Source organism: Falsiroseomonas sp. (genome assembly GCF_051859025.1).
GTDB lineage: Bacteria > Pseudomonadota > Alphaproteobacteria > Acetobacterales > Acetobacteraceae > Falsiroseomonas.
Window position 1 is genome coordinate 1 of record NZ_JBHYGL010000015.1, and the last position, 92062, is coordinate 92062.

90 protein-coding genes and 1 pseudogene are annotated in these 92062 nt (G+C 70.7%); 50 read left to right on the plus strand and 41 right to left on the minus strand.

What is annotated here, in order from left to right:
- Window positions 1-170: 170 nt before the first annotated feature.
- Window positions 171-473, plus strand: coding sequence for a hypothetical protein (locus tag ACTIE5_RS15525; protein WP_439550605.1), 303 nt, complete (start codon window positions 171-173; stop codon window positions 471-473).
- A gap of 100 nt (window positions 474-573) precedes the next feature.
- Complete coding sequence (locus tag ACTIE5_RS15530; RefSeq protein ID WP_439550606.1) at window positions 574-1374, plus strand: DUF4239 domain-containing protein; 801 nt, start codon at window positions 574-576, stop codon at window positions 1372-1374.
- A gap of 8 nt (window positions 1375-1382) precedes the next feature.
- Here the strand turns inward: ACTIE5_RS15530 and ACTIE5_RS15535 are convergent, their stop codons facing one another.
- Complete coding sequence (locus tag ACTIE5_RS15535) at window positions 1383-1985, minus strand: hypothetical protein (protein ID WP_439550607.1); 603 nt, start codon at window positions 1983-1985, stop codon at window positions 1383-1385.
- A gap of 27 nt (window positions 1986-2012) precedes the next feature.
- Between ACTIE5_RS15535 and ACTIE5_RS15540 the strand changes: the two genes are divergently transcribed.
- From ACTIE5_RS15540 to ACTIE5_RS15555, 4 genes are read left to right on the plus strand one after another with little or no spacing between them, the layout of a single operon-like run.
- Window positions 2013-3056 (plus strand): hypothetical protein, encoded by a 1044-nt coding sequence (locus tag ACTIE5_RS15540; RefSeq protein WP_439550608.1) that lies wholly within the window; start codon window positions 2013-2015, stop codon window positions 3054-3056.
- A complete protein-coding gene (locus ACTIE5_RS15545) occupies window positions 3053-3784 on the plus strand; it encodes a hypothetical protein (protein WP_439550609.1) in 732 nt (243 codons plus the stop codon). Before ACTIE5_RS15540 ends, ACTIE5_RS15545 begins: the two co-directional genes overlap by 4 nt.
- On the plus strand, window positions 3781-4197 hold the full coding sequence (locus tag ACTIE5_RS15550) for a DUF6524 family protein (protein ID WP_439550610.1): 417 nt from the start codon (window positions 3781-3783) through the stop codon (window positions 4195-4197). The genes ACTIE5_RS15545 and ACTIE5_RS15550 overlap by 4 nt, the downstream gene beginning before the upstream one ends.
- The gene (locus ACTIE5_RS15555; protein WP_439550611.1) at window positions 4194-5129 is read left to right on the plus strand and encodes a hypothetical protein; all 936 of its coding nucleotides are present in this window, start codon (window positions 4194-4196) and stop codon (window positions 5127-5129) included. The genes ACTIE5_RS15550 and ACTIE5_RS15555 overlap by 4 nt, the downstream gene beginning before the upstream one ends.
- Before the next feature lie 2 nt (window positions 5130-5131).
- On the opposite strand, the gene ACTIE5_RS15560 is transcribed toward ACTIE5_RS15555, so the two are convergent.
- The gene (locus ACTIE5_RS15560) at window positions 5132-5527 is read right to left on the minus strand and encodes a hypothetical protein (protein ID WP_439550612.1); all 396 of its coding nucleotides are present in this window, start codon (window positions 5525-5527) and stop codon (window positions 5132-5134) included.
- Window positions 5528-5606: 79 nt separating this feature from the next.
- Here ACTIE5_RS15560 and ACTIE5_RS15565 point away from each other — a divergent pair, with 79 nt between their 5' ends.
- The gene (locus tag ACTIE5_RS15565) at window positions 5607-6419 is read left to right on the plus strand and encodes a hypothetical protein (protein WP_439550613.1); all 813 of its coding nucleotides are present in this window, start codon (window positions 5607-5609) and stop codon (window positions 6417-6419) included.
- 2 nt (window positions 6420-6421) lie between these two features.
- Here ACTIE5_RS15565 and ACTIE5_RS15570 read toward each other — a convergent pair whose 3' ends face one another.
- Window positions 6422-8038 (minus strand): CocE/NonD family hydrolase, encoded by a 1617-nt coding sequence (locus ACTIE5_RS15570; RefSeq protein ID WP_439550614.1) that lies wholly within the window; start codon window positions 8036-8038, stop codon window positions 6422-6424.
- 161 nt (window positions 8039-8199) lie between these two features.
- On the opposite strand from ACTIE5_RS15570, the gene ACTIE5_RS15575 reads away from it, so the two are divergent.
- Genes ACTIE5_RS15575 through ACTIE5_RS15590 form a run of 4 tightly spaced genes read left to right on the plus strand, consistent with a single transcriptional unit; the run spans window position 8200 to window position 11086 of the window.
- Complete coding sequence (locus tag ACTIE5_RS15575; RefSeq protein ID WP_439550615.1) at window positions 8200-8862, plus strand: RraA family protein; 663 nt, start codon at window positions 8200-8202, stop codon at window positions 8860-8862.
- Window positions 8863-8871: 9 nt separating this feature from the next.
- On the plus strand, window positions 8872-9420 hold the full coding sequence (locus ACTIE5_RS15580; protein ID WP_439550616.1) for a carboxymuconolactone decarboxylase family protein: 549 nt from the start codon (window positions 8872-8874) through the stop codon (window positions 9418-9420).
- Entirely contained in the window at window positions 9417-10301 is an 885-nt protein-coding gene (locus ACTIE5_RS15585) for an MBL fold metallo-hydrolase (protein WP_439550617.1), read from the plus strand. The genes ACTIE5_RS15580 and ACTIE5_RS15585 overlap by 4 nt, the downstream gene beginning before the upstream one ends.
- Window positions 10298-11086 (plus strand): alpha/beta fold hydrolase, encoded by a 789-nt coding sequence (locus ACTIE5_RS15590; RefSeq protein WP_439550618.1) that lies wholly within the window; start codon window positions 10298-10300, stop codon window positions 11084-11086. The genes ACTIE5_RS15585 and ACTIE5_RS15590 overlap by 4 nt, the downstream gene beginning before the upstream one ends.
- Here the strand turns inward: ACTIE5_RS15590 and ACTIE5_RS15595 are convergent.
- On the minus strand, window positions 11083-12795 hold the full coding sequence (locus ACTIE5_RS15595; RefSeq protein ID WP_439550619.1) for an N-acyl-D-amino-acid deacylase family protein: 1713 nt from the start codon (window positions 12793-12795) through the stop codon (window positions 11083-11085). The genes ACTIE5_RS15590 and ACTIE5_RS15595 overlap by 4 nt on opposite strands.
- A gap of 125 nt (window positions 12796-12920) precedes the next feature.
- On the opposite strand from ACTIE5_RS15595, the gene ACTIE5_RS15600 reads away from it, so the two are divergent.
- Genes ACTIE5_RS15600 through ACTIE5_RS15625 form a run of 6 tightly spaced genes read left to right on the plus strand, consistent with a single transcriptional unit; the run spans window position 12921 to window position 19084 of the window.
- Window positions 12921-14513, plus strand: coding sequence for an ABC transporter substrate-binding protein (locus ACTIE5_RS15600; RefSeq protein ID WP_439550620.1), 1593 nt, complete (start codon window positions 12921-12923; stop codon window positions 14511-14513).
- 7 nt (window positions 14514-14520) lie between these two features.
- Complete coding sequence (locus ACTIE5_RS15605; protein ID WP_439550621.1) at window positions 14521-15528, plus strand: ABC transporter permease; 1008 nt, start codon at window positions 14521-14523, stop codon at window positions 15526-15528.
- A complete protein-coding gene (locus tag ACTIE5_RS15610) occupies window positions 15525-16397 on the plus strand; it encodes an ABC transporter permease (protein ID WP_439550622.1) in 873 nt (290 codons plus the stop codon). Before ACTIE5_RS15605 ends, ACTIE5_RS15610 begins: the two co-directional genes overlap by 4 nt.
- A complete protein-coding gene (locus ACTIE5_RS15615) occupies window positions 16394-17365 on the plus strand; it encodes an ABC transporter ATP-binding protein (RefSeq protein ID WP_439550623.1) in 972 nt (323 codons plus the stop codon). The genes ACTIE5_RS15610 and ACTIE5_RS15615 overlap by 4 nt, the downstream gene beginning before the upstream one ends.
- Window positions 17362-18360, plus strand: coding sequence for an ABC transporter ATP-binding protein (locus ACTIE5_RS15620; RefSeq protein WP_439550624.1), 999 nt, complete (start codon window positions 17362-17364; stop codon window positions 18358-18360). Before ACTIE5_RS15615 ends, ACTIE5_RS15620 begins: the two co-directional genes overlap by 4 nt.
- On the plus strand, window positions 18353-19084 hold the full coding sequence (locus tag ACTIE5_RS15625; protein ID WP_439550625.1) for a class II aldolase/adducin family protein: 732 nt from the start codon (window positions 18353-18355) through the stop codon (window positions 19082-19084). The genes ACTIE5_RS15620 and ACTIE5_RS15625 overlap by 8 nt, the downstream gene beginning before the upstream one ends.
- Here ACTIE5_RS15625 and ACTIE5_RS15630 read toward each other — a convergent pair whose 3' ends face one another.
- From ACTIE5_RS15630 to ACTIE5_RS15640, 3 genes are read right to left on the minus strand one after another with little or no spacing between them, the layout of a single operon-like run.
- Window positions 19085-19630: an ureidoglycolate lyase gene (locus ACTIE5_RS15630; RefSeq protein WP_439550626.1), complete on the minus strand. Its 546-nt coding sequence runs from the start codon at window positions 19628-19630 to the stop codon at window positions 19085-19087.
- Between the two features lie 7 nt (window positions 19631-19637).
- Complete coding sequence (locus ACTIE5_RS15635) at window positions 19638-19949, minus strand: putative quinol monooxygenase (RefSeq protein ID WP_092962669.1); 312 nt, start codon at window positions 19947-19949, stop codon at window positions 19638-19640.
- A 32-nt stretch (window positions 19950-19981) separates the two neighbouring features.
- A complete protein-coding gene (locus ACTIE5_RS15640; protein WP_439550627.1) occupies window positions 19982-20971 on the minus strand; it encodes a DUF808 domain-containing protein in 990 nt (329 codons plus the stop codon).
- 102 nt (window positions 20972-21073) lie between these two features.
- On the opposite strand from ACTIE5_RS15640, the gene ACTIE5_RS15645 reads away from it, so the two are divergent.
- Both ACTIE5_RS15645 and ACTIE5_RS15650 read left to right on the plus strand, forming a co-directional pair.
- Entirely contained in the window at window positions 21074-21796 is a 723-nt protein-coding gene (locus tag ACTIE5_RS15645) for a maleate cis-trans isomerase family protein (protein WP_439550628.1), read from the plus strand.
- Window positions 21793-22446, plus strand: coding sequence for an aspartate/glutamate racemase family protein (locus tag ACTIE5_RS15650; RefSeq protein WP_439550629.1), 654 nt, complete (start codon window positions 21793-21795; stop codon window positions 22444-22446). The genes ACTIE5_RS15645 and ACTIE5_RS15650 overlap by 4 nt, the downstream gene beginning before the upstream one ends.
- A gap of 48 nt (window positions 22447-22494) precedes the next feature.
- Here the strand turns inward: ACTIE5_RS15650 and ACTIE5_RS15655 are convergent, their stop codons facing one another.
- A complete protein-coding gene (locus ACTIE5_RS15655) occupies window positions 22495-23466 on the minus strand; it encodes a Bug family tripartite tricarboxylate transporter substrate binding protein (RefSeq protein WP_439550630.1) in 972 nt (323 codons plus the stop codon).
- A 99-nt stretch (window positions 23467-23565) separates the two neighbouring features.
- The gene (locus ACTIE5_RS15660; RefSeq protein WP_439550631.1) at window positions 23566-24282 is read right to left on the minus strand and encodes a ribonuclease activity regulator RraA; all 717 of its coding nucleotides are present in this window, start codon (window positions 24280-24282) and stop codon (window positions 23566-23568) included.
- 150 nt (window positions 24283-24432) lie between these two features.
- Here ACTIE5_RS15660 and ACTIE5_RS15665 point away from each other — a divergent pair, with 150 nt between their 5' ends.
- Together ACTIE5_RS15665 and ACTIE5_RS15670 are read left to right on the plus strand one after the other, a co-directional pair.
- On the plus strand, window positions 24433-25212 hold the full coding sequence (locus tag ACTIE5_RS15665; RefSeq protein WP_439550632.1) for a class II aldolase/adducin family protein: 780 nt from the start codon (window positions 24433-24435) through the stop codon (window positions 25210-25212).
- Complete coding sequence (locus ACTIE5_RS15670; protein ID WP_439550633.1) at window positions 25209-26564, plus strand: LLM class flavin-dependent oxidoreductase; 1356 nt, start codon at window positions 25209-25211, stop codon at window positions 26562-26564. Before ACTIE5_RS15665 ends, ACTIE5_RS15670 begins: the two co-directional genes overlap by 4 nt.
- A gap of 4 nt (window positions 26565-26568) precedes the next feature.
- Here ACTIE5_RS15670 and ACTIE5_RS15675 read toward each other — a convergent pair whose 3' ends face one another.
- Together ACTIE5_RS15675 and ACTIE5_RS15680 are read right to left on the minus strand one after the other, a co-directional pair.
- The gene (locus ACTIE5_RS15675; protein ID WP_439550634.1) at window positions 26569-27318 is read right to left on the minus strand and encodes an SH3 domain-containing protein; all 750 of its coding nucleotides are present in this window, start codon (window positions 27316-27318) and stop codon (window positions 26569-26571) included.
- 78 nt (window positions 27319-27396) lie between these two features.
- Entirely contained in the window at window positions 27397-28170 is a 774-nt protein-coding gene (locus tag ACTIE5_RS15680) for a maleate cis-trans isomerase family protein (RefSeq protein WP_439550635.1), read from the minus strand.
- Between the two features lie 63 nt (window positions 28171-28233).
- On the opposite strand from ACTIE5_RS15680, the gene ACTIE5_RS15685 reads away from it, so the two are divergent.
- The 5 genes from ACTIE5_RS15685 to ACTIE5_RS15705 are packed head-to-tail and all read left to right on the plus strand — an operon-like array spanning window position 28234 to window position 32242.
- Window positions 28234-29136, plus strand: a complete 903-nt coding sequence (locus tag ACTIE5_RS15685; RefSeq protein WP_439550636.1) for a hypothetical protein — start codon at window positions 28234-28236, stop codon at window positions 29134-29136.
- Window positions 29137-29147: 11 nt separating this feature from the next.
- A complete protein-coding gene (locus ACTIE5_RS15690; protein WP_439550637.1) occupies window positions 29148-30110 on the plus strand; it encodes a Bug family tripartite tricarboxylate transporter substrate binding protein in 963 nt (320 codons plus the stop codon).
- A gap of 5 nt (window positions 30111-30115) precedes the next feature.
- A complete protein-coding gene (locus ACTIE5_RS15695; RefSeq protein ID WP_439550638.1) occupies window positions 30116-30523 on the plus strand; it encodes a VOC family protein in 408 nt (135 codons plus the stop codon).
- A complete protein-coding gene (locus ACTIE5_RS15700; protein ID WP_439550639.1) occupies window positions 30513-31457 on the plus strand; it encodes a phosphoglycerate dehydrogenase in 945 nt (314 codons plus the stop codon). The genes ACTIE5_RS15695 and ACTIE5_RS15700 overlap by 11 nt, the downstream gene beginning before the upstream one ends.
- Window positions 31458-31468: 11 nt before the next feature.
- On the plus strand, window positions 31469-32242 hold the full coding sequence (locus ACTIE5_RS15705; RefSeq protein WP_439550640.1) for a maleate cis-trans isomerase family protein: 774 nt from the start codon (window positions 31469-31471) through the stop codon (window positions 32240-32242).
- Here ACTIE5_RS15705 and ACTIE5_RS15710 read toward each other — a convergent pair.
- The 9 genes and pseudogenes from ACTIE5_RS15710 to abc-f form a co-directional block, all read right to left on the minus strand.
- On the minus strand, window positions 32194-32985 hold the full coding sequence (locus ACTIE5_RS15710; RefSeq protein ID WP_439550641.1) for an SDR family NAD(P)-dependent oxidoreductase: 792 nt from the start codon (window positions 32983-32985) through the stop codon (window positions 32194-32196). The two genes, ACTIE5_RS15705 and ACTIE5_RS15710, sit on opposite strands and share 49 nt — an antisense overlap.
- Entirely contained in the window at window positions 32954-33817 is an 864-nt protein-coding gene (locus ACTIE5_RS15715; RefSeq protein WP_439550642.1) for an MBL fold metallo-hydrolase, read from the minus strand. Before ACTIE5_RS15715 ends, ACTIE5_RS15710 begins: the two co-directional genes overlap by 32 nt.
- Window positions 33814-34548, minus strand: coding sequence for an SDR family NAD(P)-dependent oxidoreductase (locus tag ACTIE5_RS15720; RefSeq protein WP_439550643.1), 735 nt, complete (start codon window positions 34546-34548; stop codon window positions 33814-33816). The genes ACTIE5_RS15715 and ACTIE5_RS15720 overlap by 4 nt, the downstream gene beginning before the upstream one ends.
- Window positions 34545-35729 (minus strand): ABC transporter substrate-binding protein, encoded by a 1185-nt coding sequence (locus tag ACTIE5_RS15725; RefSeq protein WP_439550644.1) that lies wholly within the window; start codon window positions 35727-35729, stop codon window positions 34545-34547. The genes ACTIE5_RS15720 and ACTIE5_RS15725 overlap by 4 nt, the downstream gene beginning before the upstream one ends.
- 246 nt (window positions 35730-35975) lie before the next feature.
- A pseudogene (locus ACTIE5_RS15730) lies at window positions 35976-36512 on the minus strand (ABC transporter ATP-binding protein); the annotation flags it as partial.
- Complete coding sequence (locus tag ACTIE5_RS15735) at window positions 36439-37203, minus strand: ABC transporter ATP-binding protein (protein WP_439550645.1); 765 nt, start codon at window positions 37201-37203, stop codon at window positions 36439-36441. The gene ACTIE5_RS15735 and the pseudogene ACTIE5_RS15730, both read right to left, overlap by 74 nt.
- Entirely contained in the window at window positions 37193-38038 is an 846-nt protein-coding gene (locus ACTIE5_RS15740) for a branched-chain amino acid ABC transporter permease (protein WP_439550646.1), read from the minus strand. The genes ACTIE5_RS15735 and ACTIE5_RS15740 overlap by 11 nt, the downstream gene beginning before the upstream one ends.
- 1 nt (window position 38039) lies before the next feature.
- The gene (locus tag ACTIE5_RS15745; RefSeq protein WP_439550647.1) at window positions 38040-39056 is read right to left on the minus strand and encodes a branched-chain amino acid ABC transporter permease; all 1017 of its coding nucleotides are present in this window, start codon (window positions 39054-39056) and stop codon (window positions 38040-38042) included.
- A gap of 112 nt (window positions 39057-39168) precedes the next feature.
- Entirely contained in the window at window positions 39169-40791 is a 1623-nt protein-coding gene (gene abc-f / locus ACTIE5_RS15750; RefSeq protein ID WP_439550648.1) for a ribosomal protection-like ABC-F family protein, read from the minus strand.
- A 138-nt stretch (window positions 40792-40929) separates the two neighbouring features.
- Here abc-f and ACTIE5_RS15755 point away from each other — a divergent pair, with 138 nt between their 5' ends.
- Window positions 40930-42144, plus strand: a complete 1215-nt coding sequence (locus tag ACTIE5_RS15755; RefSeq protein WP_439550649.1) for a CaiB/BaiF CoA transferase family protein — start codon at window positions 40930-40932, stop codon at window positions 42142-42144.
- A 1-nt stretch (window position 42145) separates the two neighbouring features.
- Here the strand turns inward: ACTIE5_RS15755 and ACTIE5_RS15760 are convergent, their stop codons facing one another.
- The 3 genes from ACTIE5_RS15760 to ACTIE5_RS15770 form a co-directional block, all read right to left on the minus strand.
- The gene (locus ACTIE5_RS15760; protein WP_439550650.1) at window positions 42146-43390 is read right to left on the minus strand and encodes an NAD(P)/FAD-dependent oxidoreductase; all 1245 of its coding nucleotides are present in this window, start codon (window positions 43388-43390) and stop codon (window positions 42146-42148) included.
- Window positions 43391-43408: 18 nt separating this feature from the next.
- Window positions 43409-45001, minus strand: coding sequence for an ABC transporter substrate-binding protein (locus ACTIE5_RS15765; RefSeq protein WP_439550651.1), 1593 nt, complete (start codon window positions 44999-45001; stop codon window positions 43409-43411).
- 62 nt (window positions 45002-45063) lie between these two features.
- On the minus strand, window positions 45064-45525 hold the full coding sequence (locus tag ACTIE5_RS15770; protein WP_439550652.1) for a GNAT family N-acetyltransferase: 462 nt from the start codon (window positions 45523-45525) through the stop codon (window positions 45064-45066).
- A gap of 116 nt (window positions 45526-45641) precedes the next feature.
- On the opposite strand from ACTIE5_RS15770, the gene ACTIE5_RS15775 reads away from it, so the two are divergent.
- Window positions 45642-46067, plus strand: coding sequence for a DUF2141 domain-containing protein (locus ACTIE5_RS15775; RefSeq protein WP_439550653.1), 426 nt, complete (start codon window positions 45642-45644; stop codon window positions 46065-46067).
- An 8-nt stretch (window positions 46068-46075) separates the two neighbouring features.
- On the opposite strand, the gene gyrB is transcribed toward ACTIE5_RS15775, so the two are convergent.
- The 8 genes from gyrB to ACTIE5_RS15815 form a co-directional block, all read right to left on the minus strand.
- Window positions 46076-48565 carry a DNA topoisomerase (ATP-hydrolyzing) subunit B gene (gyrB, locus tag ACTIE5_RS15780; RefSeq protein ID WP_439550654.1) on the minus strand — a complete coding sequence of 830 codons (2490 nt, stop codon included), beginning with the start codon at window positions 48563-48565 and terminating at the stop codon, window positions 46076-46078.
- 89 nt (window positions 48566-48654) lie between these two features.
- The gene (gene recF / locus ACTIE5_RS15785) at window positions 48655-49812 is read right to left on the minus strand and encodes a DNA replication/repair protein RecF (RefSeq protein WP_439550655.1); all 1158 of its coding nucleotides are present in this window, start codon (window positions 49810-49812) and stop codon (window positions 48655-48657) included.
- A gap of 130 nt (window positions 49813-49942) precedes the next feature.
- Complete coding sequence (locus ACTIE5_RS15790; protein ID WP_439550656.1) at window positions 49943-52066, minus strand: sensor histidine kinase; 2124 nt, start codon at window positions 52064-52066, stop codon at window positions 49943-49945.
- Between the two features lie 153 nt (window positions 52067-52219).
- Window positions 52220-52465 carry a hypothetical protein gene (locus ACTIE5_RS15795; RefSeq protein WP_439550657.1) on the minus strand — a complete coding sequence of 82 codons (246 nt, stop codon included), beginning with the start codon at window positions 52463-52465 and terminating at the stop codon, window positions 52220-52222.
- Between the two features lie 82 nt (window positions 52466-52547).
- On the minus strand, window positions 52548-53174 hold the full coding sequence (locus tag ACTIE5_RS15800) for a TetR/AcrR family transcriptional regulator (RefSeq protein ID WP_439550658.1): 627 nt from the start codon (window positions 53172-53174) through the stop codon (window positions 52548-52550).
- 1 nt (window position 53175) lies between these two features.
- Window positions 53176-54471: a phenylacetate--CoA ligase PaaK gene (gene paaK, locus ACTIE5_RS15805; RefSeq protein WP_439550659.1), complete on the minus strand. Its 1296-nt coding sequence runs from the start codon at window positions 54469-54471 to the stop codon at window positions 53176-53178.
- Entirely contained in the window at window positions 54458-54901 is a 444-nt protein-coding gene (gene paaI, locus ACTIE5_RS15810) for a hydroxyphenylacetyl-CoA thioesterase PaaI (RefSeq protein WP_439550660.1), read from the minus strand. The genes paaK and paaI overlap by 14 nt, the downstream gene beginning before the upstream one ends.
- Window positions 54898-55695 (minus strand): enoyl-CoA hydratase-related protein, encoded by a 798-nt coding sequence (locus ACTIE5_RS15815; protein ID WP_439550661.1) that lies wholly within the window; start codon window positions 55693-55695, stop codon window positions 54898-54900. Before ACTIE5_RS15815 ends, paaI begins: the two co-directional genes overlap by 4 nt.
- Window positions 55696-55827: 132 nt before the next feature.
- Between ACTIE5_RS15815 and paaN the strand changes: the two genes are divergently transcribed.
- From paaN to ACTIE5_RS15850, 7 genes are all read left to right on the plus strand, one after another.
- Entirely contained in the window at window positions 55828-57465 is a 1638-nt protein-coding gene (gene paaN / locus ACTIE5_RS15820; RefSeq protein ID WP_439550662.1) for a phenylacetic acid degradation protein PaaN, read from the plus strand.
- A gap of 30 nt (window positions 57466-57495) precedes the next feature.
- Window positions 57496-58662, plus strand: a complete 1167-nt coding sequence (locus tag ACTIE5_RS15825) for an ABC transporter substrate-binding protein (protein WP_439550663.1) — start codon at window positions 57496-57498, stop codon at window positions 58660-58662.
- A gap of 96 nt (window positions 58663-58758) precedes the next feature.
- Complete coding sequence (locus ACTIE5_RS15830) at window positions 58759-59661, plus strand: branched-chain amino acid ABC transporter permease (RefSeq protein ID WP_439550664.1); 903 nt, start codon at window positions 58759-58761, stop codon at window positions 59659-59661.
- On the plus strand, window positions 59661-60593 hold the full coding sequence (locus ACTIE5_RS15835) for a branched-chain amino acid ABC transporter permease (protein WP_439550665.1): 933 nt from the start codon (window positions 59661-59663) through the stop codon (window positions 60591-60593). Before ACTIE5_RS15830 ends, ACTIE5_RS15835 begins: the two co-directional genes overlap by 1 nt.
- Before the next feature lie 14 nt (window positions 60594-60607).
- On the plus strand, window positions 60608-61384 hold the full coding sequence (locus ACTIE5_RS15840) for an ABC transporter ATP-binding protein (protein WP_439550666.1): 777 nt from the start codon (window positions 60608-60610) through the stop codon (window positions 61382-61384).
- The gene (locus ACTIE5_RS15845; protein ID WP_439550667.1) at window positions 61377-62078 is read left to right on the plus strand and encodes an ABC transporter ATP-binding protein; all 702 of its coding nucleotides are present in this window, start codon (window positions 61377-61379) and stop codon (window positions 62076-62078) included. The genes ACTIE5_RS15840 and ACTIE5_RS15845 overlap by 8 nt, the downstream gene beginning before the upstream one ends.
- 29 nt (window positions 62079-62107) lie before the next feature.
- A complete protein-coding gene (locus ACTIE5_RS15850; protein ID WP_439550668.1) occupies window positions 62108-62650 on the plus strand; it encodes a putative glycolipid-binding domain-containing protein in 543 nt (180 codons plus the stop codon).
- A gap of 57 nt (window positions 62651-62707) precedes the next feature.
- Here the strand turns inward: ACTIE5_RS15850 and ACTIE5_RS15855 are convergent, their stop codons facing one another.
- The 3 genes from ACTIE5_RS15855 to ACTIE5_RS15865 are packed head-to-tail and all read right to left on the minus strand — an operon-like array spanning window position 62708 to window position 67056.
- Entirely contained in the window at window positions 62708-64327 is a 1620-nt protein-coding gene (locus ACTIE5_RS15855) for a peptide chain release factor 3 (RefSeq protein ID WP_439550669.1), read from the minus strand.
- A gap of 18 nt (window positions 64328-64345) precedes the next feature.
- A complete protein-coding gene (locus ACTIE5_RS15860; protein ID WP_439550670.1) occupies window positions 64346-65869 on the minus strand; it encodes a mandelate racemase/muconate lactonizing enzyme family protein in 1524 nt (507 codons plus the stop codon).
- A complete protein-coding gene (locus tag ACTIE5_RS15865; protein WP_439550671.1) occupies window positions 65866-67056 on the minus strand; it encodes a hypothetical protein in 1191 nt (396 codons plus the stop codon). The genes ACTIE5_RS15860 and ACTIE5_RS15865 overlap by 4 nt, the downstream gene beginning before the upstream one ends.
- A 95-nt stretch (window positions 67057-67151) precedes the next feature.
- Between ACTIE5_RS15865 and ACTIE5_RS15870 the strand changes: the two genes are divergently transcribed.
- Window positions 67152-68120, plus strand: a complete 969-nt coding sequence (locus ACTIE5_RS15870; RefSeq protein ID WP_439550672.1) for a Bug family tripartite tricarboxylate transporter substrate binding protein — start codon at window positions 67152-67154, stop codon at window positions 68118-68120.
- Between the two features lie 312 nt (window positions 68121-68432).
- On the opposite strand, the gene ACTIE5_RS15875 is transcribed toward ACTIE5_RS15870, so the two are convergent.
- On the minus strand, window positions 68433-70952 hold the full coding sequence (locus tag ACTIE5_RS15875; protein WP_439550673.1) for an Ig-like domain-containing protein: 2520 nt from the start codon (window positions 70950-70952) through the stop codon (window positions 68433-68435).
- Between the two features lie 243 nt (window positions 70953-71195).
- Between ACTIE5_RS15875 and arfB the strand changes: the two genes are divergently transcribed.
- Both arfB and ACTIE5_RS15885 read left to right on the plus strand, forming a co-directional pair.
- Entirely contained in the window at window positions 71196-71606 is a 411-nt protein-coding gene (arfB, locus tag ACTIE5_RS15880; protein ID WP_439550674.1) for an alternative ribosome rescue aminoacyl-tRNA hydrolase ArfB, read from the plus strand.
- 84 nt (window positions 71607-71690) lie between these two features.
- A complete protein-coding gene (locus tag ACTIE5_RS15885) occupies window positions 71691-72716 on the plus strand; it encodes a phosphotriesterase family protein (RefSeq protein WP_439550675.1) in 1026 nt (341 codons plus the stop codon).
- On the opposite strand, the gene ACTIE5_RS15890 is transcribed toward ACTIE5_RS15885, so the two are convergent.
- Both ACTIE5_RS15890 and ACTIE5_RS15895 read right to left on the minus strand, forming a co-directional pair.
- On the minus strand, window positions 72706-73755 hold the full coding sequence (locus ACTIE5_RS15890; protein ID WP_439550676.1) for an extracellular catalytic domain type 1 short-chain-length polyhydroxyalkanoate depolymerase: 1050 nt from the start codon (window positions 73753-73755) through the stop codon (window positions 72706-72708). The genes ACTIE5_RS15885 and ACTIE5_RS15890 overlap by 11 nt on opposite strands.
- A 39-nt stretch (window positions 73756-73794) precedes the next feature.
- Window positions 73795-74202, minus strand: coding sequence for a CopG family transcriptional regulator (locus tag ACTIE5_RS15895; protein WP_439550677.1), 408 nt, complete (start codon window positions 74200-74202; stop codon window positions 73795-73797).
- Window positions 74203-74339: 137 nt separating this feature from the next.
- On the opposite strand from ACTIE5_RS15895, the gene ACTIE5_RS15900 reads away from it, so the two are divergent.
- From ACTIE5_RS15900 to ACTIE5_RS15910, 3 genes are read left to right on the plus strand one after another with little or no spacing between them, the layout of a single operon-like run.
- Entirely contained in the window at window positions 74340-74780 is a 441-nt protein-coding gene (locus ACTIE5_RS15900) for a MarR family winged helix-turn-helix transcriptional regulator (RefSeq protein ID WP_439550678.1), read from the plus strand.
- Entirely contained in the window at window positions 74777-76375 is a 1599-nt protein-coding gene (mdlC, locus tag ACTIE5_RS15905) for a benzoylformate decarboxylase (protein WP_439550679.1), read from the plus strand. Before ACTIE5_RS15900 ends, mdlC begins: the two co-directional genes overlap by 4 nt.
- A gap of 36 nt (window positions 76376-76411) precedes the next feature.
- A complete protein-coding gene (locus ACTIE5_RS15910; protein ID WP_439550680.1) occupies window positions 76412-77377 on the plus strand; it encodes a Bug family tripartite tricarboxylate transporter substrate binding protein in 966 nt (321 codons plus the stop codon).
- A 53-nt stretch (window positions 77378-77430) separates the two neighbouring features.
- Here ACTIE5_RS15910 and ACTIE5_RS15915 read toward each other — a convergent pair whose 3' ends face one another.
- Window positions 77431-78540, minus strand: coding sequence for a 5-methyltetrahydropteroyltriglutamate--homocysteine S-methyltransferase (locus ACTIE5_RS15915; protein WP_439550681.1), 1110 nt, complete (start codon window positions 78538-78540; stop codon window positions 77431-77433).
- 94 nt (window positions 78541-78634) lie between these two features.
- Window positions 78635-79366, minus strand: a complete 732-nt coding sequence (locus ACTIE5_RS15920; protein ID WP_439550682.1) for a GntR family transcriptional regulator — start codon at window positions 79364-79366, stop codon at window positions 78635-78637.
- Window positions 79367-79494: 128 nt separating this feature from the next.
- On the opposite strand from ACTIE5_RS15920, the gene ACTIE5_RS15925 reads away from it, so the two are divergent.
- Complete coding sequence (locus tag ACTIE5_RS15925; protein ID WP_439550683.1) at window positions 79495-80328, plus strand: alpha/beta fold hydrolase; 834 nt, start codon at window positions 79495-79497, stop codon at window positions 80326-80328.
- A 9-nt stretch (window positions 80329-80337) separates the two neighbouring features.
- Here the strand turns inward: ACTIE5_RS15925 and ACTIE5_RS15930 are convergent, their stop codons facing one another.
- Both ACTIE5_RS15930 and ACTIE5_RS15935 read right to left on the minus strand, forming a co-directional pair.
- Window positions 80338-81582, minus strand: a complete 1245-nt coding sequence (locus tag ACTIE5_RS15930; protein ID WP_439550684.1) for an Hsp70 family protein — start codon at window positions 81580-81582, stop codon at window positions 80338-80340.
- A gap of 68 nt (window positions 81583-81650) precedes the next feature.
- Complete coding sequence (locus ACTIE5_RS15935; RefSeq protein WP_439550685.1) at window positions 81651-82316, minus strand: GntR family transcriptional regulator; 666 nt, start codon at window positions 82314-82316, stop codon at window positions 81651-81653.
- A gap of 148 nt (window positions 82317-82464) precedes the next feature.
- Here ACTIE5_RS15935 and ACTIE5_RS15940 point away from each other — a divergent pair, with 148 nt between their 5' ends.
- From ACTIE5_RS15940 to ACTIE5_RS15975, 8 genes are all read left to right on the plus strand, one after another.
- On the plus strand, window positions 82465-83355 hold the full coding sequence (locus tag ACTIE5_RS15940) for a VOC family protein (protein ID WP_439550686.1): 891 nt from the start codon (window positions 82465-82467) through the stop codon (window positions 83353-83355).
- A gap of 8 nt (window positions 83356-83363) precedes the next feature.
- Window positions 83364-84875: a bifunctional 3-(3-hydroxy-phenyl)propionate/3-hydroxycinnamic acid hydroxylase gene (locus tag ACTIE5_RS15945; RefSeq protein ID WP_439550687.1), complete on the plus strand. Its 1512-nt coding sequence runs from the start codon at window positions 83364-83366 to the stop codon at window positions 84873-84875.
- Complete coding sequence (locus ACTIE5_RS15950; protein ID WP_439550688.1) at window positions 84872-85717, plus strand: fumarylacetoacetate hydrolase family protein; 846 nt, start codon at window positions 84872-84874, stop codon at window positions 85715-85717. The genes ACTIE5_RS15945 and ACTIE5_RS15950 overlap by 4 nt, the downstream gene beginning before the upstream one ends.
- Window positions 85718-85748: 31 nt before the next feature.
- Window positions 85749-86735, plus strand: coding sequence for a Bug family tripartite tricarboxylate transporter substrate binding protein (locus tag ACTIE5_RS15955; RefSeq protein WP_439550689.1), 987 nt, complete (start codon window positions 85749-85751; stop codon window positions 86733-86735).
- Between the two features lie 107 nt (window positions 86736-86842).
- Window positions 86843-87169: a hypothetical protein gene (locus tag ACTIE5_RS15960; RefSeq protein WP_439550690.1), complete on the plus strand. Its 327-nt coding sequence runs from the start codon at window positions 86843-86845 to the stop codon at window positions 87167-87169.
- A gap of 204 nt (window positions 87170-87373) precedes the next feature.
- The gene (locus ACTIE5_RS15965) at window positions 87374-89992 is read left to right on the plus strand and encodes a DNA translocase FtsK (RefSeq protein ID WP_439550691.1); all 2619 of its coding nucleotides are present in this window, start codon (window positions 87374-87376) and stop codon (window positions 89990-89992) included.
- A gap of 57 nt (window positions 89993-90049) precedes the next feature.
- On the plus strand, window positions 90050-90607 hold the full coding sequence (locus ACTIE5_RS15970) for a histidine phosphatase family protein (RefSeq protein WP_439550692.1): 558 nt from the start codon (window positions 90050-90052) through the stop codon (window positions 90605-90607).
- A gap of 93 nt (window positions 90608-90700) precedes the next feature.
- Window positions 90701-92062: hypothetical protein (locus ACTIE5_RS15975; RefSeq protein ID WP_439550693.1), on the plus strand; the 1362-nt coding region annotated here is incomplete at its 3' end.

Consider the following 92062-nt stretch of genomic DNA (forward strand, 5'->3'; position numbering starts at 1 on the left):
CCGCGCCCGCGCGGGCGGGGAGCTGACGGATACGGAAGCGCGCCGCCGCGTGAAGCGCCTGATGGAGGAGATGGACCTCCAGCCGCGGCCCAGCGGCCGCATCCTGCGCACCCGCCGCTGGTACCGCGCGATCGACGCCTGATCACCCTGTTACACGACGGAGAATGACCATGCCGCGCCTGCTGCTGCTGCTCGCCTTCCTCGCCTTCGCGCTTCCAGCCCACGCCCAGACCGGTGGCCAGGCCGCTTCCCCCGCGCCGCGCACGGGCACGATCGCGCTGCCGCAGGTGCAACTGCCGACGGTGCCGGACCTCACCGCCGGCCATGCCGCGGCGCTGGGCGCCGGGCTCTTCGCCGGGGCGCTGGCGGGCTCCGCGCTGATCCAGGGCGGCTTCATCGGCGCCGCCATCGGCGCCATCGCCGGCGTCACCGTCGGCAACTGGGCGTGGAAGGAGCACGCGGCAGAAGACTGAGCCGCCGGATTGAAGCGACGGCGCCCCGCGAGGGGCGCTTCGACATGGCCCGGCAGGATGCCGGGCCTTCCCGCCCGAGACGCCGAGGAGGAGCCCGGCCTTGGACATCCTGCTGCCGCACAGCCTGGCGGCGCTACCGGCCTGGGCCGGCATCATCGTCACCATCGGCGTGCCGGTGGTGCTCGCGCTCGTCTTCGGGCGCGCCATGTATGCGCTGTTCACGCCGCATGAATTCGCCACCAACGCCACCGTCGGTGCGGTGAAGTACGGCTTCGTGGTGGAGATCTACGCGGTGGTCGCGGCGCTCGCCCTCGTCGGCGCCTGGGACACCTACCAGACATCGCGCGACACGCTGCAGAAGGAAGCGAGCGGGCTCTACATGCTCGCCTTGTCGGTGGACACCTTCAGCGGGCCGGATTTCGCGGAGGCGCGGAAGGAGATGCGCGCCGCGATCCGCGGCTATGCCGCCGCCGTCGTCTCCGACGACTGGCCCGCCATGCAGGCCGGCACGCCCAACCCCGCCTCCGACGCCGCCTTCCAGCGCCTGACGCGCGCCTTCCTCGATGTCGATGGCGCGTCGTCCGGCCAGCAGGCCCTGCAGCAGAAGATCGGCGACTGGGTCGGCAGCGTGGCGGAAGCGCGCATCGGCCGGCTTTCCGTCACCAGCCGGTCGCTGGCCGGGCTGATCTGGCTGCTCGTCATCACCGTCTCCGTCGCCGTCATCGCCTTCCAGTGGTTCTTCAACGGCGGCAGCGCGACGATGCACTACGCCATGGGCAGCGTCATCGCGCTGATCGTCGGCGCCGTCCTGCTCGTCGCCCTCAAGCTCGCCTTCCCCTATGTCGGCGATCCCGCGCTGCTGACGCCGCGGCCCTTCCTGGCACTGATGGAGGTGTCGTGATGTCGGGCCTAATGCGCGGCCCTTGGCGCGTATCTCCATCGCTGGAAACCCAGCAGCAGCAGCGCGAAGACCCAGAAGTTCAGCCGGGCGGCGAGCCAGGCGGCCAGATGCGCGGCGTAGTGCAGCAGCAGCGCGACGCAGGCCGCCAGCAGCAGGAAGGCCACCAGCGCGCGCAGCCTTGCCAGGCCGCGCCACAGCCGCAGCGCCACGCCCACGCCCGCCAGCAGACCGGCCAGCGTCAGCAGCCCCGCGAAGCCGGCCGGGCCATCGAGGCTCCGCGCGGCCAGCAGGGCAGCGCGCAGCGTCTCCCTCGCCGGAACCAGGCTGCCCGCCAGGAAGCCGCCCAGGCCCTGGCCCCAGCGGCCCTTGTCGTCGAAGACCTGCGCCAGGCGGAAGGCCTCCCCATGCGGCAGGGCCAGCAGCAGCGACAGGCCGAGGGCGAGGCCGGTGCCGAGTGCGGCGACATGCAGCAGCGGCACCGCTTCGGCATCCTGGGGGGCGGCCAGGCTGAAGGCGCCGCTGGCACCGCGCAGCAGCAGCAGCGCGACCAGCAGCGCCACCAGCGCCTCCATCACGCCCCAGGCCAGGGCCGCCATGCCGCTGTAGTCCATGGTGCACCTCCGCTGCCGCGCCCCATCATGCGGCCGCACCGCTTTCCCAGCCGTTACGGCGGGCTGCTGATCCTGCTGCTGGCCTGCGCCGCCCTGCCCGCCCTGGCCGCGCGGGCGGAGACGCTGGCCCTGGCCACGCCCGATGGCACCTGCACCCTTCACGCGGCGCCGGATGGCACGGCCCGGCAGGTGGCGGCGGATCTGGCGGAGGAGGCGACGGCGATCCGCGACATGGCCGCCCGCCTGCTGGCCGATGCCGCCGCCATGCGCCTGGCGCCGGCGCGCGAACGCGTGCCCCATTTCGGCGACTGGGCCTATGGCTGGGTGCAGAGCTACGTCACCTCCTACCGCGTGCTGGTGCGCGGCGCGGTGGGGCTGGCGGACGCCATGGCCGGCCGCGGCGAAGTGCCCGACCCCGCCCGCATCGCGGAGGAGATGGCCGCCCCGATCCGCGAGGAATTCCGCATCCGCGTCCTGGCCCCGGCGCTGGAGGATGGCGGCTTCGGCGCCGACCTCGCCCATATCGGCACCGCGGTGGATGCCGAATGGGCGCGGGCGCTGGGCGCGGCGACACGGAAGCTGCGGGCCCTGCCGCCCGGCAGCGGGCAGCCCGTGGCGGTGCTGGACCTGGCCGCCGCCGCGCTTCCCCTGGCGCCTGCCCTTCTGGCATCGGTGCCCGCCGACCCGATGGCGGTGATCGCGGAGGACGGCGCCGATTCCGGCGTGGTCTTCATGCGATCGCTCCGCCCCATGGCCGCGCGGCTGGGCGCCGTGGCGGTGCGGGTGAGCGAGGCGGGATCGCTGGTCGCGACCGGCGGCGCCTTCGGCTACGTGCTGGCGGGCCTGCCCGGCACGGTGCTGGGGCTGGCGAGCGGCATCGGCGCCTCCTGGGGCATCGACTGGCTGTTCAACAAGCTGGATGCCACGCTGAACCGATCGGCCTTCGAGGCGCAGGCCCTGGAAGCCATCGGCAATGCCGAACGCCGCCTGGCCACGGAAGCAGCCAACGCCACCGCCACGGCGCTGCAGGCACGGCTGGACGCGCTGCCACGCGGGACGCCCTGCCGATGATGCCGCTGCCCACGCCCGCGTACGGCGAGGAACCTGCCACGCCGCCGGAGGCCCCGCGCCTGGCCCGGTCGCCTCGCCAGGGCCGGCTGGCGCTGGCGCTGTCCGCCGGCGCCTTCCTGATGGCCGCGGCGGCGCTGGCGACCGCGCTGGACCGGTCCCTGCCCCCCGTCGTCTCCCCCGCCGCCGCCGTGATGCCCACGCCGCTGCCGGCCGATGCGCCCCTGCCGCTGATCGGGATCGAGCTGCTGCTGCCGCATCTGCCGCGCACCGCACCCTTCCCACGTGCCTTCGCCCTCGCCTTGGCCTTCGCTGCCGGCGATGCGGAAGCGGCCGCGCTGCTGGCGCCGCTCCATGCCGTGGCGCCGCATGGCGCACCCTCCGCCCGTCAATTGGCCGACAGCTTCGGGGAAGCCGCGGAAGCGGCGCTGCTGGCGGAGATGGGCCTGGCGCCCGATGCCGGCTGGCTGGCCCGCCGCGCCGCCGCCACCATGCGGCTCGGCGCCAGCCTGGGCAGCAACGGCACGCCAGCGCTGGCCGCCGTGCAGGCGACCGCCGCCGCGCTCGCGACCGGTGACCTGGCGGCGGCGGAGGCCGCGCTGGAAGGCCTTCCCCCCGCGCCCACCACCGCGCTGCGCCCGTGGCGAGAGGGGCTGCAGCGCCGCCTGGCTGCCGATGCCGCGGCACGCCAGCTTGCCGCCCTCGCGCTGCATCGGGTGGCGGCCCGATGAGCCTGCGGCCCTTCAACTGGCGCGGCGTGGTGGCGCGGGCGCTGTTCAGCCTGTTCATCGTCTTCGCGATCTACAACCCGTCCGGCACCTCCTACCTCCATTGGGTGCTGGGCGGCTTCGAGTGGTTCTGGGCCAAGCTCGCCACCGGCGCGGTGCTGGTGACCATCCTGCTGCTGCTGTGGCGGACGACGATGGGTGTGCTCGGCCGCGCCGGCATCGCGCTGGTCCTCATCTTTTCCATCGGCACCAGCGTGACGCTGGCGCAACTGACCGGCCAGCCGCTGCTGGATGGCGCGACCCTGCTGATCTGGGCGCTGGTCAGCATCGCGGCCGTCTTCACCGCCGGCCTGTCCTACTCCCACCTCGATCATCGCCTGACCGGCATCACCCATACGGAGGAGGTCAAAAAATGACCACTGCAACCCCTGCCCCATCCAAGGCGGATGCCTTCGTCCTCAGCTGCATCGACCCGCGGCTGGTGGATGACGTCACCCAGCTGCTGGCCACGATGGGCCGCACCAACCGCTACAGCGAGATGCGGATCGCCGGCGCCGCGCTGGCGGCGGTGGACGAAGCCAGGCCGGGCTGGAACACCGCGGTGTGGGACAACCTCGCGGCGTCGCGGCAGTTGCATGGCGTGCGCCGCGTCATCATCGTCAACCACCGCGACTGCGGGGCGATGAACCTCTGGGCCGGGCGGAACCTGGCGCAGGACCCGGCGGATGAGGAACGCCAGCACCAGGCGGTGATGGAACGCGCGGCGGCGGAGGTGCTGCGCCGCCATCCCGACATGGCGGTGGAACTGCACCTCATGGCGCTGGATGGCAGCACCCAGCGCCTGCCCTGCGCCGCCTGCGCGGCCGCGCCGCAACGGCTGGATGCCCTGCGGCCGGGCCTGCGCGCGGAAGCCGTCGCTCCGCCCCCCTCGCCCCCCGCCGGCGCACCCGCCTTCGCGGAACTGGTGCGGTTGCGCCTCTCCGGCGGCCTCGCGGATGCGGAGGCGGAGCGCACGCTGCTGACCGAAGGCGTCACCCGCTACGGGCTGACGGCGGCGGAGGCCCGCGCCACGCTGGCGGGGGAAGCCACGCGCCATGGCGCCACGCCCAGCACCGCCGCGCGGCAGGTCCTGGTCTTCCTGCGGGCACAGGCGGATCTTCGGGGGCGTGTTTCCCGCCGCGATGCCGGGCACGCCGCCGCGCTGTATCACGGCCTGGCCGGCAACCAGGGCCGCCGCGCCGATGCGGACCGCGCCGTGGCGAAGCTGATGGAGGCCGAGGGCCTGGCCCCGCGCCCCGATGGCCTGCTGCGCACCACCACCTGGTACCGCCGCCTGGCGGAGGCGTAGCGCTACCCCGCCCCTGCCGCGCGCGCCGCCTGGGAGATGCGCGCGGCCATCGCCTGCAGGGGGCGGTTGTCGGCCAGGCTGAACATGAAGGCGTTCTCGGCGAAGGCGTCGCGCAGGTAGTGGCCGGTCGGCGACGGCGCGCCCGCATAGGTCAGCCGCAGGAACTGCACGAGCAGCAGCGACCGCACCAGGTGCACGCCGACCAGGCTGCGCAGCAGGATGGTTGTCTCCATCTCCCGCTCCAGATGCGACAGCAGGTTCACGGCGGTGAACCAGGGGCCGTGGCGCAGGATGCGCAGGCGGTCCGCATGCAGCACCAGGTGGCCGCCCATGCCGTGCAGCGATGCCAGCACGGGATCCGGCTTCCAGCCTATTCCGCGCGCACGCGCCTGTGCCATTGCCCTGCCTCCCTTGCCCGCACAGGTAGCACCGCGGCGCATCAACGCCGGGTTAAACGCAGCCGGCGCATCCTGCGGCATGGACCTGACGATCCTGCTGCACGGGCTGCCGAGCCCCGCCATCTACGCCGTCTTCATGGCTGCCGCCGCCGCGATGGCGGCGCTAGGCTGCGCCGCGCTGGCGCCCCTGGCGCGCATCCCGCAGACCAAGGAACACATCGACATCGCCATGCGCACCACCGGCGCGGTGATGGCGGCGCTGACCCTCATCCTCGCCTTCTGCGCCGTGCAGGCGCGCAGCCAGGCCAGCGATGCGCAGCGCCTCGTCTCCACGGAGGTCGCGGCGATCACGACCTTGGCCCGCATCGCGGATCGGGGCGGGCCGGCCGGCCATGCGCTGCGCCAGGATCTGGCGGCCTACGCGCGCAGCATCGCCGATGACGAATTCCCGGGGATGGCGACGCAGGGCCGCCACCCCGCCACCCAGGCCCTGCTGGAACGGCTGGAAGCCGGCTTCTACCAGCTGGCCGCCACGGCGCCGGAGGTGATGGCCACCGACATGCTGCAGGAATTCGACGACATGGACGGCGCGCGGGAGAAGCGGCTGGATGGCGCGCGCATCGGCCTGCCGCAGGAATTCTGGATGCTGATCCTGGTGCTGTCCGGTCTGCTGGCGCTGACCGGCGCGCTGTATCCGCCGCGCCTGCACACGGTGGCGATGCTGGCGGTGCAGGCCGCCGGCGTCGGCGCGCTGATCGCCTTCGTCTTCGTGATGGACCAGCCCTTCCGCAGCAGCATCGGCATCTCCGCCAGCCCCTACCAGGCGCTGTCGCACAATCTGGCGCATCGCAGCGCTGCCATCCCCGGCAGCGCGCGCTACGCCAGGCCTTAGCATCACGGCGCCAGCGGCATCTCCAGCCGGCATCCCCCCTCGCCGGTGCGCAGCGCGATCGCGATGGGCTGCGCTTCCGCCCCGGTCGCGCGGCGCGGATCGGTGCCGGTGCCCGGGTTGATCGGATAGGCCGGGAAGCAGGCGCCGGCGATCGACAGGCGCAGGCTCTCCCCGGGCTGGAGGGTGATGCAGAGCGGCCGCATCGCCAGCCGCAGGCCGGGCGTCGCGCCCACCTCGATCCGCGCATGGGCCTGGGACAGCGCCATCACGCGGCCCTCCCGCGTCACGAGGGAAAGGGTCGCGTTCAGGTCGAAGGATGCCGCATCAGTCTCCGCCACCAGCACCACGACGGGATCGCCGGCATAGGTCACGGGTGCCGCGACGGGCGCGCTGGTGAAGCAGGCGATGTCGAAGCGGGCATCGATCTCCGCACGGTCCCGCCAACCCTGCCCCGAACCATGCGCCAGGCCGAAGGCGGGCACCGGCCGCCAGGGGTCATGGACGAAACGCTCCCACCCCCGCATGGCGGGCGGATCGGCGTGCAGCGCGCCATCATCGCTGCGCGCCGCGGCCAGGCCGGAGCCCGCGCAATGCAGCGTCTGGCGCGGGCCATCGGGCCAGGCGTCGAACAGCCGCCAGCCCCGCGTGCCGAGGTCGAACAGCCGCACCGGCGCTTCCCGCATCCAAGGCGGGGCGTCATGGCCCTTCAGCACATGGTCGAAGAAATCCGCCTGCATGGCGTCGATGGCGCTCAGCGCCGCAGGACCGAAATCGGCACCGCCCCCCTGCGGCGCCCAGGCCAGATGCGTCCAGGGCCCGATGACCAGATGCCCGCCGAGGTGCCGGAACCCCGCCACCGTGCCCGCCAGATGATAGTCGAACCAGCCGCCGGTGAAGAAGGCCGGCACCGCGGGCCTGGCCGCCCCGATCAGCGCGGCCGATGACGCCTGGCGCATGTAGGGATGGTCCGGCGCCGCTTCCCGCCACAGCGCGTAGTGGCTGTAGCCGGCGTGCCGGCGCAGCACGCTGGGGTCCGCGGGCACCGGGCCATCGAAGCGCATGCCGCCATTCGCCGCCGCCGCGAGTTCAGCGAAGGCCTCGGCATCCCCTGCCCGCTTCGCCATCAGCGCCGCCATCTGCGCGGCCCAATAGGCGCTGCCGCCCAGCGTGAAGGCACCATTCGGCGCGATGCGCTCCGCGTGGAAATCCCACAGCGCCATGGCGGGCGCGATGGCCTTCAGCGCCGGCGGCGACTGCGACAGCGCCAGCGTCTGCGCCGCCCCCTGGTAGGAGAAGCCGTACATCCCGACCTCGCCCGTCGAGCCCGGCAGCCCCGCCGCCCAGGCGATGCTGTCGGCCCCGTCCTCGGCCTCCGCCGAATAGGGCAGGAAGCGCCCCTCCGACGTGCCGGCGCCGCGCACATCCTGGATCACGACCATGTAGCCCCGCGCCGCATACCAGGCGGGATGCGCGTAGACGACGGTGGAGGCGATGGCGCGCCCATAGGGCTGCCGCATCAGCAGCACGGGATGCGGCCCGGGCGCCGAGGGCCGCCACACCGCCGCGTCCAGCCGCGCGCCATCCCGCATGCGGGTGGAGAGCGTCTCGTCAGGCCTCATGCGGCGGTTGCTCCGCGCCCTGCAAGGCGGTGCTGTCGGCCATGGCGCGGTTCCTCGCGAATACCCGTGCCGTGCAAGCATGAAGCATGCCAGGGCCCCGGCTTGGCGCCGCCGCGCCGGGTGCCCATGATGCGGGCGACACGCGGAGGAAACGGGGCATCGTGGCCGAGAACGACATCATCGCGCGCCTCGGGCGCCTCGATTCCTGCGCGCTGTCCGACGCCATGGACAAGCTCGGCCTGCCGCCCGCCCTCTCCTTCATGCCGCCGCGCACGATCCGGGGCCGCATCGCCGGCCGCGTGATGACGGTGCGCCTGGCCGAAGGCCCGCCGCCGCCCGGCACCACGCCCCGCCACCTCTGCTCCGCCGCGATCGAGGCCGCGCAGCCCGGCGACATCCTGCTGATCCAGCACATCCCCGGCCTGGATGCCGGGGGCTGGGGCGGCATCCTCTCACGCGCCGCGAAGGCGCGCGGCCTTGCGGGCGTGATCACCGATGGCGCCGCGCGCGACATCGACGAGGCGAAGGAGATCGCCTTCCCCGTCTTCGCCGCCGCCACCACGGCCCGCACCGCCCGCGGCCGGCTGCATGAGGCCGAGACCGGCGGCCCCGTCACCCTCGGCGGCGTCGCCGCGCAACCCGGCGACTATGCGCTGGCCGATGGCAGCGGCGTGGTGCTGGTCGCCGCCCGCGACATCATGCGCGTACTGGACGCGGCCGAGATGATCGCGGCGCGGGAGGCCGCCATGGCCCGTGACGTGGAGGCGGGAAAACCCGTCAGCCAGGTCATGGGTGCGGATTACGAACACATGCTGCAACGCTGAGGCACCACCATGGCCCGCCTGCCCTACCGCACCCGCGCCGACCTGCCGGAGCAGGACCAGGACCTGCTGAAGCGCGACATCGCGCTGAACCGCCTGCTGGCGCACAGCCCCGGCCTGGCCCGCGCCTTCACCGGCCTCGCCATGCATATCCGCCACGCCAGCCGCCTCGATGCCCGGCTGCGCGAATTGGCGATCCTGCAGATCGGATGGCTGGCCCGCAGCCCCTATGAATGGTCGCACCACGTTCGCATCAGCCAGGATTTCGGCTGCACCGAGGCCGATATCCGCGCCATCGCGACGGAAACCGATGGCGGCGAATCGGCGCTGGAGCCCGTCGCGAAGCTGGTGCTGCAAGGCGCGCGGGAGATGTGGCACGGCCCCGCCATGTCCACCGCCACCTTCGACGCGCTGCGCCCGCATTTCGATGCGGAGGCGCTGGTGGAACTGACCCTCATCATCGCGACCTATTGCGGGCTGGTGCGGTTCCTCGGGACCATGGAGATCGATGTGGAGCCGGACTACATGCCCTATCTCCTCGCCCATCCGCTGCCAGCATGAATCAGGCGCAGGCGCCGGGTTTCTTCCACCGCCGCGTCGGCGACATCCTCGTCACCGCGCTGCATGACGGCCACCAGGATTCGCCCGTCTCCTCCATGGACGGCATCGCGGCGGAGGAGGCGACGGCCCTGCTGGCCGCCACCTTCCGACCCGCGCGCCGCACGGCGGTGAACGCCTTCCTGATCCGCCACGGAGACCGCATCGCGCTGGTCGATGCGGGGCTGGGTCAGGGCGTGAAGCCGACCGTGGGCTTCGTCGCGAAGCATCTGACCGCTGCGGGCGTGGATGCCAGCGCGGTGGATACGCTGCTGATGACGCATCTCCATCGCGACCATTGGGGCGGCATCGCCGACAGCGCCGGCAACCCCGCCTTCCCGAACGCCATGCTGCATGTCCATGCCGATGAGATCGCGCATTGGGACAGCGACGAGGCGATGATGCGCCTGCCCGACGCCGCGCAGCGCCAGGCAATGTTCATCGAGACCCGCAACCGCCTGCGCCCCTACCGCGACCGCATGCAGGTGTTCCGCGGTGGCGAAATCTTCCCCGGCGTCACCGCCATCCCGCTGCCTGGTCATACGCCAGGGCACACCGGCTTCATGCTGTCGTCCCGGGGCAAGTCACTGCTGATCTGGGGCGACATCGTGCATGTGCCGGAAGTACAGATCGCCCGGCCGGAGGTAACGATGAAGGTCGATACCGACCCCGCCCTCGCCATCGCCACGCGCCGCCGCATCCTGGACCAGGTGGTGACGGATCGCCTCGCCATCGCGGGCATGCACCTGCACTTCCCGGCCTTCGCGCATGTCGCGCGAGACGGTTCCGGCTATCGCCTGGTGCCGGATGCCTGGACGCTCGACCTCGACGGAGACACGCCATGATGCGCTGGATCGACCTGGACGGCGCCGCCCTGCGCTATCACGACACGGGCGGCGACGGCCCCGTGCTGCTGCTGCTGCATGAAATGGGCGGCAGCCTGGAAAGCTGGGACTTCATGCTGCCGCTGCTGGCGAAACGCTGCCGCGTGCTGCGCTACGACCAGCGCGGGGCCGGCCTGTCGGAAAAGCCGCGCACGCCGCTGACGATGCCCGCCCAGGGCAATGACGCCGTGGCGCTGATGGATGCGCTTGGCATCACGCAGCCCGTTGTCGTGGTGGGCATGGCCGTCGGTGGCGCGCTGGCCCTCCACCTGGCGGCCGCGCATCCCGGCCGCGTGCGTGGTGCCGTCGTCTCCTCACCGGCGACGGGTGTGAACGAGGCCGGGCGCGTCGCGCTGCTGGCTCGCGCGCAGGAGATGGAGACGAAGGGCGCCCGCGCCGTCGTCGATACCGGGTTGATGACAAGCTATCCGCCCGCCATGCGGAGCGATGCCGACCGCTTTGCACATTGCCGCGCTTCGCGCCTCGGCGTCGATCCCGCCGGCCAGGCGGCGACGGCGCGGATGCTGGCGGATCTCGACATGCGCGCCGACCTCGCCAGCATCGCCTGCCCCGTGCTGGTGCTGGCCGCGAAGCACGATCTGACGCGCCCGCCGGAGCGGGTGAAGCCCGTGGCCGACGCCATCGCCAGCGCCGAGTTCCGGGAGGTGGAGAGCGGCCACTTCATGGCCATCCAGACCCCGGAACTCATGTCCGACGCCGTGCTCGGCTTCCTCGACAGCCTTTAGGAGCGGACGAGCCGCCCCGGCCGCGCCCCCGTCTCCGCGCCGCGCTCCATGATGGGCACGCCGGAGACGAGGGTCATGTCGTAGCCATCCACGCGCTGCACCAGGCGGCGGCCGCCGGCGGGCAGGTCGTAGATCATCTCGGGGTGGTGCAGTCGCAGCGCGTCCAGGTCGATGATGTTGATGTCGGCCTTGAGGCCGGGCTTCAGCCGGCCCCGGTCATGGAAGCCGAAGAAATCAGCCGTACCGCTGGTCTGCCGCTGCACCACGAATTCCAGGGACAGGCGTTCGCCGCGGCTGCGGTCGCGCGTCCAATGCGTCAGGCCGAAGGTGGGCATGGATGCATCGCAGATCACGCCGCAATGCGCGCCGCCATCCGAAAGACCCACCACCGTATGCGGGTCCTGCAGCAGGTCGTGCAGCCGGTTGAAGTCGCCGCCGACATAGTTGACGACGGGGAAATACAGCATCCGCCCGCCATCGCCGCCCGTCAGGTAGTCGTAGCAGAAGGCCGCCGGCTCCTGCCCCGCCGCGGCCGCCATCGCCGCCATGCTGCGCTCCGGCGGCGGCTCGTAATCCGGCGGGTCGCCGAGGGCGAACATCTGGTCCCAGCGTGTCGCGATCTGGCGGGACAGCGGCGGCACCACATGCAGCAGGCGGGGGGATGCTTCCTCCGCCAGGATCTTCGCCCGCACCGCGGGGTCCCGCAGCCTTGCCAATTGCTCCGCCGGCGACAGGTTGGCGAGCTCGGCGAAGCTTTCACGCAGCGCAAAGGGGTTCAGCGACGTCGTCAGCCCGAGGATCAGCCCGACCGGCCGCGACGCCACCTGCGCCGCGAGCGGCAGCCCGTCGGCCCGCGCCGCGCGGACATGGCCAAGCAGGCGCTGCAAACGCCCGGGGTCCGCGTTGCGATCCGTCAGCAGGAACCACACCGGCCGCTGCGTACTGGCCGCGACCTGGCGCAGCCAGGCGAATTCCGCGGCCTCATCCTCGAAGTCGCTCAGCATGCCGAAGGTGCCGCGGCCCGAACGGCCGATCGCCTGGCCGATGGCGAGGAGTTCGCGGTGTTCCGCATAGCGCGCGGGCACCAGGTCACCGGTCGGCGTCTTGTGCTGGTCGGTGCGGCTGGTGGTGAAGCCGAAGGCGCCGGCGCGCAGCGCCTCCTCCGTCAGCTTCGCCATCTGCGCGATGTCGTCATCCGTCGCGGCCTGGCGGTTCAGCCCGCGCTCGCCCATGACATAGACGCGCAGCGGGTGGTGCGCGACCTGCGCGGCCACGTCGATGGTGCGCGGCATGGCATCCAGCGCGTCGAGGTATTCGGGAAAGCTCTCCCAGTTCCACTGCAGACCCTCGGCGAGGGTGATGCCGGGAATGTCCTCCACGCCTTCCATCAAATCGATCAGCGCCTGGTGATCGCGCTTGCGGACGGGAGCGAAGCCGACGCCGCAATTCCCGAACAGGATCGTCGTAGCGCCATGCCAGACGGAAGGTGCCAGCACCGGGTCCCAGGTCGCCTGCCCGTCGTAATGCGTATGCACATCCACCCAGCCCGGGGCGACGATGCGGCCTTCCGCCTGCACGTCGCGCTTTGCGGGCCCGGCCTTGCCGCCGACCTGCGTGATGCGGTCGCCATCGATCGCCACGTCGCCGGTGAAGCGGGGCGCCCCCGTGCCGTCCACGATGGTGCCGCCGCGGATGACCAGGTCGTGCATGAAGGCTCCTTGCCAAGGATCGAGGTTGTCCGGACAATGGCGCCGGCCACGCGGAATGGCAACGGCGGATCGGGACCGGTCCGGCCGAGTTGACCAGGCGTCGGGGCGGGACGGGGGAAAGACCAATGGCGATCGAACGGCGCGACATCCTGCTCGGCACCATGGCCATGACGGCCGGTGCACCCCTGGCCGCGCCCGCGCTGGCCCAACGCGGCCAAGGGGGCGCAGGCAGAACCCTGCTGCTGGCCGCGCCCGGCGCGCCGGAGGGCTTCGATGGCGATGCGCTGCGCCCCGGCACGCAGGAAACCGTGGTGCAGGTCTATGAGGGCCTGACCCGCTACGGCCGCGTGGAACGCGACGGCCGCCCCTACCTCAACCCCGATGTCATCGAGGGTCATCTGGCGGAAAGCTGGACGACCTCCCCGGATGGCAAGACCTGGGTCTTCAAGCTGCGCCAGGGCGTGCGCAGCTTCTTCGGGAATGAGATGACGGCCGCCGACGTCGAATGGGGCTGGGCGAAATCCTTCGCGCAGCGCCGCACCGGCGCCTTCATTGCCAATGTCTCCAACGTCACCGCCGTGAAGGCGATCTCGAAATACGAGGTGGAGTTCACCCTCTCCGCCCCCAGCATGATCCTGCTGAGCGCGCTGACCCTCTACCTCCCTGCCGTCTACGACAGCACGGAAGTGAAGAAGCACGCGACGCCGGAAGACCCCTGGGCGCTGAAGTGGATGGAGACCAACACCGCGGGCTTCGGGGCCTACCACCTGGAATCCGTGCGCTCCGGCGAACAGGCGGTCTTCGTCGCCAACCCCAACTATTTCCGCGAACAGCCCTTCTTCACGCGCGTGGTCTATCGCGCCGTTCCCTCCGCCGCATCGCGCATCACGCTGCTGCGCAGCGGCCAGGTGCAGTGGATCCATCGCCCGCTGCTGCAGCAGGTGGCGGAGCTGCGCAGCGACCGGCGCGTGAGGACGCAGGACAGTTTCGGCCGCACAATCTCCTCCGTGCGCATGAATCTCCGCTTCCCGCCCTTCGACAACAAGCTGGTTCGCCAGGCCTTCAACTTTGCCGTGGACAAGCCCGCGCTGATCCAGGGCGTGTTCTTCGGCTTCGCGGAGCAGGCACGCTCCATCGTGCCGCCCATCGTCGCGGGCTACGACCCCAGCTTCTTCAACTACGACTACAATCCCGCCAGGGCCCGCGCGCTGCTGGCGCAGGCGAACTTCAACTTCGACCAGAATGTCGAAATCCTCTACTCCCAGATCTTCAACTGGGAGGAGCCGATGTCCATCCAGGTGGCCGCGCAGTTGCAGGCCGTGGGCGTCAAGGCGCGCGCAGTACGGATCAGCGACAGCGACATGCGGGCACGCGGCGCGCCCAATCGCCAGGACATGCCGATGTTCTCCTTCGAGGACGGGCCCATCGTCCTCGATCCCGTCTATGCGACCTTCCTGCTGGCGCATTCCCAGGGCGTATCCAACCGCGCCCGCTTCGCCGACCCGCGCATGGACGCGCTGATCGACGAGGCGCGGCAGACGCTCGACGTGCCGCGCCGCAACGAGTTGATGCGCGACGCGCAGAAGCTCTGGATGGATGAGGCCCCCTGGATCGTCACGGTCTATCCGACAGTGTGGGAAGCGATGGCCGGCAACATCACGGGCTGGTGCCCGTATCCGGATGAGCATGAGCGCTGGTACGATCTGAGGGTGGCGTAGCAGGCCCATGCCGATCGGGCGGATGCTGGCGCGGCGCCTGGTGCTGGTGGTGCCGCTGCTCTTCGTGATCCTGCTGGGCACCTTCATGCTGGTGCGCCTCAGCGGGCAGGACCCGGTGGGCCTGCTGGCCGGCCCTACCGCGACCGCGGCGGAGATCGAGCTGGTGCGCGCCTCGCTCGCGCTTGACCAGCCGATCTGGGTGCAGTTCGGCGTCTATCTCGGCAAGGTGGTGCAGGGGGACCTCGGCGCCTCCTGGCTCAGCAACCGCCCCGTGCTGGCGGAGATCCTGGACCGTGCGCCGGCGACGCTGGAACTGATGCTCTGGGGCGTGTTCATCGGCGCGGGCATCGGCATCCCCGTTGGGCTGCGAGCGGCCTTCCGCCCGGATCGCACCTTCGACCAGGCAAGCCGCTTCTTCTCCCTGCTCGGCTTTTCCGTGCCGACCTATTGGCTCGGCCTCATCATGCTGTTCGTGTTCTTCTACCTGCTGGAATGGGCGCCGCCGGGCATGGGGCGCATCAGCCTGTTCCTCGACCCGCCACCGCGAATCACCGGCAGCTACCTGATCGACGGGCTGATCGCCGCGGATTGGGAACTGGCGGCCTCCGCGGCCTCGCAACTCATCCTGCCTGTCATCTGCGTCGCCATCATCGCGGCCGCGCCGATCATCAAGCAGACCCGCGCCATCGCGCTGGAAGTGCTGGCCAGCGACTACATCCGCTATGCCCGCGCGCAGGGCCTGCCGAAGCGGGAGATCCGCGCCATGGCGCTGCGCAACAGCGCGACGCCCATCGTCACCTTCATCGGCACGGAGATCACGGGCCTGGTGGGCACCACCTCCCTCATCGAATACGTCTTCGCATGGGGCGGCCTTGGGCAATACGGCCTTACCGCCATCATCGCGGGCGATTTCGCGGCGGTGCAGGGATACGTGCTGATGCTCGCGCTCTTCTCCGTGCTGGTCTTCCTCATCGTGGACATCTACGTGACACTCACAGAACCCCGCGCGGCATGAGCGCCACGATCGCCTCGCCCCGCTGGGTCCGCCGGATCGGCGGCATATCGCGCCGCAGCCCGACCCTGGCGGCAGGGGTCTTCATCATCCTGGGCTTCGCGGCGATGGCGCTGCTGGCGCCCTGGATCGCGCCCTTCGATCCCGAACTCGCCCAGTCCCGCAACGTGCTGGCCGCACCCGGCGGCGCGCACCTCATGGGCACGGATGGCAACGGGATGGACGTTTTCTCCCGCGTCATCGCCGGGGCACGCTGGGCCTTCGGCATCGCCATCCCCGCGGTGCTGGTGGGGCTGCTCGCCGGCGTACCGCTCGGCCTCTACACGGGCTATCGGGGCGGCTGGTTCGATGAGATCGCCATGCGCTTCTTCGATGCGCTGCGGGTCTTTCCCTCCATCATCCTGGCGCTGGCCGTCGTCGCCGCGGCGGGGCCCTCGCTGCTGAATGTCGTGCTGGTGATCGGCTTCCTCGACAGCCCCGTCTTCGCCCGGGTGGTGCGGGCGGAGGTTCTGGCCCTGCGGCATTCCACCTTCGTCGAAAGCGCGGTTTCCGCCGGCAATCCAACCTGGCGCATCCTGTTCGTCCATATCCTGCCGAATGCGTTGCAGGGCGCCATGGCGCAGACGGCGGTACGCGCAGCCTGGGCGGTTCGCATCAGCGCGACGCTTGCCTTCCTCGGCGTCGGCATCCAGCCGCCAACGCCGGAATGGGGCGCCATGATCCGCCAGGGCGCGGAGTATCTTGTCACCGGCCAGTGGTGGGTCGGCGTCTTCCCCGGCATCGCGCTGATCCTGATGGTGCTCGGCCTCAACATGCTCGGCGATGGGTTGCAGGACCTGCTGGACCCTCGCCGGAAGGCGGCGACGCGATGACGTTGTTGCGCGTCGAGGACCTCCACACCCACTTCATCTCCCGCAACCTCGACAATGAGATACAGGTCGCGAAGGCGCTGAACGGCGTCTCCTTCTCCCTCGATGCCGGCCGCATCCTGGGCCTCGTGGGGGAAACCGGCGCCGGCAAGTCGCTGACCGCCACTTCCATCATGGGCCTGCTCCGCCCGCCCGCGCGCATCATGGGCGGCCGCGCGCTGTTCCAGGGGCAGGATTTGCTGGCGATGCCCGATGATGACCTCAACGCGCTGCGCGGCCGCGACATCGCGCTGGTGGTGCAGAGCCCGAAATCCTCGCTCGACCCCCTCAGCCGCATCGGCGACCAACTCATCCGCATCCGCCGCGCCCATCGCGGCGGCAGCGTGGCGGAGGCGCGGGAGAAGGCGATCGCCATGCTCGGCAGCCTCGGCATTCCCGATCCCGCGCGGCGGATGCGCGCCTGGCCGCATGAGCTTTCCGGCGGCATGGCACAGCGTGTGCTCATAGCCCTCGCGCTGATGAACGAACCGCGGCTGCTGATTGCGGATGAACCGACGACCGGCCTCGATGTCACGGTGCAGGCGCAGATCCTGGACCTGCTGCGGGACCTGGTGCGGCGCACCGGCATCGGCGCCATGATCATCACCCATGACCTCGGCGTGGTGGCGCATTACTGCGACGAGATGGCGGTGATGTATGCCGGCGCCATCGTCGAAAGCGGGCCCGTGCGCCAGGTGTTCCGACGCCCGACGCATCCCTACACCGTGAACCTCATCGGCGCGACGCCGGAACGCCTGCGGCTTGGCGCCACGCGCACCGTCGGCGGCCCGCCGCCCAACCTCCGCGCCCTGCCGCCCGGCTGCCCCTACCAGGATCGCTGCCCGCAGGCGGGCGCGGATTGCACGACGGTGCCGCCCGATGTCGCCCTCGGCGATGGCCATGTCGCGCGCTGCCACCGGGTGGCGGCATGACAGCGCCCGTCCTGGAAGTCCAAGGGCTGGTCAAGCACTTCGACGTGTCACGCCAAGTGAAGGTGCATGCCGTCAACGGCGTCAGCTTCTCGATCCGGGAAGGGGAGACGCTGGGCGTCGTCGGCGAAAGCGGGTCCGGCAAGTCCACCATCGGCCGCAGCGTCATCCGGCTGCTGGCCCCGACCGGCGGCAGCATCCGCTTCCGCGGGCGGGACATCACGAACCTTCCCGAATCGGCCTGCCGCCCGCTGCGGGCGGAGATGCAGATGGTGTTCCAGGACCCCTGGTCCGCGCTCAACCCGCGCATCCGCATCGGCGACCTCATCGCCGAACCCTTGAAACTGCACACGAAGCTCTCCGCGGCAGAGCGGCGCGACAAGGCGGAGGCGTTGGCCATCCGTGTGCGCCTCACGCCCGAACTCCTCACGCGCTATCCCGCTGAACTCAGCGGCGGCCAGTTGCAGCGCGTCTGCATCGCGCGTGCCATCGCGACCAGCCCCAAGCTGATCGTGCTGGATGAGCCCACCTCCTCGCTCGACCTCTCCGTCCGCGCCGGCATCCTGGACCTTCTGGCGGAGCTGAAGGCGGAGACGGGGGCGGCGATGATGTTCATCAGCCATGACCTCGGCACGGTGAAGCTCATCAGCGATCGTATCCTGGTCCTCTACCTCGGCAGCGTCGTGGAATATGCGCCGACGGCGCAGGTCTTCGCCGACGCCGCGCATCCCTATTCCCAGGCGCTGATGTCGGCCCACCTGCCCGCGGACCCGGATGCGGTGCTGCGGCGCCATGTGCTGCAGGGGGAGATCCCTTCCCCCATCAACCTGCCGCCCGGCTGCCATTTCGCCAGTCGCTGCCCCGTGGCGGTGCCGCGCTGCCGCGTCGAAACGCCGCGGCTCGACCCCGTCGCTGGCGACGCCACGCACCAGGCCGCCTGCCTCCGCATTGCGGAGGGCGCCAACCGGATTCCCGCGCTGGAGGATGCCCATGGATGAGGCGACGCTGCGGCGCGAATTGCTGGCCGCCTATCACATCCTCGACGTGCACGGGCAGAATGCCGGCATCGCGGGGCACCTGACCGCACGGCTGCCCGGCGACGACAACTTCTGGTGCCATGGCTATGGCCAGGGGTTCGAGGAAGTGCGCGCCGAGGATCTCCGCCACGCCGACATGGAATTGCGCGTGCTGAACGGGGGGAAGATCAATCCATCCCTCGTCATCCATACCGGCCTCTATCACGCCCGCCCCGATATTGGCTGCGTCATCCACACGCATAGCCTGAACGCGGTGATGCTGACGGCCACAGGCACGCCGCTGCTGCCGCTGTTCCAGTCCGCGCTGATGTTTCACGACGACTGCACCCTGCACGCGGAGTACGGCGGCATCGTCGATACGGTGGAGACCGGCGTCGAACTCGCCGCCGCCCTTGGCCCGCGCCGCGCCTTGCTGCTGGCCAATCACGGCACGCTGGTGGTCGGCCGCAGCATCCGGGAAGCGGTGCACTGCACCATCATGCTGGACGATGCCTGCCGCATCCAGTTGGGCGCCATGGCCGCCGCCGCGGGCAGGCCACTATCCCCCGTCGATGACGCCACGGCGCAGGAGGCGAAGCGCTTCCTGCTGTCGGACAAGGTGCTCGGCCTGCGCTGGGAACACTACCTCCGTCGCGCCATCGCCGCCCGGCCCTGGCTGGCGGCGGAACTCGCCAGCATCGCCTGACTACAACTCGACGCCGATCGTCGCGCCCAGCCGCGCGGCGATGTCCTTCTTGTCGAGGTCCGGCCCGCGCGCCTCATTCCCCTCGATATGCTGAAGGTCCCGCGCCGTATCCCGGCGGATCGCGATGATGAGGCTGGTGGCGTCCACCAGCGCCAGCGGGAATTCGTGCCAGGTGCCGAGGTGCAGCATCAGCCCCGCGCTGCCATCGAAGATCAGCGCGCGCGCTTCCTCCAGCATCGGCAATTCGCCATCGCCGGGCGGCGCCAGCACCATCAGGAACGGCCGGCCGCCGAGGGGGAAGAAGCTCTGCGTATGGAGGAAATGGCGTTCCATCCACACCACGCGCAGTGGCCGTCGCTCCAGCGTCGCGACGGTGAATTCCAGCGTATCGTCGGCCACGAAGCGGCCCGGCTTCCGCAGCGCGACGCGGTCGCCATAGAAGGGGCTGCGGATCACCGGCGCGGGCGCGGTCGGGCCCATCAGCGTGCCGAAGGGCGCGACATTCTCCGCCGTCGCCGCTTCCGCCCGCAGCGTGATGGATCGCACCGCCGGCCTAGCCCGCGGGGGACAGCACGTGGATGACGCGGCCTTCGATCATCGGCCGCACCTTCGCGCCATAGGCCGCCATGTGGGGTGCGGCGGCGTGGGCGGCCAAATGCGCCGGGCTTTCCCACTTCTCCACCACCACGAAGCTGTCGGGGCCGAGCTTCGTCTGGATGGCGCCCACGCCCTCCGCATCGATGGCAGGGCCGTATTCGATGCAGCCATCTTCGGCATGCACGGCGGGCATGTTGGCGCGGAAGGCTTCCAGCACGGCATCCCGCATCCCGGGCTTGGTCGTGATGATGGCGAGGACGTGGATCATGCGGCGCTTTCCTTCCCGGATATCCGCGAAGGCTACGCTGGCCGCAGGCGCTTCGCCAGCGGGGCCAGCACCCGCTCCACCACCGGGATCAACAGGAACCCCGCGGCCAGCCCGACCACGCCGGCGAAGGCAGCCCCCGCCAGCCAGCCCAGCGCGCCGCCGATGCCAGGCATCGTCCCCGCGGCGGCGGCCAGGTCGTGCGACCAATGCGCCGGCCCGGCCAGGCCGAATTCCTCCAGCCCATGGATCAGGATGCCGCCGCCGACCCAGACCATCGCCGCCGTGCCGACGATGCTCAGCAGCGTGAGGAAGGGCGGCATGCCCTTCACCAGGCTGCGCCCGAGCGCCCGCGCCAGGGGTCGCAGCGCCGCCGGCAGCCGCAGCGCCACCCCTTCTTCCCTCGCCAGGGCCACGCCGGCATCATCCGCCTTCACGATCAGCGCGACGGTGCCATAGACCACGATGGTGATGCCGATGCCGACCACCGCGAGGATCGCCGCCTGCGCGACGAAGCCGCTCTCGGGGATGGTGGACAGCGCGATGGCCATGATCTCCGCCGACAGGATGAAATCCGTCTTGATGGCGCCGGCCACCCGCGCCTCTTCCAACGCCAGCGGGTCCGCCGGCGCGGCGCCCACCGCCGCCTCATGCGCATGGGCGGCGTGCGGGCGGATGGCCTCCAGCACCTTCTCCGCCCCCTCATAGCAGAGGAAGGCGCCGCCCAGCATCAGCAGGGGCGTGATGGCCCAGGGCGCCAGCAGGCTGAGCGCGAGGGCCACCGGCAGCAGGATCAGCAGCTTGTTCTTCAGCGACCCCAGCGCGATGCGCTTGACGATCGGGATCTCGCGGCTCGCGGCGAAGCCCACGACGTAGCGGGGCGTCACCGCTGCATCGTCGATGACCACGCCGGCGGCCTTGGCCCCCGCCTTGCCGGCCTGGAAGGCGACATCGTCCAGGCTGGCCGCCGCCACCTTGGCCAGGGCCACCACATCATCCAGCAGCGCGATCAGGCCCGTGCTCACGGCGTCTCCGCGGGGTTGTTCGGCCCCGCGTGCCGTGCCGGGCGGCCTGCGTCAATGCAAAGCCGCGTTTGCGCGGCGGTGCGGCTTCGCTAGGCTGGCGGCATGACGCAACGAATCCGCCTCGGCATGCTCACCCCTTCCTCCAACACGGTGCTGGAGCCCGTGACCCAGGCGATGATCGCCGGGCTGCCGGAGGTCTCGGCCCATTTCGGCCGCTTCAAGGTGACGGAGATCGCGCTAAGCCAATCCGCCCTCGCCCAGTTCGACGACAGCGCCATCCTGGTGGCGGCGGAGTTGCTGGCCCATGCCAAGGTCGATGTCATCACCTGGAACGGCACCTCCGCCACCTGGCTGGGGTTCGAGACGGATGAGCGGCTGTGCGAGCGCATCACCGCCGCCACCGGCATCCCCGCCACCACCTCCATCCTCGCGATGAATGAGGCGCTGGCGAAGCTGGGCGCGCAAAGCCTCGGCTACGTCACGCCCTATACGGACGATGTCCAGGCGAAGATCGTCGCGCAGTATGAACGCCATGGCCTGGCCTGCCGCGGCGATGCCCATGCCGGCATCCGCGACAATTTCGCCTTCGCCGAGGTCACGGAGGACGCGCTGCGGGCGATGACCCGCGCCGTGGCGGCGGAAGGCCCGGACGCCATCGCCGTGGTCTGCACCAACCTCCGCGCCGGCCCCCTGGTGGCGGCGCTGGAGGCGGAGCTCGGCATCCCCATCATCGACAGCATCGCGACCGCGGTGTGGAAAAGCCTGTCCATCGCCGGCGTGGACCCAGCCCGGGTGCGGGGCTGGGGAAGGCTGTTCAGCCTGTGACGCGCCTGCTGCTGGTCAACCCCAACACCAACACCCGGACGACAGCGCTGATGGCGGCCATCGCCCAGCGCGCGGCGCCGGCCGGCGTCTCGGTGGAGGGTGCCACCGTCGCCACCGGCGCGCCGCTGCTGGATGACCCGGCCAAGCTGGCGGTGGGTGCGGAGGCCGTGCAGGCACTGCTCGCCGCCACGGACCTCTCCCCCTTCGCCGGCGTCATCGTTGCCGCCTTCGGCGACCCCGGCCTGGCCGAGAGCCGCGCCGCCGCCCCCGTGACGCTGACCGGCATCGCAGAGGCCGCGATGGCGGAAGCCGCCGCCATAGGCCGCTTCGTCATCGTCACCACCACCGCGCTGCTCGCGCCCTCGATCGATGCGCGCGTCGTGGAATACGGCCACGCCACGCGCCATGCCGGCACCTTCCTGACGGAGGGCGCCGCCGCCGCGCTGATGGCGGATCCCGCGCAGCTGGAAGCGGCGCTGGAGGCCACCGCCCGGCATGCGCTGGCCGAGACGGGCGCGGAGGCCATCATCATCGGCGGCGGCCCGCTGGCAGCGGTGGCAGAAGCGCTGCGGCCGCGCTTCGCCGTGCCGATCATCGAACCCGTGCCGGCCGCGGTGCGGCTGGCGCTGTCCCGGGCTGTCTTGTCCTGAGACGCGCGATTCAGGCTTTTCGGCTACGCCGCCTCAAGCCATCGCGCGTCACTCCGGCCTGATGTTCCCGGCCTCCACCACCCGCTTCCAGCGCGCGATTTCCGCGGCCTGGAAGGTGGCGAATTCCTCCGGCGTGTCGCCGCCGATGTCGAAGCCGGCATCCACCAGGCGCTGCGCCGTGGCGGGCACGCGTAACGCGCCCATGAAGGCGTCCCGCACCCGTTCCACCAGCGCGGGCGCCATGCCGGGCGGGCCGCCCAGCGCCTGCCAGGAATAGACGACGAAGTCGCGCAGCCCCGCCTCCTGCCCCGTCGGCACTCCCGGCAGCACGGGCGTGCGCTGGGACGCCGTGACCATCAGCGCCTTCAGCCGCCCGGACTGGATGTGCGGGATGACGGCGCCGAGGTTCTGGAAGGAGATCTGGGTGGTCCCCGCCATCAGGCTCGTCATGGCCGGGCCGCCGCCGGAATAGGGGATATGCGCCATCTCCGTCCCCGTCGCCTGCTTGAACATCTCCGCCGTCAGATGGTCCGACGACCCGACGCCGGAGGAGGGGTAGGAGGCCGTGGCCGCGTTGCGCTTCATCCAATCGATCAGCCCGGCGAAATCCTGCACCGGCACCGATTGCGGGTTCACCACCAGCACATTCGGCGTCCGCACCGTGACGGTGATGCGCGTCAGCTGCGTCGTCGGGTCATAGGCCAGGTTGGGGCGCAGCGCGACATTGATCGCCCAGGTGCTGATCGGCGCATGCATCAGCGTGTAGCCATCGGGCGCCGTGCGGATCACCTGCCTTGCACCGACCTCCCCGGTCGCACCGGGACGGTTCTCCACCACGAAGGGGCGGCCCAGCGTCTGCTGCATGTGCTGGGCGGCGATGCGGGCGATCAGGTCCGAGGGTCCGCCGGTTGCGAAGGGAACGACGAGCGTGACGGCGCGGGATGGCCAATCCTGCTGCGCCAGCGAAGGACGGATGAGCGCGGGCGCGGCGAGGGCGCCCAGCAGGGTGCGGCGGTTCATGGTTCTTGTTCCTCCCGTTGTTGCTTTGTCTCGCGGGGGAACGCCGTTCCCCCGCACCCCCATGCCAGGGCCGAACCGGCCCTGGACCGTCGGCGATTGTCACCGCCCCTTCGCGGCCCGCCAAACCTTGAACTCATCGAGGTTCGCCGCATTGGTCGCGGGATAGAGCCCGACGATCGTCCGCCCCTCCGCCACCTTCTCCGTCACGAAATCCTCATAGGCCGTCATCTCCGTGGCCTCCGCCGCGATGTCATCCGCCAGATGCGCGGGAATGACGATCACGCCGTCGCAATCGCCGACCAGCACATCCCCCGGGAACACCGGCGCATCGCCGCAGGCGATCGGGACATTGATGTCGATGGCATGGTTCAGCGTCAGGTTCGTCGGCGCGGAGGGCCGCGTGTGGAAGGCAGGGATGCCGAGCGCCGCGATCTCCGCGCTGTCCCGGAACCCGCCATCCGTCACCACCCCCGCCACGCCCCGCGCCTTCAGCCGCCCGACGAGGATCGCGCCCGCGGAAGCCGCGCGGGCATCCTTGCGGCTGTCGAAGACCAGCACATGCCCGGGCGGGCAGGTCTCGATCGCCTTGCGCTGGGGATGGTTCGGGTCGCGGAAGGCCTCCAGCGTGTTGAGGTCCTCCCGCGCCGGGATGTAGCGGACGGTGAAGGCCTCCCCCACCATGCTCTCGGCGGGCGTATGCAGCGGCAGCGGCCCCTGGATCATCTGGCTGCGGAAGCCGCGCTTGAACAGCGCCGTCGCCAGGGTGGCGGTGCTCACGCGGCGCAGCTTGTCACGGGTCTCGGGGCTCAGGGCCATGATGCGTTCCTCAACGGGGTCTTGTTGCGGCATTCATGCGCATGGTCGGCCCGGATCGTGAACCCCGTCCAGCCCCGGCGGGCCTCTCCGCCCTTCCCGCCGCGCCTGCGATGCGGGAGACTGCGCCCACGCAGCGCAGAGACCCGCCCCATGAACATGGCCGCCCCCTCAACCATCCCCGCCGGCATCAGCGAGGAGGAATGGAAGATCCGCTGCGACCTGGCCGCGCTCTACCGCCTGGTCGCGCATCACCGCATGACGGATCTGATCTACACCCATATCAGCGCCCGCATCCCGGGGCCGGAACACCATTTCCTCATCAACAGCTACGGCGTGATGTTCCATGAGATGCGTGCCAGCGACCTGGTGAAGATCGACGTGGACGGCAACATCCTGGAACCCGAGGGCCGCAGCGGCCTGCACGTCAATGCCGCCGGCTTCACCATCCACTCCGCCATCCACATGGCGCGGGAGGATCTGGTGGCCGTCATCCACACCCACACCTCGGCCGGCATCGCCGTCTCCGCCCAGGAACACGGCCTGCTGCCGATCAGCCAGCACGCGCTGAAATTCTACGGTTGCCTCGGCTACCATGGTTATGAGGGCATCGCGCTGGACCTGGATGAGCGGGACCGGCTGGTCGCCGACCTTGGCCCCCACAAGGCGATGATCCTGCGCAACCACGGCCTGCTGGTCGGCGGCACGACGATCCCGGATGCCTGGAGCCAGATCTACTACCTGGAACGCGCCTGCCAGGCGCAGGTCGCGGCGCTGGCCGGTGGCGCGAAGCTGGTCCTGCCGCCGGAGGAAGTGCGCCTGAAGACCGCGGAGCAATTCGCGCCCAAGAACCCGCCCAGCCCGCACATCAACCTGGCCTGGGAAGCGTCCCTCCGCCTGATCGAGAACGACCCCATCAGCTACCGCTCATGACGGTCGCGTCGCGGCGCGCGATGCGCCTCAACGCCTTCGACATGGCGACTCCGGGCCACATCCAGCAGGGGATGTGGACGCACCCGAGGGACCAGAGCCCCGGCTACAACAGCCTGGCGCATTGGATGGACCTGGCGCGCCTGCTGGAACGCGGCCTGTTCGATGGCCTGTTCCTGGCCGATGTGCTCGGCATCTACGATGTGCTGGGCGGCAGCGCGGATGCCGCGCTGCGCGGCGGCGTGCAGGTGCCGCTCATCGACCCCGTCACCACCATCCCCGTCATGGCGGCGGTGACGACGCATCTCGGCTTCGGCGTCACCTGCAACCTGGCCTATGAGGCGCCGTATCTCTTCGCGCGTCGCATGTCGTCCCTGGACCACCTCACGGGCGGCCGCATCGGCTGGAACATCGTCACCGGCTACCTCGACAGCGCCGCCCGCGCGCTGGGCCATGACGCCCAGATGCAGCATGACGACCGCTACGACCTGGCCGAGGAATACATGGACGCGGTCTATGCCCTGTGGGAGGGCAGTTGGGCCGATGACGCGGTGAAGCGGGACCGCGAGGGCGGAATCTATACCGACCCATCGCGGGTCCGCCGCATCCACCACCAGGGCAAGCAGTACCGGCTGGACGCGATCCACCTCTGCGAGCCATCGCCCCAGCGAACCCCGGTGCTGTATCAGGCCGGTGCCAGCGACCGCGGCCGCGCCTTCGCCGGCCGCCATGCCGAATGCGTCTTCGTCAACGGCACCAGCCCGGCCATCGTGGCGCGGCAGGTCGCGGACCTTCGCGCCCGCGCGGCACCCCGCCCCATCCAGGTCTTCGTCGGCGCCACCATCGTCACCGGCCGCACGGAAGCCGAGGCCCGCGCTTTGCTGGCGGACTACGCCAGCCACGCCAGCGCGGAAGCCACGCTGGCCCATGCCGCCGCCTCCCTCGGCATCGATTTTTCCCGCTACGGCATGGATGAGCCCATCCAGGCCGGGCCCACCCAGGCCATCCAGTCCAATGTCCAGGCGATGAAGCAGGTCGCAGGCCCCGCCTGGACCAAGCGCAAGCTGCTGGGGCAATCCGTCCTCGGCAGCCGCCAGCCCCCGATCGTCGGCGACCCCCACCAGGTGGCGGATGCGCTGGAGGGCTGGATGCGCGACGCCGATGTGGACGGCTTCAACCTCTCCCGCACCGTCATGCCGGAATGCCTGGAGCATTTCATCGACCTGGTGGTACCGGTGCTGCAGGAACGCGGGCTGTTCAAGACGGGCTACGAGCCCGGCACCTACCGGGAGAAGCTGTTCGGCGCCGGCCCGCGCCTGCCGGCGGAGCACACGGCGGCGACGCATCGCTGGTGAGGGATCAGGGGGTCTCGACCAGGCTCCCATGCACCCAGCCACCGCCAGCGCCGTCATCCACCTGCAGCCAGCCCCCCGGCGCCCGTTCCAGCACGCGGAGGCTGGCGCCCCGTGGCGCCACGCGCAGCACCGCGGCACCGCCGCCCGGGCCGCCACGGATATTGCCCGGCCCCCGCAGCACCACCTGCTCGCCGGCGCCTGCCTCCGCCCGCAGCGAGGCAGGGATGAAGACAGGCGCGGCCCCCGCCGCTGGCGGCACGGGCGCCCCCGCTGGCGACGCTGGCGCCTCCGCCGGTGGCGCGGTGCAGAAGCGCCGCCAGGCATCACCCATGGGGCGGTTGCGGTTGAGCCCGGGCCCATCCTCCAGCACCACGAAGGGGGGCAGGGGGCGGGATGCGCTGGACGCCATGGCGGCATTGCTCCGCGGCGTCGCCATCACCCGCGCCACCACATCGGCCAGGCCGCCGCCCTGGCGGGATGGTGCGGCGATGCGGGCGCAGACCACCACCTCCTCCCGCGCCCCCGCCCCGCGATGCGTCTCGAACCCCAGCAGCGTGTCGGAAAGCCCGGCCCGCCGCAGATGCTGGCGCAGCGACTCCACCGCGCTCTGCCCTTCCACCAAATCATCCGGTACGGGGGTGGTGGCTAGCGGCGCGGCTTCGCGGGACGGCGCCTGCACGGCGATGGTCGCGGCCAGCGCCCCGGCGCCGATTGCCAGCAACGCGGCGAGAATCGTGATCGGGCGGCCCGGCATGGGGCGGGGTGGTCCTTGTGGCAATGAAAGGCGACGCCCTTCAAAGCCCGGCCACCCCCTGCGGTTCCGTGCGGACCCCTACGCCGCGGCGAAAAGGCTCCCGCCCGCGCGCTCCGGCTGCTGTCCCAGATGCCGGGCGATGGCCCAGATCATCGCCTGGTTGCTGCTGACGACGGGCTTGCCGACCCGCGCCTCCAGCCCCGGCAGGGCCGCCACCGTCGGCATATCCGTGCAGCAGATCAGCACGCCATCCGCGCCCGCGGTATCCAGCGCATCCAGATGCGCCTCCAGCGCCGCCGGCGTGGTGCGGGACACGCCGCGGAACATCTCGAGGCTCGCATTCAGCCCGAGGCCGAGCGAGGCCAGCGTCTCGATCCCCGCCGCCGCGAGGTAGGCGATGACGGAGGCATTGGTCGCGGGCAGGTAGGGCGTGAACAGCGCGATCCGCGCCACGCCCACCGCGCGCAGCGCCGCGATGATGGCGGTGCCGACTTCCAGAGTCCCCTTCGCCTGCGCCCCCTGCATCATCGCCAGCGACCGATCCGCCCCCAGCGCCATCGCGGCACTGGTGCAGCCCAGCATCACGGCATCGAGTTGGCAGGCCGAAAGATGCTGCAGCGGCGGGGCCGCATTCTCCCGCAACTGCGCCGCCAGTTCCTCGCCCGCCAGCCCCATCGGCAGCGTCATGCGCGCGGCGTGGAAGCTGAGACCCGGCAGGCCGGCGCGGTTCATCTCCGCCTCCACCGTCGTGTTGCTGCCGGGCACGAGGAGGCCGACGCGCTGCGGGAAGCCGGAGGGGGCGATGTTCTGCATCCCGCGATGATGCACGGCATCGCGCGCCGCGTCATCCATTCACCCTTTCGCGCCGCCATTCCCCATGGTGAAGTACGGACAAATCCAGAGGACATGGCCCCGATGCGCTACGACTTCGTCCCGATGCCCCACCGGAAGCCGCTCCGCTGGCCCAACGGGGCGCGCATCGCCATGCTGCTGACCACCAACTTCGAGTACTGGGACCCGACGAAGGACACCGACAAGCCCTTCTATCCCGGCGGCCCCTCCATCATCACCGACATGCTGCCCGGCAATGTCTATGACAATCCCAACTGGACCTGGCGCGAATACGGCCAGCGCGTTGGCGTCTGGCGGATGTTCGAGACCTTCGAGCGTGCGGGCGTGCCCACCAGCTGCACCATGAACGCCAAGATGGGCCTGGAACGCCGCCCGGTGGTGCAGCACGCCATCGACAAGGGCTGGGAGATCGTCGCCCACAACTACGTGCAGACCGACCTGCTGACGAACTACCAGTTCGACATCGAGGGCGAGCGCAACGTCATCCGCGAAACCCTTCGCGTCTACAAGGATGTCGTCGGCAAGCCCGCGCGCGGCTGGCTCTCCTGCTCGCTGCGCTCCACGCCCAACACCGCCGATATCCTGGCGGAGGAAGGGCTGATCTTCTTCACGGACCTGCTGAACGACGACCAACCCTACCTGATCCATACGGAATCCGGAAAGCCGATGGTCTCCATCCCCTACACCTCGGAGGTCAACGACTTCACCGTCTTCCTCCGCCAGGGCAAGGATGTGAATGGCGGCTTCGGCGTCTTCAAGGAACAGTTCGACGAGCTGTACCGCGAAGGGGCGACCAGCGGCCGGCTAATGAATATCGGCCTGCACCCCCACGTCATCGGCCAGCCCTTCCGCATCCGTGCGCTGCGCGACTTCGTCGACTACGCCAAGACCTTCCCCGACGTCTGGTGGACGACGCGGGAAGAGATCGCGGAGTGGTACCTGGCCAACCACGCCAGTCACATCTGACCAGGAGACGAATGATGCGGAAACTCCTTGCCCTGCTTCTCCTGCTGCTGCCGGCGCTGCCGGCGGCGGCGCAGGATTGGCAACCGACCCGGCCCATCCGCATCGTCGTGCCCTTCCCGCCCGGCGGCATCTCCGACAGCCTGGCGCGGCTCTTCGCGGATCGCACCGGCGCGCGGCTGGGGCAGCCCCTGGTGGTGGAAAACCGCAGCGGCGCGAATGGCGCGGTGGCCGGCGAATTCATCAGCCGCGCGCAGGGCGATGGCTATTCCTACATCATGCTCTCGCCGTCGCACCTGATGGTGCTGCCGGTGCTGATGCGCCTGAGCTACGACCCGATGGCGGATCTGGTGCCGGCCGTGAACCTGGCCGCAAACCCCTTCTTCCTCGGCGTGCCCGGCAATTCGCCCTTCCGCAACCTGGCCGACTTCATCGCAGCCGCGAAGGCGCGGCCCGGCGCGCTGGACTATGCCAGCGGCGGCGCCGGATCGGGCACGCATCTCGTCATGATCTTCCTGTCGCTGCGCGCGGGGCTCGATATGCAGCACATCCCCTATCGCGGCGGCGCGCCCGCGGTGCAGGATTTGCTGGCCGGCCGCATCGCCGGCTATTTCGGCAATCCCTCCGACATGGCGCCCTTTCTCCAGAGCGGTGAAGTGAGGGTCATCGCCTCCTCCGGCGGCGCGCGATCCGCCCTGGCCCCCGATGTCCTGACCGTCGCCGAGCAGGGTTTCCCGGGTTTCCGGTTCGAGACCTGGAACGGCCTCCTCGCCCCCCGCGGCACGCCGCCCGCCGCCATCGCGCGCCTGGCCGCCGCGGTGCGGGAGGCCTGTGCGGAGGAGCCCGTCCGCGCCGGGCTGCGGCGCCTCGGCAGCGATCCCGTCTGCAACACCACGGCCGAATTCGCCGCCCAGATGCAGGCGGAAGCGCCGGTGTGGCGGGATGTGGTGCAGCGTTCCGGCGTGCGCCTGGATTGATGGCGATGCGCGTCACGCGCCTGCATCACGTCGCCATCGCGGTGACGGATTCCGCGCCGCTGGAGGCCCTGCTTGGCGATGCCTTCGCCCTCGGCACGCCGCATCGCGAAAGCCGTGCGGCGCTGGACATTTCAGTCTTTCACGCGGGCGACAGCGCGATCGAGCTGCTGCGCCCGACCGGTCCCGGCTCCTCCGTCCCCGCCTTCATCGAGGAGAAGGGCGAGGGGCTGTTTCATATCTGCCTGGAGGTTGAGGACCTCGACTCCGCCATCGTCGAACTGTCAGCCAAGGGGCTGCGGCTTCGCGCGGGCTCTCCCATGCCCGGCCATGCCGGTACGCGCGTCGCCTTCCTGGACACGGCCACCACCGGCGGCGTGCTGTTCGAATTGCTGGAACAGCCGCGTGGCGAATGACGCGCCACGCATCGCCGTCGCCTCCCCCAGCTTCTGCCAGCACCCGGTGCTGCGTACGGAACTGCTGGCGCTGCACCCCAACGCGAAGCTGAACCCCAGCCCGCACCGGCTGGAAGGCGATGCGCTGGTGGATTTCCTGCGGGGGCATGAGGTCGCGGTGCTCGGCCTGGAACACCTGACGGCGCCAATGATGGATGCGCTGCCGGAACTCCGCGTGGTCAGCAAGCTCGGCACAGGCACGGACATGCTGGACCTGGCCGCGATGCGCGCCCGCGGCATCCGCCTGGGCTGGGCGCCGGGCGCCAATGCGCTGTCCATCGCCGAACTTGTCATCGCCTTCGCCCTGCTGGCCTTGCGCCACATGGGCGCGCTGAACGCCGCACTCCGCGCCGGCGAACGCCCGCCCCAGCGCATGGGCCGCCTGCTCAGCGGCCGCGTGGTGGGCCTGCATGGCTGCGGCCATATCGGCCAGCATGTCGTGCGCCTGCTCACCCCCTTCGGCTGCACCGTGCTGGCGCATGACATCGCCGATCGCCAGGCCTTCTACGCCGCTCATGGCGTCACCGCCGTCAGCCTCGACGAGTTGCTGGCGCGGTCGGAGGTGCTGTCCCTGCACATCCCCCTCACGCCCGAGACGCGCGGTCTCTACGGCGATGCGATGCTCGCGCGGCTGCGCCCGGACTGTGTCCTCATCAACACCGCGCGGGGCGAGATCGTGGAGGAAGCCGCGCTGATCGCGCGCCTTCGCGATGGCCGCCTGGCCGCCGCCTGCGCTGATGTCTTCGCCGGCGAGCCCGCCATCAACCAGGCGCTCATCGACCTGCCCAATTTCTTCGGCACGCCCCATATCGGCGGCAGCGCGGAGGAAGCGCGCCTGGCCATGGGCCGCATCGCGATCGAGGGCATCACCCGCAACGCCCTGCCCGAACCCTGACCGGACGCCGCATGCACCACAATCTTAGCGCCCGCGCGAAACTCGGCCTCATCGTGCCGCCGAACAACACGGTGAACGAGGCCGAGTGGCAGTCGGCCCTCCCGCCCGGCGTCTCGCTCCATACCACGCGCATGCGTCTCAACCCGCTGGCCCGCGCGCCGGAGGAGATGGCGAAGCTCCGCGCCGATCTGCGCGATGCCGCCGCGCTGGTGGCGGAGGCCGGCGTCGATGTCGTCGCCTTCGGCTGCACCGCGCCTTCCGCCGTGAACCCGCGGCGAGAGATGGAGGCGATGATGGAGGAAGCCGCGGGCCGCCCCGGCGCCACCGCCGGCGCCGCCATGGCCGATGCGCTGATCGCCGTCGGCGGCCGCCGCATCGTCCTGCTTTCCCCCTTCTCGGAGAATGTCACGAAGCATGAGGCCGCCTTCCTGGCAGGCGAGGGTATCACCGTGATCGCCATCGCCTCGCTCGGCCACCAGACCTATGCGCCGGGCCGCAAGCTCGGCATCCACCTGATCGGGCCGGAGGAAATCCGCGCGGCGCTGGCGCCCCTGCCGGTGGCGGAAGCCGATGCGGTGATGCTGAGCGGCACCAACCTCGTCACCTTCCCGATCATCGAGGCGCTGGAAGAGGAAATCGGCCGCCCTGTCATCAGCAGCAACCAGGCGCTGCTCTGGTCCGCGCTGCGCCGCGCCGGCATCACGGATCGCCTGCCGCTCGGCCGGCTGTTCGACTCTCAGGCCGGCGGCCCGCCGGAGACGGAGAGCACCTCCCCCGTCACATAGTCCGGCGCGTCGAGGGCGAAATACAGCAGCGTATTCGCGACTTCCTCCGGTGCAGCGAGCCGTCCCATCGGAATGCGCTCCGCCCGCTTCGCCGCACCGGGCGACCCCGGTGGGAAGGCGCGCGTCGCGACGCCGCCGGGCGCCACCGTGTTCACGCTGATGCCGCGCGGCGCCAATTCCTTCGCCAGCGACTTGCCGAAGGCGATCACCGCGCCCTTGGACGCCGCATAGACGCCCAGCCCCGGCGCGCCCACCAGCCCCGCTACGGAGGCCACCAGCACCAGCCTTCCCCCACCCGCTTCCAGCAGCATCGGCACCGCCGCATGGGCGGTGTTCAGCACGCCGAACAGGTTGAGGTCGATGATCCGCCGCCATTCCTCCGGCCGGCTGTCGGTGAAGGGGCTGAAGGCGCCAGGCAGCATTCCCGCCACCACCAGGCTGCTGACGCCGCCCGCATTCGCGATCACCGCGCGGAAGCCACCGAGCGTTTCGGAAGCCCCGCGCATCGCCGCCGCCAGCGCCTCCGCCTGCGTCACATCCACCACGGCGGTGACAATGGGCAGCGCCGGATGTGCAGCGTTCAGTTCGGCGCGTAGCGCCTGAAGCGCGCTGGCATCCAGGTCCAGCAGCGCGAGGGGCACGCCCCGGGCCGCCGCCATCACCGCCGCGGCGCGCCCGATCCCATGCGCGCAGCCCGTGATCAGCAGCGCATCATTCATCGCGCAGCCCGAAGACATCGCCATCCCGCTTCACATTCCACAGCACGCGGCCGCGCGCGTGGTGCGGCACCAATGCCAGCCCCTCATCCGCGGCTTCCGCCAGCAGCGCCATCCGCGTCGCCACCGCCTGGTCCGCGTCGCTACAGAATCGCGACACCACCTGCGGCAGCAGCAACTGCGCGGGGTGATGCACCGCATCCGCCGCGATCAGCACTGTCCGCTTCGTGCCAGTCAGCGTGATGCCGACCTGCCCCGGCGTATGCCCCGGCAGGGGCCGGAACTGCATGCCAGGAAACGGCACGTGGTCATGCGGCACCTGGTCCAGCAGCCCCGCCTCCGCCACCGGCAGCACGCTGTCCCGAAAGCTGCCATGACCCACTGGCGCCACCGCATCCAGCGCCGCCCAATGCGCGAATTCCCGCTCCGCCACCACGTAGCGCGCCTTCGGGAAGGTCGGCACCCAGCGATCATCGCGCCACCGCGTCGCCCATCCCACATGGTCGGCGTGGAGATGCGTGAACAGCATCGCATCCACATCCTCCGGCGCCACGCCGAGGCGCTCCAGAAAATCCGTGCGCCGCCGGTGCCAGGAAGATCGGGCGGGTCGTTCCTTCCCATCACCCACGCCACCATCCACCACGATGGTGCGGCCCCCGCTCTCGATCACGAAGACCTGCACGCGCAACAGGATGGAATCCGTCTCCACCTCCACGCTCAGCGCATCCAGCGCCGCGGCGCGAGTCAGCAGGGATAGATCGGTGCGCGGGAACAGCATCTCCCGCGGCAGGCGAAACGGATCCTCATCCGCCACCCCGCGCAGCACCATGCCGCCGAGGTCGAGCGACCAGTCACTCATGGCATATAGGCCCCGCCATTCACCCAGAGCACCTGGCCCGTCATGTAGGCACTGTCGGGGCCGAGCAGGAACATCACCGGCCCCACCACGTCGGACGGCACCGCGATGCGCTTCAGCGGCATCATCGCGCTGTAGGCGGGGATATCGACATTGGTCTGCCCCGCCTCGTCGGACCGCCCCGTGCCACCGCGGAGGAAAGCCGTATCCACCGCGCCCGGGCCCACCGCATTCACGCGGATCAGCGGCGCCGCCTCCAGCGCCAACGTCTTGGTCATCGACACCATCGCGGCCTTGCAGGCGGCATAGGGCCCGTAGCCCGGCCGCGTATGCGCCGCCAGGCCCGACACCATCTGCACCATCGCGGGGTTGTCGCCCTTGGCGAGCAGCGGTAGCGCGGCCCGCGCGGTCAGGAAGGCCGCGCGCAGGTTGCCGGTGACGACCTCGTCCCAGAATTCCGGCTCCACGGATTCCAGCTTCCGCATCCCCAGCAGGAACCCCGCCAGGTTCACGAAACCCTCCAGCCCATCATCCAGCTGCGCAAAGGCCGTGCTGACGGAAGCCGCATCAGTCGCATCCACCGGGATCGCCCGCACGCCATCCGGCACCGGATGCCGCGCCAACGAGGCCGGGAGGTCCAGCACGGAGACCCGCCACCCCTCCGCCGCCGCGCGCGCCACCAGCGCGCGCCCGATGCCACCCGCCCCGCCCAGGACCGCGAGGCGCCTGGTCATGCGCAGGTATCAGCCGGGAAGCTGTCGAACAACGACCAGCCCTGGTTCTTGATCTCGATGATGAAGCCCGGCAGTTCCGCGTCCCGTGCCGCGTCGAAGCAGGTGTTCTCGCCGGTCACGCCGGTGAAGCTGATGCCGCGCAGCGCGTCTCGGAAGGCGGTGCGTTCGGCGGCGATGCGCGAAGCCTCGCCCGTGACGCGCGCGCGCTCGCCCGCCTGCTTCATCAGGTAGACGATGTCATAGGCCTGCGCGTCGCTGTGGTGCGGGATGCGCTTGCTGGTCAGGCCGCGCCGCGCATTCTCCTCGGCGTATTTGCGCGTGAAGGCGCGCGTCGCGTCGTTGCGGTCCCACCAGAAGCCGGCGACGATCAGCATGCCCTCGCCTTCCGGTCCGAACAGTTCGACGGAGTTCGGATCGGCGAAGATCTGGCTGCCGATCACGCGGCCTCGGAAGCCCTGCCGGCGCAATTCGCGCAGCACCTTGCCCGCGCCATCCGGTGTCGCCGCCAGCGCCACCACTTCCGGGTTCCGCTGCATCACCTGCGTGACCTGCGGCGCCACGTCGAAGGTGCGGTACTGGAAGCTCACCGGCTCCCCGAAGCTGATGTTCCGCGCGCGCAGAAGGCCCGGATAGAACTGCGTCGCCGTGATGTTGGAAATGCGCTCATCGGAGATGAACATGATCTCCGCCCGGCTCGCCGGCACGCCCTTGCGGGTCAGGGAGGTCAGCAGCCGCCCGAACTGCTTGCCCTCATCCTCCGTCAGCCGCCAGGCATAGCTGAAATTACCCGTCAGCCCCGGCTGCGACGCGGAATTGGAGATCTGCACGATCCCGAGCCTTTCGCCGACCGGAAACGCCACCGCCGATTCGCCGGAGGAGAAGGGCCCGAGGATCGCCAGAGCATTGTCGTCGCGCGCGAATTTCTGGGCCGCTGTCGCAGCCTGGCGCGGGTCCGATCCCGTGTCGAACTTCTCGATCCGGATCGGGCGGCCATTGATCCCGCCGGCCGCGTTGATCTCGGCCACCGCGATATCCACGCAGGTCTCCGTCGCCTCCCCCGGCGTCTTCAGCGGCCCGGACTTCACCATGGTGAGCCCGATCACGATCTCCCTCGTCTGGCCGATCGCCGGCAGTGCGAGAAGGCCGCCCGAGGCAGCCAGCAGGGTCCTGCGCTTCATCATCTGTCCCATCCCTCAATGCGATCCGAGATACGCCGCCGCCAGCGCCTCATTATCGGCCAGCCGATCTGCCGGACCATCCAGCACGATGCGGCCCAATTCCATCACATAGCCCCGCGACGCCGTGCGCAGCGCCATGCGCGTATTCTGCTCCACCAGCAGGATCGCGAGCCCGTCACGGTTCAGCTCCCGGATCAGCTCGAACAGCCGTCCCACCAGCAGCGGCGACAGGCCGAGCGAGGGCTCATCCAGCATCATCAGCCGCGGTCGCGCCAGCAGCGCGCGGCTGATCGCCAGCATCTGCTGTTCACCGCCCGAGAGCACGGAGGCCAGCATGTCCCGCCGCGCCGCCAAATTGGAGAAGCGCGCATAGATGTCCTCGATGTCGCGGGCGACATCGCCATCCCGCCTGCCATAGGCGCCCATCTGCAGATTCTCATGCACCGTCAGGCTGACCAGGATCTGCCGCCCCTCCGGCACCAGCACGAGGCCGCGCCGCACGCGTTCCGGCGCGCTGAGTGCCGTGATGTCGGTACCGTCGAAGATCACGCACCCGCCCGCCGGCTTCACCGCGCCGGCGATCGCCTTCAGCAGGCTCGACTTGCCCGCGCCATTGGCGCCGAGCACGGTCACGACCTCCGCCGGCCCAACCCCCAGCGACACCCCGCGCACCGCCTGGGTGCGGCCGTAGCGCACCTCCAGCCCCTCGGTCTCAAGCAGCATCGGCACCGAGATACGCCTCCCGCACCAGCGCATCGGCGCGTGCGCCGGCCATGCTGCCCTCATAGATGCGCTTGCCGAAATTCAGCACGACGACGCGGTCGCAGACCTCATCCACGAAGCCCATGTCGTGCTCCACCACCAACAGCGCCGTGCCGCCATCGGCAATCTTGCGCAGGAACCGCGCGAGTTCCGCCGTCTCCGCGGGGTTCAACCCCGCCGCCGGCTCATCCAGCAGCAGCAGCTTCGGCCGGCTGGCGAGTGCCCGCACCACCTCGATCTTCTTGCGGATGCCGTAGGGCAGCGACGACACGACATCGCCGGGATCGATATCCAGCCCCGCCTCCGCCAGCAGCGCCTCGGCCTCCCGCCGCCACCGCCCGCGCGGCATCCAGCCGATCGGCGTCAGCAGCGCGCCGAGGCCCGAGGCCCGCGCATGCTGCCCCAGCATCACATTCTCAACAGCGGAAAGATGCGGCATCAGCCGGATGTTCTGGAAGGACCGCGCCAGCCCCGCCAGCACGCGGTCCCGCGGCGGCATTGCGCCGATCGCCACGCCATCCAGCGTGATCGTCCCCGCATCCAGCGGATAGACGCCGGAGATGAGGTTGAAGACCGTCGTTTTCCCCGCCCCATTCGGTCCGATCAGCCCGAGCCTGCCGCCGCGTGGCACGGCGAACGACACGTCGTCCACCACAAGCAGCCCGCCGAAGGCCTTGCCGATGCCAGCGACCGTCAGCAGCGCCTCATCCGGCATCGGCATGCCTCCGGCGGCCCATCAGCCGCGCCAGCAAGGTGCGCGTCACCATCCCCTCCGGCCGGAACATCATCATGGCCACGATCATCACGCCGAACACGACATAGCGCCAGGACCCGCCGATGCGCAGCAGTTCCGGCACGATGGTGAAGAAGGTCGCCCCGACCAGCGGCCCCCAGGCCGTCTGCGTGCCGCCGATCAGGACAAACAGCAGCACGTAGATCGACAGCAGCGGCGAGAAATACTGCGCCTCCACGAAGGAGAAGTGATGCGCGTAGAGCGCGCCGGCCAGCCCCGCCAGCCCGCCGCCGATGGCGAAGCCCGCCACCTGCACCGCCCGCGCCGGCACGCCCATCAGCACCGCCACCAGTTCATCGTCGTGAAGCGCCCGCATCGCCAGGCCGAGCCTCGTCGCCGTCAGCCAGAAGACGCCCAGCGTCACCGCCGCCGCGCAGGCCAGCAGCACCGGCAGGTCCACATACTCCGTCACCACGAGCCCCATCGCGCCGCCCAGTGCCGGCTGCGTCAGGATGATGCCCGTGACCACCTGGGCGAAGGCGAAAGTGGCCAGCACCATGTAGACGCCGCGCGTGCGCAGCACGGGAAAGGCGATCCCCATCCCGATCAGCGCCGTCAGCAGTGTCGCCGCCGGCACCGACCAGGCGGGCGCCCAGCCCAGCTGCTCCGCGATCATCGCCGCCCCATAGGCGCCGATCGCCATGAAGCCCGCGCCGCCCAAATTGAGCTGCCCCGCCGTGGCGGTCACGAAGATGCCGTAGGCGAAGATGATGTTGATGGCGAGGATCGCCAGGATGCCGGACCAGTAGCCGGACATGTCAGAGCTTCCCCTTGCCGATGCGCGTGCCCCCGAACAGCCCCTGCGGCCGCAGCACGATCGCCGCCAGCAGCGCCGTCCACACCACCACCTGCGCCGCATCACCGCCGAAGAAGTGGATGCCCAGCGTCTCCATCAGCCCCACCAGCAACCCGCCCGCGATGGCGCCCCAGATCGAACCGAGCCCACCCAGCACCATCGCCGCGATGGCCTTGGTGCCGACATGGTCGCCCATGAAGGGGGAGACATCGCTGTAGTTCACGACGAACAACGCCCCCGCCACGCCGCACAGCAACCCGCTGAGCAGGAACACGACGGGCACGATGCGCGTGACCTCCACCCCCAGCAGCGTCGCCGTATCCGGGCTTTCCGCGATGCTGCGCAGCGCGCGCCCCGTCCGCGTCTTCGCCAGCAGCCAGGACAGCCAGAAGACGATGCCGAGCGACAGCAGCAGCGACGCCATCTGCGGCAGCCCCACCACCAGCGGCCCCACCTGCCAGTCCAGCCGGAAGCGCACCGGGAAGCTCTGCGCCTCGCTCCCCAGCACGATCAGCACCAAATGTTCGAAGATCAGCAGGAAGCCGAGCGACGAGACCAGCGGGATCGCATGTTCCGTCGCATCCCCGTGCCGCGTCTTGAGGTAGCGGAAGGTGAAGCGCTCCACGATCAGCGACGCCACGATCGCCACCGCGATGCCCGCCGGCAGCGCCAGCGCCCAGTGCCAGGCATCGGTAAAGGGCAGCCCGTGCCGCGCCAGGCCCCAGGCCACCATCCCTGTCAGCATGAACATGGTGGGGATGGTGAAGTTGAGAAAATTCAGCACGCCGATGGTCAGGGTGAAGGCCACCGCGACGGCGACATAGATGCCGCCCAGCATCAGCCCCGACACCACCTGCTGCGCCAGCGTGGCACCCCCCGGCAGCGCCGCCAGCCCCGCGACAGCCGCCACGCAGGCCAGCGCGACCCCCGCCGAGACCACCAGCGGATGCACCCCGCGCATCCCCGCCGCGCCGCTCATGCGCGAAGTTCCACCAGGCGAGAATCAGGCCGGCGCGGCAACGGCATCTCCTGCGATTTGTCCGGACCAATGGGGCCCAGATTCGTCGCCGCGCGCAAGCCCGATTAACGCCTCAGGCGTGCAGCCCCGGCGCTTCCTGCCCCGTCCGCGCCACGTATTCGGTGTAGCCGCCGCCATAGAGGTGCACCCCCTCCGGCGTCAGCTCCAGCACCCGGTTGGACAGCGCCGACAGGAAGTGGCGGTCGTGGCTGACGAACAGCATCGTGCCTTCGTAGTTGGAGAGCGCGGTGATCAGCATCTCCTTCGTCGCCATGTCCAGGTGGTTGGTCGGTTCGTCCAGCACCAGGAAATTGGGCGGGTCGAACAGCATCCGCGCCATCACCAGCCTGGCCTTCTCGCCGCCCGACAGCACGCGCACCCGCTTCTCCACCTCATCGCCGGAGAAGCCGAAGCAGCCCGCAAGCGACCGCAACTGCCCCTGGTTGGCGCGCGGGAATTCATCCTCCAGCGATTCGAAGACGGTGCGGTCGCCATCCAGCAATTCCATCGCATGCTGCGCGAAATAGGCCATCTTCACGCTGCCGCCGACCGTCACGCTGCCCGCATCAGGCTCCGTCGTCTGCGTCACCAGCTTCAGCAGGGTGGATTTCCCAGCGCCATTCACCCCCAGCACGCAGCAGCGTTCCCGCCGCCGCAGCAGCAGGTCCAGGCCTTCATAGATCACGCGGCTGCCGTAGCGCTTGTGCACGCCGCGGATCTGCACGACGTCGTCGCCGGACCGCGGCGCCGGCATGAATTCGAAGGTCACGGTCTGCCGCCGCTTCGGCGGCTCCACCCGCTCGATCTTGTCGAGCTTCTTGACGCGGCTCTGCACCTGGGCCGCGTGGGAAGCGCGCGCCTTGAAGCGCTCGATGAACTTGATTTCCTTCGCCAGCATCGCCTGCTGGCGTTCGAACTGCGCCTGCTGCTGCTTCTCCGCCATCGCGCGCTGCTGTTCGTAGAATTCGTAGTCGCCGGAATAGCTGGTCAGCGACCCGCCATCGATCTCGATGATCTTGTTGATGATCCGGTTCATGAATTCCCGGTCGTGCGATGTCATCAGCAGCGCACCGTCATAACCGCGCAGGAAATTCTCAAGCCAGATCAGGCTTTCGAGGTCGAGGTGGTTCGAAGGCTCGTCCAGCAGCATCACATCGGGCCGCATCAGCAGGATGCGGGCCAGCGCCACGCGCATCTTCCAGCCGCCGGACAGCGCGCCGACATCGCCATCCATCATCTCCTGGCTGAAGGACAGGCCCGCCAGCACCTCCCGCGCCTTACCCTCCAGCGCATAGCCGCCGAGGTCATCGAAGCGCGCCTGCACCTCCCCGAACCGCTCGATCAGCGCATCCAGCTCATCCGCCTTGTCGGGGTCGGCGAGGTCCGCCTCCAGCGCCCGCATCTCGGCCGCGACAGTCGAGACATCGCCGGCGCCGTCCATCACCTCCGCCACCGCGGAACGGCCGGCCATCTCCCCCACATCCTGGCTGAAGAAGCCGATGGAGACGCCGCGATCGACCAGCACCAGCCCCTCATCCGGCGGCTCCTGCCCCGTGATCATGCGGAACAGCGTGGTCTTGCCCGCCCCATTCGGGCCGACCAGGCCGATCTTCTCCCCCCGCTGCAAGGCGGCGGAGGCCTCGATGAACAGAAGCTGGACGCCGTTCTGCTTGCTGATGTTGTCGAGGCGGATCATGGGAGGCCCAATGCAATTTCGGCGGGCTTATGCCACGCCCCACGCCCCTCGCGACAGGCCCGCCAGGGGGGGGGGTCGGCTTGGCGGCACCCCCCATCCGCCATAAGCCTTGCGGCCCGAGACGCAAGGAACCGCCCGATGACGCCCCCGGCCGCCGCCCAGCCCCTTCCCCTCGCAGGCATCCGCGTCCTGGACCTGACGAACGTCCTCGCCGGTCCCTTCGCCACCTACCAGCTGGCCCTGATGGGCGCCGAGGTCATCAAGATCGAGCAGCCCATCCGCGGCGACCTGGCCCGCCGCCTGGGCGCGGATCCGGAAGCCGCGAAGCGCAACATGGGCGCCTCCTTCGTCGCGGTGAATGCCGGCAAGCAATCCGTCACCCTCGACCTCAAGCACCCCCGGGGGAAGGAGGTCTTCCTGCGCCTGGTGGCGGAGGCCGATGTGGTGGTGGAGAATTTCCGCCCCGGCGTGATGGACCGCCTCGGCCTTGGCTGGGAAGCGCTCCGCGCCATCCGGCCATCGCTCGTCTTCTGCGCCATCTCCGGCTTCGGCGCGGATGGCCCGCTGGCCAGACGCCCAGCCTATGACCAGATCGTGCAGGGCATGGCGGGGGTGATGAGCATCACGGGCAGCGCGGAGTCCGCGCCGCTGCGCGTCGGTTTCCCGGTCTCCGACACCGTCGGCGGCATGACGGCTGCCTTCGCCGTCGCCTCCGCCCTGGTGGGCGCGCGGGCCACGGGCCAGGGCCGCTACCTCGATGTCTCGATGCTGGAATCGACGTTGGCGACCATGGGCTGGATCGTCTCCAACTTCCTCAATGCCGGCGTCGTGCCGACGCCGATGGGCAACGACAATTTCAGCGCCGCCCCCTCCGGCGCCTTCCGCACCGGCGATGGCCTGATCAACATCGCGGCCAATGAGGACAAGCAATATGCCGCCCTCTGCGAGCAGATCGGCCGTCCGGACCTGCTGACCGACCCCCGCTTCAGCGACCGCCACGCCCGCAAGGCCAACCGCGCCGCGCTGACCGTGGAGATCGAGGCGGCCCTCGCCGCGAAGGACGCCGCCAGCTGGGAAACCCTGCTGGTGGGCGCCGGCGTCCCCGCCGGCCAGGTCCTCAGCGTGCCCGCCATCATCAACCACGCCCATGTCCGGGACCGCGGCTTCGTCACGGAGATCGAGGCGCCGGGCGGCACCCAGCGCCTGACGCGCTGCGGCTTCCGCTTCGGTGATGCCAACCCCGCGCCTGCCGGCCCCGCGCCGGCCCTCTCAGCGCAGACCGACGCATGGCTACGGCGCCTTGGCTATGACGAGGCCGCCATCGCCGCGATGCACGACGAAGGCGCGGTCTGAACTAGAGAAAACGCTCGGCCCGATAGGGCTCCGGCGGGATGAAGGGGGCCTCGCCCGTCATCATCTCCGCCAGCATCCGCCCCGTGGTCGGCCCCAGCGTCAGCCCCTGATGCGCATGGCCGAAAGCGCACCAGGCGCCGTCCTGGCCGGGCAGGGGGCCGATCACCGGCAGCATGTCCGGCATGCAGGGCCGCGTGCCCATCCAGGGCGTCGCTTCCACGCGATCGCCCAGCGGCAGCAGCCCCCGCGCCACGGGCTCCGCCTGGTCCAGCTGCACCGGCGTCGGCGGCGCGTCGGGGGCGGCGAATTCCGCGCCGGTGGTCAGGCGGACCCCCGCGCGCATCGGCGCCAGCAGGAAGCCGCTTGGCGTGTCCAGGATCGGGCGGTGCAGCACCGCATTGCCGCGCAGCCCGAAATGCCGGTGGTAGCCGCGCTTGCCGAACAGCGGCGGCGCGTAGCCGAGCTTGCGCGTCACCATGGTGGCCGAGGCACCAAGCGCGATCACGACCTCCGCCGCCTCCATTGCCCCTTCCGCCGTCATCACCCGCCAGCCCGCACCGGCGCGTTCCAGCGTGGCGGCATCGCCGATCACGAAGCGCCCGCCTTCCTCCGCGAAGCGCGCGGCATATTCCAGCACCAGCGCCTGCGGATCGCTGACCGACAGGGGGTCGGTCCAGTGGATCGCCCCCGCGCGCCCCACCATCAGATGCGGCTCCGCCGTCGCCAGGCCCTGGCGGTCCAGCGCGACGAAGTTCACGCCATGCTCCGCCCGCGCGCGCTCCGCCTGGCGCAGCGCCGCCTCCATCCCCGCGGCATCGCCATACAGCCGCATCCAGCCGATCGGCCGGAGCAGCGCCATCGCCGGCGTATTGCGGGCGAGAGCCAGGTGTTCGTCGAGGCAGGTCTCGATCAGCGCGGCATGCGCCGCCGCCGCCCTCTCGTAACGCGCGGGCTCCGAATGCCACCAGTATTGCAGCAGCGGCGATGCGAAGCCCGGCAGCGCGCGCAGGTGGTAGCGCGCATCGATGGCGCGGTTGCCGGCGATGCGCAGGATCTCCCGCGCCTGACGGGGAAAGGCGTGCGGAAAGACCGCTTCCCGCTGAATCAGCCCGCCATTGCCGAAGGATGCCCCCTCCCCGGGCTGCTGGCGGTCCACCAGCACCACATCCCGCCCACGCCGCGCCAAGTGCAGCGCGACGGAGACGCCGACCATACCGGCGCCCAGCACCAGGACCGACATGCTCATCGCCGAAGCCCCATCGCCTCAGCGGGCGGGGCGTGCGTGCACCGCCACAACCTGCTCATCCATCCGCGGCGTGTAGGTGATGGTCCTGCGCGTGCCGATCACCGTCATCTGCACATAGAGCGGGATCTGCACATGCATCGCCTGCACGTCGTGCATCATCTCCCGCAGCGCGGCCTCCCGCCCGCCATCCATGCGTACCATCACCTCCCTGATGCGCGCATCCAGCGCCGGGTCGCTGAAGCCCGCGCGGTTGGCACCACCCAGAAGCCCCGTCGGCTCCCGCGTGTGGAAGGAAGTGGACAGCACGTAGGACGCATCGCCGGAGGAGAAGGAACGGCCCACGAAATGCACCGGCAACGTCACGCGCGCCGGGCGGATGCGCGGGAAGAACACCGTGCTGGGCGTCACGTCCACAGTCATCCTGAGGCCCGCACGGGACAGCATCTGCCCCACCGCCTGGCAGATGCGCGCGTCGTTGACGTAGCGGTCGTTGCTGCAGGCGATGGTCAGGCCGAAGCCCTCGGGATAGCCCGCCTCCGCCAGCAGCCGCCGCGCCGCCGCGGCATCGCCGGCCGGCAGCCGCGCCGCGGGATCGTAGCCGCCGAAGCCTTCCGGCGTCAGCTGGCCGGACGCCACGGCCTGGCCTTCCATCACGCGGTCCACCAGCGCCGCGCGATCGATGGCGAGCGACAACGCCTGGCGCACCCGCACATCCGACAGCGGGTTCACCGGCAGCGGCTGCCCTGCCGCATCCACCACCAGCGGCAAGGGGTCCCGCGCCACATTCAGCGAGAGGTACATGATCCGGTCGGTCGGGCGCGCCGCGATGTTCACGCGCCCCTCCCGCCGCAGCCGGGCGACATCGCCCAGCGGCACATCCTCGATCAGGTCGAAATCGCCGGCCAGCAGGCCCGCGAGCCGCGCCGCGTCATTCGCCACGACCCGGACGTTCACCTGGCTCCAGGCCGGCTGGGTGCCGTGATAGCCGGAAAAGCGTTCCAGCTGCATGCCGGAAGGCGTGACGCCGCCGCCCACCACGCGATAGGGCCCGGTGCCGATCGCCGCGCGCCCCGCGTTGAAATCCTGCGTGCTGGCCTGCGCGGCCGCGCGGGCGGAGACGATGAAGACATTCGTCATCTGCCCCGGGATCACCGGGTTGGGTTCGCTGGTGTGCAGCCGCACCGTCAGCGGGTCCACCACCTCCACCCGGCTGATCGTGCGCAGATTGATCGTATAGGGCCCGATATTGCCCGGCACAGCAGGGATGCGCGCGATGGAGAAGGCGATGTCATCCGCCGTGAAGGGCGTGCCGTCGTGGAACGTGACGCCCGCGCGCAGCTTCAATTCCCAGATCTGCGGCTCCACCGCCCGCCAGCTTTCGACCGCGCCCGGCACCTGGCGGCTGTTCTCGTCGCGGCTGATCACCGTGTCGTAGATGTGGCGCGCGGCGGCCATGTTGGGGCCGTTGAAGAAGAAATGCGGATCGATCCCGAAGGTCGATTGCACCGCCATCGTCAGCGTCTGCGCCGCGGCGGGCAACGGTGTCGCCAGCGCCCCAATCAACGCCCCAGTCAACGCCATTTGGCGCAGGGTGGTCGGCAGCTTCAGCATGTCACGCCTCCGGTGATCGCACCGTGGCGAAGCTTCGGGGCTGCCGCCGGCAGCGTCAACAGCTAGCCTGGGCGCTCCCCTTGGCGCCTCAGGCTCCGCGTGAAACGGGCACCGCCCTCCACGAAGCCGGTCGCGGCGCAGAAGCCGCGCATCGCCTCCCCATCCTCGGCCAGCGCCATCTCCAGCGCCCCGCAGCCGGCGCTGCGCGCGGCCTGCGCGGCGGCTTTCACCAGCAGCCGCCCGATGCCCCGCCGCCGGCTGTCCTGCCCCACCAGCAGCAGCGTCACCTGCGCCACCGGCCGATCCTCCAGCAGCGACGGATACCAATGCAGCGCGATGACGCCGCTCGGCGGCCCCCATTCCTGCGCGATCAGCACCGTGCCGGCGCCCTGGCGCAGCGCCTCCACCCTGGTGGCGATGACGCGGCCCGCAGCCTGCTCCCCGGCCTCCGCCAGCAATTCGGCCAGCCCCGGCGCATCGGCCGCCGTCGCGGCCCGGATTTCGAGGCCATACCGGGATGTCACGCGGCCTTGTCCCCTGCCGTCACGCCGAACGCCGCGCGGGGCGCCCCTTTCACATTGACGCTGGCCGCGCCCCCATGCGACGGGCGCATCACGATCACCGCAAAGGCCCTCCCCCGATGCACCGCCCGCTACTGCTGGCCTGCCTGTTCCTCGCCAATGCCCCGGCCCTGGCGGCTGACCTCGTGGTGAACGTCACCAACATCCGCTCCGCGGGCGGCACCATCGGCTGCGCGCTGCACAGCGCCGACCGCGGCGGCTTCCCTGGCGATGCCGCCGGCGCCGTCCTGCGCAGCCGGCCCGCCAATCCCGCCGGCGTCACCTGCCGCTTCGATGGCATCGCGCCCGGCACCTATGCCGTCGCCGTCACCCATGACGAGAACGGCAATGGCCGCCTCGACAGCAATTTCTTCGGCATCCCGACGGAGGATTGGGGCGTCTCCAACAACATCCGCCCCGGCCGTCGGGCGCCCCGCTTCGAGGAGGCCGCCCTGCAGGTCGCCGACGGCCCCGCCCGGATCATCGAGGTGCGGCTGGGCCGCTGAGGCGGCCCTCACACGTCGAGGTTTGCCACCTTCAGCGCGTTCCCCACGATGAACTCGCGTCGCGGCTCCACCACATCGCCCATCAGGGTGGAGAAGACCTGCTCCGCATCCTCCACATCCTCCACCCGCACCCGCAGCAGCGTGCGCACGGTGGGGTCGAGCGTGGTCTTCCAGAGCTGGTCGGGGTTCATCTCCCCCAGCCCCTTGAAGCGCTGGATGGTCAGGCCGCGGCGGCCTTGAGCAAAGATGCGCTCGAAGGCCAGCAGCGGGCCGTGTTGCGTGGTCTCCGGCCCCTCGAAGGACACCATCGCGGGCCCGGCGGCGTAGTCGCGGGCGAAGGCCTCCCGCCGCTCATCCAGCCAGCGCGCCTCCGCGCTCCGCAGCGCCGCGGGGTCCAGCAGGTGGCGTTCGGTCACGCCGCGCACCACGCGGAACAGCGCGAGCCCCGCGCCATCCGCCGTCGCCTTCCAGCCCCGCTCGCTTTCCGGCGACAGCGCATCCAGCCGCTGCGCCAGCAGCGCCGCGCCGGCCAGCGCGCGATCGGTGTCGAGCGTCAGCGCCCCCGCCACCGCCGCCTGTTCGATGATGCCGGCCGGCACCTGCGTGGCCAGGCGCCGGATGCGCGCGGCCACCTGGCGCAGCCGCTCCACCTCCTCCGCCAGTTCCGCGCCGCGCAGTTCCCGCCCATCGGCAAAGCGGACCCTGGCGCCGTTCAGCGCCTTCTCGATGAGAAAATCCTCGAGAGCCCGGTCATCCTTCAGGTAGCGCTCGTCATTGCCACGCTTGGCGCGATAGAGCGGCGGCTGCGCGATATACAGATGCCCGCGCTCGATCAGCGACGGCATCTGCCGGAAGAAGAAGGTCAGCAGCAGCGTGCGGATATGGCTGCCGTCCACGTCGGCATCCGTCATGATGACGATGCGGTGGTAGCGCAGCTTGTCGGCGCTGAAGCCGCCCTTGTCCTCCGGCCCCGGCCCGATCCCGGTGCCGAGCGCCGTGATCAGCGTGCCGATTTCCGCGCTGGACAGCATCTTGTCCATCCGCGCGCGCTCGACATTCAGGATCTTGCCCTTCAGCGGCAGGATCGCCTGGAAGCGTCGGTCGCGCCCCTGCTTGGCGGAGCCACCCGCGCTGTCACCCTCGACGATGAAGATTTCCGACTTCGCCGGGTCCTTCTCCTGGCAATCCGCCAGCTTGCCCGGCAGGGTCGAGATATCGAGCGCGTTCTTCCGCCCCACCTTGTCCCGCGCCAGCTGCGCCGCCTTCCGCGCGGCGGCGGAGAGCACCACCTGCTCGATGACGAGCTTGGCTTCCTTCGGATGCGTCTCGAACCAGTGGGACAGCGCGTCGGCGACGGCCATGTGCACCACCGGCTGCACCTCGGACGACACCAGCTTGTCCTTGGTCTGGGAGCTGAACTTGGGGTCCGGCACCTTCACGGAGATGACCGCGGTCAGGCCCTCCCGCATGTCGTCGCCGATCAGCTCCACCTTCTCCTTCTTCGCCAAATCCTCGGCGTATTTCATCACCACGCGCGTCAGCGCCTGGCGGAAGCCCGCCTGGTGTGCGCCGCCATCCCGCTGCGGGATGTTGTTCGTATAGCAAAGCGCCATTTCGTGCGGCGACGTGTTCCACCACATCGCGAGCTCGACGCGGATGCCCTCCGTCGCCTTGCTGACCAGGCTGACCGGCGGCTTGAAGATCGGCTCCTTGCTGCGATCCAGCCATTCGACGAAGGCGACGAGGCCGCCCTTGAACTCGAAGGCCACTTCCTGCGCCGGCACGTGCCGGTCGTCCTTCAGGCTGATCTTGAGGCCCGAATTCAGGAAGGCCAGTTCCCGCAGGCGCCGTTCCAGGATGGCGAATTCGAATTCGACCTTGGTGAAGGTGCCCGAGGACGGCTTGAACGTCACCTCCGTGCCATGCTGGTGGTCGGACGGGCCGATGATCTTCAGCGGCACCACCGTGTCGCCATGCTCGAAGCGGATGAAGTGTTCCCGCCCGTCGCGCCAGATGCGGACTTCCATCCACTCCGACAGGGCGTTCACCACCGCCGCGCCCACGCCGTGCAGGCCGCCGGAGACCTTGTAGCTGTTCTGGTTGAACTTGCCGCCGGCATGCAGCCTGGTCAGCACCACCTCGGCGGCGGAGACGCCTTCCTCATGGTGGATGTCCACCGGAATGCCGCGGCCGTCATCCGTGACGGTAACGCTGCCATCGCCGTTCAGCACGACATGGCAGGTGGTCGCGAAGCCCGCCTGGGCCTCGTCCACCGCATTGTCGATGATCTCGAAGGCCATGTGGTGCAGGCCGGAGCCGTCATCGGTATCGCCGATATACATGCCCGGCCGCTTGCGGACGGCTTCCAGCCCCCGCAGCACGGTGATGGAGGCGCTGTCATAGGCATCCGCCCCCGGATTGACCCCTTGGTCGCCCGGGTTCGGGTCCCCCGGCTTCGGGCTGTTCGGGTCGTTGGCGCGCGCATCGGCGTCGGACATGCCGGCGGAGGCTCCTGGAAATCGGCTTGGAATCCCGGCCAGTATAGGCTTTCCGGCAGGATTCGGCACGGGGTGATTCGAATTCGCAATCAGACGGCGGCCAGGCCCTCGGGCGTCGCCCGGAACGTCTCGGCGATGCCCTGGAGCGGAGCGAAAATATCCGGCTCCGTGCCGGTCAGGAAGACCTGGGCCGGCAGGCCGGCCAGGGCCGCATAAAGCGCTTCCCGCCGCCCCTGGTCCAGATGGGCCGCGACCTCGTCCAGCAGCAGCAGGGGCGCGAAGCCCCGCGCGGCGCCGATCAGCGCGGCATGGGCCAGCACGGTCGAGACCAGCAGCGCCTTCTGTTCCCCGGTCGAGCACAGCTCCGCCGGCTGGCCCTTGGGCAGGTGCACAAGGGTCATGTCCGTCCGGTGCGCGCCCATCTGCGCGCCCCCCGCCGCGGCATCCCGCCCCCGCCCGGCGGCCAGGTCGGCCCGCAGCCTCTCCTCCACCGCCAGGGCCGGCGCTTCCGCCAGCGCCGCGGCGATCGGGCAGGCCAGGTCGATCCGCGCGGCCGGGAAGGCGCCCGTGGCGGTGCCGGCCGCCAACAGCGCGTTCAGCCGGATGGCCAGCGCCCGGCGCGCCGCCACCGCCGCCACCGCGTGGCGGGCCATCGCATCCTCCAGCGCCGCCAGCCAGGCGGCATCCCGCCGCCCTTCCGCCAGCAGCCGGTTCCGCCCGCTCATCGCCGTGTCATGGGCGGCCACTTCCCGCGCATGGCCGGGCTCCAGCGCCCAGACGAGGCGGTCCAGGAAGCGCCGCCGCCCGCTGGCCCCGTCCTGGAACAGCCGGTCCATCTGCGGCGTCAGCCAGACGGCCCCGGCCCGCCGGGCGAGTTCCGCCTGGCTCTTCGCGGGCTCCCCATCCAGCGTGTATTTGCGCCGCGCCGCATCGCCGGCCTCGGCCGTGGTGCCGGTGCCGATCTCGGCCGGGCCGTCCGGCCCGTCGAAGGCGCCCCAGGCCACCCAGGGCCGCGCCGCCCCGCCGCCCGGCGGCCGCCGGCCGATCTCCCCGGCCCGCGCGCCCCGCAGCCCGCGCCCAGGACCGAGCAGGCTGATCGCCTCCAGCAGGTTGGTCTTGCCCACGCCATTCGGCCCGGCGATGGCGACGATCCGGCCGGCGAAGCGGGCCTCGAAGGCCGGATAGGACCGGAAATCGGTCAGCCGCAGCCGCAGCAGGCGAAGCGGCGGCGCCTCGGGCACGGGCATCTCATGCAGGGGAAGACCCGCCGGGGCGCCTTCTGGCAGGGGGCCGGCTGACGGGTCAGGAAGGGCGGCCAGGGACCTGTTCCGGTGAAGGGGCGCGACCGCCGGGATTAGGGCGAACGAAGCCGGAACGTCAAGATACGTCCCCCGACGGCGGCGCGCCCCCCACCCCGCCCTCCACCCCGTTGGCCGTCGCCGCCAGCGGGATCGCGATGTCGCATTCCAGCCCGGATGGCGCCCAGCGCTTCTCCATCCTGCCCCCCAGCTGGAAGCGGATGGTCTGTTCGATCACGCGGGACCCGAAGCCCTTGCGCGCGGGCTCCACCGGCACCGCCGGCCCGCCGCTCTCCCGCCAGGCCAGGTACAGCCAGGCCGAGTCCAGGCACCAGGTGATCTGCAATCGCCCCGCCGGGCTGGAAAGCGCGCCATACTTCACCGCATTGGTCGCCAACTCATGCACCGCCATGGCCAGCGCCTGCACGGCGCGGACCGGCAGGGATACCGGCGGGCCGGACAGGGCAACCACCGGCTCCCCCGTGCCCTCGGTTGCCGCGGCCTGGAAGGCGCGCAACTCCGCCTCCAGCAGCGCACGCAGGTCGCCTTCCCGCCACTGGCTTTCCGCCAGCATGCTCTGCGCCCGCGCCAGCGCGGCGACGCGCCCTTCCACGGCGCGGACATAGCTGGCGTAGTCCGGCGCCTTGGTCAGCCGCAGCGCCGCCTGCACCACGGCCAGCGTGTTCTTGGCGCGGTGCGTCACCTCGAAGGCCAGCAGCGCCGTGCGTTCCTCCGCCTGGCGCCGCTGCGTGACATCCATCGCCACGCCGGACAGCCGGCCCGGCAAGGCGAGGCCGAAGGGGGATGCGGGGCCATAGCCGGCGGACGCCTCCCCCCGCAGCATCACCCAGCGCTGCCCGCCATCCGGCAGCAGCACCCGGTATTCCGCCGCCAGCCGCCCGCCATCCCGCGCCAGGCGCCGCAATTCGGCCTGCGCGGCCGCCCGGTCATCCGGGTGCAGGCTGGCCACCAGCGCGGCCTCATCCAGCACCGCATCGGGCGCCAGGCCGAACAGCCCCCGCAGCCCGCCGGCATCGGCTACCGTGCCATCCGCCGCCATGTCGAAGGCGCGGATGCCCGCCGCATCCTGCGCCCGCTTCAGATTGCCCTCGCTGGCCCGCAGCGCGCCGGCCAGTGCGGCATTCGCCTCCTCCAGCGCCCGGTTCGCCGCCCCCAGCGCCTGGTTCGTGGCCTCCAGCCGGGTCTGCTGCTGCCGTTCCCGCAGGCTCAGCAGCAGCAGGGCGAGGGTGGCGGGCACGCCGAACAGCATGTGGTTGGCCATGGTGGTGCGCCATTCCGCCGCCACCGCGGCCAGCGGCCGGCTGGCCACCGCCAGCACCGGGAAGCCGTCCAGCTTCTGCGCCGCCAGGATCATCCCGCCCTCATGACGCATCGCCCGGCCGGTGGGCGCGGCCTCCGCGACCAGGGCGGAGGGTGCCGGGATGCCTTGCGGGCTGGCGATGGCGGTGCTGGCCAGCGCCTGGCCGTCATCCCGGATCAGGGCGAGGGCATCGTCGTCCTGCCGCAGCAGCCGCCGCATCGCCGGCTGCAGCCGGTGCGGATAGACGGAGAGGTTGACCGCCCCGTCGAAGGCATCCGGCGCCAGGCCATTCGCCGTGAAGCCGCGGCGGCGACTGACCGCGAAGAAGGGCACGCCATCGAAGCGGGAGACATAGACCTGGCTGATATGGAATCGCGGCGGGGTATCCGCGCGCAGCGCCAGGAAGAAGTCGCGGTCCGCCGCCGTCGGCCGGTCCCGCGGCACCGGGAACAGGTTCGCCGCCAGCAGTGCCGTCCCCGTGCGGTCGATCACATAGGCCGCTTCCGCTTCCGCTTCCGGCACGTCCGGGATCAGCGCCGCCAATTGCCGGTGCAGCGCTTCCTCCCGCGCCGTGATCTCGGCATCCGACAGGCCGCGGGTCAGGTCATTCACCCGCCCGGCGCTGACGACATAGCCCGCCAGCACGCGGGTGCCGAATTCGGCGCCGGTATCGGCGGTCTGCCGCAGCGCCGCCTCGGCCTCCGCCAGCGTGTTCCACCAGGCGATCGTCCCGCCGCCCAGCAGCAGCGCCAGCGGCAGCAGCACCGCCGCGGCGGGCAGCGCCCATGATGATGCCGCGCCGCCGCGCCGCCGGCCGGCCGGCCGAAGCGCCTGCCGATCCGGCCCGGCCGCCACCGCCATCCCGGCCCCGGCGCCTTCCAACCGCCACCCTTTCCTGCCACCTGAAATGGGCCGCGAAGCCTCACCTGTCCGCGCGGGGCGCGCAATCACGGCCATGGCGGCGCCCCGTCACGTGACGGTGACAGGGAACGGCATCAGGTTAAAGTCCATATCGCAGCGGGGATGACGGGGCCGTCACCCCCCAGGCGTGTCCCGGCGGCGCTTCACGATCATCAGCGCCTCCCTCAGCACTTCCTGCGTGAAGCCGTGCTGGCCATAGACCGCCTGCGCCTGCTCGATCGACATCGCGACCGCCCCGCGCAGCATGAGACCGTCCTTGACGGGCTCGACCTCGACATGAGAACATGGTCCTAACATCGCCCGCAGATCCCGCCGCAGCGTGATCTGGTTCTGCGGCGATATCTTCAGAAGGACCCTCATGACCCGAGCCTCCGATCCAGCAAACCCGCCGCGGAATGCGGCTAAAGGTGCTAAACCGGCATAAAGGATAGTATTCCTAAAATCAAGCTAAACCCGATGGAGGGCCCAGGGCCCGCGCCGCCGGCCCGCCGCCTTCCGCGATCAGCGCCGCCACCATCCGCGCATAATCCTCCCGGCTCAGCGGCCCCTGTTCCCGGTGCCAGAGGTGGTGCCAGTTCAGCATGGCGAAGAAGCTCATGGTCAGCGGCTTCAGCAGCCGCCGGTCCTCCGCCAGGCCCGGATGCAGGTCCGCCACCATCGCCGCGGCCTCCGCCACCAGGGCGCGTTCCAGGGACCGCAGCGCCTCCTGCTGCGGGGGGGCCAGCAGGGTCAGGCAGGTGATCTGCACGCGATGCACCGCATCCGCGTCGCGATAGGCATCGAGCAGCAGGAAGGCCAGCGTCTCCAGCCGCGCGCGCGGCGTGCCCGTGGTGGCGGCCGCGCCGCGCGCGATCTCCACGAGTTGCTGCAGGTGCTGCGCCAGCACGTCGAACAGCAGCGCCGCCTTGTCCGGCCAGTAGTGGTAGACCAGGGTCTTGGAGACGTTGCCCGCCTTGGCCAGCATCGCCAGCGAGGCACGGTCATAGCCATGCGCGGCGAAAAGCTCCGCCGCCTGCTTCAGGATCGCCTGGCGCTTCTCCTCATGATCCGCGGCCCTCGGTCGTGCCATCTCAGCGCGGCCTCCGGTCGAGCACGCGCTTCGCCTTGCCCAGGCTGCGCTCGATCGCGCCGGCATCACGGACATCGATGGCGGCGGTGACGCCGATGATGGCCTTGACGTAGTGCGCCAGCGTCTTCGCCGCGCGGTCGCGTTCATCGGGCGTCGTGCCGGGTTCGGCCTCCACCGCGATGGTCATGGCATCCAGCGGCCCCTCGCGCGTCAGGATAAGCTGGTAATGCGGCGCCAGGTCGGGCACGCGGAGGATCTGTTCCTCCACCTGGGACGGGAACAGGTTCACCCCGCGCAGGATGATCATGTCGTCGCTGCGGCCGGTGATCTTCTGCATCCGCCGGAAGGCGGGCCGCGCCGTGCCGGGCATCAGGCGGGTCAGGTCGCGCGTGCGGTAGCGGATGATGGGCATGGCCTGCTTGGTCAGGCTGGTGAAGACGAGCTCCCCCGGCTCCCCATCCGGCACCGGGTCGCCGGTGTTCGGGTCCACGACCTCCGGGAAAAAGTGATCCTCCCAGATATGCGGGCCGTCCTTCGTCTCCACGCATTCATTGGCAACGCCGGGGCCGATCACTTCCGACAGCCCGTAGATGTCCACGGCCTGGATGCCGAAGGCATCCTCGATCTGCGCGCGCATCGCCTCCGTCCAGGGCTCCGCGCCGAAGATGCCGATCTTGAGCGACGTGCCGCGGGGGTCCTTCCCCTGCCGCCGGAACTCATCCAGCAGCGCCAGCATGTAGGAGGGCGTGACCATGATGATGTCGGGCGCAAAATCCTCGATGAGTTGCACCTGGCGTTCCGTCATGCCGCCGGACATGGGCACGACGGCGCAGCCCAGCGCCTCCGCCCCGTAATGCGCGCCGAGCCCGCCGGTGAACAAGCCGTAGCCATAGGCGATATGCACCATCATGCCCGGCCGCCCGCCGCTGGCGCGGATGGACCGCGCCATCACCTGCGCCCACATGGCGATATCGTCGGCGGTGTAGCCGACGACGGTCGGCTTGCCCGTGGTGCCGGAGGAGGCGTGGATGCGTGCGAGTTTGTCGCGCGGCACGGCGAACAGGCCGAAGGGGTAGTTCTCCCGGAGATCCGCCTTCGTCGTGAAGGGGAAGCGCCGCAGATCCTCCAGGGCATGGAGGTCGTCCGGCGTCACGCCCGCCGCGTCGAAGGCCCGGCGGTAATGCGGCACCTTGTCGTAGACGAGCCGGAGCGTCGCGCGCAGCCGATCCAGCTGCAGCGCGCGCAACTCGCCGATCGACAGACGCTCGCCCTCATCCAGCAGGTCATCCGTTGCCATCGGTCGTTTCCTCCACAAGCTGGCCGTCGATGATCCGGGAGAGGCCGCGGAAGACGGCGATGGCGCGCCCCTGCTGGTCCGTCACCGTGACGTCGGAAATCCCGCTGCGCCCCGCGGTCTGGGTCTGCACGGCATGCGCCGTCAGCACATCATCCAGCTTCGCGGGGCGGAGATAGGTGATGGTGTTGGACTGCGCGACGGCGCGGCGGTTGAAGCTGTTGCAGGCGAAGGCGAAGGCGCTGTCGGCCAGCGTGAAGATGAAGCCGCCATGCGCGATGCCATGCCCGTTCACCATGCGAGGCTCGATCCGCATGGTCAGCACGGCCTCCCCCGGCGCCACGCGCGCGATCGCCATGCCGAGCCCGGCCGAGGCCTGGTCCTCCGCCCACATCGCGCGGGCGCAGGCTTCCGCGATGGCCTGCGGCGTCATTCCGGCGCGCCCGTGAAGCGCGCGGGGCGCTTCTGTTGGAAGGCCGCGACACCTTCCGCGTAATCCGTACTGCGGCCGAGGTCCCGCTGCACCTCGGCCTCCAGCGCCAGCTGCTGTGCCAGGCTGTTGCCCTCCGCCGCATCCAGCACGCGCTTCGTCGCCGCCAGCGCCTCCGCCGGCAGGCGCGCCAGCCTGGCACAAAGGGCTTCCGCTTCCGCCATCAGCGATGCCGCCGGCACCGCGCGATAGACCAGGCCCATGGAAGCGGCTTCCGCGCCGCTGATCGTGTCGCCCAGCATCGCCAAGGCCCGCGCCCGCGCGGGGCCGATGAGGCGCGGCAGCATCCAGGTCGCACCGCTATCCGGAATCAGGCCGATACGAATGAAGGCCTGGGAGAATTTCGCATCCTCCGCCGCCAGCGTGATGTCGCAGGCCAGCGCGACGGAAGCCCCCGCCCCCGCGGCGACGCCCTGCACCGCGCAGACCACCGGCTTCGGCAGCCCGCGCAGCGCCGCCACCAGCGCGTTCCACCCGCGATCCAGCACCGCGCCCAGATCGACATCCCGCTCCGTCAGCCCCGGCTCCGCCAGATCCTGCCCCGCGCAGAAGCCCCGCCCCGCGCCGGCCAGCAGCACCGCGCGGCAGGCGGGGTCCTCGCCCGCCTCCGCCAGCGCCTGGCGCAGCGCCGCATGCAGCCCCGCATCGAAGGCGTTCAGCCGCTGCGGGCGATTAAGCGTGAGCACGCGATACCCGTCCCGCTGCTCCACCAGCAGCACCGGCGCCGTTTCCGTCATGCGAAGCCCTCCCTCGATTCTGCTTGACGCAGAGGCAGCAATAGGTTTATTTACCTACCGCACCCTTTCTATTGACTGAACGCGCGGTCAGCTTATTCTCGCCCGAAATACCAAGTCAAACAGGGAGGCTCCATGGCCGAGTTCCGGCACCAGGACCTGCTGGACCAGGCGGTCGCCGCGGCACGCTCGCGCGCACATTTCTCGGCCTATCCGGAAGCGCCCTCGGGCAAGATCTATGGCGAGACCGCCAAATCCGACGCCGAAGCCGCCTTCGCCGCCCTGCTCGGCAAGCCCTTCGAGCGCGGGGATGCGCTGGTCGGCGATGAACGATCCCCCTTCGGCCTCACGCTCGGCATCACCTATCCCGCGCTCCCCCCCACCACCCTGGTCGCCCGTGCCGAGGCCGCTGCGCCCGCCTGGGCAAACGCCGATCCCGCCACCCGCGCCGGCGTGCTGCTGGAAATCCTGCACCGGCTGAATCGCGACAGCTTCCTGATGGCCAATGCGGTGATGCACACCACCGGCCAGGCCTTCGTCATGGCCTTCCAGGCTGGCGGCCCCCACGCCCAGGACCGCGGCCTGGAAGCCGTGGCCTATGCCATGGAGGAGCTTTCCCGCGTTCCCACCGCCGCGTCCTGGCACAAGCCGGCGGGGCGCGACGTGCTGCGGATGGACAAGCGTTTTCGCGCCGTGCCGCGCGGCATCGGCCTGGTCATCGGCTGCGCCACCTTCCCGACCTGGAACGGCTATCCCGGCCTCTTTGCCAGCCTCGCCACCGGCAATGCCGCCATCGTCAAGCCGCACCCCGCCGCCATCCTGCCCCTCGCCCTGACGGTCCGCACCGCCCGCGCCGTGCTGGCCGAGGCCGGCTTCGCGCCGGATGTGGTGCAACTCGCCCCCGATACGCACGAGGCGCCGATCGCGGAGCAGCTGGCGACCCACCCCGCCATCGGCATCGTCGATTTCACCGGCGGCCCCGCCTTCGGCGCGCGGCTCCGCAGCCTCATCGCCGGGCGCAAGGCGCTGCACACGGAGGAAGCGGGCATCAACCCCGTGGTGCTGCACTCCACCGCGGATTTCGCCGGCCTCTGCCGCAACCTCGCCTTCTCCCTCGCCCTCTACAGCGGCCAGATGTGCACCGCCCCCCAGAACATTTTTGTCAGTGCCACCGGCATGGACACCGACCAGGGCCGCAAGAGCTTCGACGAGGTCGCCACCGCCATCGTCGCCGCGCTGGACGATCTGCTTGCAGACCCCGCCCGCGCCGCCGGCGTGCTCGGCGCCATCCAGAATCCCGCGACGCTGACGCGCATCGCCGCCGCGCGCCGCCTCGGCCGCGTGCTGCGGGACAGCGCGCCCCTGCCAGGCGAGGCCCGCACCGCCACGCCGCTGGTGGTGGAGGTCCTGGCCGATGCCGAGGAAGCCTGGGGCGAGGAACGCTTCGGCCCCATCGCCTTCCTGATCCGCTGCCCCGATCCTGAATCCGCCCTCCGCCTGGCCGCCGATTCCACCAGGGCGCGCGGCGCCATCACCGCCCTTGTCCACAGCACGGACGACGCCTTCCTCGCCCGCGCAGAGGCCGCCTTCGCGCGTGCCGGCGTGGCGCTGTCGGAAAACCTGACCGGCGGCGTCTTCGTCAACCAATCCGCCGCCTTCAGCGACTACCACGTCTCCGGCGCCAACCCTGCCGGCACCTCCTGCCTCACCGACGCCGCCTTCGTCGCCAACCGCTTCCACATCGCGATGGTGCGACGCCCTTCTGCCGCCTGAACGAACAACAACGTCCAAGGGAGTGCACGCATGTCACTGGGAATGTTCCTGCGCCGGGGGGTGATCGCCGCCGGCGCCCTCATGCTCGCCACGCCGGTCCTGGCGCAACGCGCGCCGGAGCCGATCCGCATCGGCGCGGTGTTGTCCGTCACCGGCCCCGCCAGCTTCCTGGGCGATCCGGAGGACAAGACGCTCCGCCTCTACGTCAACCGCATCAACCAGGCCGGCGGCGTCAATGGCCGACCCTTGCAGTTGATCATCTATGACGATGCCGGCGACGCCAACCGCGCCCGCACCTTCGCGACCCGCCTGGTGGAGGATGACCGCGTCATCGCCATGGTCGGCGGCACCACCACCGGCACGACGCTCGCCATGCGCCCGGTCTTCGAGGATGCGCGCATCCCCTTCATCTCCCTCGCCGGCGGCATCGAGATCATCGATCCCGTCCAGCCCTTCACCTTCAAGACCCCCCACACCGACCGCATGGCCTGCGAGAAGATCTTTGCCGATATCCGCGCGCGCGGCCTGACGCGCGTCGGCATGATTTCCGGCACGGACGGCTTCGGGCAGTCCATGCGCGGGCAATGCGTGCGCGTCGCCGGTGCCGCTGGGATCACCATCGTGGCGGAGGAAAGCTACGGCCCCCGCGACAGCGACATGACGCCGCAGCTGACGCGGCTCCGCAACGCGGCGGGGATCGAGGCCGTGGTGAACCCCGGCTTCGGCCAGGGCCCCGCCATCGTGACGCGCGGCTACCACCAGCTCGGCATCCGCCTGCCCCTCTATCAGTCCCACGGCGTCGCCAGCCGGGAATTCATCAACCTGGCCACCCCCGCCGCGGCCGAGGGCGTTCGCCTGCCCGCCGCCGCGCTGCTCATCGCCGAACAGCTTCCCGCCAATGATCCGCAGCGCCAGGTGGTGCTGGACTACAAGGCGGCCTTCGAGCGGGAGTTCAACCAGCCCGTCTCCACCTTCGGCGGCCATGCCTATGACGGCCTGATGATCCTGGTGGAGGCGATGCGTCGCGCCAATTCCACGGACGGCACCAGGCTGCGCGACGCCATCCGCGCCACGCGCGGCTTCGTCGGCACCGGCGGCATCGTGAACATGAGCGCGACGGACCATATGGGCCTCGACCTCTCCGCCTTCCGCATGGTGGAGATCAGGAACGGCGACTGGGCGCTTCTCGGGAACTGATCATGCCCTCAGACGCCGGGCGGCCCCTCCGGGGCCTTGGCTTCGCCGCATAGGCGGCGGGCCGCATTCGCGGCCTCGGCATGCGGATAGTGCCGCATGCCGCCTTCAACGACCGAGGGAGACGAGATGCCAGAACTGCTGCAATTCCTCGTCTCCGGCCTCACCATCGGCGCGGTCTATGCGCTGGTGGCGCTGGGCTTCACGCTGATCCACAACGCCTCCGATGTCGTGAACTTCGCGCAGGGCGAATTCGTGATGCTGGGCGGCATGGTGACGGTCTTCGCCACCGCCGCCGGCATCCCCCTGCCGCTCGCAGCCCTGCTCGCCATCGCGGTCGCGGTGCTGGTCGGCCTCGCGCTGCACCGCCTGGCGATCGAGCCCGCGCGCGGTGCCTCCGCCGTCACCCTCATCATCATCACGATAGGCGCCAGCATCTTCCTTCGCGGCGTCGCGCAGATCGTCTTCGACAAGCGTTTCCATCAGTTGCCCGGCTTCTCCGGCAATGACCCCATCATGGTGCTGGGCGCCGCCATCCTGCCGCAGAGCTTCTGGGTCCTGGGCGGTGCGCTGCTCGTCTTCTGCGGGCTGTTCCTGTTCCTGGAACGCACGCTGTTGGGCAAGGCGGTGCTGGCGACGGCGGCGAACCGGCTGGCGGCGCGGCTGGTCGGTGTCGATACCAGCTTCGTCCTGGCGCTCTCCTTCGGGCTGTCGGCGGCGATCGGCGCCCTGGCGGGCATCCTCATCACCCCCATCACGCTCACCTCCTTCGATGTCGGCACGCTGCTGGCGCTGAAGGGTTTTGCCGCCGCCATGCTGGGCGGCATGGGCAGCCCGCTCGGCGCCGTCGTCGGCGGCCTGGTGCTGGGGCTGCTGGAGGCCTTCGGCGCGGGCTACGTCTCCTCCGCCTACAAGGACGCCATCGCCTTCCTGGTGATCCTCGCGGTGCTGTTCGCCATGCCGCAGGGCCTGTTCGGGCATCGCAGCGTGGAGCGCGTGTGATGAACAGCCGGTGGGCGACGCTGCTGATCCTGGCCGCGGTCATCGCGGTGATCCCCTGGTTCTTCCCCTCCGGCTACTACTTCCGCGTGGCCGCCCTGGTCTGGGTCACGGCGCTGGGCGCGGTGGGGTTGCAGGTGCTGATGGGCCAGGCGGGGCAGGTCAGCCTCGGCCATGCCGGCTTCGTCGGCATCGGGGCCTATGCCATGGCGCTGGGGCCGAAATACCTGGGCCTGCCCGTGCTGGCCTGCCTGCCGCTGGGCGCCGTGCTGGCGGGGGTGATCGCCTTCGTCGTCGGCAGGCCGATCCTGCGGCTGAAGGGCCATTACCTCGCGGTCGCGACGCTCGGCTTCGGCATCCTCGTCGCCCTGGTCCTGGTCAGCGAGATCGCCATCACCGGCGGCCCCGATGGCATCCGCATCCCCCGCCCGGAGATTTTCGGCTGGCGCCCCCGCGGTGGCGAGGCCTGGTACTGGATCAACGGGGCCGCGCTGCTCATCGGCGTCTGGCTGGCGCTGAACATCCAGGACAGCCCCGCCGGCCGCGCGCTGGCCGCGCTGCATGACAGCGAAGTGGCCGCGCGGACCATCGGCATCGACGTCGCCCGCCACAAGCTGCGCGCCTTCGTCATCGCGGCCGTCTATGGCGCGGTGGCGGGCGGGCTGATGGCGATGATGAACGGCTTCGTCACCCCCGATGCCGCGGGTTTTCTGCAATCCGTCGAATACGTGACGATGGTGGTGATCGGCGGCCTCGCCTCCGTCCCCGGCGCCGTCGTGGGCGCGGCGCTGCTCGTGCTGCTGCCGCAGGCGCTGACCATGTTCCATGAGTATGAACACGCCGTGCTCGGCCTGCTCATCATGCTGTTCATGATTTTTCTCAGGGTCGGCATCGTGCCTGGCATTTCCTCGATCCTGCGGCGGCGCGCGACATGATGCGCGGCGAGGTCATGCTCACCGCCGAAAACATCGGCATCGGCTTCGGGGGCCTGCGCGCTTTGGACGGCGTCGGCTTCGAAGCCCGTGCCGGCGAAATCCTGGCCATCATCGGCCCCAACGGCGCGGGCAAGACCACGCTGTTCAATATCGTCTCCGGCCTCTATCGCGCCGATGCCGGGCGCGTCGTGCTGGCGGGGCAGGATGTGACGCAGGCGCCGCCGCACCGCCTGGCCGCCCTCGGCCTGTCCCGCACCTTCCAGAACCTCCAGGTGTTCTTCCGCATGACGGCGCTGGAGAACGTCATGGCAGGCCGCCATCTGCGGGAGCGTTCGTCCCTGCTGGCCGACCTGCTCCGCCTGCCCGCCGCCCGCCGTGCCAACCGGCAGTCGCGCGACGCCGCCCTGGCGCTGCTGGCGGAAGTGGGCCTCGCGGACCGTGCCGACCAGCCCGCGGGGTCGCTGCCCTATGGCGCGCTCAAGCGGCTGGAGATCGCGCGCGCACTCGCCACCGATCCGCGCGTGCTGCTGCTGGATGAACCCGCCGCCGGCTGCAACCCGGTGGAGACGGAGGAGATCGACCACCTCATTGCCGCCGTCGCCGCCCGCGGCGTCGCCGTGGTGCTGATCGAGCACGACATGAAGCTGGTCATGCGCATCAGCCGCCAGGTGGTGGTGCTGAACCAGGGAAGGCCGCTGGCCGCCGGGACGCCGGAGGAGGTTCGCACCAACCCCGATGTCATCGCCGCCTATCTCGGCCTGCATGGCGCGAGGGAGGCCGCCCTTGCTTGATGTCGCAGAGCTCCATTCCGCCTATGGCCGCATCCTGGCGCTGAAGGGCATCACGCTCCGCGTCGAGACGGGCGAGATCACCGCCATCGTCGGCGGCAATGGCGCGGGCAAGACCACGCTGCTGCGCTGCCTGTCCGGCGTGCAGCCCGTGCGATCGGGACTGATAAAGTTCCATGGCGATGACATCACCGCCTGGTCCGCCCATGCGCGCGTGGCCGCCGGCATCGCGCAATCGCCGGAAGGGCGGCAGGTCTTCGGGCCGCTGAGCGTGGAGGACAACCTCCGCCTCGGCGCCTTCCGCCGCGGGCGGGCAGACACCGCGGTGGGGCTCGACCGCGTCTATGGCATGTTCGACATCCTGAAGCAGAAGCGGCACCTGCAAGCGGCGGGGCTGTCCGGCGGGCAGCAGCAGATGCTGGCGATCGGCCGAGCGCTGATGTCGCAGCCCCGCCTGCTGCTGCTGGATGAGCCCTCCATGGGCCTGGCGCCGCTGCTGGTGGACCAGATCCTGGCCGCCGTGGTGGCGCTGAAGGCGCAGGGTGTGACCGTGCTGCTGGTGGAACAGAATGCCTCCGCGGCGCTGTCCATCGCCGATCGGGGCTATGTCATCGAGACCGGGCGCATCGCCCATGCCGGAACAGGGGTGGCGCTGCTGCATGATCCCGCCGTAAGGGAAGCCTATCTCGGCGTTTGACCGAACTCCCCCGGCACAGGATGACAATCATGGCGAAGCACTACCGCTGGCGGGAGGCCGCTGGCGAGGGCGTGCAGCACCTCGTGCTGGATCGCAGCCCCGGGCAGATCAGCGCCGAAGGGATGATCGTGGCGGGTGGCGAAGCCCCCTTCGCCGCGCGCTTCCGCCTGCTGCTGGACAGCCGCTGGCGCACCCGGCGTCTGTCCGTGGCGCTTCTGGGCAAGCCGGAAGTCCTGGTGCTGCTGGCCGATGGCAAGGGTGGCTGGACGGATGCCGAGGGCCATGACCTGCCCGCGCTGGAAGGCGTGCAGGATGTGGACATCAGCGCGACGCCCTTCACCAACACCCTGCCGCTTCGCCGGCTGCGCACCGCGGTGGGCAAGTCCGTCGATATCGACACGGCCCATGTGGACCTGCCCAGCATGACCGTGAAGCGCGACGCGCAGCGCTACACGCGGCTGGAGGAGCGCAGCTGGCGCTACGAATCCCGCGACAGCGACTTCACCCGTGACATCACGGTCGATGAGGATGGCGTGGTGATCAGCTATCCGGGCCTGTTCGAGCGGGTCTGAAGACCCCCCCTCACCCAACCCTCTTCCCCCGTTGGGGGAGAGGGCAATCGGGGTGCCTCAGCGCACCATCGCCACCAGCCCCGACTGTTCCCGCACCGCGTCGAAGCGAAGCTCGGGGTATTCTTCCTCCGCCCGCTTCCGCCGCCAGTCGGAGCCGAAGAGGGCGACGTATTCGCCATCATGGTCTTCCGCCGTGTCGCTTCGGTTGCGCGTGGCCCAGCGCTCGATCGCCGCGCGGTCCCCGGTGGGGGAGGAGATCCACCGCATGGTGGACCAGCGCGTCGCGTCGAAGCCCGCGGGCACGCTGTATTCCACCTTCAGCCGGCTTTGCAGCACGTCCAGCTGCAGCTCCCCCACCACGCCGACCACGGGGGCGGAGCCATCGAGCGGCCGGAAGATCTGCACCACCCCTTCCTCCGCCAGCTGGTCCAGCGCGGTGCGCAGCTTCTTGGCCAGCATCGGGTCTTCCAGCCGCACATGGCGCAGGATTTCGGGCGCGAAGCTGGGGACACCACGGAAGTTGATGTCCTCCCCTTCCGTCAGCGTGTCGCCGATGCGCAGCGTGCCGTGGTTGGCGATGCCGACCACGTCGCCGGGCCAGGCTTCCTCGGCCACCTGCCGTTCCTTCGCGAAGAAGAACAGCGGCGCGTTGACCGGCACCTGCTTGCCAGTGCGCACCTGGCGCAGCCGCATCCCCTTCGTCAGGCGCCCGCTGCACAAACGCACGAAGGCCACGCGGTCCCGGTGGTTGGGGTCCATGTTGGCCTGCACCTTGAAGACGAAGCCGGTCAGCTTGCCTTCCTCGGGCTCCACGGGGCGGAGGTCAGCGGCGCGGGCGCCGGGCGGCGGCGCGTAGCGGGACATGCCGTCCAGCAGGTGGCCGACGCCGAAATCCCGCAGCGCGGAGCCGAAATAGACGGGGGTCAGCGTACCTTCCCGGAAGGCCGCCAGATCGAAGGATTTGAGGCCCGCCTCGGCCAGCAGGATGTCCTCGGAAAGCTGGGTGGCGCGTTCCTCGCCCACCAGTTCGGCGATGCGCGGGTCATCGGCGCCGGAGACGGCGATGCCTTCCTCCTCCGTCGCATCCACCGGCATCAGGCGCTTGGCCAGGATGTCGTAGGTGCCCCAGAAGGTGCTGGCGCGGCCGATCGGCCAGGCGACGGGGGCGGCGTCGAGCGCCAGGGTCTGCTCGATCTCGTCGATCAGCTCGAAGGGATCGCGCGCCTCCCGGTCCATCTTGTTGACGAAGGTGACGATGGGGATGTCGCGCAGGCGGCAGACCTCGAACAGCTTCCGCGTCTGGCTCTCGATGCCCTTGGCGGCGTCCAGCACCATCACGGCGGCGTCCACCGCGGTCAGGGTCCGGTAGGTGTCCTCGGAGAAGTCCTCGTGGCCCGGCGTGTCGAGCAGGTTGAAGATCACGCCGCCGCGTTCGAAGGTCATGACGGAGGTCGCGACGGAGATGCCGCGGTCCTGCTCGATCTTCATCCAGTCCGACCGCGTGCGGCGGGCATTGCCCTTGGCGCGCACGGCGCCGGCCAGCTGGATGGCGCCGCCCTTCAGCAGCAGCTTCTCCGTCAGCGTGGTCTTGCCGGCGTCGGGGTGGGCGATGATCGCGAAGGTGCGGCGGCGCGCGGCTTCGCGCGCGACCGCTTCGAGGGCCAGGGTGTCGCTCATGGGGCTGCCTATAGCCCCTTACGGGGCCGGGATCACCACGGGATCGGCGATGGCCAGGGCCGCGATCCGCGCGGGGTCCGGCGAAAGGCCGATGCCGGGGCCGGGGGGGGCCGTCAGGCAGCCATCCCGCACGCTCAGCACCCCCGGGGCGACGATGTCCTCGGCGAGCGAGGTGACGCCGCAATCCATGGGGTGATGGGCATCGAGGCCGAGTGCCTGCGCCAGATGGACATTGGCCGCGGTGGCGATGGCGGTCTCGTAGAAGGAGTGCAGCGAGGGCGTGAGGCCGAGGCGGGACGCCACCGCCGAGGCATCGCGCAGCCCCGCGACGCCGCCCCAGTAGAAGATATCCCCCAGCACGACGAGGTCCGTCATCCCCAGCCGATAGGCCGCGACCAGGTCCGCGGGCGTGATCAGGCACATGTTGGACGCAAGCCGCCCCGCCCCCGCCTCCCGCAGCTGACGAAAACCTTCAAGGGCGTCGGTGGGGTCCTCGTGGAACTCCAGGTCGAGCGCGGCGGTGCCGGCAACCAGGCGCCGGGCTTCCTCCGGGCTGTAGGCGCCGTTGGGGTCGCAGCGGAGCCGGGTGCCGGAGGGCAGCTTGGCCCGCAGCGCGGTGAGGGCGGCGATGTCCCAGTCGATGCCGGTGGCGGCGGATTTGTACTTGAAGGCGCGGATGCCGTGCTCCGCCGCGATCCCGGCGGCCAGGTCCGCCACGCGCGGCGCCAGCGACAGATCGGCCATATGGGCGGTGATCTCCGCCCGCTCCATCGCCCGGCCGGGCACCGCGGCGGGCAGCGGGCAGGCGACCTCCACCGGGCGCAGCGGCGCGGATTGGCCGAGCAGCGCGGCCAGGGGCACGCCGAGATGTTTCGCGGAAGCATCCCAGGCCGCGAGGTCGAGCCCCGCATAGGCCGCCAGCCCGTTGCGGCCATGGCGGTTGTCGAAGGCGATGCGGGCAAAGCTCCGCCGCAGCGCGGCACGGTCCCGCAGCGCATCCCGGCCGATCCAGCCCTTGGCGATGGCGTTCACGCGGGCCGCGCAATCCGGCGTGCCATTGGTCTCCCCCCAGCCCTCCGTCCCATCGGCCAGGCGGATGCAGACCAGCGTCCGGTCCTGCTTCGGCGTGCAGTACATGGAACTGACGTAGAGGTGCTTCAGCGGCAGGGCGATCCGCCGGGTGGTGACGGAGACGATGCGCGTCGGGCTGTCCTGGGGCACAGGCGGCAGCGCCGGCAGCGGGCCATCGGCGGCGACGGCCGCATCCAATGCCCCGGCCAGGGAGACGGCGCGGGGCAGCCCGCCCTCACCGGGTTTCACCGCCAAGGTCACGCCCATGGCGCGCGCCAGGGCCGCCAGGTCCCGCAGCCCGGCCAGGCCACCGGCGCTGGCGGCATCGGCCACCACCAGCGTGGTGCCCCGCGCCAGGCAGGCGGCGAAGGGATCGGGCGTCAGCGCCGCCGCGCCGATCGCGCGCGGCGGGGCGGCGATGCCGCCGAGCCAGATGGCCTCATCCAATCCCGGCAGGGGCGCGGCATTCATCCCAGGTATCTCTCCGGATCGGGCAGGGCGATGTTGGTGCCCTCCACCACCAGGCGGAGGTCGGGGCGCCCGGCGGCACCCTCCGGCACCCGCAGGCGGAAGGCACAATGGCCGTCGGCGAGGCCCGCCGCGGCGAGGTCGGCGCGCAGCATCTGCGCCCGCGTCGCGGCCAGCGGCGTGGTGCCGGCCATCAGCGCAACGGTGACGGGCTGCGCGGCCAGCAGGTCCAGCGCCCAGCCATGCACCACCCCGTCATCCACCCGGTCCACCCGGCCCATGATGTTGCGGGGCGCCCGCGCCGGCATGGAAGGCGAGGCCAGGAAATCCGCCACCGCCGCATGGTCCGCGCTGCCGCGGATGGCCGCGGCATAGGGGGGCAGGACGTCGTCGCGCTGGAATTCGTAGCGGTCGAAGACCGTCTCCCCCGCGCCCTCCGCCAGCGCCGCCTGGCAGCGGGCGAAGGCGGCGAAGGCGGCCTCGAAGGCCGGGCCCTCGGCCACCACATCGGCCTCGAACCGCGCCCGGGCGGCCTGGTGCAGGGCGATGTCGGTGACGAAGCGATCGCGATGCGATGCCGCCTCCGCCCGCGCCCGGTCGCGCAGCGCCGCCTGGTCCGGCGCCAGGCGCGTGACGTTGCGCGCGACATACAAGGGCGGCGCCCAGCCGAGGCGGCGCGCCATCAGCAGCAGGGACCGGTCGAAATCCTCCGCGATCCCGGCCACCAGCACGGTGCTGTCCAGGTTCGCCAGCGCCGCTTCCAGCACCGGCCGCGTGGTGCGCCCGGCGATCTGGCGGGCCTGCGCATCGCCCCGCCCCTCCGCCATCAGGTAGTCGAGGGGCGAGAGCGCGCCGCTCACGATCGCATCGCGCTGCGCATGGTGGGGGTAGGTAAAGGCGTAGAAGTATTCGGACAGCGCCCGTTCGACCGGGTCCCGCAGCAGGGTGAAGTAGTGGCAGGGCTCCCGCAGCGCCTGGTGCAGGCCGAGGAACTGGTGCCCCGTCACCAGGCGGATATCGCGCCCGGCCATCCGTTCCCGCACCGCCGCCGCGATGTCCGGCATCGGCCTCGGGTCGCCGATGCCGAGGTCGAAATAGAGCACATGGCGCGCGCCATATTGCCGCGACAGCACTGTGCGCAGGGATGAACCGGCGGTCTTCGGCACGTGCAGGAAGACATGGTGCGGCATCGGCTGCTTCTGGCTGCCCCTGGCGTCGATTCCCTCTGCCGCAATCGGCCGGGCGCGGCAACACTACGGGCCGAAGCTTGAGAGGCCCTGACCGAATGACCCGCCGCCGCGCCCTGTTCGCCCTGCCCTTCTGCCTGGCCGCCGGGGGCGCGCTGGCCCAGGGCGCCTGGCCCCAGCGGCCGGTGCGCCTGATCGTCCCCTTCCCGCCCGGCGGCACCACGGATGTGCTGGCCCGCGCCATCGCGGCGAAGTGGCAGGAGGGCTGGGGCCAGCAGGTGGTGGTGGACAATCGCGGCGGCGGGGGCGGGGTGATCGGCACCGAAGCCGTGTTCCGCGCGCCGCCCGATGGCCTGACCCTCGTGCTCGGCAACAACCAGACCCACGGCACCAATGGCGCGCTGATCACCGGCCTGCCCTACGACCCCGCCGGCTTCGCCGCCATCACGCTGGTGGCCAAGGCGCCGCATGCGCTGGTGGTGCCGGCCTCCTCCGCCGCCCGCAGCGTGGCCGACCTGGTCGCGATGGGGCGGCAATCGCCGCGGGGCTTGTCCTATGCCTCCTCCTCCGCCGGGTCGGCGTCCCATCTGATGAGCGAGACCTTCGCGCGGCGCAGCGGGATGAACGCGACGCATGTCCCCTACCGGGGCGCTGCCCCGGCGGCGATGGATCTGGTGGCCGGGGTCGTGGACTTCATGATGGCGACCTGGGCGAGCGTCTCGGCCCTCGCGGCCGATGGGCGCATCCGGGTGCTGGGGGTGGGCGGCGATCAGCGCTTCCCCGACCTGCCAGGGGTGCCGACCCTGCGGGAGCAGGGGTACGACTATCTCAGCGGCGACAGCTGGTTCGGCCTTTTCGCGCCGCTGAACACACCGGCCCCGGTGCTGGAGGCGATCAACGCCGCGACCGTGAGCGCGCTGGCGGACCCGGTGGTGCGGGGGCGGCTGGAGGCGGCGGGTTTCCGGGTGGAGACGATGCCAGTTGCCGCCTTCGCCCGTTTCCACCAGGCGGAGGTCCTCCGCTGGGCGGCGCTGGTGCGGGAGGCCGGGGTGACGCTGACGCCGTGAAGGGCGCCACTGTGGCATTTGAGCCACTAAATGCGTTTAGGAATCTTCTTAGATTTTAGTTCTTGAGAAAATCGCCGCAAACACCTGATCGGCAACCATTTTCCCCGGAGCATTTAGTCCATTTAGCCGTTTTAGCACCTTTAGCAGGCCCTCACGCCCCCCAGCCAGGGCCGACCCCGAATCCCGCGGTCCAGGGTCCCGCTGGACCCTGGCGTGGGGGGTGCGGGGGGAGCAGCGCTCCCCCCGCCGACGCAACTGTGGCGATGGCAGACAAGAACATAACCGGAACAACCATCCGGAGGCCAGCGTTTTTCAGCCGATCAGCGTGTTTCCATCGAGGTAGCTGAAGGCCACCACCACCGGCTTCGCGTCGTTCCCCGCCGCGTCCTCCGCCGTCAGCACCAGGCTGTGCGCGCCCTGCGCGATCGGGCCGAACAGGGCTTCGAGGTCCAGGGTGAAGCGGCCCTTGGCGTCGATCGCGACCTGGCGTTCGGCGCCGCCATCCAGCCGGGCCATGACGAATTCCAGACCGTCGCGGTTGTCGAAGGCCATGCCCTGCAGCACCGGCGGGCCGGCGGCGGCCATGCCGGGTTGCGCGCCCAGCAGCACCACGGGGGCGAAGGTGTCGGCTTCCGCCGACAGCCGCGCCACGCCGAATTCCGCCACCTGGCGCCCCGTCTCGATGCCATCGACATTGGCGAATTCGAAGTGGATGCCGGCGTAGATGCGGCTTTTGCCCGCTTCCACCGCCGCATCGATGAAGTTGTCGAAGCTGCGGGACACGCCCGGCAGGCCGACGCTTTCATTGGTGAAGGCGATCTCCCCCAGCATCATCGTCAGCGCGTAGGCGGAGGCCGCGGAGCAGGTGGCGTGGCCGGAGAGGTAGTCCGGGTGGTTCGGCGTGGTCAGCAGCGGCCGCCAATTGGGGTCCGCTTCGGTCAGCGGGTTGCCATCCAGATCCGCCTGCTGGATCGCGGTGATCGGGCGCCAGGCATTGAAGTGGTATTTCGCGTCCCAGGCGGCGATGGCGCCATCGGCCTGCACGAAGTTCAGCACCGCCAGCGTCCAGGCATTGGTGGAGGTGGAATAGCCGCCATCGGCCAGCACTTCCCCCGCGATCTGCGCCCAGCGCCCGGCCGGGGTGTAGCTGCCGGACTGGTCGCGCCAGTAGCGCGCGATTTCCGTCTGGTCGTCCGTGCGGGTGGTGGAGTTGATGGCGCCGAGTTCCTTCACCTCGTTGAAGGCGGCGGCGTATTCGGCGCTGGTCAGGTCGGGCGGGCCATCCGGGCGGAACTGGTCGCCGCTTTCCAGCGCCCAGGGCGTGATGTCGCCCCATTGCGGGTTAAGGCCGCCGACATTGGGCGGCAGGACGCGCCATTCGCCGATCCCGGTGCTGCCGGGCTCGATGAATTCCTTGTCCGCGCCATCGATGGCGCGGATCGCCATCACGGCATCGGCGACGCTGCGCCCGTAGTCGATCGCCTGGTCCTTGGCCGGCCCGTCCGGCACCGTGGCGAGGTCCGCCGCCAGCTTGGCATCGAAGATCGCGGCCTGGTCGGGGTAGAGGGTGCTGAGGACGCGATGCGCGGCGGAGACGACGGCGGCGTAGCTGGAAATGTCTTCCGGCGCGTCCAGGTTCACCATCAGGGTGCGCGTGCCCTCGATGCCGGCCAGCGTGTCCAGCACCGCAGCGCTTTCCATGCCCAGCACGCGCGTGGCGACGCCGGTGATGGAACCCGCTTCCTTGATGGCTTCCAGCGTCGCGAAGTTCCAGGACAGCACCGGGTCCACGATGGGCGTGGCGTCCCGCACCACGTCGATGGTCTGGGTCGTGCTGTTGCCGGCGGCATCGGTGATGGTGAAGGCGAAGCTGTTGAGCCCGGCATCGAGCGCGATGTCCGCCAGGGTGAAGCGCCCATCGGCGCCGACATCCACCACCTTGTCGCCGAACAGGATGACGGCGCCGGCTTCCGCCGTGCCCGTCAGCGTGACGAAGCTGAAGCCCGTGGCGCCATCGCCCAGCGCGCCGGTATCGGATGAATTGGCCAGGCCGATGCTGGCCTCCCCGGGCGCGGTGGTATCGACCGTCACCGCGTAGGCGGCGGAGGGCGCGCTTTCCTGGCCGGACTTGCCGATGGCGGTGGCGGAGTAGCTGTACGCCCCATCGCCGGGGCCGCCGGCGCGCCGGTCCTCCAGGCTCCAGTTGCCATCCTCATCGGCGCGGGTCCTGCCGATGCTGACACCGTCGCGGAACACCTCCACCCGCACCCCCGCCGCGGCGGTGCCGGTGATGAGCGGCGTGTGGTCGGCGGTGATGCCATCCCCCGCCAGGCCGGTATCCAGGCCGAGGCCGGTGATGACGGGCGCGGCGGGGGTGCCGGCGATGACGGTGCCGTCGGCGAAGGCCAGCTTTTCCACGTCCAGCAGCAGGTCCGTGCCGTCCGACAGGCCGGCGCCGCCGATGCCCTTGACGATGAAATTGCCGCCGCCGAGGTCGATGACCTGGTAGTCCGCGGCATTGCCGAGGTAGCGGGCCGTGTCGGTCCCGCCGCCGCCCACCAGCAGGTCCGCCCCGCTGCCGCCCACCATCAGGTCGTCGCCGCCGCCGCCGAACAGGCTGTCCTGCCCGCTGCCGCCGACCAGGCTGTCCCGGCCCTGGACGCCGATGATCCAGTCATCGCCGCCGCCGCCATTCAGCGTGTCGTTCTCTCGTCCGCCGATGATGGTATCGTCGCCCCCGAGGCCCAGGACCTCCGTCGGCGAACGGCCGCGGCGTTGATCCACGACGATGCGGTCGCCCCTGGCGGTTCCGACGATCAGCGCAGACGTCATGGCCTTTTCCCTCCCCGGGGTCGTGCCGCCATCCTATGATTCGACAGCAGCGCGAAATGTTACCAGATCGCGACGCGGCGGGTGAGACCCGTCACGGCTTGCTGTCGCCCGCCCGGAAGAGCACGCCACGGTTGTATTTGAGCGTATCTTGCGCGGTCGTTTCAACCCCTGTTAGCAACATTAAGGGTTGCGCGGGTGGCATCTTCCCCATCCCGCCCCGCGCGGGGCTATAAGCCCCCCATCATGGCCCGGATCCCCCCCATTCCCGATGACGCGCTGGAGGAGCGGTTCCTGCGCGCCTCCGGCCCGGGTGGGCAGAATGTCAACAAGGTGGAGACGGCGGTGGAGTTGCGGTTCGACCTCAACCGCATCGACCTGCCGGAGGGGATGGCGCGGCGGCTGCGGACGCTGGCGGGGCGGCGCATCACGGGGGATGGCGTGCTGGTGATCCAGGCGCAGCGTCACCGCACCCAGGACCGCAACCGGACGGATGCGCGGGAGAGGCTGGATGAGTTGCTGGCCAAGGCGGCCGAGCCTCCGCCGCCCCCGCGCCGTGCCACGCGCCCCACGCTGGCTTCCAAGAAGCGGCGCCTGGAGGGCAAGAGCCACCGCGGCGAGATCAAGAAGGATCGCGGCCGTCCCCGCGACGAGTAACTGACGACGGTCCAGGGGCGTCACGCCCCTGGCGGTAGGGGTCCGGGGAAGGCAGCGCCTTCCCCGGAATCAAGAGGAGCGCGAATGCCCGCCACGATCACCACCGTCCTCGGCCCGATCGCGCCGGAGGCGCTCGGCACCACGCTGATGCATGAGCATATCCTCTGCGACATCACGCCCCCCGCCTTGCGGGGCCGGCCGGAGTTGGCGGTGCCGATCACGCCGCGGAACCGCTACGACATCGATTACGGGCGCCGCCCCAATACCGAGAAGACGAAGCTGCTGGATCGCGAGCTGGCGGTGGCGGAGGTCGCGGCCTTCAGGGCCGATGGCGGTGATGCGATGGTGGAGCTGACCATCGGCGGCATCGCGCCTGATCCGCTGGGCCTGGTGGAGGTATCGCGCCGCACCGGCGTGCATGTGGTGATGGGCTGCGGGCATTATGTGCAGGCCTATCATGCGCCGGAGAATGCGACGCGGAGCGTGGACGACTTCGCGCTTGAGATGATCCAGGCCGTGCGCGTTGGCGCCTGGGGCACCGATGTGCGCGCCGGCATCATCGGGGAGATCGGCTGCACGGAGGAATGGAGCGCGCAGGAGCAGCGCGTGATGGCCGGCGCCGTCATCGCGCAGCGGGAGACGGGGGCGGCGCTGACCATCCATCCCGGCGCGGTGCCCGACCAGCCGCAGGAGATCATCGATTTCCTGCGCGCGCGCGGCGGCGACATCCCACGCACCATCATCGACCATATCGACCGCACCATCTTCGACCATGAGAGGCTGTTCCGCCTGGCCGATACGGGCTGCGTGCTGGAATTCGACCTGTTCGGCTATGAGCACGCCTATTGGTCCTTCGCGCCGATCACCATGCCGAATGACGGCGTGCGGATCGACATGATCCGCGCGCTGGTGGATCGCGGGCATCTGCACCAGATCGCCATCTCCCAGGACATCTGCCGGCTGACGCGGCTGCTGGCCTATGGCGGGCATGGCTATGGCCACATCCTGCGCAACGTCGTGCCCTTCATGCGGGAGAAGGGTTTTTCGCAGGGCGAGATCGACACGATCCTGGTGGAGACGCCGCGCAGGCTGCTGACGATTACCGCGTGAGGCGCTGGTGCTCGAAGAAGGCGAGCATGGCGCGGGAGGCATCGGGGCCGCGCGGGTCCGTGTAGCTGCCGGCGGTGGCGCCGCCGGACCAGGCATGGCCGCCACCATGCACCACCCATTGCTCCAGCACCGGGCGGCCTGACGCATCCTGGCGCTGGCGGCGCGTCCAGGCGTGGCCGCCGGGCTGGCGGCCGCGTTCCTCCACCAGGCGGAGGCCGCTGGCGGCGGCTTCCTGCTGCGCGATCACCGCATCGCCGTTGCGCGGGCTGACGGTGGCGTCCTGGTCCGCGTGGAAGACGATGGTCGGCACCAGGCGCCGCGCGGGCGGCACCGCCGCGCCCTGGCGCATCGCGGCGAAGGCGGAGGGCATGTCCCGCGCCGCGCCGACGGGCAGGCCGGAATGCACGCCCACCGCGGCGAAGAGGTCGGGATAGGCCTGGCCGAGGATCGCCGCCGCCGCGCCGCCGGCGGATAGCCCCGCGATGCAGACGCGCAGCGGATCGATGGCGTGGTCGCGCATCACCTGGCGGGTGATGGCGGCGATGAGGGAGGCTTCGGTGCCATCCCGGCGCTGCTCCGCCGCGTTGAACCAGTTCCAGCATTTCTGCGCATTGGCGCCCTGCGCCTGGGCGGGATAGGCGACGAGGAAGCCCTGTTCCTCCGCCAATGCGTTCATGCGCGTGCCGGCGGCGAAATCCTCCGGCGATTGCGTGCAGCCATGCAGCAGGACGACCAGCGGCGCGGGGGCGGGCAGCGAGCGGGCGGGGATGAACAGGCGATAGTCGCGGCTGCCGGCGGCGGTGCGGCAGTTCAGCGACAGGAAGCGCGCGCCCTCGGCGGTGGCGTCGCCCGTCTCCGGCGAGACATCGAAGATGCGGGGCCTGCGGGGGGCGAAGGGCGAAGGCATCGGGGCAGGCATCGGGGCGGGCGCGGGTTCGGGCGCGCCGGACAGGGCGCGGCGCAGCAGGGCGGTGGCCTCCGCCAGGCGGCCCTCGCGGGTCAGGCGGGTGGCTTCCTCGATATCGGACATCATGGTCATCGTGCTTTCAATGTAAGGCTGAAATCTTGCCGGAAGCGATCAGCGGATGCGGTCGGCCAGCGCATCCTTGACGGCGGCGCTGGCCTGGAGGGCGCCTAGCACCGTGACCGCCGCGATGGCGGCGCGCGCCAGGTCCGGCGTGACATCGGCGGCGATGCTGGCCAGGCCGAGGACGCGGATCTCGATCATGCGGCCCGCGGCCACCGCCGCCTCAAGCTCTGCCCGCGTCACGTGGCGCAGGCCGAGGTCGAGGCCGCGGCGGGCGATGGAATGGCGCGCGGCCTCCGCATGGCGGTCGGCCAGGTTGCGGATGGCGGTGCGGATGAAATCGGTGCGGTTGGCGTAGAAGCCGTCCTTCACCAGCAGGTCGATATGGCCGAGGTCCACATGGCCGAGATTGATGGTGATCTTCTCGGAATCCGGGATGCCCCTCTGTCGCTGTTCCATCCGCCTGCCATCCATCCGCCATCCCTGTGGATGGTGAACGGGGTTCCGGGCAGGGGGTTCCGGAGCCGGGGGCGGAACGGGATTGCGGCCGCGGTGGATCGTTGGATATCCTACGATCAAACGGGGGAGGCGCAGCCTTGGCGGCGACGGGCGGGATCGAGGACCGGATCGGCTTCCTGCTGCGCCTGGCGCAGGAGGCGAGCTTCAGCGCCTTCGCGCGCCGCACGGGGGAGGCCGCGCTGCGGCCCGGGCGCTACGCCATCCTCAGCCTGGTGGGCGCCAATCCCGGCATCTCCCAGACCGCGCTCGGGCTTGCGGCGGGACGGGACAAATCGACGCTGACGCCGGCGCTGGCGGATCTGGAACGGCGCGGGCTGCTGAAGCGGGAGAGGCTGGCACAGGACGGCCGCCGCTACGCGCTGCGTCTGACGCCGGCGGGCCGCGCCATGCTGAAGCGCCTGGCGGCGCATGCGGCGGCGCATGATGCGGAACTGGATGCGCTGGTGGGGGCGGAGGCACATGACGCCGTCGTCGCCGCGCTCCGCCGCATCGCAAGTGGATGGAGGGACGAGGCATGAGCGGCAGGACCACGGTGCGACAGGCGGTGTTCGACCTGCTGCGGGATCGCGGCATCGACACGGTCTTCGGCAATCCGGGATCGACGGAACTGCCCTTCCTGGATCGCTGGCCCGGCGATTTCCGCTACGTGCTGGGGCTGCAGGAAGCCAGCGTGATCGGGATGGCGGATGGCTATGCGCGGGCCAGCGGGCGCTGCGCCTTCGTGAACCTGCACTCGGCCGCCGGGGTGGGGCATGCGCTGGGGAATGTGTTCACGGCGTACAGGAACCAGGCGCCGATGGTCATCACGGCGGGGCAGCAGGCGCGGTCGCTGCTGCCCAATCTGCCGTTCCTCGGCGCGACGGAGGCCGCTTCCTTCCCGCGCCCCTATGTGAAGTTCAGCATCGAGCCCGCGCGGGCGGAGGACGTGCCGGCGGCGGTCGCGCAGGCGCACCGGATCGCGATGCGCAAACCCTGGGGGCCGACCTTTGTCTCCATCCCGTCCGATGACTGGTCGCAGCCTTGCTGGCCGGTGCCGATGCGGGAGATGGCGGGGGATTCGGCACCCGATCCGGCGCTGCTGGAACGCGCGGCGTCGCAGATCAGCGCAGCGCGGAACCCGGTCATGGTGGTGGGGCCGGAGGTGGACCAGGAAGGCGCCGGGCCGGCGCTGGTGGCGCTGGCCGAACATATCGGTGCGAAGGCGCTGACCAGCCCCTTCGCCAGCCGCATCGCCTTCCCGGAGGATCATCCCCTGTTCGGCGGCTTCCTGGCCGCGGCACCGCAGGCGGTGTCGGAGGCGCTGATGCCGCATGATCTGGTGCTGGTGGTGGGCGCGCCGGTCTTCACCTTCCATGTCGTGGGCGATGCGCTGATCTTCCGTGACGGCCCGCCCATCATCCATCTGACGACGGATGCGGAAGCGGCGGCCTCCGCGCCCGCCGGGCTTTCCGTCATTGGCAGCCTGCGGCTCGCCATCCCCGCGCTGCAGGCGCTGCTGCCGAAGGGGGACCGCGCGCCGCCTGCCCCGCGGGTGCGCCCCGCGCCGCCGCCGGCCGCGGACCCCATTCCCGCCGCCTGGCTGCTGGCGCGGCTGCACGCCGCCATGCCGCCGGGCGCGGTGCTGGTGGAGGAAGCGCCATCCCACCGCCCCGCCATGCACGCCCAGATGCCGATGCGCGACTGGGGCGGGTTCTTCACCATGGCGAGCGGGGGCCTCGGCTACGGGTTGCCGGGCGCGGTGGGGGTGGGCCTCGCGCGGCCAGGCACGCGCGTGGTCTGCCTGATCGGCGACGGGTCCATGATGTATTCGCCCCAGGCGCTCTGGACGGCGGTGCAGGAGAAGCTGCCGCTGGCCGTCATCGTCATCGACAATGCGGGCTATGGCGCCATGCGGTCCTTCAGCCAGGTGCTGCAGGTCCGCGACGTGCCGGGGATCGACCTGCCGGGGCTGGACTTCGTGTCGCTCGCGCGCGGCATGGGGTGCCCGGGCGTGCTGGTGACGAAGCCGGGGGAACTGGACGACGCGCTGGCGCAGGCCATGGCGCATCCGGGGCCGATGCTCGTGCAGGTCGTTGTCGATGCGGCGGTGCCGACGCTCTATCATCGCCACTGAAACCAAGGGCCATCAGAGCCCGCAGGGAGGAATGCCATGGTGAAGACGACACGTCGTGCCTTGATGGCCATGCCCGCGCTGCTGGCGCTGCCCGCCCATGCGCAGACCTGGCCGACGCGCCCCATCCGCATCATCGTGCCCTTCCCGCCAGGCGGGCTGGTGGATGTGCTCGCACGGTCGATCGCGCAGCCGCTGTCGGCGCAGCTCGGGCAGCCGGTGGTGGTGGAGAATCGCGTCGGCGCGGGCGGGAACATCGGCGCGGATGTGGCGGCGAAATCGGCGCCGGATGGGCATGTGCTGCTCGCGACCTCGATGGGCCCGGTCGCGGTGAACCAGTTCATCTACCGCACCATGCCCTACGACACGCAGACGGCCTTCGCCCCCATCACCCTGCTGGCGAGCACGCCCAAGGTGATGTGCGTGACCAACGCGCGGCCCTGGCGCAGCGTCACGGATGTGGTGGCCGCCGCGAAGGCACAGCCCGGCGTGCTGACGGCGGGATCGGCGGGGGCGGGGTCCAGCCTCCATCTGGCGCTGGAACTGTTCAAGCGCGCGACGGGGACGGAGATCCAGCACGTGCCCTATCGCGGCGCGGGGCCGGCGCTGACCGACCTCGTCGCGGGGCAGATCGACATGGTGATCGACAATCTGCCGAACATCCTCGGCCAGATCACCGGCAACCAGGTGCGGCCGCTGGCGGTCGCGACTCCGCAGCGGCTGCCTCAGTTGCCGGGCGTTCCGACCATGGCGGAGGCGGGCATCGACTTCGTCTTCGGCACGGCCTTCGGGCTGGTGGCGCCAGCCGGCACGCCGGAGGCGATCATCGCGCGCGTGGCGGGGCTGGTGCGGGACGCGCTGCGGGAACCGATGATCGGGGGCAGGCTGGCGGAGCAGGGGGCGATCGTCGGCGGGGGTGGGCCGAGCGAATTCGCGGCGCTGATCGCGCGGGAGAAAACCGTGCTGGAACCGGTGATCAGGGCGGCGAATATCCGGGCGGAGTAGCGCCTACCCCCACCCCGACCCTCCCCCGCAAGCGCGGGGGAGGGAGTGATATCTCACAGGCTCTGCCAGACTTCCTGGGCGACCTCGACACACCGGGACAGCTTCGCCCACTGCTCCTCCACCGTCAGCGTGTTGCCCTCCTCCGTGGAAGCGAAACCGCATTGCGGGCTGATGGCGAGCTGATCCAGCGGCGCATACTTCGCGGCCTCATCCAGCCGGCGCTTCAGCAACTCCTTCGTCTCCAGATCGCCGCGCTTCGAGGTGACCAGGCCCAGCACCACCGTCTTGCCCTTCGGCAGGAAGCGCAGCGGCGCGAAGCTGCCGGACCGCTCGTCGTCATATTCCATGAAATAGGCATCGACATTGATGCCGTTGAACAGCACCTCCGCCACCGGGTCATAGCCGCCGGCCGCGATGTGCATCGACCGGAAATTGCCGCGGCAGAGATGCATGGACACCACCATGTCCTTCGGCCTGGCATCGATGGCACGGTTGATCAGCGTGGCATATTTGCCGAGCAGACCCTCCGTCTCCTCGCCCCGCGCCTTGAGGCCCGCGATCTGCTCGGGATCGCAGAGATAGGCGATGTTCACTTCATCGAGCTGGAGATAGCGGCAGCCCACGCCGGCGAAATCCGCGACCGCCGCGGCATAGGCATCGCCGAGATCGGCGAAGAAGCCGTCCATCTCCGGATAGGTGTGGCTGTCCACCGCGCGGCGACCGCCGCGGAAATGCAGCACGGAGGGCGACGGGATGGTGATCTTCGGCACCGCACCTTGGGCGTTCTGAGCGAGGAAGGCGAAATCCTGCACGAAGGGATGCGGCTTGTAGCTGATGCGGTCCGTGACCTTGAGGCCATAGGCCTTGGTCTGCCCGCCCTTGAACTGGATGCCCTGGTCGCTTTCGTACATGTCCACGCCACCGAGCTGGGCGAGGAAGTCGAAATGCCAGAAGGCGCGGCGGAACTCGCCATCGGTCACCGCCTTCAGGCCGATCGCCTTCTGCTGGGCGACGACATCGATGATGCAGCGATCCTCGATCGCGCGCAGCGCTTCCGCATTCATCGTCCCGGCGGCACGCGCCGCGCGGGCCTCGCGCAGTTCCATCGGGCGCAACAGGCTGCCGACATGGTCGGCACGGAAGGGGGGAACCTGGCCAGGCATGGCGTTTCCTTCGTTCAGGGGTGGAAAGGGTTCGGGGCGCGGCGGACGGACAGGCCGGCTGCACCCGATTGCATGCAATGCGTCGGGCCGGTGTTCACGCGACTTCATCCTTGAAGGCGATCAGGGCGGCCAGGCCCTCGGCCTCACCGGAATCGAGGATCAGGCGCAGATTGCGCCGGGCATTGTCGGCGTGTTCCCGCGCCAGTGCCTCCGCGCGCATCCCCTGCCCGGCTTCCAGCGCCTCCACCAGCAGATGGTGCTGCTGGTGGGCGAAGGTCAGCAGGCGGTGGCGCTGCGGCGCGCTGCGCGGGCTGGGCACCAGGGCGGAGGCGCTGGCGAAGGGCAGCGCCTCCACCGCCGCGATGGCGCGCGAGAGCGGCTCGTTGCCGGCGGCCTCCGCGATGGCGGCGTGCAGCGCGGTGTTCATGCTGCTGTAGGCGTCGAGCGCTTCCTCATCCAGCACGCCGCGCGCCAGCGCCGAATCGCCCTGGTCCAGCGCCTCATGCAGCCGCCGCGCCAGGCCGCGGGAGACGCCGTGTTCCGCGACCAGCCGCGCGGCCATGCCCTCCAGCTGCCCGCGCAGCGCCACCGCGTCATCGACCTCCCGCACCGTGAAGGCGCGCACCGCGAAGCCGCCGCCGGGGGCGGGCACGGCCAGCCCCTCGGATTGCAGGGCGGAGAGGGCGAGCCGGATGGGGGTGCGGGACATGCCGAGCGCCTCCGCCAGCGGAATCTCCGCCAGGCGGTCCCCGGCGCGGAGGCGGCCGGTGAAGATGCGGGCGCGCAGCTCGATCAACGCGCGCGCGGCCTGGCCGGTGAGGGACATGCGGTTCGATCCTGGACGCCGCCGGATTACACCGACGCCATGCTGCATGCAATGGAGCCCCCGACGCATGCAATTCCGGCACGGCGCGGCACGGGCTAGGCTTGGCGCAGGACGCCCAGGAGCCCGCCATGACCTTCACCGCACCCCCCCGCCGCCGCGGCGTGCTTGCCCGCCCGGATTGCCGCATCGCCTATGAGGTGACGGGAACCGGCCCCGCTTTGGTCTTCGCCCATGGGCTGGGCGGCGGGCTGATGTCCTGGTGGCAGCAGATGGCGCATTTCGCGCCGCGCTACACCTGCGTGGCCTTCAGCCATCGCGGCTTCTTCCCCTCCTCCGCGCCCGAAGGCGGGCCGGACCCCAAGGATTACGCGGGGGACCTGGCGGCGTTGGTGGATGAACTCGGCCTGGGCGACATCCGGCTGGTCTGCCAGTCCATGGGCGGCTGGACCGGTGTTGAGTACGCGATCGCGCGGCCTGGCCGGGTGAAGGCGCTGGTGCTGGCGGCCACCACCGGGTCGCTCGATGCCCGGCGGGTGGATGAGGCGACGCGCGCCAGGCTGGAGGCCTGGAACGCGCAGCACGCGGAAACGCGGACGGCGCTGACCGCGCGGAACATCCTGGCCGCCGGCGGCGCGGCCATGGCGGAACAGAAGCCGGCGCTGCACCATTTGTATGCCCAGATCGATGCGCTGAGCACGGGGCTGGACAAGGAAGCCGTGCGCAAGCGGCTCTATGACCAGCGCAGCCGCCACCCCGCGGACCTGGCCGCCGCGGGCTGCCCGGTGCTGTTCCTGCCGGGCGGGGATGATGTGGTGCTGCCGCCCTTCGCCGGCGCGGCGATGGCGCCGTTGATCCCGGGCGCGCGGGTGGCGAACATCCCCGTGGCCGGCCATTCCGCCTATTTCGAACACGCGGCCGCCTTCAACGCGCTGGTGGACGCCTTCCTGGCGGAGGTGGGCTGACCGCGGCGGTCACGCGGCGTCGCGGCCCAGCAGCGCCAGCCCCTCCGCCACCGAGACGAATTCGCCGCCGGTGACAAGCTTCTCCGCCCCGAAGCGCGTGGCGAAGAGGTTCCGCACCGCCGGCACCAGGGATGTGCCGCCGGTCAGGAAGACGCGGTCCACCGCATCGGGCGCGACCTTCGCATCCACCAGCGCGGCATCCACGGCGGCGGCGATGCGGGTGAGTTCGGGGGTGATCCAGCCCTCGAAATCCGCGCGCCTGATGGGGGCGGCGATGTCGAGGTCATCGTGGCTGAAGCGTAGCACCACCTCCTCCGACGCCGAGAGCGCGGCCTTGGCGGCGGAGACGGCGCGGTAGAGCGCGTAGCCGGCCTCGTCCTTCACCAGGCGGACCAGATTCTCCAGCTGTTCGGGATGCTCGGCGGTGCGCATCACTTCCGCGATGTCGCGCATGGTCTTGGGCGCGCGCATCAGGGACAGCAGGTGCCAGCGGGCGAAGCTGCTGAACCAGGCCGGCGGGATCGGCAGCGGCTTGCCCATGACGCGATAGGTGCCGCCCTTGCCGAGCAAAGGGGAGATCACATTGTCGATGATGCGATAGTCGAAGGCATCGCCGGCCACGCCGACGCCGGAATGGCCGAGTGCCGTGACGCGCGCGGGCGGGCCGGGATCGAAGCGCAGCAGGGAGAAGTCGCTGGTGCCGCCGCCGAAATCCGCGACCAGCACGGTGGCGGGATGGTCGAGGCCGGCGGCGAAGCGCTGCCCGGCCGCGGCCGGTTCCAGCGCCACCTGCACATCCGGCAGCCCCGCCGCGGCGAAGGCGGCGCGCAGCCGCGCTTCGCCCAGCGCATCATCCGCGCTGTCCCCCACGAAGCGCACGGGCCGGCCGACGACGATGCGCGCACCGGCGAGGTCCGCCGCGAAGGGTTCCAGCAGGTCCCGCAGGAACAGGGCGATGATGCCTTCCAGCCCATAGGCGCGGCCGAAGATGCGCGTTTCCTGGAAGCTGCGCTGCGCCAGGTAGCTCTTCATCGACATGATGAGGCGGCTATCGAGCGGGTCTTCCAGATAGGCCTCGATCCCGCGCGGCCCGGCGGCATGGCGCGTGACGCCGGCCCCATCCGCCCAGAAGCAGAGCACGGAGCGGAAGACATCGTCCGTGGCATGGCGCAGCACGCTGGCACTGCCATCCGCCCGAAGCGAGGTCACGACGCTGTTGGTCGTGCCGAAGTCGATACCGATGACGGGTTGCATGCTGCGCCGCGAAAAGGGGATGGCGCGGGTTGAACAGCCTGGGCGCCGCGGTGGCAAGGGCGGCGCGGTCAGTCCCGCTTCGGGAAGATCGATTCGTCTTCCAGGATGATGCGGGCGGTGGCGGTGTAATGCGCGGTCAGCAGCGCCACCGCCCCATCCGCATCACGGGCCAGCACCGCATCCTGGATGGCGCGGTGCTCGGCTTCCACGTCGCGCGTCGGGAAGGCGCGGATGGCGGCGAGCTTGCGGTAGCGCTGGTGGCGGTCGGTCAGCTGGTCGCAGAAGCCGATGAGCCAGCGTGATCCGCAATTCCCGACAAGGGTGCGGTGGAAGTCGCGGTGCCGGGCTTCCCAGTTCGGGTCATCCGGCCCGCGGGGGGTGCGGGACAGGCGATGGCCGGCCAGCAGCACCGCTTCCTCCCAGGCCGGGGTCGCGGCCGCCATCGACTCGCGCAAGCCGCGTTCCTCCAGCCAGCAGCGCGTGCGCGTCAGTTCCATCAATTCGTCCACGCTGATGCCGGGGACGGTGAAGCCGCGCTGGTCCTCCGCCGCCACCAGCCCATCGGCGGCCAGGCGGTTCAGCGCTTCCCGCAGCGGCGTCTGGCCGATCTCGTAGCTCTCCATCATCGCCTTGATGGCCAGGCGCCGCCCGGGCAGCAGACGCCCGCCGAGGATATCGGCGCGGATGCGTTCATAGACGCTGGTGGCGTGGGTCACGCCGCGCGCGACGCTCACCGCAGGCGTTCCGGCAGGGCTGGCATATCTTCGGCTCCGATCTGGTGAAATATATACATTGGGGTTTACAGCCGAGGCAATATCCATCATCTGGTCATCAACCAAGCGTGGACCGGCGCCTGCAAGGCGACGGCGGATGGAGCGGCCGATGAGTGGATTCCCGGTGACGGCGCTGCGCAGCGTGGATCTGCAGGTGCCCGACCTCGCGACGGCGGAGCGCTTCTACACGACCATTTGGGGCCTGAAGGTTGCGGCGCGGAGCGGCGGCTCCGTCTGGCTGCATGCGACGGGCGATGACCATCACGTGCTGGCGCTGCATCCCGGGGCCCAGGCGGCGATCCGGTCCGTCACCTTCCGCGCGGGCGATGGGGGCGCGCTGCACCAGGTGCTGGGCATGGCGCTGGGCCAGGGGGCTTCGGTGCTGGCCGCCCCGGCCGCGCTGGAGGAGCCTGGCGGCGGCCTGGCCTGCACGTTGCGTGATCCCGCCGGTTCCGTCTTCCGGATCGTCGCCGGCGATGAACGCCGCGCGCCCGATGCGCCGTCCCGCGACGCGCCGGACCGCCTGGCGCATGTGAACCTCAACTGCCGGGACGTGGACGCCACCGCGCGCTTCTTCGAAGCGGGGCTCGGCTTCAGGCTGGCCGATCGGTCCAAGCTGATGGCCTTCGAACGCTGCAACAGCGACCACCACGCGGTGGTGCTGGCGGAGGCGCCGGCCGATGGGCTGAACCACGTGGCCTTCAACATGCCGGGCTGGGAATGCGTCATGCGCGGATCGGGCCGCATGATCGACGCGGGATTCCCGCTGGCCTGGGGCGTCGGCCGGCACGGGCCGGGCGACAATGTCTTCGCCTACTTCATCGATCCCTTCGGCATCGTCATCGAATACACGGCAGAGGTGGAGCAGGTGGGGGACGACCATGTCGCCCGCGGCCCCAGCCACTGGACCTGGCCGCCCGGTCGCACGGACCAATGGGGCATCGCGCTGCCCAAGCCGGAGGCGACGAAGAAGGCGCAGCTCGCCATCCGCTTCGCATGAGCGTGGCCGTGCATCACGACGTCGTCGTCATCGGCTTCGGCCCCTCCGGCGCCGTCGCCACCGCGCTGCTGGGCCAGCAGGGGTTCAGCACGCTGGCGATCGACCGTGCGACGGCGGTCTATGACAAGCCCCGCGCCATCGCGATCGATCATGAGATCATGCGGATGCTGGACAATCTCGGCATCGCCGATGCCGTGCTGCCGCATACCGCGCCCTTCCCGGCTTCCGAGCATTTCGGCGCGGCGGGCCAGTTGATCCGTCGCATCGACATGGTGCCCGCACCCTATCCCATGGGCTTCACGCCCACGATGGTCTTCACCCAGCCGCCGGTGGAGGCGCTGCTGCGCGCCCATGCCGCTGCCATGCCGGGTGTCTCGGTGGAACTCGGCACGGAGCTTGTCGGCATCAGCCAGGATGCGAACCGCGTCACGCTGCGACTGCGCGGCGCGGAGGGCGAGCGGACCGCCACGGCGGATACCGTTATCGCCTGCGATGGCGCTTCCTCCTTCACCCGCAACGCCCTTGGCATCGGCTTCGAGGATCTGGTCTTCGACGAGCCCTGGCTGGTGGTGGATCTTCTCGTCGAGGAGAGCGGACTCGCGAAGCTGCCGGTGAATGCCGCGCAGTTCTGCGACCCCGCCCGCCCCATCACCTACATCGTGGGGCCCGGCAACCATCGCCGCTTCGAGATCATGCTGAACCCGGGCGAGGACCCGAGGGCGATGCAGGAGCCCGATGCGGTCTGGGCGCTGCTGGCGCGCTGGCTGGCGCCGGGCGATGCGACGCTGTGGCGCGCATCCAGCTACCGCTTCCACGCGCTGGTCGCGGCGCAGTGGCGGCAGGGGCGCGTGTTCCTGGCCGGTGATGCCGCGCACCAGCAGCCGCCCTTCATCGGCCAGGGCATGTGCCAGGGGCTGCGGGATGTCTCGAACCTGGTGTGGAAGCTGGCCGCGGTGCGGGATGGCGCCTCGCCCGTGCTGCTCGACAGCTACGCTGCCGAACGCGCGCAGCATGTCCGCACCCTGACCGCGCGCATCAAGAACATCGGCCGCCAGATCTGCGAACGCGATCCGGCGGCGGCGGCGGCGCGCGATGCGGGGCTGATCGCGCAGGGCGGCGGGAAGCCCCCCGTGCTGACGCGGCAGGAGATCGTGCCGCCGCTGGAATCGGGCTTCCTGGCGGAGCCCGCGCATCCCGCGCAGGGCACGCTCTTCCCGCAGCCCTTCGTTCGGCACAACGGCGCCTGGGTGCTGATGGACCGCGTGCTCGGCCATGGCTGGCGCGTGATCGCCATGGATGAGTTGCCCGGCGCCGCGCGGATCAAGGCATCCGGCGCCGAAGGCCCGGGGCTGGAGGAGCGGGACGGCATCGTCGGCGCCTGGTTCGCGCGCCATGGCGTGCGCGCCGCCATCATCCGCCCGGACCACTACGTGCATGGCGTCGCCGTCGATGCGGCCGCGCTGGATCATCTGCGTGCGGCGCTGTCGGCCGTTCTGCATCCCGTGAAGGAAATCGCATGAAGCTCGCCACCTTCCGCCATCAGGGCCGCACCAGCTGGGGCGTTGTCGGCGATGGCGTCATCCATGATGTGGGTGCCGTCCTGGTGCAGTTGCCGGATTTGAAGTCCGCCATCGCCGCTGGCGCGCTGGATGCCGCGCGCGATGCCGCCGCCGCCGCGCCCACCATCGCGCTGGACGCGATCGAATGGCTGCCCGTCATCCCCAACCCCGACAAGATTCTGTGCATCGGGCTGAACTATGAGGAGCACCGGAAGGAGACGGGGCGCAGCGTCGTCGGCAACCCCACCATCTTCACGCGCTTCGCCAACAGCCAGGTCGGGCACCTCGCGCCGCTGGTGCGGCCGAAGGTGTCCTCGGATTTCGACTATGAGGGCGAGTTGGCCGTCATCATCGGCACCTCCTGCCGCCATGTCGCCAAGGGCGATGCCTTCGCGCAGGTCGCCGGCTATGCCTGCTACAATGATGGCAGCGTGCGCGACTGGCAGCGCCACACCCACCAGTTCACGCCGGGGAAAAACTTCGTCGGCACCGGCCCCTTCGGCCCCTGGATGGTGACGCCGGACGAAGTCGGCGAGATCGGCCCGCAGCGCCTGCAGACCCGCGTGAACGGCCAGGTGGTCCAGGACGCGAAGCTGGAAGAGATGCTGTTCGATATCCCGACGCAGATCGCCTACTGCTCCACCTTCACGCGGCTCGAGCCCGGCGATGTCATCGCCACCGGCACGCCGGGCGGCGTCGGCGCCAAGCGCACGCCCCCGCTCTGGATCAAGCCCGGCGATGTCGTCGATGTGGAGATCGAGGGCGTTGGCCTGCTGACCAACACCGTTGCCGACGAAAGCTGAACCCACCACCGCGAACAGGGAGGAATTTCCAATGACGCGAAACCGCGCCCCGATCACCCGCCGCGCCATGCTGGCGGCCATGGCCACGCTGCCTGCCCTGCCCGCGCTGGCGCAATCCGAATGGCCGCGCCGGCCGATGCGCATCATCGTGCCCCAGCCCCCGGGCGGGAACCTCGACATCCTGGTCCGCGCCATCGCGGAGGGGCTGCGCCAGGAACTCGGCCAGCCCGTGGTGGTGGAGAACCGGCCCGGCGGCAACAGCGTCATCGGCCTCGAGGCCTGCGCCCAGGCGGCACCGGACGGCACCACCTTCTGCGCCGTGAACATCGAGGTGATGACCACGATGCCGCATGCAGAGCCGGAGCTTTTCGCCCGCTTCGCCTCCCTGCTGCCGGTCACGCAGATGGCCTCCGCGCCTTCCGTCCTCGTCTCCTCCCCCGGGGTGCCGGCGGGCACGCTGAAGGATGCCGTCGCGTGGATGCGCGGGCGGCGGGACGTGAACTACGGCTCCTCCGGCGTCGGCTCCGCGCAGCAGCTTCTGTATGAATGGCTGAAGGCGAAGGAGGGCATCCAGATGGAGCATGTCCCCTTCCGCGGCATCGGCGACGCGATCCGGGAGACGGTCGCGGACCGCGTGCAGTTCAGCTACTCCGCCCTCGCGCTTGCCATGCCGCAGATCCGCGCGGGGCGTCTGCGGCCGCTGGCGATGCTGGGCGGCACGCGCCACCCGGAGCTGCCGGATACGCCTTCCATGCGCGAACTCGGCTACGACTACCCCTATGGCGGCGCCTGGTGGGGGCTGTCCGCCCCCGCCAACCTTCCCCCCGCGATCCAGGAGGCGATGTCCCGCGCGGTGCGCAACGTCGTCACCAATGAGGAATTCCGCACCCGGGTCCTGGCGCCGAATTTCTTCAACGGCATCGGCAACACCCCCGCCGAATTCGCGGAGATCATCACCCGCGAACGCGCCGCGGGGGTGGAGCTGGTGCGGCTGTCGGGCATCGGCCCGGCGCGCTGAAGGCGGCGGCGGGTGGGGGGGGGAAGGGCGCCCCTCCCCGCGACTCGGGGTTTGCGAACAGATCGCGAACATGCTATCAACCCCGCGAATCCCCAGGACAGAACCCCATGGCAGCCCGCAAAGCCCGCGCGCCGCGCCCGATCGACGCGGCCCTTCAACGCCTCCTCGCCCTCGCCGGCCGCGGCGTGGCCCCGGCCCGCATGGCGCGGGAGGTCGACATGATCATCGCGGAATGGCGGCTGCTGGCGGAGGCGGATGAGAAGTTCGACCTGGCGGCCTCGCTGGAAACACTGCGCGAACAGCTTGATGCCGGCGTCGGCGCGGCGGAGGAGCAGGTGGCGGATGTGGATGCCAGCGAACCGGCGGCGGTGAAACAGGCCAATGCCATGCTCTCCGCCCTGGTCGCGACCCGGGACGCGGCGCTGGCGGCCTGATGCTGGCCCTCAGTCGCCGGGCGCGCGCTCCGCGCGCTTGGCTCGCCGCATAAGCGGCGGGCGCCGTTCGGCGCCTCGGACCGCGTCGCAGTCCGCCTGGGACCGCCCCCGCCGGCCCCTCACAACCCCCGCCCGGAAGCAAGACCGTGCAATCCGAGGCACTTCCGGTGTAGAGTTGCGTCCTGGGTTCAGGACAAGACGTTGATGCCGCGCACCGCCACACCTCCGGCCGTGGGCGACCGGATCGCCGCCGCCGGCCGCCGCTTCGCCTCCCCCGCCGTCAAGGCCCTCATCCGGCGACGGCTGGCGGAATTGCTCGGCCTGGCGCTGGTCGTCACCGGGCTGGTGACGGGCCTGGCGCTTGGCACCTATGACCCGGCCGACCCCTCCTTCTCCACCGCCACCAGCCGGCCCGTGGGCAATCTGCTCGGCGCGCCGGGCGCGCATGTCGCGGATATCCTGCTGCAGGGCTTCGGCTATGCGGCCTTCCTGCCGGTGGCCTGCATGATGACCTGGGCCTGGCGCCTCGCGGTCCATAAGGGCCTGTCCCCCTTCGCGCTGCGCTTGGCCTGCCTGCTGGGCGCGCTGCCCCTGCTGGCCGCGACGCTGACGCTGCTGCCCCTGCCGGATGCCGCCCCCGTGCAAGCCGGGCCGGGCGGCGCGGCGGGGCCGGTGGTGGCGGATGCGGTGCTGGGCCTGCTGCGGGACCTGCTGGGCCCGGTGGGCGCCGGCATCGCCCATCTGGTGCTGGCGGGGCTGACGGCGGTGCTGGGCTTCGTAGCGCTGGCGCTGACGCTGGGCGAATGGCGCCGCGCGGGATCGGCGGCGGGCAACGTGGCCGCCACCGCCGCGGCCGGCGCCGGCCATGCCACCATGGGCGCCGCCCGCACCGCCGCTGCGGGCGCCCGCAAGGTCGGCGAACAGGTGCCGCCGGGCCTCGTCGCCCGCACCCTCGCCTGGCCCTTCCGCGCCATCGGCGGCGCGATCCGCCGGCGCCGGGAACGCGAGACGCCCCTGGCGGAAATGCTGCGCAACGCGGACCAGGCGGCCGAGCAGGGCGTCGCCCCCGGCACCACCATCCGCCGGCGCGAACCGGTGCTGGACATCGGCGCGCGCGCATCCGGCTTTGAAGCGCCACCCGCGCCGGAGGCGCATCTGCTTCGCGCGCCGGAGGCCCATGCGCCGCCCGCCCCCGTGCCGCCCGCCATCGATCCGCCGCGCCCGAAGGCGGTGGTGCCGAAGGTGGCGGAACGCGCGCCCGCGCCGAAGCCCGCGCCCAATGCCCGCCAGGGCAGCCTCGATCTGCCCGACGGCACCTGGCGCTTCCCGCCGCTGTCCCTGCTGACAGCGCCGCCGACCCGCCGCGCCACGGGCCCGTCCGAGGAAGCGCTGCAGGGCAATGCGCGGATGCTGGAGACGGTGCTGGAGGATTACGGCGTCCGCGGCCAGATCAACCAGATCCGCCCCGGCCCGGTGGTCACGCTGTATGAACTGGAACCCGCGCCGGGCACCAAATCGGCCCGCGTCATCGGCCTGGCGGACGACATCGCGCGGTCCATGTCCGTCACCGCCGTGCGCATCGCGACGGTGCCCGGCCGCAACGTCATCGGCATCGAGATGCCGAATGCGAAGCGGGAGACGGTGCTGCTGTCCGAATTGCTGGGCGCGGAGGATTGGGCGCGCAACCCGGGCCGGCTGAACCTGGCGCTGGGCAAGGATATCGGCGGCGCGCCGGTGATCGCGGACCTGGCCCGCATGCCCCATCTGCTGATCGCGGGCACCACCGGTTCGGGCAAGTCCGTCGCCGTCAACACCATGATCCTGTCGCTGCTCTACCGGCACAGCCCGGATGAGTGCCGCTTCATCATGATCGACCCGAAGATGCTGGAATTGTCGGTCTATGACCGCATCCCGCATCTGCTGGCCCCCGTCGTCACCGAACCGCTCAAGGCGATCGGCGCGCTGAAATGGACGGTGCGGGAGATGGAGCGCCGCTACCGCGCCATGTCGCAGCTCGGCGTCCGCAACATCGCCGGCTACAACGAGAAGGCCGTGGCGGCGCGGGCGCGGGGCGAGGTGCTGACGCGCCGCGTGCAGGTCGGCTTCGACCCGGAGACGAACAAGCCGCTCTTCGAGGACCAGCCTTTGGCCCTCGAAGCCCTGCCGATGATCGTCGTCATCATCGACGAAGTGGCCGATCTGATGATGGTCGCGGGCAAGGACATCGAGGCCGCGGTGCAGCGCCTGGCGCAGATGGCGCGTGCCGCGGGCATCCATGTGATCATGGCGACGCAGCGGCCTTCGGTGGATGTCATCACCGGCACCATCAAGGCGAACTTCCCGACGCGCATCAGCTTCCAGGTCACGTCGAAGATCGACAGCCGGACGATCCTGGGCGAGATGGGCGCGGAGCAGCTGCTGGGCCAGGGCGACATGCTGCACATGGCCGGCGGCGGGCGCATCAGCCGCGTGCACGGCCCCTTCGTCTCCGACCAGGAGGTGGAGGATGTGGTGGCCTTCCTGCGCGACCAGGGGGAGCCGCACTACATCGAGGAAGTGACCGAGGTCGAGGAGGATGGCGACGCCGATGGCCCGCCGGGGATGCTCGGTGGGAACACCGATGCCGAGGGCTCGCTGTATGACCAGGCGGTCGCGCTGGTGACGCGGGAAGGCAAGGCCAGCACCAGCTTCGTCCAGCGTCACCTCAACATCGGCTACAACCGCGCCGCGAAGCTGATCGAGCAGATGGAGAAGCAGGGCGTGGTGGGTGCCGCCAACCATGTCGGCAAGCGGGAAGTGCTGGCGCCGGGGCCCAGGGATTAGCGGGCCGCGGGACTAGCCCCTTCCCGGATCGGCGCGCGCGGCCATCTCAGCCGCGCCATGACGCCCCGTCGCGCCCTTCCGTTCCTCCTCCTCGCCCTGCCCCTTCCCGCGGCGGCGGAGGAGGCGGAGGAGGCGGCCTGGCAGGCGTTGCGGGAGGGCGGCATCGTCCTGTTCCGCCACGCCATCGCCCCCGGCGGCGGGGACCCGCCCGGCTTCCGCCTGGGTGATTGCGCGACGCAGCGCAACCTGGACGACACCGGCCGCGCGCAGGCGCGGCGGATCGGCGATGCGCTGCGCGGGGCATGCATCGGCGTGGGGGCGGTGCTGGCCTCCGAATGGTGCCGCACCACGGAGACGGCCGAACTCGCCTTCCCCGGCCGCGTCCAGGCAGCGCCCGCCTTCAACTCCTTCTTCGCGGACCGCAGCAACGCCGCCGCGCAGACCGCCATGGCGCGGGCCGTCCTGCTCGGCTGGCCGGGGCCCGGCGCGCTGTTCGTCAGCACGCACCAGGTCAACATCACCGCCCTGACCGGCATCGTGCTGGCCTCGGGCGAAGGGGTGGTGCTGCGGCGGCAGGACGGGGCGCTGGTGGTGGCCGGCCGGATCCGGCCCTGATCGCTTCACATCGCCGCGACCAGTCGGCGAAGACGGGCGCCACCCCCGGGCGATTGAACTTTCGGTAATCTTTCCGACCGTAGCAGGGCGGGCATGACACAGACCCATGACCGCCGCTGGGCGGATCTTGACGACACCGCCCTGGCTGCCGTGGCAGGCGGCACGGGGGCTACCACAGGGGCCAGCGGCGCCCCGGCGACCGACACGGATGAGGAGCCGCAGGTGGGCGCCAGCCTGTCCGGCCCGGTCGTATCCTCCGGCCGCGTCGCCACCGGCGACCAGGTCTCCGGCAGCATCGTCGTCAACGGGGTCACGCTGCAGGCCGGCGCGGGCTGGGGCGCGGCGGCGGGCTACCAGGTGACGGCGACCGGCGCCGGCGCCGGGGCGGGCGCCGGCGCCGGCGCCTTCGCCAGCGGCAGCGTGACCGAGGGCAACGTCACCACCACCGTCACGCTGGCCGCCGCCGCGGGCGCGCAGGTCTCGACGGAGGCCAGCGCCAACGGCATCGCCTCCGGCGGCGTGGCCGGTATCGGGGGCACGGTGTCGGTGCAGGTCGCGACCGCCCACAATCTGGGCCATGGCACCACGGCCACGACCTCCACCACCACCGAGGTCGGCGTCCGGGCGGTGGCCGAGGCGGGGGTGGCGATCGGGTCGCGCGGGGTGCAGACCAGCGCGGATGTCTCGGTGGGCGCCTATGCATCCGTGACGACGGCGGCATCGATCGGCGGGCAGCAGGGCTCCGGCACCGTCTCTGCCGGCTATGTCGATCCGGGCTCGGCGGGCGTCGGCGCGCAGGGGACGGCCGGCTACCAGAACGGCCAGGTGACGCTGGGCGTCAGCGGCGAAGTCGCGCTCGGCGTCGGCGGCGTCAACCTCGGAATCAGTGGGACGGTGGATGCACATGCCATGGCCGCGGCGGCGGCGGAGGCGACAGCCATGGCGCAGGCACGGGGCCTGATCGCCGCGCAGGCCGCGATCGTCGAGGCGCATGCGGGCGTCGTGGCGGCGAGCGCCGGCGTGGAGCAGGCGCGCGCCGTGGCATCGGCGGCGGCCAGGCAGGTGGAGCACCTCGAGGACCGGCTGGAAGCGATGCCCCGGGCCGCAAACCCCTTCAGCCGCGCCATGAGCGGCGGGCTGCGGACGGAGCTCGAGCGCGCCGAGGTCGTGGCCGAACGGGCGCAGGCCGCCCTTGTGGCGGCGCAGGCCGAGTTCGAGGCCAAGGGGACGACGTTGCGCAACGCGCAGGCCACGCATCAGGCCATGACGCGCGGCGTAACCGAGGCGGTGGTGCAGGCCGTGGACCGGATCATCACCGATGAGCGCATGGCCGCCGCGGCGGCGGAAACCCAGCGCATCGCCGCGGCGGCAGCCGCGGAAGCCGAACGCGCGGCCGCGGCGGCGGCGGCGGAGAGCCAGCGCATCGCCGCGGCGGCGGCCGCGGAAGCCGAACGC

Coding starts and splice junctions, on each gene's coding strand:
- ACTIE5_RS15565 (WP_439550613.1), top strand. CDS start 5,607: ATGGACCTGACGATCCTGCTGCACGGGCTGCCGAGCCCCGCCATCTAC.
- ACTIE5_RS15795 (WP_439550657.1), bottom strand. CDS start 52,465: ATGAGGGTCCTTCTGAAGATATCGCCGCAGAACCAGATCACGCTGCGG.
- ACTIE5_RS15690 (WP_439550637.1), top strand. CDS start 29,148: ATGATGCGGAAACTCCTTGCCCTGCTTCTCCTGCTGCTGCCGGCGCTG.
- ACTIE5_RS15725 (WP_439550644.1), bottom strand. CDS start 35,729: ATGATGAAGCGCAGGACCCTGCTGGCTGCCTCGGGCGGCCTTCTCGCA.
- ACTIE5_RS15600 (WP_439550620.1), top strand. CDS start 12,921: ATGGCGATCGAACGGCGCGACATCCTGCTCGGCACCATGGCCATGACG.
- ACTIE5_RS15760 (WP_439550650.1), bottom strand. CDS start 43,390: ATGAGCATGTCGGTCCTGGTGCTGGGCGCCGGTATGGTCGGCGTCTCC.
- ACTIE5_RS15670 (WP_439550633.1), top strand. CDS start 25,209: ATGACGGTCGCGTCGCGGCGCGCGATGCGCCTCAACGCCTTCGACATG.
- ACTIE5_RS15895 (WP_439550677.1), bottom strand. CDS start 74,202: ATGGAACAGCGACAGAGGGGCATCCCGGATTCCGAGAAGATCACCATC.
- ACTIE5_RS15960 (WP_439550690.1), top strand. CDS start 86,843: ATGGCAGCCCGCAAAGCCCGCGCGCCGCGCCCGATCGACGCGGCCCTT.
- ACTIE5_RS15850 (WP_439550668.1), top strand. CDS start 62,108: ATGGCGAAGCACTACCGCTGGCGGGAGGCCGCTGGCGAGGGCGTGCAG.
- ACTIE5_RS15745 (WP_439550647.1), bottom strand. CDS start 39,056: ATGAGCGGCGCGGCGGGGATGCGCGGGGTGCATCCGCTGGTGGTCTCG.
- ACTIE5_RS15735 (WP_439550645.1), bottom strand. CDS start 37,203: ATGCCGGATGAGGCGCTGCTGACGGTCGCTGGCATCGGCAAGGCCTTC.
- ACTIE5_RS15970 (WP_439550692.1), top strand. CDS start 90,050: ATGACGCCCCGTCGCGCCCTTCCGTTCCTCCTCCTCGCCCTGCCCCTT.
- paaI (WP_439550660.1), bottom strand. CDS start 54,901: ATGACGCCGCAGGCCATCGCGGAAGCCTGCGCCCGCGCGATGTGGGCG.
- ACTIE5_RS15610 (WP_439550622.1), top strand. CDS start 15,525: ATGAGCGCCACGATCGCCTCGCCCCGCTGGGTCCGCCGGATCGGCGGC.
- ACTIE5_RS15535 (WP_439550607.1), bottom strand. CDS start 1,985: ATGGACTACAGCGGCATGGCGGCCCTGGCCTGGGGCGTGATGGAGGCG.
- ACTIE5_RS15540 (WP_439550608.1), top strand. CDS start 2,013: ATGCGGCCGCACCGCTTTCCCAGCCGTTACGGCGGGCTGCTGATCCTG.
- ACTIE5_RS15915 (WP_439550681.1), bottom strand. CDS start 78,540: ATGCCTGGCCAGGTTCCCCCCTTCCGTGCCGACCATGTCGGCAGCCTG.
- ACTIE5_RS15855 (WP_439550669.1), bottom strand. CDS start 64,327: ATGAGCGACACCCTGGCCCTCGAAGCGGTCGCGCGCGAAGCCGCGCGC.
- ACTIE5_RS15635 (WP_092962669.1), bottom strand. CDS start 19,949: ATGATCCACGTCCTCGCCATCATCACGACCAAGCCCGGGATGCGGGAT.
- ACTIE5_RS15655 (WP_439550630.1), bottom strand. CDS start 23,466: ATGAACCGCCGCACCCTGCTGGGCGCCCTCGCCGCGCCCGCGCTCATC.
- ACTIE5_RS15550 (WP_439550610.1), top strand. CDS start 3,781: ATGAGCCTGCGGCCCTTCAACTGGCGCGGCGTGGTGGCGCGGGCGCTG.
- gyrB (WP_439550654.1), bottom strand. CDS start 48,565: ATGTCCGACGCCGATGCGCGCGCCAACGACCCGAACAGCCCGAAGCCG.
- ACTIE5_RS15570 (WP_439550614.1), bottom strand. CDS start 8,038: ATGAGGCCTGACGAGACGCTCTCCACCCGCATGCGGGATGGCGCGCGG.
- ACTIE5_RS15940 (WP_439550686.1), top strand. CDS start 82,465: ATGAGTGGATTCCCGGTGACGGCGCTGCGCAGCGTGGATCTGCAGGTG.
- ACTIE5_RS15930 (WP_439550684.1), bottom strand. CDS start 81,582: ATGCAACCCGTCATCGGTATCGACTTCGGCACGACCAACAGCGTCGTG.
- ACTIE5_RS15740 (WP_439550646.1), bottom strand. CDS start 38,038: ATGTCCGGCTACTGGTCCGGCATCCTGGCGATCCTCGCCATCAACATC.
- ACTIE5_RS15665 (WP_439550632.1), top strand. CDS start 24,433: ATGAACATGGCCGCCCCCTCAACCATCCCCGCCGGCATCAGCGAGGAG.
- recF (WP_439550655.1), bottom strand. CDS start 49,812: ATGCCCGTGCCCGAGGCGCCGCCGCTTCGCCTGCTGCGGCTGCGGCTG.
- ACTIE5_RS15890 (WP_439550676.1), bottom strand. CDS start 73,755: ATGACCATGATGTCCGATATCGAGGAAGCCACCCGCCTGACCCGCGAG.
- ACTIE5_RS15870 (WP_439550672.1), top strand. CDS start 67,152: ATGACCCGCCGCCGCGCCCTGTTCGCCCTGCCCTTCTGCCTGGCCGCC.
- ACTIE5_RS15645 (WP_439550628.1), top strand. CDS start 21,074: ATGACGCAACGAATCCGCCTCGGCATGCTCACCCCTTCCTCCAACACG.
- ACTIE5_RS15950 (WP_439550688.1), top strand. CDS start 84,872: ATGAAGCTCGCCACCTTCCGCCATCAGGGCCGCACCAGCTGGGGCGTT.
- mdlC (WP_439550679.1), top strand. CDS start 74,777: ATGAGCGGCAGGACCACGGTGCGACAGGCGGTGTTCGACCTGCTGCGG.
- ACTIE5_RS15800 (WP_439550658.1), bottom strand. CDS start 53,174: ATGGCACGACCGAGGGCCGCGGATCATGAGGAGAAGCGCCAGGCGATC.
- ACTIE5_RS15560 (WP_439550612.1), bottom strand. CDS start 5,527: ATGGCACAGGCGCGTGCGCGCGGAATAGGCTGGAAGCCGGATCCCGTG.
- ACTIE5_RS15825 (WP_439550663.1), top strand. CDS start 57,496: ATGTCACTGGGAATGTTCCTGCGCCGGGGGGTGATCGCCGCCGGCGCC.
- ACTIE5_RS15685 (WP_439550636.1), top strand. CDS start 28,234: ATGCGCTACGACTTCGTCCCGATGCCCCACCGGAAGCCGCTCCGCTGG.
- ACTIE5_RS15830 (WP_439550664.1), top strand. CDS start 58,759: ATGCCGCCTTCAACGACCGAGGGAGACGAGATGCCAGAACTGCTGCAA.
- ACTIE5_RS15675 (WP_439550634.1), bottom strand. CDS start 27,318: ATGCCGGGCCGCCCGATCACGATTCTCGCCGCGTTGCTGGCAATCGGC.
- ACTIE5_RS15605 (WP_439550621.1), top strand. CDS start 14,521: ATGCCGATCGGGCGGATGCTGGCGCGGCGCCTGGTGCTGGTGGTGCCG.
- ACTIE5_RS15925 (WP_439550683.1), top strand. CDS start 79,495: ATGACCTTCACCGCACCCCCCCGCCGCCGCGGCGTGCTTGCCCGCCCG.
- ACTIE5_RS15695 (WP_439550638.1), top strand. CDS start 30,116: ATGCGCGTCACGCGCCTGCATCACGTCGCCATCGCGGTGACGGATTCC.
- ACTIE5_RS15860 (WP_439550670.1), bottom strand. CDS start 65,869: ATGAATGCCGCGCCCCTGCCGGGATTGGATGAGGCCATCTGGCTCGGC.
- ACTIE5_RS15965 (WP_439550691.1), top strand. CDS start 87,374: ATGCCGCGCACCGCCACACCTCCGGCCGTGGGCGACCGGATCGCCGCC.
- ACTIE5_RS15545 (WP_439550609.1), top strand. CDS start 3,053: ATGATGCCGCTGCCCACGCCCGCGTACGGCGAGGAACCTGCCACGCCG.
- ACTIE5_RS15865 (WP_439550671.1), bottom strand. CDS start 67,056: ATGCCGCACCATGTCTTCCTGCACGTGCCGAAGACCGCCGGTTCATCC.
- ACTIE5_RS15705 (WP_439550640.1), top strand. CDS start 31,469: ATGCACCACAATCTTAGCGCCCGCGCGAAACTCGGCCTCATCGTGCCG.
- ACTIE5_RS15660 (WP_439550631.1), bottom strand. CDS start 24,282: ATGGCCCTGAGCCCCGAGACCCGTGACAAGCTGCGCCGCGTGAGCACC.
- ACTIE5_RS15720 (WP_439550643.1), bottom strand. CDS start 34,548: ATGACCAGGCGCCTCGCGGTCCTGGGCGGGGCGGGTGGCATCGGGCGC.
- ACTIE5_RS15910 (WP_439550680.1), top strand. CDS start 76,412: ATGGTGAAGACGACACGTCGTGCCTTGATGGCCATGCCCGCGCTGCTG.
- ACTIE5_RS15875 (WP_439550673.1), bottom strand. CDS start 70,952: ATGACGTCTGCGCTGATCGTCGGAACCGCCAGGGGCGACCGCATCGTC.
- ACTIE5_RS15620 (WP_439550624.1), top strand. CDS start 17,362: ATGACAGCGCCCGTCCTGGAAGTCCAAGGGCTGGTCAAGCACTTCGAC.
- arfB (WP_439550674.1), top strand. CDS start 71,196: ATGGCCCGGATCCCCCCCATTCCCGATGACGCGCTGGAGGAGCGGTTC.
- ACTIE5_RS15775 (WP_439550653.1), top strand. CDS start 45,642: ATGCACCGCCCGCTACTGCTGGCCTGCCTGTTCCTCGCCAATGCCCCG.
- ACTIE5_RS15525 (WP_439550605.1), top strand. CDS start 171: ATGCCGCGCCTGCTGCTGCTGCTCGCCTTCCTCGCCTTCGCGCTTCCA.
- ACTIE5_RS15680 (WP_439550635.1), bottom strand. CDS start 28,170: ATGGATGACGCGGCGCGCGATGCCGTGCATCATCGCGGGATGCAGAAC.
- ACTIE5_RS15765 (WP_439550651.1), bottom strand. CDS start 45,001: ATGCTGAAGCTGCCGACCACCCTGCGCCAAATGGCGTTGACTGGGGCG.
- ACTIE5_RS15715 (WP_439550642.1), bottom strand. CDS start 33,817: ATGAGTGACTGGTCGCTCGACCTCGGCGGCATGGTGCTGCGCGGGGTG.
- ACTIE5_RS15625 (WP_439550625.1), top strand. CDS start 18,353: ATGGATGAGGCGACGCTGCGGCGCGAATTGCTGGCCGCCTATCACATC.
- ACTIE5_RS15615 (WP_439550623.1), top strand. CDS start 16,394: ATGACGTTGTTGCGCGTCGAGGACCTCCACACCCACTTCATCTCCCGC.
- ACTIE5_RS15815 (WP_439550661.1), bottom strand. CDS start 55,695: ATGACGGAAACGGCGCCGGTGCTGCTGGTGGAGCAGCGGGACGGGTAT.
- ACTIE5_RS15710 (WP_439550641.1), bottom strand. CDS start 32,985: ATGGCGATGTCTTCGGGCTGCGCGATGAATGATGCGCTGCTGATCACG.
- paaN (WP_439550662.1), top strand. CDS start 55,828: ATGGCCGAGTTCCGGCACCAGGACCTGCTGGACCAGGCGGTCGCCGCG.
- ACTIE5_RS15590 (WP_439550618.1), top strand. CDS start 10,298: ATGATGCGCTGGATCGACCTGGACGGCGCCGCCCTGCGCTATCACGAC.
- ACTIE5_RS15595 (WP_439550619.1), bottom strand. CDS start 12,795: ATGCACGACCTGGTCATCCGCGGCGGCACCATCGTGGACGGCACGGGG.
- ACTIE5_RS15920 (WP_439550682.1), bottom strand. CDS start 79,366: ATGTCCCTCACCGGCCAGGCCGCGCGCGCGTTGATCGAGCTGCGCGCC.
- ACTIE5_RS15840 (WP_439550666.1), top strand. CDS start 60,608: ATGCTCACCGCCGAAAACATCGGCATCGGCTTCGGGGGCCTGCGCGCT.
- ACTIE5_RS15585 (WP_439550617.1), top strand. CDS start 9,417: ATGAATCAGGCGCAGGCGCCGGGTTTCTTCCACCGCCGCGTCGGCGAC.
- paaK (WP_439550659.1), bottom strand. CDS start 54,471: ATGGCAACGGATGACCTGCTGGATGAGGGCGAGCGTCTGTCGATCGGC.
- ACTIE5_RS15835 (WP_439550665.1), top strand. CDS start 59,661: ATGAACAGCCGGTGGGCGACGCTGCTGATCCTGGCCGCGGTCATCGCG.
- ACTIE5_RS15755 (WP_439550649.1), top strand. CDS start 40,930: ATGACGCCCCCGGCCGCCGCCCAGCCCCTTCCCCTCGCAGGCATCCGC.
- abc-f (WP_439550648.1), bottom strand. CDS start 40,791: ATGATCCGCCTCGACAACATCAGCAAGCAGAACGGCGTCCAGCTTCTG.
- ACTIE5_RS15580 (WP_439550616.1), top strand. CDS start 8,872: ATGGCCCGCCTGCCCTACCGCACCCGCGCCGACCTGCCGGAGCAGGAC.
- ACTIE5_RS15555 (WP_439550611.1), top strand. CDS start 4,194: ATGACCACTGCAACCCCTGCCCCATCCAAGGCGGATGCCTTCGTCCTC.
- ACTIE5_RS15955 (WP_439550689.1), top strand. CDS start 85,749: ATGACGCGAAACCGCGCCCCGATCACCCGCCGCGCCATGCTGGCGGCC.
- ACTIE5_RS15885 (WP_439550675.1), top strand. CDS start 71,691: ATGCCCGCCACGATCACCACCGTCCTCGGCCCGATCGCGCCGGAGGCG.